This is a genomic window from Pseudoflavitalea sp. G-6-1-2 (assembly GCF_012927185.1).
Taxonomy (GTDB): Bacteria; Bacteroidota; Bacteroidia; order Chitinophagales; family Chitinophagaceae; genus Pseudobacter.
In genome coordinates this window covers 461372-576714 of sequence record NZ_JABBGB010000002.1, presented here as the reverse complement: position 1 = coordinate 576714, position 115343 = coordinate 461372, and the positions used below count along the sequence as shown (strand labels likewise).

The following is a 115343-nucleotide window of genomic DNA, read 5'->3' as shown; positions in this document are numbered from 1 at the left end:
TCTTCTGTTTTGCTGTTTTTTGCAATTCCTCTTTGCGTGTATCTGCGTGAGGGAAATAAGTGGTTGCTAAAACACGCAGAAAAAGGCAATGCTGCTGATTGCCTGCTATTTTCGCATAATTGATTTTGAGTTTCATAAAGCCTTGTCTGTTCTTGATTTGATGCGATTCGACTGTTATCGTTTCAAAAACTTCGAAAAACTTTCCTTTCGTGTTTGTGCGGTATTTGATTTTAAATATAAATTTACAGCAGAAAAACGCACGACGGCTTTTACAACACCTTACTAAAACGAACTTGCTTATGACAAAAAGAGCCATCCTCTTTGCGCTTACTGTTTGCGCAATGCTATGCTGTAGTTTTCCCCTCTTTGCGCAGCAACTAACCATCACCGGTACCGTTCGGGCTGAAGATGGAAAATCGCCACTGAACGGTGTGACTGTTTCAGTTAAAAATGGCAACCGCACTACACAAACCGGCACCGACGGAAAGTATTCGATCGTAGCCAGTATCGGCCAAACACTGCAGTTCTCCTTCGTGGGCTATGCGCTTCAGGAAGTGGAAGTAGGAAAGAAATCTGTAATCAATATCACCATGTCTCAGCAGAATGAAAGTCTGAACGATGTGGTAGTAGTTGGTTACGGAACCCAGCGCAGAGCCAACCTTACCGGTTCTGTAACCACTGTAAATGTTAACAGAACGCTGAAAAGCCGCCCCATCACCGATCTCGCGCGCGGCTTGCAGGGAGCTGTACCCGGATTGACCATCACTACGCCCAGCGGTGATATCGGTACCAATCCGCAGATCAGGCTCAGAGGCATGTTCGGATCATTGAACGGTCCGGGTGCAATTCCACTGATCCTCGTCGATAACGTGGAGTTCCCCGATCTCCGCCTCCTGAACCCGGATGATATTGAGTCCATCTCAGTTTTGAAAGATGCGGCTTCTACTTCTCTTTATGGAACGCGTGGTGCATGGGGCGTAATTCTCATCACTACCCGCACAGCCAAGCTGGGCGGCGATCGCAGCGCCATCAGTTATTCCAACAACTTCTCCTGGAATAAACCTACCATCACTCCGAAAGTAGCGCCCATCGTAGAAGGAACGGAGATGATGCTGAAAGCTAATCAGCGTGCCAATCCTACCACCAATGAATTCAATGTGCTGGGACTTTATTACAGTCAGGCTACATTGGAGAAAATGAAAGAGTGGCAAAGCAAATACGGAGGACAAGATCTCGGAAACGATATGGTGATGGGCCGCGACTTCGATCTCGTTGGCACCAAACTCTTTTTCTATCGTCCATGGGACCCCATGAAAATGTACATGCGCGAATACACGCCGCAACAATCTCACAATATCAATTTCTCCGGAACAAGCGGTAAGACAGGCTTCACGCTTGGGCTTGGCTATCTCGGACAAAAGGGTGTGCTCAAAGTGAACCCGGATGAGTTCCAGCGGTTCAATGCCACACTGGGTGTTACTTCCCAGCTTGCGGACTGGTTCACGGCACGCGGCAAAGTAGTGATGAGCCGCGCAAAAAGAACGGTACCTTACCTTTTCTCCAGCGATGTGTATGATCCCTGGTATTACATCACGCGCTGGCCGGCATTTTATCCCTATGGCACATACGAAGGAAAGCCATTCCGCAGTTCCATCACAGAAGTGGAACAAGCCAGCATGATTCCACAAAAAGACAATATGAGCCGCATCTCACTCGGCGGAACTTTCAAGCTCATCAAAGGATTAACTGTAGATCTCGACTACACCTATCACAACGCCAATTACAACGAGCTGCAGACCGGTGGTACAGTGAGTGCTTACAATTTCTGGGCATACACCGGACTCAATTATTCCAAATACACTTCTGCAACGTACGATCGTGCAGTGGCGATTGCTGCAAGAAATGAACGACATGCTTTGCGCGGTTTCGCTACCTACACTAAAAAAATAAATGATCACAGTCTCAAGTTCATTCTCGGAACAGATGCTGAGAAATACGAAGTATACAGTCAGCGATCCGAAAGACGCGGATTGATCAATGAGGATTTCGGAGAAGTGAACCTCGCTACCGGCGACCAGTATGCATCGAGCAGCCACAGTCACTGGGCTACGCTCGGTTATGTGGGAAGAGTGAACTATGCGTATAAAGACAAATACCTGCTGGAAGTGAATGGGCGTTACGATGGTTCATCGAGTTTTCCCCGCGACGATCAGTGGGCTTTCTTCCCGTCGATGTCGCTCGGTTATCTGATCACTGAGGAGAAGTTCATGGATTTCAGCAAGCCCATACTGAGTTCATTGAAACTGCGTGGATCATTGGGTAATGTAGGCAACCAAAGTGTAGGAGGAAATAAATTCCTGCGTACAATGAATTCTACTTCTTCGGGATGGTTCATCGGAGGTGCGAATCAACTGACTTTCACCAATCCTCCATTAGTGTCGAGCAGCCTCAGCTGGGAAAAAGTGCAGATGCTCGATATCGGCGCCGATGCCAGATTGTTCAACAATACACTGGGCGTTACTTTCGACTGGTATCGCCGTACAACCAGCGATATCATTTCCAATGCTATCTCGGTTCCGTCGACCCTCGGTACTTCAGCGCCTGTACTGAATTTCGCGGAGCTGCGCACAACAGGGTGGGAGGTTTCGGTAGATTGGTATAAACAATTCAACAACGGACTGCTGCTGGGTGTAATGGGAAACGTCTCCGACTTCAAAGAAGTGATCACCAAATTTGCCAACGACACAAAAGATATCAGCTCTCACTACTCAGGTAAAACCATGGGCGAGATATGGGGATATACCACAGATCGCTTTTTCACCAAAGACGATTTTGAACAGGATGGAAGCGGCAACCTCATTATGGTGAACGGGAAATATGTAATGAAACCCGGCGTAGCGAAACAGGAACGGTGGGAAGAAGGTGCTTTCTTCTATGGCCCCGGAGATATCAAATACGCAGATCTCAATAAGGATGGGAAGATCGATATCGGCACCAACACGGTAAGCAATCCCGGCGATCAGCATATCATCGGAAACTCTACACCCCGCTACCAGTATGCGTTGCGGCTGACTGCTGAATTCAAGGGATTCGATATCGGTGTATTCTTTCAGGGCGTAGGTAAACGTGATCTCTGGGCGAGCGGTCCGGTTGTGATACCCGGTTACAGACCAGGGGAGGGCTGGTACGATCATCAGCTCGATTACTGGACGCCCGAACGTCCCGATGCGTATTATCCAAGGCCAACGGATCATATCAACAGCAATGGTACACGCAATTTTCTGCCGCAAACAAAGTACCTGCTCAATATGGCATATACCAGACTGAAGGTGCTGAACTTCGGATACAAGCTGCCGCAGAAGCTGATCAAACGAGCACATCTGAATAATGTGCGCGTGTACGTGAGTGGTGAAAACCTCATCACATGGGATCATCTGAGAGTGCCGATCGATCCGGAAGTAGACTACACTACAGCCGGATTGGGCGATCCCAATACATTCGGAAGGGTGTATCCTTATCACAAATCTTTCTCTGCAGGTATCCAAATCTCATTCTAAAAGTTGCATTATGCGATACAAAAAAATAATCGTCTTACTCATCTCCATAACAACCTTATGGAGCTGTAAAAAAGATTTCCTTCAGAAATTGCCACTCGATCAATTGCTCGACGAGAATTACTGGAGCAACGAAAACAATGTAAGAACATTTGCATGGGGCTTCTATCCCAACTTTTTCAGTGGTTATGGTTCGAGTTATACCTGGGGGAAATTTTTTTCCGGACAATCGTTGAACGATGATTTTGCTCCATCGATCCCAACCCCTTTCGTGAAAGTGCCACCGGCAGCAGCAGCGGGTACGGGTTGGGATTTTTCCTGGGTACGCAAAGCCAATATCATGCTCAATCGTGTACAGCGCGTACCAATGGATAAAGAACCGAAAGAGCACTGGTCGGGCATTGCGCGATTTTTTCGAGGCATGGCTTACTTCGATCTGGTGAAATCTTTCGGAGATGTGCCCTGGTACGATAAGGAAATGACGGAAACCGATCCGGACCTCTACAAACCCCGCGACTCGCGCGTGCTGGTGATGGATAAAGTGCTGGAAGATTTCAAATATGCAGCGCAGTATGTTCGGGAATCGGACGGTAAAGCCGGACTGGTAGTGAACCGAAATGTGGTGCTGGGTTTCATGAGCCGCATCTTTCTGTTTGAAGGCACCTGGCTGAAATACCATGGTATCAATGCTGCCAAAAGCACCGAGTATCTGCAACAGGCCAAATGGGCAGCGGAGCAGGTGATCAATTCCAATAAATACAGCATCAACGACAATTACAGAACTGTGTTCAATTCTGTTGATCTCGCCGGAAAAACGGAAGTGATGCTGTATCGTGAGTACACTACCGGAAATATTACGCATAGCCTGCACAGTTATGTAAACAAAGAAGGACAAAGCGGTACTTCCAAAAATGCCATCGAATCTTTTCTCTGCAACGATGGATTGCCCATTGCTGTAAGCACCAAATACAAAGGCGATAAAGGAATAGCGAATGTGATGGCAGACCGCGATCCGCGCATGATCGAGACCTTCGTACAGGAGTATCGCATCAATGGCGTAACGGCTGTGCTCAGCACTTCGGGATATGCTGTTCGTAAATTCCTCAACGATGCGCTGGTGAATGCCACGGAAGGAAGCAGCAACCTCAATATCACCGATGCACCTGTTCTTCGTTTAGGAGAAGTGTTGCTCAATTATGCAGAAGCCGCAGCAGAGCTGGGCGGAATAACGCAGGCTGATCTGGATAAGTCGATCAACAAACTGCGTGCGAGGCCGGGCATTGCTATGCCTGCATTGCAGGTAATGGGCGATCAGCCGGCTGTGAATGGTGTAACATATGATGATCCAAAACGTGATGCCACTGTTTCTTCATTGCTTTGGGAGATCAGGCGAGAACGCCGTACCGAACTGATGTTCGAAGGCTTCCGTCTCGATGATCTCCGTCGCTGGAAGAAACTCGACTATACTACCTCCCTGAACACTGATGTTAACCGCGGCGCATGGGTGAGTCGCGCTCAATATCCCAACATGATTGGCATTCATCTCGAAAATGATGCCGCTGAGGGATATATCATTCCTGCCTGGACTGCCGATGTGCAGCGTGTTTTCTCCGATCCCAAAGTATATCTCAATCCTTTGGCGATCGATCAGATGAAACTCTATGCAGATCATGGCAGTGAGTTGGCACAGAATCCGGGTTGGAAGTAAGATCAGAGATGTATGAAGAACGGCCCTCCGGAGGGGCCGTTCTTTTTTATTGGAGTATGTTGAAAATAATGCTGGTAGCGGATTACACCACTTTAGTGACCTTGGCGTATTTCTGCAACCGCTTGTCGTTGGGTGATAATTCTGTGATGATGCATTCGAAAGAACGAAGCGGGCTCACCTGCATTTTTTGTGTAGTATCGAGTTTTTCGGAAATGCTCAGCACTGCTGTTTTATCGGAAGCTTTCATCAGCGCTTTCTTTACCTGCATCACATCCCAGTCGTTATCGGTGAGTCCGTCTTTTACAGACAAACCGTTTGCGCCGATGAACGACAGATCTACACGAAGTTCGGAAAGTTGACTGATCACGGTAGGGCCGGTACAGACATACGCATCATGACTCACTTCGCCGCCAATAAGAATTACACGGATCGTAGATCGTTGCGCAATCTCCAGCGCCACCAACGGGCTGACAGTGAAGACGGTTCCTTTATGATTCTTTGGAATGATGCGTGCGAGTTCGAGCATGATAGTGCCTCCGCCCATCAATACATTCATGCCTTCCTTGAATAATCCGAGCGCTTTGTAGGCGATCTCTTTTTTCTCTTCACGCGCATATACCTGTGGCTGCTGAAAGGGGAGATGAAAAGATTTGGAAACGGCGCCGCCATGCACTTTCACAATCCTGCCACTTTCTTCGAGTTCGTGCAGGTCGCGGCGGACAGTATCCAGTGAAACATTCAGTAACTTGCTGAGATCGGTAGTGAGTACCTTATGGTGCAGATTGATCTGATTGATGATGATGTTCTGGCGTTCTTCCTGCAGCATGGTTAGAATTGATGTTGAGAAACAAAGATAAAAACTGCCCTCATTTTAAGGGTATTTTATTTTGCTGATTCGTGCATTATTTCTAAATTACACTATCGAAAACAGCAAAAAACAGCAAGCTGAAATTTCTTAACCGATTCTTGTCATGATAAAAAAACTTGCCTGCCTTCTCTCTGTTTCAATTTCCATAATTTCTGCAATAGCTCAGAATGCAGATCCTGCCTGGATTCGCATCAATCAGCTTGGGTATGCTCCGCAAGGGGTGAAAGTGGCGGTATGGGGCAGCAAGGGCACTGTTCCGGTTAAGGAGTTCGTTCTCGTCGATTCGGCCACTGGCAAAAAAGTACTTCGAAAAACAGCAGGCAAGGCTATGGGAAGTTACGGCCCGTTTGCTCAATCGCAGCGGCTCGATTTTTCGTCCTTCACAAAATCCGGCACCTATTATTTGCAGGCAGGCAATGCACGTTCGCCGTATTTCCGCATTGCGAAAAATGTATATGACGGAGCCGCTGATTTTTGTCTTCGGTATATGCGTCAGCAACGCTCTGGCTTTAATTCTTTTCTGAAAGACAGTTGTCATATGTACGATGGATATTCGTTGTACGGCCCGATGCCGGATAGCACTTTCATTCCGGTCTCAGGAGGATGGCATGATGCGAGCGATTATCTTCAGTATTCCACCACTTCTGCCAATGCAACAGCCCATCTGCTGATGGCCTGGCGAGATTTTCCAACAGTATTCAAAGATGCGCATGCAGCCAACGGATTAGCCGGAAGCAACGGCATTGCAGATGTACTCGATGAAGCAAAGTGGGGGCTGGACTGGCTGCTGAAAATGCATCCGAAATCCGATTGGATGTTCAATCAGATCGCTGACGACCGAGATCATGCAGGCATGCGCATTCCCAAACTCGACAGCATGTACGGAAGAGGATATGAACGTCCGGTATACTTCATCACCGGCGAACCGCAGGTGCGTGGCAAATTCATGAACAATACTACCGGAACATCGAGCACTGCTGCTAAATTCGCGGGAGCATTTGCCATTGCATCCGGCATCTACAAAAACATCGACAAACCCTATAGCGATCTCATGCATTTGAAAGCCGGCACAGCTTATCAGTTTGCATTGAAGAAACCAGGTGTTACGCAAACAGCCTCGGTGAAATCTCCTTACATCTATGCAGAAGACAACTGGGTGGATGATATGGAATTTGGTGCAGCCACAACCGGCCGCATTGCAGATGCGATGCGCTATGCAGCCGACGAACCTGTTACGCCATGGTTTGGTGAGGACACTGCAAAACATTATCAGTGGTATCCTTTCATCAACCTCGGACATTATGAGCTGGCGAAAAAACTGAAAGGCGCCGACCGCGCCAAAGTGCTCGGTTATTACAGAACCGGTATCGAAAGAGTTTGGAAGAAGGCAAGCCAGAATGCTTTCTATCGTGGTGTTCCATTTATCTGGTGCAGCAACAATCTCACGGCATCCTTTGCTATTCAGTGTTACTGGTATCGCTCCTTAACAAACGATAAACAGTTCCAGCAACTGGAACAGGCTAACTTCGACTGGTTATTCGGTTGTAACCCTTGGGGTACTTCCATGGTGTATGGATTGCCAGCGCATGGCGATACACCCACTGATCCGCATGCGGCTTTCACGCATCTGATGAAGGCGCCGATCGACGGCGGATTGGTAGATGGACCTGTTTACGGAAACATATACAATAATCTGATCGGGATACAATTGTTCAATCCTGATCTGTACGCGCCATTTCAAAGTCAGCTGGCAGTGTATCATGATGATTATGGCGACTATTCCACCAACGAACCAACCATGGATGGAACGGCTTCGCTGGTGTATCTGCTGGCTGCATTCCAGTGGTCTTCGGGAAAACCCTGACGGCCTTTTTAGCAACCTGAAACCTTTATTTTATGTCGCTGATAGGAATGGATCTCGGTGGCACAAAGCTCGCCATTGCTGCATTTACCGCTGATGCTGATATGACTGCTCATGAGTCTGTACCGCTCGAACGCAGAACAGGCGCAGCAGTTGCAGCTTTGATGGTGCAGCAACTGGAGAAATTCCTGCGGCTTCAGAAAGGAAAGAACGACCCCGTGCGTGCCATCGGTATCTGTGTACCGGGTATCAGCAACCGAAAAGACGGAACAGTATGGGCTCCCAATATTCCCGGATGGGGTCATTATCCGTTACTCAAAGAGATCAGCGCAGTTGCACCCGGCATTCCGGTTGCTATCGATAGCGACAGAACCTGTTACATCATGGGAGAAGTTTGGAAAGGCGCTGCGCGCGGCTGTTCAGACGCCATCTTTCTTGGTGTGGGAACCGGCATCGGAGCGGGCATTCTCAGCGACGGGCATTTTCTCCGCGGCAGGCATGATGCTGCCGGCGCCATCGGATGGATGGCTCTCACGCAACCTTACCACTCAAAATATTTGCAATGCGGCTGCTTCGAGAGCAGTGCTTCAGGTGATGGCATTGCCAAACTTGCCAAAGAGCTGCTGCATGAAATGCCTGCCTACGAAGGCGTGCTGCGCAGATCGACACCTGCTGAACTGACCGCTGCTGCTGTGTTTGCCGCGTTTGAAACGCGTGATGAATTAGCCACTGAAGTGATCCGGCGATGCATTGAATTATGGGGAATGGCTGTCGCCAATCTCGTAAGTGTCTTCAATCCGGAGAAGATCATCATGGGTGGTGGTGTGTTTGGTCCGGCTATTCCGCTGATCCCGTCCATTGCAGCAGAAGCTGCAAAATGGGCTCAACCCCTGAGTATGCAGCAATGCGAAATAGTGGCTTCGCAACTGGGAATTTATGCAGGTTGCTGGGGGGCAGGATTGCTGGCGCTGAAAGCCCGATAACGATTTGCATCATGTATAGAAAAAACCTTGTATTCCTGTCTGCCTGTTTGGGCATGTTGCTCTTTGGCATCAGTCTCATCACGCTCGGCTCTGTTGCGGGGTATCTCAAACAGCAATTTCAGCTCGATGGCATTGCTGCCGGAACCTTATTCTCCTTGCTTCCTGTTGGCATTCTCATTGGTTCTTTGATATTCGGTCCTGTTTGCGACAGGTACGGATACAAATGGTTGCTGGTATCGGCCTGCATGGCTATGTGCGCGGGATTTGAAGGGATTGCATTTGCTTCTTCGCTCGGTATTCTCAAGCTCTCAGTCTTTGTTTTTGGCATAGGAAGTGGCATTGTGAATGGAGCCACCAATGCAGTGGTGGCAGATATCAGCACGCGAAGCAAAGGCGCCGACCTGAGTCTGCTCGGCGTATTCTTTGGATTGGGTGCGCTGGGAATGCCGCTGGTGCTGGGTTTGCTGTCGCATCGTTTTGCGTCGTATCAGATTGTGGCAGCGGTAGGTGCGCTCACGGCGCTGATCGGATTGTTGTATCTGACGATTCAGTTCCCCGGTGCGAAACATGAAGCAGCCACTTCAGGATCATGGAAACAACTCAGGAATATTTCGTTGCTGCTGATTGCTTTCTTTCTGTTCTTTCAAAGCAGCATCGAAGCGCTGATCAATAACTGGGCAACTTCTTATCTGCAGGACAAAGGTGTGATGGATGAAACGAATGCACTCTTTGCATTATCACTTCATATTGCCGGGATGATTGTGATGCGCATGCTTGCAGGAAGTGTGCTGAGCAAATGGTCTGCAAAAGAGATCATCTTTTTATGCCTCACCTTGCTCTTCAGTGGAGTATTGCTGATGCAGTCCGGACAAACAAAACCTTTGGTGATAACCGGACTCATACTCTCCGGGGCTGGCGTTGCTGCTGGTTTTCCTGTGATGCTCGGAATAGTGGGAGAGCGGTTTCCGAACCTCAGCGGTACAGCATTCAGTGTTGTATTTGCGATTGCACTGATCGGCAATATGCTGCTGAATTATGTAATGGGATGGGTAGTGCAGCATTACGGCGTACATCATCTTACAACAGTTTCGTATATGGTGATCGGCTGTATGATCATTCTCTACATACTCATATTCAAAAAGAAATCAAACTATCAATAAACAAACGATTATGTTAGCAAAACAATGGCTCTCGAATGCAAGGGATGTAATGACCCGGATTGAAAACACGCAGATGGACAATATCCGCAAAGCTGCAGAAGTAATGGCGGCGAGTATCGAATGCGGAAGATGGGTGCATACATTCGGTTGCGGCCACGCCACCATTCCCATTGAAGAGATGTATCCGCGGATCGGCGGTTTTGTAGGATTTCATCCGATGGTGGAGCTTCCGCTTACTTTCTTTACGCGCATCACCGGAGAAATGGGCGTTCACCAGTTTGTATTTCTCGAAAGGGTGGAAGGATATGGTGTAGAAATCATGAAAGGTTATAACTTCGATGCCCGTGATACGATGTGGCTCTTTTCTCACAGTGGCATCAACAACGTGAATATCGATGTTGCTATCGAAGCCAGAAAAAAAGGAATGAAGGTGATTGCATTCGGATCGGCAGCTGAAGCAAAAGGCAAGCAGACACGCCATTCCAGCGGCAAAACCATCTTCGATCTGGCAGATATTGTGGTGGATACCTGTGCTCCGATCGGTGATGCATCCGTTGCTATCAAAGATCATCAGGATAAACTGGGTCCGGTTTCAACGATGGCGTTCATCACCTGTGTGTGGATGACGGTGATCACTGTAGCAGAAATGCTGGTGGAACGTGGCGTGAAGCTGCATATTCATCCATCACATAATGTGCCCGGTGATACCACAGCGCGCGAGCGGCTGGAAGATGCACTGGCCGAATACAAACGTCGTATCGCAGGAGTATAAAATAATACACACCTGAACATTTGAACATATGATCACTGCATTTCAAAATGCCAGGATCTTCACGGGAGAGCAGGAGTTGAACAATCAAACCCTGCTTATCCGTGAAGACCGGATACTGGATATCGTAGCCCCATCCGCCGTACCATCCGATGCCCGCATCATCGATGCCGCAGGAAAAATTTTAGCGTCCGGATTTATCGATCTCCAGATCTATGGCGGAGGCGATTATCTCTTCGCCAATGAACCTTCAGCACAGGCGCTGCGTGGAATTTCCGAAGCGATTGTGAAAAGTGGCACTACCACTTATATGATCACGCTGGCAACGGCTCCGATGGAGTTGTACCAGGAAGCATTCGATATAGTGCATGCAAACCCTCATCCTGCATTGGCGGGAGTTCATCTGGAAGGTCCCTACTTCAATCCGGTAAAACGCGGTGCACATACAGAGCATCTGATACATGCACCTGTTGCGGATGAGGTAAAATCTTTGCTCAAAGCTTCGAAAGGAGTATTGAAAATAATGACGCTGGCTCCGGAAGTATGCAGCGACGAAATATTGCAACTGCTGATCGAAGGAGGTGTAATTCTTTCTGCCGGCCATAGCAATGCAACGTATGCGCAGGCGATGCATGGATTTGATCAGGGCATCCGAACGTCAACGCATCTGTTCAATGCAATGAGTTCATTGCATCATCGCGATACCGGATTGCCGGGTGCCATTTTTCTCAGTAATGCTTATGCCAGCATCATTGCAGACGGCATTCATGTGGATTGGCAGACATTGCGGATCAGCAAGCAGGTATTAGGGCGCAGGTTATTTCTGATTACGGATGCAGTGGTGGAAAGTCTTTCAGGAACGCATGTGCATGTGGCAGCCGGAGACCGGTACACCCTTCCTGATGGAACACTGTCTGGTTCTATGCTTACGCAGCTCGATGCTGTAATTAATTGTGTTAAGCATGCAGAAATAGAACTGGCAGAAGCGCTTCGGATGGCCACGCTGTATCCTGCGGAAGTGATGCAGGCTGCTGATCTCGGACGCATCGCTGCTGGAGCAAAGGCCAATCTTGTTTTGCTGGATGAATCACTGCAATTGCAATCTGTGTGGCTGGAAGGGAAGGAGGTTGTGCAGTAGTCGCATTATTATCCTTTCAGTAATTTTTGCAGAATCAGTGCGTGATTCTGTTCTTCACTTTTTGATGCAAACAACAACGTGACAGTAGCGTGTTGTTTCACTAATTTTTTCAACTCTTCAAAAGCTGCGGCAGATGGGCCTTGCAGCTCGGCTTCGTATTTCTTTCTGAAACTTTGCCAGTCTATTTTCTCTGAATGGAATTCTTTGCGTAATCCGGTAGACGGAGCCACTTCTTTGAGCCAGTTATCTGCCTGCAGGTTTTCTTTGGTGATGCCGCGCGGCCATAATCTGTCGATAAGAATACGGTAACCATCTGAGGGTGATGCAGGATCGTATGCTCTTTTGATGCGGATCATAACGGAAGAATTGAATACTCTAAGTTCAGGATTGCCTGCAAGAAAACGCTACTGAAAATTGTTGCAGCATCGATTCTGTGACATTGAATGAATAAGTATCAATACTTAAAAAATATTTTCAAAAGATTGCCGTTTTTCTGTCAGAATTATCTAAGTTTAGTCTCCGGGCAATTATCCCAATCCTTGCCCTCACCCCAATACGATCGTTTCAGTTATTGCATGCACACAATTAAGTGAAGTTATTATGCTGGATATTGCTGAAAGATCTCCCATCTATTATGAGATCATACGTCAATTGTATTATGGCTCTGTATTGAGTTGTACCGATCTGAGCGCGCGGATTGATAAAAGCATTCCTTTGGTTACGGCTGCTGTGAATCAGCTCATCAAGGCGGGGTATGTAGAGAAGCGTGGACTGGCGCCTTCCAGCGGAGGGCGGCGACCGCTCACATATGCGTTGAAATCAGATCGCCTCTTTGTGCTCACCGTTGCGATGGATCAGCTAAGTACGCGCATAGGCATCATCGATATGTTCAACAAATATGTATCGGGGGTGGAAGTGGTGGAACTGAAACTGCGCAATAATCCTAAGGCGCTGGAGCGGTTGGTGGAGGCCATTGCAAAACATATCGAAAAATCGGGCATCCCAAAAGAAAAGATCATCGGTGCCGGCATCGGTATGCCTGGTCTGGTGAATGCCAATGATGGCATCAACTATTCTTATCTCGATACAAACGGTCGCTGCCTCAGTGAGCATCTTTCTGAGTCGCTTGGCCTGAAAGTATTTATAGACAACGATTCCAGCCTGATAGCATTGGCCGAACAGAAGTTCGGAAAAGCTCATGGTTTCAAGAATGCCATGGTGATCAATCTCGGTTGGGGCATCGGGTTAGGTATGGTGATAAACGGACAGCTCTATCGTGGTGATGATGGTTTCGCCGGTGAGTTCAGTCATATTCCGCTTTCCGAAAAAGGGGTATTGTGTTATTGCGGTAAACAGGGTTGTCTGGAGTCGGAAGCATCGTTGCTGGCAGTGGCGGACAAAGCCATTCAGGGAATCAGGAATGGAAGGGTATCGCGGCTGGCGTTTCTTTCCGATCAGGATCAGCTGGCGGTGGGACATTCGCTGCTCGATCTCGCCAATCAGGGCGATCAGTATGCCATCGATCTCTTTATGGATGCAGCATATAAGATCGGAAGAGGTCTTGCCATACTTATTCATATCAATAATCCCCGTGCTATTGTACTCAGTGGCCGCGGTGCTAAAATCGGCCGGCTGATACTTCCTCCCATACAACAGGCGCTTACGCGTTACTGCATTCCGCGGCTGGTGAACAATATCGAATTGCTGGTGTCGGATTTTGGGCAGGAAGCCGAAATGATCGGCTCCGCTATCCTCGTTATGGAACAATTCTCTCCTAATATTTTTGCATCTTCTGCAAAGTCTTCCCGCAAAATTAGCAACAAAGCCGCTGATCCTACTTCGTAATCTGCTGATTTACAATCATGGCTTATGGCATTTGTCAAAAAGTGCGTAATACTTTGTGAAAAATTTAAAAAGTCGCTCCTCTTTTCTATAGATTTACAGAGAAGGGGGTGATGTCCCTTCGTGCTATGGTTTTGTGACTGCAACCTTATCATCAACGACTGTACACAACCAAAACCAAACATACCATGCACAAAAAAATGCTAATGCTTATGACTTTGGCATGCCTTCACCTGTTCGCTTATGCCCAGGTAAAGGTAGAAGGCGATGTCAAAGATGCGGCAGACGGTCAGCCGCTATCCGGCGCAACCATCCTCGTTAAAGGAAAATCAGGTGGCGTCAGTTCGAATTCTTCGGGAAAGTTTTCCATTTCCGTTCCCAACAATGCGATCCTCGTTATTTCCTCTCTCGGATTTGTTACCAAAGAAGTTCCGGTAAACTCACAAACCTCACTGAGCATTACACTCAGCAGGGAAGAATCGGAAATGAAATCGGTGGTAGTAACGGCATTGAACATCAAGCGTCAGAAAAGCGCGCTTGGTTATGCAGTGTCCGAAGCCGGTGCCAAAGACATTACCGGTTTCGGTGAAACCAACCCATTGCAATCTCTGGCAGGTAAGATGGCGGGGGTGAACATTGCGGGCACCACAGCCGGACCTACAGGATCTACCCGTATAACTATAAGGGGTATACGCGAATTGCAGGGAAACAATCAACCACTCTACGTAATCGATGGAGTACCGGCTGTGAACGGTAACCTGATCAGTGCCGATCAGGATGGAGGATTTGATCTGGGGGATGGTCTGTCTGACATCAACCCGAATGATATCGAATCCATTTCGGTACTGAAAGGGGCATCAGCTGCGGCGCTCTACGGCAGCCGCGCGCTTAACGGGGTGATACTGATCAACACCAAAAGCGGAAGGTCGAGAAAAGGACTGGGCATCGAGGTAAGCCACAATACCACTATCGACCGCGTTTCGACCAAACTCGATGAAGTGCAGAAAGTGTATGGACAAGGTTCCAATGGTGAAGCTCCGCAGATGGCCAATCGCGCCAGCAATATCACGCAGAGCTGGGGAGCACGTTACACCGATGTGCAGTCGGTTGTTCAACGCGATGGAAGTACCAGACCTTACAAGTTTCTCGACAATAACCTGCAAGGCTTTTTCAGAAATGGTGTTACTTCCATGACAACCGTTGCTGTAACCAGCGGAAATCAGCAATCTAATTTCCGTGCTTCGTATTCAAATGTGGCCAATAAGGACATCACGCCGAAGTCTGGTTTCAACAGAAACACATTCTCTCTTCGTGGCGAAACAGTGCTTGCAGAAAAACTCACTCTTGAGGCCAAAGGAACGCTTACCCTGGAGAACGTTACCAACAGACCTGCATTGACCGATGATGTAAACAATATCGGCAACGGCCTGCTCGCCATTGCCGGCAACTTCGATCAGAGCTGGCTGAACAATTATGCCAATCCGAATGGAACCTATATCGATTACACGGGTGATATCTACCGCGCAAATCCTTACTGGACGCTGAACAGAACCACCAACAACAGTAACAAGAAAAGATTCAACGGATCTCTTACCGCTCGTTACAAAGTGAATGACAAGCTCAGTTTCACTGCTACAGCAGGTACCGACTTCTATACATTCAACTTCGAGAATTTCTATGATAAAAATACTCCTTCAAGGGATGGAGGTATTCTGCAGCTGCGTGAGATCCGCCTGAAAGAAGAGAACTATCAGGCGATGATCAATTACAACACCCCGGTATTTCAGGATTTCAAGATCGGTGTGATGGCGGGTGCCAATATGATGCGTGCAGAAACCGATAACAATCTCACCGAAGGGAAAGAGATCATCAACGTAGGCAAAAACCTTATCACCAACTTCAAGTCGATCCGCGAACAACCGAACAACAGCCGCCGGCAAACCAATTCACTGTTCGGAAGCGTTGAACTGGGATGGCGCGATCAGCTCTTCCTCAATCTTCAGGGAAGGAACGACTGGTCTTCCACACTTCCTGCACACAACAGAAGTTTCTTCTATCCTTCAGCGGATCTGAGTTGGGTGATCACCAATTCGTTCGACCTGAAATCTACTTTTGTGAATTATGCCAAACTGCGTGCTTCAGTAGGTAAAGTGGGCAGCGATGCGGTTCCCAATAATACTGCATTGTATTATACGCTTACCGGTCTCACCATGCACGACAGAGCACTGGGAGAAATCCTCGGAAACGTAATTCCTAACGAGGATATCAAACCGCAATTCAGAACCTCCAGAGAAATTGGCTTTGAACTGGGCTTCCTGAACGATCGTATCGGCATCGATTTCACTTATTACGACGAGCTCACCACCAATGCCATTGTATTCATGCCTGTTTCTGCAGCCTCCGGTTATGAGCAGGCGGTACTGAATGCTGCCCGCCTCAGAAATAAAGGCGTTGAGCTGATGCTGAAAACAACGCCGGTGAAATTATCGAACGGACTTCGCTGGGATCTTTCTTTCAACTATTCGAAGAACGTAAACAAAGTTGAGCAACTCACTTCCGATATCGAAGCATATGTAGCTGCAGAAGCGCGTTGGGCCGGGGCTACCATCACCGGTGATCTGAATGAGAAGTTCGGAACCATCAGAGGGGTAGGCATCAGACGTGATGCAAATGGACAGATCATGCACGATAAAGGTCTTCCGATGCTCACTTCGGCTCCGGTTGCATTGGGAAATATTACACCAGACTGGACAGGTGGTATCACCAATACCGTTGCCTGGAAAGGGTTTGAGTTCAGGGCTGTACTCGATATCCGTGTAGGTGGCGATATCTATTCTATGAGCAATCGTCAATTGACCATTCAGGGACAGAATCCCAAAACACTCGAAGGGCGTGATGGATGGAACGAATACCAGGCCGAAGTAAGAGCAAACCCTGGTGTAAACGTGCCGCAGAAGAACCGCGGATTTATTGCTCCCGGTGTAACTGCAGATGGTAAACCAAATCAAACAGCAGTGGATCCTTACCAATACTGGAAAGAATATTCAAACTCTGCTGAAGGGTATATCTATGATGGTGGATTTGTGAAACTGCGCGATGTTGGTCTGAACTATACATTGCCGAAATCACTGTACAAAAAGGCGCGTATTCAGTCCATCACACTGGGTGTAATTGGCCGTAACCTTTGGATCATTTCCAAAAACACGCCCAATATTGATCCTGAATCCAACTACAACAATGGAAACGGACAGGGATTCGAGTATGGATCACTGCCCGGAAGAAAACGTTTTGGATTCAATGTGCTGATCAAACTCTAACCTAAAAATGCTGTCAACAATGAAACGATTCAACTATATTTTACTGGCAGGTTGCATGGTGGGGGCTGCAGCCTGTACAAAGGATTTTGATAAGATAAATACCAATAAATCCGGTTACTCCGAAATGGAACCGGAGTTCATGATAACGAAGATCCAGACCGATATGTCGGGCGACAGGGAAGATACCTGGCGATATGATCTCGGCATTGCATCTGCTACAATGCAGCACCTTGGCGGATCCTGGTGGACGAGACATGGCGCTCACTACCGTGTAGATGATAAAACCCATTGGTACAGTCATTGGCTTACCACCTATCCGCGTGAATTGAAGAATGTGCAGAATATCGTCGATAAAACAGCGAATGATCCCGCTCAGGTGAATCAGCATGCAGCTGCGCGCATTCTCCGTGTGATGATCTACTCCAAGCTCACCGATATGTATGGAGATATTCCTTACAGTGAGGCTATCAAAGGATTCACACAAAAAAATCTGCTGCCCAAATACGATAAGCAGGAAGATATCTACAAAGATTTTTTCAAGGAACTGGATGAAGCGGTAGATGGCCTCAATGCTGCTGCTGCTCCATTGAAAGGAGATCTTTTTTATGATGGCAATATTGCCAGATGGAAAAAGCTGGGCAACTCACTCAGGTTGCGTCTTGGATTCCGCCTGAGCAAGATCAATGCAGCTGAATCGAAGAAGCAGGTGGAAGCAGCCATCGCCAAAGGTGTAATGACAGAAGCAGGAGACATTTGCATGGTGCGTCATATGGCTGTAAGTTATGCTTCCGGTGAGAATCGCGGCAATGGCCGTTCGCAGGTTTTCAAAGGAGGTACACGCAGCAATGGATTCAGAATTGCGGCTGCTCTGACAGATACATTGGTTGCCACACACGATCCGCGTTTGTATGTATTTGCAGGTGCATATGATGGTGATGTAGTGATCGAAGCCGGTGTTCCTGATGTTACAAAATATATTCCGCCGATGGGCATTCCCAATGGATTTATGCCCTGGAACGTTTCAGGTGGATTAGGTAATGTGGTAACGCCTGAAGGAACATTTTCCATCGATAATAATGAAAAAGTGCTTCAGCCGAGTATCTATGTTTCGGCACTGGATGCACCATTCTTCCATGTTACTCCGGCAGAAGTTGAATTGTTGCTGGCTGAGGCAGCAGTAAGAGGCTGGGGAGGTCAAACCAATGCGAAAGATCACTTCAATAAAGCTGTTCAATTCGGTTGTGTGGCTGCACAGCATTATCCCAAAGCCCCGGCTATCAGTCAGGATGATATCGATGATGTGAAAGCATATTACGCCGGTTACTTTGCCGATGATGCAAAAGCAATGACTGCCATCCATACCCAGATGTGGGTGAACTTCTTCCTCAACGGAACAGAGGCCTTCGCCAACTGGAGAAGAACCGGACTGCCGAACCTCGTAATGTTCACAGGCGCCAATGGTTATACGCCTGGTGGTACGGAGATCTCCCGCAGGTTCTTCTATCCGGAGTCGGAGATCATTCAGAATCCGAAGAATTATCAGGAAGCCGTAACCAGACTCGGTGAGAACAGCATGTTCAAAAGAGTATGGTGGGATAAACCTTAGTTTTCTTTCAGTCGAGTTATAGTTCCGGCGGACGCTTGCGATCTGCCGGACTTTTTTCATTAACTCCTTTAGCATGAAAAATATTCTAATCGGCTGTTTGCTCATCGCCTGTTTCTCCTGCAAAAAGAACAATGATGCCAGTGAGCCTGTGAGTGAAGTGCGTGTTTTCAATGATTCCACTTCTGCACTCGCCGCGCGCATCGAATACCGTGTAAACCGCAGTACGGGCGGAACGCTGGTGTATATTGATCAGAAAACAGGAGAAGAAAAGAGACAGGCGTTCGACAGTGGACTTCCTTACCGGAAGATGAACCTCTACGGTCTGAACGAAGCTACTCTCTACAAGTGTTATTTCATTCTTGGCAACGACAATAACGGTGAGCGATCTGATGAATTCAGTTTCACTACAGCTTCGATACCTGCCGCTGTAAAAAAGTTCTACAGGCAGGAAGACAATGTGATCAATGATGCGCCCGGCGCTCATTTTATGTTCACCAGCCGTGTTTCACCATCCAGTATTCTGATAGTGAACCATACCGGCAAACTCGTATGGTACAAGGCTTTCAGGGATATGCTGAAGGTGGTTCGGTTTACGCAGTGGAATACCATGCTCTGTTTGATCGATGAACACAATACGCAGTACGGTGATGGCAATGTGATACTGGAACTCAGCCTTTCCGGTGATACACTTTTTCATCTCCGGCATGGTTCCAGGGGATTCACCAAAACCGTGCATCACGATCTGCAATTGAATCAGCGTGGCAATATCGTTGCTGTAACCAATGTGCCACCTGTGAGTGGTGGTGGCGGATTGCCGGGAGATGGTCTGCTCGAACTCGATCGTCAGGGCAACAAAGTGTGGGAGTGGACCACCTTCGATAGTCCGGATGCAGCAGAAATGAAAGCCACCAATCAACCATGGATCAATTCGCTGGCTATCGATAAAGACCTCAATTACATTATTTCTCTCCGCACATTTTCTCAGGTATGGAAAGTGAATGCGCAATCCGGCGCCATCATGTGGAAATTGGGCAATGGAGGAAATGTGCAGATGGATGCTGCCGGTTATTTTCAGTTTCAGCATTACGCACATCGAAACGATGATGGAGACATCATGCTCTTCGATAACGGAAGCGGAGCACGTCCTCAATCGAGACTGCTGAGTTTTTCCATCGATGAAAAAGAGAAGAAAGCGGTGAGCAGGTTGCAGGTGAATCTTCCTGCACAATTGTATTCACCGATCATGGGTTCTGCCATGCAGCTGCCAGGAAAACAGTTGCTTGCTGCGAGTTCTACCAACAGCAAAATAGTTAAGACAGATCTTGCCGGAAACCTGCTCTGGACGCTCAATGTAGCCGAGCCGGTCTATCGTGGAGAGTATATCGGAAATCCTTTTACCAATCTCTGATACAATCAAAAAAAAGAAGTCCCTGGCCTGAGCCGGGGACTTTCTTCATCTAAACACCCTGTTTTTCTTCGGGCTTAATAACCGACTGGTGTTTTATTGTTTTCCTCCCGGTGCAGGTTGCTTGGAACCTACATTCTTTTCCAGTACAGAGATATAACGTTGTGCATCCTTGTTTGCAGGATCGATGGCCAGTATCTTCTGCAGGTAGGCGATGGCTTCGGGATAATCTTTCTCTTTATTTGTTTCGTAGGCAGCTACATAACCATATGCTTCTACCAGCCATTTTCTGTTGGTAGCATTGGCAGTATCTTTTTCGAGCACTGCAATGAGATTGTGGTAATGCGGAATGGCCGTGCCTTCTGTCATTGCTGTATCAAGCATGGAATTGCTCCTTGCGCGCCAGTAGTAACCGAATGCCTGATCGGGATATTTGGCGATGTAAGTGCCAAACACCGTATCGGCCTGAACAAATTCTTCTGCTTTGAAATGTGCGAGTCCCCAGTTGAAGAGATCGAGATTGCTCGCCTGATCATTTCCTGCAAAATATTTTCCGCTCCATTTTGCTTCGTTGCTGTACTGCTTCATTTGTTTGCAGAGGTCTTTCAGCTTTTTGTAATAAGCATAACAGGCGAGGGTATCCGATTGATGAGCCGCTGCTTTTTCGTAGTAAGCAATGGCGCTGTCTTCTTTACCGGATTGTTTGCTGTAGAGTCCTGCCATGGTCTCGAAATCTTTGGGCAGATAAGTGCTGTCGTGGCCCTTGGCGAAATACTGCGTCATGGTTTGCATGGCAGTGGCCGTGTCTTTGAATTCGAGGTAGCTGTAGGCCAGAAGCTTGTACAGGCGGGCATTTGCCGGATCTGCACTGAGCAGGGTCTTTGCTTTGTCGATAGCAGGCTGATAGTTTTTAGAAAGATAGAGCAGGTCTGCCAACTGATACTCATTGTCTGCACTGGGATCGCTGTGATGGCGGTACTTGAGAAAGTACTCCATTGCGCGTGGAATATCTTTGTAATAATAATGATAGTACAGTTCGTAGTAGGCAGGAGCGTAGGTGGAATCTGCATTGATGGCCTTTTCAAAATAATCAACATAGAGCTGATCGTTCTTCTGGGCCACGAATATCTTTCCCAGCTGATAGAGTGCAGCTGAATAATTTTTGTCTTTGTCGAGCGCCTGTGAATAGGCTTTGTAAGCCTGCGTACCGTCGCCGGATCTGCGCCATGCATCTCCCTGTAATGCAGAGAGCTCAGGATCTTTCTTCTCGCGTTTCATGGCTTTGTCGAGCATGCTGAGTGCATAATTCACATCGCCGGTCTTTACTTCGATATGTGCTTTGGCAACACCGGTAAGCACAGCAGCATCTTTTTCTTTGGTGGCTTCGATGGCACGATTGAAGTACCAGGCTGCGCTGTCTTTTTTATTTTCTTTCAGCAGCAGATGACCATAACCCACTTCGAACAGTGGCATGGCTTTTACAGCATCAGGAGCAGCGGACAGAGCGGCTCGGAGTGCAGCGGTGCTGTCCGTTCCCGGAAATGTCTGCGTGAGCAGGTACCAGTTGCCGGCGTTAGAAGCATCTGTTTTCAATGCTGATTCGATGATGGTGCGGGCGCTGGCATATCGCTGATGATAGATCAGTGATGCCGCATCGGACTGTTGTGCAAAAGCAGCAGTACTGCAGATCAAAGCAAGGGCAGTTGCGGTATATTTCATTTTGGCGCGATTTTTATTTCCCGGCGGAAATGATTCCGCCAGGGGATTGCTACAGCATAATCAGAGAGCTCTAAAAGTAAAATTCTCTCCTAAGCCATGGATTAATGTGGCATTAGAATGTGGTTAGAATTGCTCTATGCCTGCGGCGCAGCGGCAGTATGGGTTATTTTTATCGATGTAACTTTGCGTATGGAGGAAAGGAAAATACTCATAGTGGAAGACGAGAAGAAGATCGCCGATACCCTTCGTATCGGACTGATCGAGAACGGCTATCATGCAGAAGTGGCCTATGATGGGAAGATCGGTGAGAAACTGTTCTTTCTGCATGCCTTCAATCTGGTGATACTCGATATCAACCTTCCGGGCATCAACGGATACGAACTCTGCCGCATTATCCGCGCGCATTCTCCGAATATTCCGGTGATAATGCTCACTTCCCTGAGTCGTTTGAACGATAAGGTGGAAGGCTATAATGCCGGTGCAGACGACTATCTCGTAAAACCTTTCGAGTTCAAAGAACTGCTGCTGAAAATCCATGTGCTGCTGAAACGCACCATGATGCAGCAGATCCCGGTGGGCAACCTGCTTCGCGCAGGCGATCTAGAAATGAACCTCGACAATAAAGAAGTGAAACGTGGCAATCGAACCATCAATCTCACTGCCAAAGAGTTTCAGTTGCTGGAGTTTTTGCTGCGCAATAAAAACCGCGTGGTGAGCCGCGCGGATATTTCCATCAACGTATGGGATATCGACTTCGATACCAATACCAATATCATCGACGTATACATCAGTTATCTCCGCAACAAGATCGATAAGGAACATGCTGATAAACTCATTCAAACGCAGATAGGCATGGGCTACATTCTTAAAACGATGGAACGATGATGCCCGTAAGACTCAGGATCACGGCGCTTTTCGGAAGCATCGTGTTTGTGCTGCTGGCGCTGGTTTGCGGAGCCGTGTTCTATTTCTACTACACCAACCGGGAGCACGACAGCAAGCGAAGGCTCACCAACCGCGCCATCACCACTGCGCGTTTGATGCAGCAGCCGGAGATCTTCGATCCGAAACTGATCCAGAAGATCGATTCGAGTACGGCATTCACCATGAAAGAAAAGATCATGGATGTGTACGATCAGGAAGGCAATCTGATCTACCATTACAGCGATCTGCCCAATGATACGCTCAGCTTCAATCCAGGCATTATCGACGAAGTGCAGCATAAGAAAACGCGTTATTTCAAATCGGGAGAGAAAGATGCCATTGCGTATAGTCCATCGAGCCCAAACCTGCATGTGGTGATACTTACAGCGGCTTATGATGAAGAAGGACTGGCCAAACTGGCGCAGTTAAAGATCATTCTCTGGGCCTGCTTTTTCGGTGGTGTTGTTGCAGCATTCGTTGCCGGATACATTTTCTCTGAACGATTGCTTCGTCCGGTTCGAAAGATCACCGACGACATCAAAGATATTTCTGCCCGCAATCTCGCGCGACGCATCAATACAGGAGTAGTGCGCGATGAATGGTTCTATTTGTCGGACACGCTCAATCAATTGCTCAACCGTTTGCAGGAGAGTTTTGAGATACAACGCAGATTTATTGCCAATGCTTCGCATGAGCTGAGCACTCCGCTCACGGCCATTTCGAGTCAGCTCGAAGTGAGTTTGCAGAAGAACCGCGGCGCTGATGAGTATCGCAATACTATGGAATCTGTTTATCAGGATGTGCAATACCTCAGTAAGCTAACGCAGACCCTGCTTGAGTTTGCGCAGGCATCGGGCGATGCAGGCGGACTGGAAATTGAACAGCTCCGCATCGATGAAATTCTGATGCAGTTGCCTGCCACGGTTCGCAAACTCAACGAAGCCTACAGTGTGTCGCTGGCCTTCGATGATCTTCCGGAAAAAGAGGAGCAGCTGATAGTATCAGGTAATTCAGAGTTGCTGTTTTCTGCGATCAAGAATCTGGTGTCGAATGCCTGCAAGTATTCATCGGATCACAAGGCTTTTGTGAAACTGATGGTAGAATCGGAGCGCATCATCATCACCATCAGCGATAATGGCAAGGGAATTCCTGAGGCCGATCTTCCTTACATCTTCCAGCCTTTTTATCGTGGGGGCAATACCTGGGAGGAGAGTGGGTTCGGGTTGGGACTATCGTTGTGCAGCCGGATCATCAAACTTCATAAAGGGGAAATGTCGGTTAGTTCGGAGGCTGGCAAAGGATCGGTATTCACAATTTCGCTGCCAACGGCCGGTAAAATCGCCAGAATTTCCTGAATCCGTAAATGAATTCTGCCTGTAAATCTTTGTTTCTCCGTGCATAAAACGTTTTTTTGCCGCTTTCCGCAACTAAGCTCAAAAACGTATGAAGATTTTCTTTCGCAGGATACACCTTTATCTCAGCCTGCTCGCGGGCGTGGTGATCCTCATTACCTGCTTCACCGGTGCCGTACTGGTATTCGAAGAAGAAATGATGCACAGCTTCAACAAGGAACGTTACGAAGTAACGCCCGGTACTGTTCGCAAGCCATTGTCTGAAGTGATCGCTGCCGTGAAAGTAGCCGAGCCGAAGGCTAAGATCCAGCGGATACAGGTGTTTGAAGATCCCGCGCGCACCATTGTAGTAAGTTATCAGGGAGGGAAGAAAAGTCAGGCTTTCGTAAATCCGTACACGGCTGAAGTGATAGAGCTGTATGCCTACAAGGATACATTCTTCTACACCATGTTCGCGTTGCATCGCTGGCTGCTGGGCGAAAAGATCGGAAAGATGATCGTAGGCGTATCCACGCTGATCTTTCTCTTCATCATCATAACCGGCATTGTATTGTGGTGGCCGAAGAATAAGGCGATCCTGAAGCAACGCCTCAAGCTCAAATGGAGTGCGGGATGGAAGCGCATCAATCACGATCTGCATATTGTGCTGGGATTCTACTCGGCCATTTTCCTTTTCATATTTGCATTTACGGGACTGGCATGGAGTTTCGACTGGTTCAATAACGGAATTTATCATGTAACCGGTTCGCCGCTGAAAGGGCCGAAGCCGCCGTCTTCTGAATACAAAGCAGGACTGGCGCCGATTGGCTGCGATTCTGCCTATGCAGTAGCAAAGGGGCTGGTGAAAGATGTGAAGTATATTTCGTTATCGATGCCGAAAGATTCGGCGGAGGCAATTGCGATTTCCAGTTTGGGCAGCAATCCCGTGCACGAATCGGCTACGGATATGGTTTATCTCGATCAGTATTCCGGAAAGCAGATCGGCACCATGGCATGGGGCGAACGAAGCCTGGGATCGAGAGTGAGAAGCACTTTCAAGCCCGTGCATGTGGGTTCGATATGGGGAATGCCGAGCAAGATCATTGCATTGGTGGTGTGTATTCTGGGGGTAACTTTCCCGGTTACCGGCATCATCATGTGGATCAATCGTGCATTTAAAAAACGGAAAGCAAAGTGATCTTTCAGTACATTTGTTTCAGATAACGGAATTTAACCTATGCAGGATACAATCTTAGAGCTCAGACATGCGAATATCTACCAGGGCAGCAACCTGGTACTTCAGGATGTAAACCTTCACGTAAACCGTGGTGAATTTGTGTATCTGGTTGGTAAAACCGGTACCGGAAAATCGAGTCTGCTGAAAACGCTGTATGGCGATCTGCCACTCAAAGAGGGAGAAGGCTCCGTGGTTGGTTTCGATCTCAAAACAATGGACTGGAAGAAAGTGCCTTTTCTGCGCCGCACACTCGGTGTGGTGTTTCAGGATTTCCAGTTGCTCACAGACCGCAATGTGAACGATAACCTCAAGTTCGTTCTCAAAGCCACCGGCTGGAAAGATGAAAAACTCATGGACGAAAAGATTGTAGATGTACTCGATAAAGTAGGTCTCAAAGCCAAAGGTTTCAAAATGCCTTTCGAGCTCAGCGGCGGCGAACAGCAAAGGGTGGATGTGGCGCGTGCGCTGCTCAACAGCCCCAAACTGATACTTGCTGATGAACCTACGGGTAACCTCGATCCGGAAACATCGGATGAGATCATGCAACTGCTGGTTTCGATCAGCCGCGATTACGGCACTGCCATTGTGATGGCAACGCATGATTATATCGTGATCAATAAATTCCCTGCCAGACTGGTTCGTACAGAGCGTGGCAGAGTGATCGACAACGCTTCGATTTCAATGAGCTAAATATACCGGTTCCTGTTCTGCAGGAATTAAGGAACGGCAAATCCGCTACTGCAGCAGGTTTGCCGTTTTTTCATTTTAACGGAAAAGGCCCTCATGCGAAGGCCTTTTTCTGTATGTGAGACGATAGAATTTGTTAGGTGTTAGTCCTGCTGCACTCTTTCCTGCCAGATCACATTCACCAGTTGTTTGGCGTTGCGATCGTTGTTGAACACCGGTTGCAGCAATTGCTCACGAAGTACAATTTCTTCCTGCGTGAAAGGATTGTGATAGAGCTGTGCCACCAGCTGTCTGAAAGATTCTGCATTGGTTCCGATATGGCATGCAGGGCTGAGGCTGCTGTCTTTCACTGCGGCATCGTTCACTACGCAATGGCGTCCGTTGAACAATGCATTGAGCAGTTTCAGTTTAATGCCTGTGCAGTTGAAGGAGGGAAGGATATTGATCTGTGCCTTGGTGATCATATCCTGCATTTCCTGTTCGGAAGGATTGGCTACGATGCAGGTGTGGCCGCTCTTTTCGGCTGCACGTTCCAGTTTGCGCGAAGGATCTTTGCCTGCCACAATGAAATGCGCGGCAGGTATTTCGCTGAACACTTCTTCCATCAGCCAGAGAGCTGCTTTTTCGTTCTCTTCTACAGACAGGTTGCCCTGATAGAGACAGAAACAGCCGATGCCTTCCTTCGATTTTATTTCGGAGTAAGGAAGGAATACGGGTAAGTGCATGATGTTCTTTACACCGAATTGTGTGCGGTAGGTAGCTACATCCTGCTCGGAAACGGCCAGTATAACGGTGGCCTTATGCGCAATGGCTGCTTCGTATGTTTTTAAGAGTTTGCTCTCGTGGAGGTAGTATAATTTTTTGAACACAGAATAGGTACTGTCTGCCAGTTGGCGGTAGTACTGGTATTCTACGTTGTGGAGGCGGAGAATTATTTTTCGGTTGGCGAACCGATCGTCCTGCAGAATGCCCGTGCAATGGATGCCTTCGAGCAGTACGGGGTAATCGTCCTGCAGCAGATTGGTAGTGAGTTCTGCACTGCATCTCGATGCAACGATGTAGGGAAGTTTATGCGAAAATCCCTTGTGTCCGCACTGGCGTTCGTAATACTGAACCGAAGCACAGTATTTTTCGAGTTCGGGTTGCGGTGTGCGGCCGTATTCGAAACAATGCAGGTGAATCTTAACGCCTGCCTGGTGCAATGCCACCAGCTTGTAAAAGAGATCGAACAACCCGCCGTGATTTACAGGGTAGGGAATATCCAGTGAAACGATATGTAAGTGCCTTTCCAAAATGCTTATAAAATATTTGAATAAAATGAGATCAGTTTCTTTTCTTCTTCCTGCCAGTTGTAAACAGTTCTTGCTTTGAGGCAGTTCTGTTGTAATTCTGAGTACAGTTTTTCGTCATTCAGCAGTGCATTGAGTTGGTTGGCGATAGTGTCTGGTTCAAGGTCGTCAATAAGAACAGCAATTTGGTACTGATTGTTTATTTCGCGGTAAACAGGATAATTTACACATAATTGCGGTATGCCGCCATGAAAATAGTCGAAGAAGCGGTTTGCAAGGGAATAATAGTTGCTAATGCCTTCTTTATCAAAGAGTGTTACGCCTATGTATGCCTGTCGGGTATACTGTCTGAGTTCTTCAGGAACGAGCTTTCCCTTGAATATTATTTTTTCTTCCAAACCATGATCGGCTGCTATTTGTTTGGCCTGTTCCATGAAATTCCCGTTGCCGCAGATGATGAGCCGGGCATTTACTTTCTTCATGGCAGGGATGAGTGTCTCGAAACTTCTTCCTTCATTAACTGCGCCCTGATAGAGAATGTATCTTTCGGGTTTCTCCGGAATTTCAATGGAGCGAAGCAGGGGGACGTTTCTGATCACTTCAAACTTCTTCCCGTATAATCTTTCAAACTCTTCGGCAATCGGCGTATTTACGGTGTAGTTATGTTCAAAATGAGGAACGGAGGCTTTTTCTATCTTTTTCCAGAAGCGGTAGATGCCAGGTCTGGTGGCTATTTCCTTCATTTCGCAGAACAGTTCGTGTGCGTCGTAAACGCGTTTGATGCCGCGCAAACGGGACACTGCCATTACGGGCAGAATAGTGTCGAGATCGATGGCGCAGATGAGCGCTGCTTTGCGGAACAGGAGGTAAAAGAACAGCCGGAGGTTGTATTCGATGTAAAATAGTTTTCCCTTGCTGAAGAGGCAGTTCAGCCTTTTTTGGCGGAAGGGCATTTCTTTCAGCGGGATGGAATTCTTTTCGGTTCTGCCAATCAGGGTTACATCATAACCTGCATGCGCCAGCGAACTGCAGATCCTGATCATGCGCTGATCGAATGTGCAATCGTTGGTAATGGTGAAAAAGAGTTTCTTCATCTGGCAGGCAACAATAAGGAATTTATGGGATAAGGGGTGATGCTTTGCAGATATGTTCGATGAGTGTTATGGTAAACAGTGTGGCAGCAGTGCCAATGGGCAGTTCGGGGCGAACGTGGCCAGTTTCGGCCATCAGTTGCGCACTGGCTGTGGAAATGCTCATGGGTTTTTCGCAGAGCACATGGCAGCCGGCCTGAAGCGCTTCGATGGAATGGGGGGCATGGAGGCCGTTGGGCGTGCAAACACTCACCACATCGATGTTTTCCGATTGCAATAATTGAGTAAAAGAATGGTAAATTTGCGCCCCGTACTGCTCACCGAGGGCGGAGGCCCTGGAGGGGTCAATATCGCAAACGGCTGCGAGATGGCCATGGGAGGCAATCTGTGCAGCATGTCTGGCGCCGATGCGGCCGCAGCCGAGAAGAGCAAAGCGGTAACTCATTGTTTTAAAGGGCCTGATTTCAGGAATTTTTAAAAAATCAGGGCAGCAAGATATTAAAATCAGGATTAATTCTATACCTTTGCCGCCAAATTATAGAAGAAGCAATCTTTGGATGCATTTAAAAAAAAATTGAGATGCCTTACTTAACAAAAGAAAAAGTAGCTGATATTTTCACAGAATTTGGTGGTAATGCCGCTAACACTGGTTCAATCGAAGGCCAGATCGCTCTGCTGACTGAGCGCATTAATAGCATTTCCAAACATCTTCAGCAAAACAAACACGATTTTTCTACTCACCGTGGATTGATGAAACTGGTTGGTCAGCGTAAACGTCTGCTGACTTATCTCAGCAAGCACAACCTGAACGGTTACCGTGCGCTGATTGAGAAACTCGGAATCAGAAAATAACCATCGGATAATGATAATAAACTAATTCCCAACCTCTTTACCGGTTGGGAATAGTTCTTTTTATCCGAAGGTTTTTCGCGTATTTGAAAAATTAAGTTTTTAACCAGACTGAGGGTACTACAGCTTCAACTTCCCGCCTTGTCTGTAACCACAGTCTTAAATTGAGATTACTATGCTCTCACAACCTACAGGTGTGACCTTTGACATAGGTGGCGGCCGCATGGTTACCGTTGAAACCGGTAAGCTGGCCCGTCAGGCACATGGTGCTGTTACCGTTCGTCAGGGAAACTGCATTATCCTCGCTACGGTAGTAGCCAACAAAGAGCCTAAAGAAGGACAGGAATTTTTCCCTCTCGTAGTGGATTACAATGAGAAATTCGCTTCTGCCGGCCGTATTCCCGGTTCTTTCTTCAAACGTGAAGGAAAGCTGAACGATTATGAAGTACTGGTAAGCCGTCTGATCGACCGCTCACTGCGTCCTTTATTCCCCGAAGATTATTTCTGCGATGTACAGGTGCTGGTAACACTGGTATCTTCCGACAAAGAAGTAATGCCCGATGCACTGGCTTGCCTGGCTGCATCTGCCGCACTCGCAGTTTCTGATATTCCCATTAAAGAGATCATTTCTCAGGTGCGTGTTGCACGCGTAGATGGTGAGTTCATTGTGAACCCTCTCCGTGAGCAACTGGCCAAAGCAGACATGGACTTCCTCATCGCAGCTACTGAAAAGAACCTGATGATGGTGGAAGGTGAAGCAGAAGAATGTGCTGAAGAAGATCTCGTGAAAGCACTTGAAATTGCTCACGAAGCTATCCGCATTCAGATCAAAGCTCAGGCTGAACTGCGCGACAAAACCGGTATCACCGGAAAACGCGACTATACCAAGCCGGTAGTGAACGAAGAACTGCAGGAGAAAGTGAAAACTTTCGCAGGTGAAAGAATCTCTGCCATCGCACGCTCTGCTTCTGCAAAGAACGAACGCTCTGAAGCATTCGATACTTTGAAAAAAGAACTGATCGAAAGCCTCGGCGAAGAAGCGGATGATGCTACAAAGAAACTGGCTAAGAAATATCTCGAAGACCTCAAATGGGAAAACGTTCGTAACGTAATTCTCGATGAGCGTGTTCGTCTCGACGGCCGTAAGCTCGACGATATCCGTCAGCTCAACATGGAAGTAGATGTATTGCCTTCACCACACGGTTCTGCACTCTTTACCCGTGGCGAAACGCAATCGCTCACCACAGTAACCCTCGGTACTCCGCTGGACGAACTGCTGGTAGAAAGCGCAGCTACTTCAGACTACACTAAATTCATTCTTCACTATAATTTCCCTCCATTCTCTACAGGTGAGGTGAAAATGATGCGCGGCCCCGGCCGTCGTGAAGTTGGTCACGGTAACCTGGCCATGCGTTCACTGAAGCAAATGATGCCTGGAAACGAGTATCCTTACACCGTTCGCGTGGTGAGTGATATCCTCGAATCCAACGGATCATCTTCAATGGCAACTGTATGTGCAGGTTCACTGGCGCTGATGGATGCAGGTGTTCCTTTCCCTAAACACGTATCTGGTATCGCAATGGGTCTCATCACCCGTACAAGCGATAACAAATACGCTATCCTGAGTGATATCCTGGGTGATGAAGATCATCTCGGTGATATGGACTTCAAGGTTACCGGAACACGCGAAGGTATCTGCGGTGTACAAATGGACATCAAGGTAGATGGTCTGAGCATGGACATTATGCGCGAAGCGCTCGATCAGGCTCGCAGAGGTCGTCTCCACATTCTTGGCGCCATGTACGAAGCAATGCCAGCTGCACGTGAAGAAGTGAAACCACATGCTCCACGCATGGAGAAACTGTTCATCGATAAAGAATTCATCGGTGCGGTGATCGGACCACAAGGAAAGATCATTCAGGAGATCCAGCGCGAAACAGGTACTACTATCAATATCGAAGAAGTAGGCCAGTACGGTGAAGTAAGCGTATTCAGCCCTGCGAAAGAAGGTTTGGATAAAGCTGTTTCCTGGATCAAAGGTATCGTTGCAGTTCCTGAAATCGGATCTGTATACGAAGCAACAGTTAAAGGCATTAAAGAATTCGGCGCATTCGTTGAGTTCCTGCCTGGTAAACAAGGGTTGCTGCACATCAGCGAAATTTCACACAAACGCCTCGAAAGCATGGAAGGTGTGCTGAAAGAAGGTGATAAAGTGAAAGTGAAACTGATTGGCGTTGATCATAAGACTGGCAAATTCAAACTCAGCCGCAAAGTGCTGATGCCGAAACCAGAAGGCAAACGTCCTGAAAGCAATGGCGCTCCTGCTGCAGAGTAGGTGGTGCTTTGAAAATACGAAGGGCTGCATCGATCGATGCAGCCCTTTTTTTATTTCCTAGTCGATCTTGATCCGGGAAATCTTTCCGTCGAGACCATTGTCCTTTATCCATTGTACTTTCACATAGGCATCGTCTACATTCTCCTGAAACGAACCAACGATATAACCCGGATGGGTTTGTTTAACGGTTACGATTGCATAATCGTCTCCTGTACCGCCATTGGGATCGTCGTATACCCGGATAACGCATCCCGCTCTTACATCCTGCAACTTGGCAGATCTGATCTCATCGTTCTTCACAGGCCTGAAGTTCTGGCCTGGTCTGTCATCCACAGACTGTACGATATTCTGGCTGGCGCCGTTTCCTTCATAAAAAGTGATAACTCCCATAATTGTACATTTTAATGGTTAATGAAAATGAGTACCTGTCAAATGCTTTGCTGAAGGCATTCTTGCTGTCAGGGTAAATACCATCTCAATGGATTAGAAGAAACAATTCAGGGAAGAAGGGAAATGATTGTGTGTAACTGAAGAAAAGGTGCGTGGTATTGTATAACCATCAGGTATATACGATGAAGATACTGAAGAAGCGGTTCGGTTCAAATTAATTCTGTGTGAAGTGCCGAAATGCGGAAAACGTCTACCGCTGCTGCTCTCCGTAATTGGGAACGCAACGATGGGAGGCCTGGTAAACTTCCTGAAATGCATCAGCGGCAATTCACCTATTTTTGCGGTATATACAAACAGCAATCATGAATTACCTGCAATTCTCTTTCAGACCACTTGCTTCTTCACAACAGGAAATACTGGTTGCGCAACTGGCAGAGATCGGATTCGAAGGCTTTGAGGAAGCCGGCGATACACTTCATGCTTTTATTCCTGAAACAGATTTCAGTGAAGAGGCACTGCAACAAGTACTGCCTGCAGAGCTGGAGGTTACCAGAAAGGTTGTTCCTCCTACCAACTGGAATGCAGAGTGGGAAAAGGATTTCGAGCCTGTGGTGGTTGATGATTTCGTTGCCATCCGTGCAAATTTTCATCAGCCAATCGATGGAGTAGAGCACGATATCATCATCACACCGAAAATGAGTTTCGGCACCGGGCATCATGCCACTACTTACATGATGATTCAGTTTATGCACCAACTGAATTTTCAAGATAAAGAAGTGCTCGACTTCGGAACGGGCACAGGTGTGCTGGCAATACTCGCAGATAAACTCGGCGCAACGGTCACTGCCTTCGATAACGACGATTGGAGCATTGAGAACTCAAAAGAGAATATCGCGGTAAATAATTGCAATAGAACGACGCTCTTCAAAGCAGATACGCTCGATCTCAACAGGCAATTCGATGTGATATTGGCGAACATCAACAAAAATGTGCTGCTGGCTAATATGGCCAATCTGCGCAAACATTTGAAGCCGGGAGGTGTTGTAATTATGAGCGGGCTTTTAAGCGGCGACAGAAAGGATATCGAAGCATCGGCTGTGAAAGAAATGTTAAAGGTCGAAGAACAGAAGGACAGGCAGAACTGGATAGCCCTCATGATAAGTGGAAAACCTTAGTCAATCAGCTTATTTGACGGATTTACTCTCCGGAGATACAATAAGTTGAGTGGTTTTTCCGTATTTTCGTTTTCCAACTCAACCCAACTATTCAATGAAAGAGGTACTACTCATTGTAATAGCGTACTTGATAGGCTCTGTTCCGACCGCAGTTTGGGTCAGTAAAGCTTTCTTTGGCATTGACATCCGCGAATATGGAAGCGGCAATGCCGGCGCTACGAATACATTCCGCGTTCTTGGTCCCAAATGGGGGACTTTTGTGATGGCTATAGACGTCATCAAGGGCGTGTTGGCTACAAGTCTCTATCTCCTTTTACCGTATTATCTTACCAATGAGTGGGACAGAACCAATCTGATGATAGGATTGGGGCTGGCTGCTGTATTGGGGCATATATATCCGATCTGGGCAGATTTCCGTGGAGGAAAAGGTGTGGCTACATTATTTGGAATGATCCTCGCCATTCAGCCACTGGTGGCCGTTTGCTGCGTAGGCGTTTTTCTGCTGGTACTTTATCTGACCCGTTTCGTATCTCTTAGCTCTATCCTGGCAAGCGTAGCTTTTGCTGTATTCATCCTTTTTATTTTCAAGGCTGAGGAACCTCTTTACCGGGCATTTGCCATTGCAGTAGCGCTGCTGGTAATACTCACGCACCAGAAAAACATCAGCCGCCTTATCCGTGGCAGCGAAAGCAAAGTGCCTATTCTCAAATACCGCGACAGGCGCAAAACACGTCGTCGTGAAGAGAAGGCCGATTAACATTTCCCACAGTTTGGTTAAATTATTCCACTTTACCTGATCAAGGTTAGGGGCTCAATCAATATTTATCTGATTGGTACAATCATTGATTTTCTAACTTTGTCAAAACAAGCCTCCATGCAAAAAACACTATTTGCCGCAGCACTGGCGCTCTCCCTTGTTGGCTGCAGTCAGAATGCCATCACAGGCAAGAACCAGCTTACGCTGTACAACGACGCAGATCTTCAGACCATGGCTTTACAACAGTATCGTCAGTTTCTTTCAGAAAATAAAGTAGTAGCTGTAAATACCAGCAAAGATGCTGAAATGGTGCGCAGAGTAGGGCAGCGCCTTACTTCGGCCATCAATCAGTACTATACAGGAAAGGGGCTCGGTTCCGAACTGGCCGGTTATCAGTGGGAATACAATCTCGTTGATTCGAAAGAAGTGAATGCCTGGTGTATGCCCGGAGGAAAGATTGTAGTGTATACAGGACTGTTACCCATCACTCAGAACGAAGCGGCGCTTGCCGTTGTAATGGGGCATGAGATTGCGCACGCGCTTGCGAAACATGGTAACGAACGCATGAGCCGCGCATCACTTGCTGAGCTGGGTGGTCAGGCACTCTCGGTTGCGCTCGCCAATAAATCTCCGATAGCACAAAGCATCTTCAACAGTGCATACGGCGTAGGTACCAATCTTGGTGTGATGCTGCCATTCGGAAGAAGCCAGGAACTCGAAGCAGATAAGTTCGGTCTCATCTTCTCTTCATTGGCGGGATACAATCCTCAGGAGGCGATTGGCCTCTGGGAACGCATGGAAAAAGCCAGCGGCGGCAACAAACCACCGGAATTTTTGAGCACTCACCCTGCGGAGGCAACACGTATCCAAAAGCTCAGAGAAATGATGCCTGAGGCCCTTAAGTATTATAAACCAATGGGCAAATAATTATATAAGAACTTAATCATATTTTAAGAAAGGCCCGTCCAGTCTAACTGGCACGGGCCTTTGGTTTTAAAAATAGTTTCACTTATTACCTTTTTTTACTACCTTTGCAATCCCGTCTTTTTAAACCCTTAGCTATACCAAAAAACTTCTCAGGCATGTCGCAAAACTTATTAGATAAGCTTCAGCTACAGGAAGAAAAAAATGTACTGATTCAGGGTCTTCCTTCCTCGATCGAGAAACAGTTTGTAAAATTATCTTTTGCAAAGAATGTTACTCCATTGCTTAAAGCCCGCAAAATCGATTTCGCACTGGTGTTTGCCGTGAACGAAAATCAGTTGAGCGGTATTCTCAAAGATGTATTACCCGCTTTGAGGGAAGAAGGCAAGTTCTGGATTGCATACCCCAAATCCACCTCCAAGATCGTAACTGACCTTACTCGTGCATGCAGCTGGAACTGCGTTTGCGATGCCGGGTTTGAGAGATCTGAAGAAGTGGCGCTCGATCATGTTTGGATCGCCATCAAATTCAACCGGATCAATGTTGCACAGCCTTCCACACCGGCAGCCCGCCGAGTGAGCGCTGGCAAACGTGCTCCATCGCCGGTAATGGCAGAGTAATTTTTATTGTGTTCAATAATTTAGATGTTGCAAGAAGGGTTTCTGCTGATGCGGAAGCCCTTCAGGCTTTTATAGGAAGACCTGAAAAAATGTTGTTGCTTTTTCAACGACCAGCTATTTGGGAAATGCTGCTTTTTACTTTTCATGTAAAAGAAAACCGGCATGCAAAATGATGAATAAGTAACATTCTTAATGTCATTTGAATTATTTGCAATAGTTTGCGCCCGTCAACCCCAATCTCAACCATTGCTGTCAGGCCCTACATACACCGAAAAAGAACTGCTGCAACGCACCGCAGCCGGCGATGAATTTGCCTTCCGCGAATTGATGGCCACCTATCAACCGCTGCTGCTCAGCTTCGTTTATCAGCTCACCAGATCGCAAAGCACTTCCGAAGAGATTGTGCAGGATGTATTTCTCAAGATCTGGATGAGCCGCGAATCTCTCGCTCAGGTTCAAAAATTCAAAAGTTATCTCTTTATCGTCTGCCGCAATTATGCGCTCGATCAGCTGCGCAAAATCATCCGCGAACGCAAACTGGTTTCGCAGTGGGAGAATCAAACCAATACGGCTGAATTCGAATCTCCAGCTGCCTCCGAAGAAACCAATGCACTCTTCACCATGCTCGACGAAGCTGTTGCACAACTCCCTCCGCAACAGCAGAAAGTTTACCTGCTCAGCCGGAGACAGGGACTTACGCATGCTCAGATCGCCAAAGAAACCGGACTGAGTGTTCTCACCGTAAAGAAGTACATGAAGCTGGCCATTGCCGCTATCATCGATTATTCGCGCAGCCGCTACGGCAATATCCTCGGCTTCTGGATTGGACTTGCTCTCAGCTCCAGAAATTTATTTTAAAATATATGCTCACCCATGGCCCCCGCCTGCGAGCTGCATGCGTCTTTATTTCTAAACGCTCTCCATACTGCCTATGCAACAGCATTCACTAGCTGAATTATTCAAGCGGTACATGAACGGTACCCTCACTGCCGATGAAGAACAACAACTTCATCAGCTTTTGCAGCATGCTGCGGACGAAGAGGCGCTATCGCTGCTTCAGGGGCAATGGGAAAATCTGGAAGAGCCGCTGCCTTTATTCAAAAATTATGATGTGGAGCAGGCATGGAGAAAGATCGTTTATCCCGAAAACGGCTATTATGCAACGCCTTCGCGCAGTATTGTGTATCTCCGCAAATGGTGGTGGGCCGCGGCTTCGCTACTGCTGGCGTTGAGCATCGGCATCTATTTTCTGAGTATCCGGAATGATAAACCCGATCCTCTTGCAGTTACCAATGCAGCCGACATCCATCCCGGAAAAGAAGGCGCTATTCTAACTCTTGCAGATGGATCTGCCGTGTCGCTGGACAGTATCCGCAATGGTGTAATTGCCATGCAGGGTGGCGCTACTGCACGCGTGGTGAACGGCGTTCTTCAATACGATGGCAACAGTGGCGAAGTGCTTTACAACACTACGTCAACTCCCAGAGGAAGGCAGTTTCAACTGACGTTGCCCGATGGCACCAGAGCATGGCTCAATGCTGCCAGCTCGCTGCGCTATCCTACATCATTTGCTGAAAATGAGCGCCGCGTTGAAGTATCGGGTGAAGTATATTTTGAAGTAGCGAAACTTGCACACAAACCTTTCCTCGTAAAAATTGATGCAGCCACTGAAGTTGAAGTATTGGGCACCAGCTTCAACATCAATGCCTATCGCAATGAGTCCGGCATTTACGCTACGCTGCTGAGCGGAAGCATCAAAGTGAACCGGATATTCAATGATCAATCGAATGACCTTATCCTCAAACCCGGACAGCAGGCCGCTGTAAGCCTTACCCAGTCTGCCATTGAGCGCATCGAACATGCCGACACCGAAAAGATTATTGCGTGGAAGAACGGCCGCTTCAATTTCCATGGTGTTCCGCTTCAGCAGGTGATGCGGCAACTGGAACGCTGGTACGATATAGAAGTGGTATACGAAAACGGCATCCCCGATCTGCGCCTCGGCGGAGAACTGGAACGCGATCTTACATTGGCCGAAGTGCTCGATGGATTAAAAGAATCGAAACTGAATTACCGCCTCGAAAAAGGAAGACGACTGGTAATTCTGCCTTAACCTGAGAATTGCTGCAACTGCAGATTCTGATACAATTGCACGATCCATAAAAACAAACCGGAAGTGTTGGTACCACTTCCGGTGATGTTTGGATCGATGCAAACCCTGGAAGGATTTATTCAAACCAAAACTGCTTCAAATTTATGCAAAAAAATGCTGCCCGGAGCTGGCTATGCACTTATGTGCGGCTCCCGGCCCAAACTCTGCGCATTATGAGATTGCTCTGTTGTCTTTTGTTCGCCGCGAGCCTTACTGTCTCCGCGAACTCGAATGCACAAGCCGTAACCGTCTCGGGAAAATCAGTTTCCATGAAATCGATCTTTCAGACAGTGAAAGATCAAACCGGTTATATCTTCTTCTTCAATGAAGAACTGCTTGAGAATGCACGTCCCGTCTCCGTTACAGCGAAAGACATGCCGCTCGATGAATTCCTCCGGCTTGTATTCCGCGATCAGCCGATTGATTTCAAAATCAGAAAAAAAACCATCTTCCTTTCCGAAAAGATCAACCGGAAATTCATTCCCGATCTGAATATCATTGCACCAGACACGCTGAAAAAGATCACCGGAAGAGTTACCGATCCCAGTGGTAATCCGCTCAGCGGCGCTTCCGTCTCTCTGAAGAAAAATAAGTCTGGCACTCAATCCAATGCCAAAGGAGAATTTGTACTGGAGCATGTGGGTGATAATGATATTGTGCTGATTTCCTACACCGGATACACATCACAGGAGATCAAACTGAATGCCGGACAGCTTAGTCTGTTTGTTGTAATGAAACTCAAAGAAACCGAACTGAACGAAGTAACCATCAACACCGGCATCTTCAATCGCAATAAAGCGAGTTATACCGGCGCTGTTACGGTTGTTACTTCCGAAGAACTCGCTGCATTCGGAAACAGAAATCTGATCACCTCGCTTCGCAACATCGATCCTTCGTTCAATATCGTTGCCAACAATGCCATGGGCTCCAATCCCAACCGTCTTCCCGAATTGCAGATCCGTGGTAATTCAAGTTTGCCGAATGTGAACGAATTGAAAGATGATACAAGAGTAGGGATGAACACGCCACTCATCATTCTCGATGGATTTGAATCTACCCTTCAGAAGCTGCTCGACATCAATCAGAATGAAGTGGAGACCATCACCATCCTCAAAGATGCCGCGGCTACGGCCATCTACGGATCGCGCGGCGCCAACGGTGTGGTGGTGATCAAAACAAGAGTGCCAAAGCCCGGCAAACTGCAGATTGGTTATCGCTTCGATACCAATATCGAAATGCCCGATCTTACTGCATACGACCTGCTGAACGCCCGTGAGAAACTGGACCTCGAATACAAAACCGGTTATTACGACGACAGAACACCTGAGAAAGATCTCAAGCTCAAACAATACTACAATTACCTGCTCAGCGAACTGAACAGGGGCGTGGAAACAGACTGGATGTCGAAACCATTGCGCACCGGCATCGGACAGCGGCACAACCTCAGTCTCAGCGGTGGTACCACACAGTTCAGGTATTCAGCATCGCTTCAGCTGAACGATCTGCAGGGTGTAATGAAAGGATCTTTCCGCCGCGTTCTCAACGGATCTGTAAGCCTGATGTATCAGTTCAAAAATTTCCGCTTCACCAATAACCTGATGATAAGTGCAGGCAATAGTCAGGAATCCCCATACGGCGACTTCGCTGAGTATGCAAAACAAAATCCTTACCTGGCTCCCTATGATGCAAGAGGAAGAGCACTGAAATTGTTAGGAGATCCCGGCGCCGGTATCGATTACTCGCTTCGTTTCGGCGCACTGCCTCCGAACCCGCTCTACGATGCTACGCTCAACAGTTTCAGAACAGGTAAGTCAACACAGATCGTCAACAATATTTCTGCCGAATGGAATCTCAATCCCGATCTGGTGTTTCGCGCGAGATTCGGCATTTTCGATAGTCATGGCAACAACGATGAATTCTTCCCTGCCGAACACACCAGGTTTGCTACTACTGCCGACATTTTCAAACGCGGCTCTTACAGTTATACCGTTAACAAAGGATTCAATTTCGACGGAGGCGTAAACCTCAGCTACAACAGGCAGTTTGGACAACATGCCTTGTTCGGCGGGCTCGATTACAATATCCGGCAGATGAAAGCCAACAGTTACAGTTTTGGTGCGCAGGGTTTTGTTGATCCTCAGTTCGATGATATCTCCATGGCGCTGCAATATACCGAAGGAGGAAAGCCAGGCGGAACAGAGAGCCTCGCACGTTCTGTAGGGATTACCAGCAATCTCAGTTACGGTTATGCAGGCAAATATTATGTGGAAGGATCGATGCGTGTAGATGGCTCTTCGCAATTCGGGGAATACAATCGCTTTGCGCCTTTCTGGTCTGTGGGTTTGGGATGGAATCTCAGTAAAGAATCTTTCTTTCATTCAGACTTCATCACCAGACTGAATATCCGCGGCTCTGTAGGTGTAACCGGTTCGCAGAACTTCGACGCCTATCAGGCGCAGGCTACCTATGGTTATTACATGAACGATCGCTACTACGGATGGCTCGGCGCCGATCTGCAAAGCTTGGGAAACAAGAACCTGAAGTGGCAGCAGAAAATGAATTACAATATCGGAACAGAGATAGAAATACTGAAAAAACGTGTTGCAATGGCGGCCGATTATTACGTGGGCATCACAAATGGACTGATCTCTTCGATCAATCTCCCTGCTTCAAACGGATTTGACAGTTACATCGAAAATATCGGAAAGGTGAGCAACAAAGGTTTCGAGTTGAAAGCCACTGTTTTTGTGATCCGCAACTCGCAGAAACAAATCACCTGGAGCATCAGTGGAGCAGTGGTTCGCAATATCAATAAGATCGAAAAAATATCCGATGCGCTGAAAGAAGCGCAGAAAGGCATTGAAGACAGTGTGAATATTTCGCCGGCAACACTGTATCGCGAAGGCAATCCCATTGCAACGATCTGGGCGGTGAAATCTCTTGGCATCGATCCCAGCACCGGAAGAGAAGTGTATCTCGACAGAAACGGCCAGCCCACCTATGTTTGGAGCCCTAAGGATATGCGTGCCTCCGGACTCAGTGAACCGAAGTACTTCGGCAATTTCAGCACTATGTTCCGTTACAAAGAGTTCTCCATAAACCTCGCGTTCGGGTATCGCACAGGTGGACAAACCTACAACCAGACCCTCGCCACAAAAGTGGAGAACAGCGACTACAATTACAATGTAGACAGGCGCGTGTACGAACAACGCTGGCAGAAACCGGGAGACAAAGCCACTTACAAAGGATTAAAAGAAACCGGCGTTACCAATGCCACTTCGCGGTTTGTACAGAACGAAAATACCGTAACACTGAACAACGTGAATCTGCAGTACGACATCAGAAGCGGCTTCATCAAAAAAATGAAAATGACGGGACTTTCGGTGGCAGCCAACATGGCGGATGTATTCTATTTCTCTTCGGTGCGGCAGGAGAGAGGAACCACCTATCCGTTCTCAAGACAAGTATCACTTTCAATTAGTGCAACCTTCTAAAATATTCATCGTGTCAATACAAAAATATATACCCGCAGTATTTGTTCTGATGCTGATCTGTACAGCTTCCTGCAAAAAATGGCTTACCGTGAAGCCCAATACCAAGGCAACGCGCGAAGAGTTGCTTACCTCTGAAAAAGGCTTTCAGGATGCGCTTACGGGCGTGTACATCAACATGAAAGATCCGAACGCTTACGGCAATCACCTGATATTCGGAAACATAGAATCACTCACCTCTTCATGGGATGTGCAGGATAACTCAGTGGAGTTCCGTCTTGGCAGGTTCATGTACGAAGACGAAGGCGTGAAATCTGCGTTGACCAATATTTACAAACAGCAATACAAAACCATTTCGCGCATCAATTCCATCCTCGATAAGATCGATGAACAACGCGATGCATTTGTTACATCCGGTGCATTTGAAATGATCAAAGGGGAGTGTCTGGCGCTTCGTGCTTATTGTCATTTGGATCTGCTTCGCTTGTTTGGTCCGGTTCCCGGCAATGTATCGGGTGGCACTGTGCTGCCTTATGTGAAAACGCTTTCCAGTCTCCCCAATAAACACCTCAGCTATGAAGCATTCAAAACTGAGCTGTTGCACGATCTTTCGGAGGCAGCGGCCTTGCAGAAAGATGCAGATCCATTTACAAAATACTCAAGGGCTAATCTTGCTGATCCCAACAATGGTGGTGATTATAAAACAGACAATACCTACTTCGCCTTTCGCTACATGCGTATGAACTACTATGCTGTGAAGGCCCTTCAGGCCCGTGCGTATTGCTGGTTTCAGGACTATGCTGCTGCCTTTGCTTCCGCGAAAGAAGTGATCGATGCGAAGAATCCGGATGGATCTGCCAAGTTCCGTCTCGGAGAAATGAGTGATCTCTCCGGAAAGAATTTCAATCTCACTCCGGAACAGATCTTCGGTCTTTACGATTTCAATCTCCGCAAGAAATACGACGACAATTTCAAATCAGGCAAACTGAAAAAAGGCACCGATGCCAATATCGTAAAGTATCAGCTGTTCGGAAATACCGGAAAGGATATCAGAGAAAGCAGTATCTGGCAGGAAATAGCAACACCGGATAGCAAAACGGCTTTCACGCTGAGAAAATATGAAGCAGCTGCCAATTATCTGGTAGCCGATCCCTATCTGATTCCTATGCTTCGACTGAGCGAAATGTATCTCATTGCCGCGGAAGCCGCTCCTGAAGCGGATCGGCAGCCATACTGGGATGAATTCATGCGCGCCAGAAATATGGAAGGAGACATTCCTTTCCCTTCGGATCAGCTGAGCCAGAAACTGGCTTTGATGAAAGAATACAGAAAAGAATTCTTCGGAGAAGGGCAATCGTTTTTCACTTACAAACGTATGAATGCAGACCCTGGTTCTTTTCTCTGGCTTCCACTGGCTGTAAACATCAATTACGTGCCGCCGGTTCCGGCTGCTGAATCTGCTCACTGATAAAACTTCCATCATGAAATCAATTGCACTGTATACGCTGCTTGGATTGTCTCTGGCAGCCTGCAAAAAAGATCATACATACCCCTTTCAGGACGTAGCCCGGCTGCAATTCGGGCTCAACAATGAAGGACTTCAGGATACTGTAAAATATTATTCATTCTATTACGGAAGCGACGATCGCGAAGCAGACACCATCTGGTTCAATATCTATGCAATGGGAGGCATCACCAGCGAAGACCGTCCCTATTCGCTTGAGCAGGAAATGATCGTGGGAGAAGACAATGCCGTTGCCGGTGTTCATTATAAATCTTTCTCCGATCCGTCATTGAAAGATATGTATGTGATCAAGGCAAACGAAGTGAGCGCTGCGGTTCCGGTGGTATTGCTGCGCGATCCATCCCTCAAACAACAATATGTAAAACTGAAGTTTCGCATCAAAGGAGATGCCGTGTTCCAGCCCGGCGAAACAAGATTCCTCTGGCGCCGGCTCGAATTCACCGACAAGCTCAGCAGACCGCAGGTTTGGGATGCATACGCAGAAAAATATTACTGGGGAAAGTACAGCAATGTGAAACACACTTTCATGATCAGGCAAACAGGCAAACTCTGGGATCAGGAGTTCATGAGCGAACTCAACAGAAATGTGTCCAAAACACTTTTCTGGATGGATAAACTGAAGCAGCTGCTGATAGACTACAATACTGCACATCCATCGGAACCGCTCAGAGATGAAAACAATAACCTGGTCACATTTCCTTAAATCATTAAAAAGATTACATGAAACTGATACATCAATGTCTGGTTATTGGTAGCATGCTGCTGATAAGCGCCTGCTACAAAGACCACGGCAATTATTCATACGCTGAAGGTGAAAAGATCACCATCGAAGGAGTGGATGCCATGTACGACAGAGTGGCGCTGGTAGACAGGCTTTCGCTCAAACCAACAGTACGCTCCAACGATCCCAATGCTGCATTCTCTTACTGGTGGGGCATTTACGAGCCTGATGCAATGGGAAAGATCGATACCATTTCACACGAACATCAACTGGATTATCTCATCACCCAACGTTCGAAAGAATACACGCTGGTGTTTGGGGTGAAGAACGAAAATACGGGCGTAGGCAAAACCGTCAGTACAGTGCTGAATGTAACCACGCAATTTACCCGTGGATGGTATGTGATGAAACACAAAGACGGTTTTACAGATCTGGATCTTTTCTTCACACCGCAAAGCATAGCTCCTGCAACAAAACTGGAAAATGTGCTGATGCTCGGCAACAATCAAAAAGTGGAAGGGCAGGGTACCCTCTTTGGATTTGCTCAGAGTTATCCGGTGGAAACAGACGGCCAGGTATTCAATAACAAGGTGCTGTTTGTGCAGGCTGATAAAGGCATGGCAGTGGTTGATATCAATACCATGAAAATTGCGAATACCATGAACAGCCTGTTCTATGAAACACCAGCTGCGATAAGGCCTTCAGCTATCTGCAATGATATGTCAGGCACATATTTGCTCAATGATGGCGCAATGCATACGATGCTGTATGAAGGTATATTCGGATCGAAGAAAATGCGCGACAATAAGAACACGCCTTACAGGCTGTCCAGGTATTTTCTCATCGATAACAACTCCTATATATCGCCATTGTTCTTTGATGAGCTGAGCAGTTCCTTTGTATCCGGAAGCACCTATACGCCAACATTAAAAGTGGTGAATGATTATGGCGCAACCCAAATGCCGGCCAGTAAAAACAATAAGGAGCTGTTGTTCATGGGGCTTAAAGCGGTGGGTAGTCCATTGGCCGGCACTGCAGTGCTACGCGATAAAACAGATCCTGCATTGCGGATAATCACCAATATTTCTTCCTACGGAACAATCGTAACACTTAAGAACGATACAATCCCTGTTACTGCAAAAGTGAATCTGGCAGAGCATTATGCGATGATCATGGGAGAAGAGAATATGTTATATTTCTCTGTCGGCAATGAGGTATGGAGCAGGAACCTGAGTAATGGAACAGAACAGTTGCAGTATGCTGCTGCTGCGGGAGAGCAGATCAGTTTTATCCGGCATAGAAAATATGCAGGTCCGGCAATCCCTTCAGAGCAACCGTTTTATTACAACTATATGCTCATCGGAACTACTGCCAATGGACGATACAAAATTCATGCATTCAAAAAATCTTCAGGCAATCTGGCTTCCACACCAGACTTTACCATGGAAGGAGAAGGCGCCGCAGCAGATGCGATCTATATTTCGCCACTGGTGAACGGCTCCACTTACTGTAACACTTATTGAATTGTACAGAATCAATAACCCCTGACATCAACGTAGCTGCATTTGCAGCTACGTTTTCACTTCATTAAAAAAACAATCATGTGTAGAATTATGCGAAAGAGTGCGCTGGCACTCTTATTGGGTATGCTTTGCGCGTACGGTGCGAAAGCTCAGCAGCCAGTTCAGGTATCCGGACAATTGAAAAAAAGCAGATCTTCTACCGTAAGACTGTTTCGTGTTTCGGAAGGGGCTGTTTATGAAATGGCCACGAGTGTTCCCGGTAAGGATGGCCGTTTCGGTTTTCTTTTCTATCCTCCATATGCAGGTTTTTATGCAATCGGAACAGGGGAGGAAACGTTTCCCGACAATAACTACAAGTTTTATTTCCGTGGTGGAGAAAAGTTGTCGTTGCTAATCAACGATACCAGTTATGTACTTGCAGGCAATCGGAACTCGAAAGAGAATATCCTGATGACCCAGTGGCATGATTATGCCTATGTGCTGGAAAACAAATCACGTTTTTATTCGAGCTCTTACAAAGATTTCTTTCCCGATCTCGAACGCATATCAAATGGAGTGAATGCATTTCTGAAAGGGAAGTCCAGTGGCAATGCAACATTCGATCGGCTGATGCGCGATAATATTGCCTGGGACCTTGCTGGTTATGCCTGCAATTTTTTACTTACGCCACGCCCGGAGCATCCTGCAACAGAACAGTATATTGCCTATTACAAAACCATGCAGGCAACTCAGTTTGCAAAACAAACATTGCATGCATACAGGCAGCCATGGGGAAAGCGTATTCTGCAGCAGATGGCGAGTGTGAATCTTCGTCAGCTCAACATCAAATATGGAGGATGGAAGCAGTCGCTTAGCGATAATATCAAACTGATTCCCAATGATACACTCAAAGGAGATTTTGTACTCTACACGGGGTCGATGCTTAAATCGATCGGTGATTACAATGCAATGCTTACTGAGTACGGGCAATACCTGCTTACCGACAGCCAGCAACATCAGAGCCGCCAGCTGCAGGCGCCACTGGCATTGTTCAAAGAAGGAGAGCCTGCATTGAATTTCAACTATCCCGACAATAACGGGAAAATGGTATCACTGGCAAGCCTCAAAGGCAAAGTGGTGCTGGTTGATCTCTGGGCCACATGGTGCGGCCCCTGCAAATTTCAGATCCCTTATCTGAAAAAGCTTGAAAAGGAAATGCATGGTACAGATCTTGAAATAGTGAGCATCACTATCGATACGGAAAAAGATAAAGAAAAGTGGAAGGATATGATAAGACAGGATACGCTGGGCGGCATTCAGCTGTTTGCAGGCGTTACAGGAGATATCCGCAGTTACTACAAAGTGGAAGGCATTCCTCGTTTTATGCTGTTCGACCGTCAGGGACGCATCATAAATGTGAATGCTCCGCGCCCTTCCGATCCCGCACTGAAAGAATTGCTGCTGAAGGCGCTTGCTGAAAATAAATGATTGCGCATGGCTATGAAAACAAAACACCCGCTGATGTGATGTCAACGGGTGTTTGCCTGTCTTATCTGATTAGAAATTATTTGAAGATCACCGTTCCGGCGCGTTTGGTGAGTTCCACTTCGAGCTGTTTGAGGTGTACATGCGTTTGAAGCAGTACCATTTGTTCGTCGGGAGTATGTGGTTGCTGCATGTCGCGCTGATTGTCTTCCATCATTTGTTTGATCTTGCGCAGCTTGAGATAGATGAGTGTTGAATTGATCTCGATCTTGTATTGAATGTCTTCTTTTTCGATCATCGATCCCTGGTCCATTACTTCGGCCCATTTGCCACTTACTTCGTAAGGGAAATCCATGATGTTCACTACCAGTGCAGCCATCTGCTGATCTTCGTGATACAGAAAGTTGCGTGATGTAGGTTCGATACCGGCATCATACCAGGCTTTGTAAGTTTCAATAACGCGTTCGAGTTCAGGATTGCTGAGCAATCCGTTTTCAATCAGTTCGGTGATAATGTAACTTGCGGCAGTGCCGGCTTCTTCCCATGGCTTGTTGCCGTATTCGAGGAGGCAACGTACAATGGCTTTTTCGTTCTGCTCATCTTTGTTGATGAGTGCAAGTGTATCGTCGCCGGGGAACTGTCCTGAAGGCCCGCCACTGTCAGGGAATCCGCCCTGATCCCATGATTCTTCATCGGCATAGAATGCGTCTTCGGAATAGAAGCCATCATCACCTGTACCGCTATTGAAGTTTCCGCCCTGATTAATAGAAGGGGCGGAGTTGGATGTATTTCCTCCTTTGTAGTTCGGCTTAGGAGGTGTATTGGGCTGTTGCTTTTTGTATTCTTCTTTACCGACCTTGTCGCGGATGAACTTGTTCACCAGATTGTTGAAACCATTCTCTTCGATGCGAAGCAGTTCGGAACAGCGACGGATATAATCCTGCTGTTTGGTGAAGTCTTCAACTTTGTTGAGTTTGGAAATGGTCTCAGCCATATGGTTCACTACCACGGCTTTTTTATTGCTGTCGTTGCCTGCATCGCGCAGCATCACTTCGAGCTGGAAGATGATGAAGTCTTTTTTGTTCTCGCGGATGAATTCGCGGAACTCGGCAGCGCCTACTTTGTTTACGTAACTGTCCGGATCTTCGTTGTCGGGGATGAGTACAAGTTGTACGTTCAAACCCTCTGTGAGAGCGAGTTCCAGACCACGCAATGCTGCTTTCACACCTGCGCCGTCGCCGTCGTAAATGATGGTGAGGTTATTGGTGTATTTATGCACCAGCCGCAGCTGATCGGGAGTGAGTGATGTTCCTCCGGAAGCTACTACGTTTTCGATGCCCGCCTGATGGAGGGAGATCACATCGGTATAACCTTCAACAAGCAGACATTCGTCGAGCTTGTCGATGGCCTGACGTGCGAAGTAAGAACCGTAGAGGATCTTGCTCTTATGATAAAGCTCGTTCTCTGGTGTGTTGATGTATTTGGGAGCGCGTTCGGCCTTGCCGATCACACGAGCGCCGAATCCGATGATCTTGCCGCTCTGGTTGTGAACGGGAAAAATGATGCGGCCACGGTAGTTGTCGTAAGTGCGTCCTTCGCGTTGAGCTACCAGTCCGCTTTTTACCAGCAGATCGATATTGTACTGTGCGTTGGTGGCAGTGGATACAAAGCTCTGGCTATCCTGCAATGAATATCCGACCTGGAATTTGCGGAGCACTTCTTCTCTGAATCCGCGTTCGCGGAGATAGCTGAGGGCAATGTCCTGCCCTTCTTCAGAGTCGAATAATTTCTCTTCGAAATATTTCTGCGCAAAGGAATTGATGATGTAAAGGCTGTCGGCGATTGCCCGCTGTTCTTTAACCTGTGGGCTTACTTCCGTTTCTTCTACTTCAACACCATATTTGTTGGCGAGCCAGCGGAGAGCCTCCACGTAGGAGTATTTCTCCAGATCCATGAGAAAGCCGATGGCGTTTCCGCTTTTGCCGCAACCGAAACATTTGAAGATCTCTTTGTTGGCGGATACGGTGAAGCTGGGGGATTTCTCGTTATGGAACGGACAGAGCCCAAGGTAGTTGATGCCGCGCTTTTTGAGCTTCACATAACTGCCTACGATCTCCACAATATCGATGCGGGAGAGGATCTGTTGTATGGTGTGTTGACTTATCACGCTGAGTGTCAGTAATTAGGCCGAGGGTGCTGCCAATTAATATGTTGCAATTTGCAATATACCTAAGCCAACGGCAAATATAAGTTTACAAAAGAAAATTGGAAGATTTGTTTCCAATTCAGGTTTGTAGCCATTAGTGTCGCGGGCCGGCAGTCGCTCGCCTCTGGCGAGTGACGGCTATGCTGGTCGCCTCTGGCGACCCCACATCGTGAGATGCAATAACTTCGCCGGAGGCGAAGAAATATAAGTCACTCGCGTCTCGCGAGTGACTGGGCACCCATGGTTTCAATAGCCTTTGCCTTCATTCCGAATCTCCCGGCATTCACTGATTCAATAACCTTGCAATCTTTTTGATCTTAGCCAAAATGCTGAATCCACGAACCTCCGGGCAGGCCAGTTAGCAGCATCCTGCTGCGCAACCGTTTGTGCATCTTTTATTCAGATCCCGGCTTCTTCCGTTTACAAAGGTTGATAATTTCTAAATTGCATATCGCTGTTTCTTACACTAATACGCTGATTATGTTTGTGAAAGTGCCCATACTGGTTTCATTGTGCTTAACTGTCTTTTGTTCTTCAGTTATGAAAGCGGAACATCAGACGGGGAAAGGCTTGAGTGGTGTTGCTGCCGACACTGGCGTCACTGTTTCCTTAGCCGCCAACGCATGGCTTATACATGCAGCTCAGGGAGGTACAGAAGAAGTAAGTGAAACCGGACTTTCCAACTGGAGCAATCAACAAGCGGTATTCAGCGCTTTTATCCGCGTTAATCAACCGGGCATGCTGCAATTGTCCCTGCGGGCGAAAGTGCCATCCGGTGCAAGTAAAATAAAAGTCAGCGTGGCTGGTAAATCCGTTACATTGAATGCAAGCGGCAGCAGCTATCACAAAATAGCAGCAGGCAATTTCAACATCAGAGATACAGGTTACGTGCGTATCGATTTGCAAGGCATCAGCAAATCGGGAACTGTGTTTGCGGATGCAACAGATTTGTATGTCAGCGGATCTGCCGTCAACGAAAAATCAGTTTTTATCAAAGACGATATCTACTGGGCGCGTCGCGGTCCATCGGTGCATCTTGTATTTGATCCGCCAGCAGGAAAAAATATAGCCAGTTTCTATAGCGAGATCACTGTGCCGGCTGGCGAAGATCCCATCGGCAGCTATTACATGGCCAATGGATTCGGTGAAGGTTATTTCGGTATGCAGGTGAACAGCGCAACGGAAAGACGGGTGTTGTTTTCTGTGTGGAGTCCATTTGAAACAGATGATCCAAAGAGCATCCCAGACTCCATGAGAATCAGTTTGCTAAAGAAAGGAACGAATGTGAGAACAGGGGAATTCGGAGATGAAGGATCGGGCGGACAAAGCTATCTGGTGTTCGACTGGAAAGCAGGCAACACTTATCGTTTTCTCACTAATGCAAAACCAGACGACAAAGGCAATACAGTCTATACTTCGTGGTTCTTTGCTCCTGAGCTTGGAAACTGGCAGCTGATTGCCAGCTTCAAAAGACCAAAAACATCCACCTACCTCAGAAGCATGTATTCCTTTCTTGAGTGCTTCGATCCCAATGCAGGTTATCTGGGGCGCAAAGCCCTGTATGGCAATCAATGGATGCGCGATACCAATAATCAATGGCATCAAATCACTGCCATGCGTTTCAGCGCGGATGCTACAGCCAGAGCGGGGCGGCGACTCGATTATGCAGGTGGGGTAACCGGTCAGCAATTCTATCTGCAGAACTGTGGTTTCTTTTCAAAATATACACCGATCGGTGCGAAGTACAGCAGAACGGCAGTAGGGCAGGCACCTGTTATCGACTTTGATTCATTGCCTTAGCCGGATATCACACAGGCAATACCAGCAGCATGCGTCGTATGCCAGTTGCAGCAGGCATAAAAGTTCATATCCCGTGCATAATTTTCCCGTAACATTTGCGGTAATTACCCTCAAATTGTAGTAAATTAGAATAAGCTTACCTACCCATTTCATTCTTACTGAAATCACCATTGCAGCACACTCCAACATGAATGCGCTTTCCCCCTGCGCGCTGCAGATTTAATCCGGCCGTATCAGACTATCAGTTCTTTATTTCTTCATCTTAAATCTTTCTCCCATGGTTACTACTGATGTCGCACAGCTCTCCAAAGAATGCAATGCCTGGCGGGAGACATTGCGTTCTGAGAAACAATCCATCGCCAACCTCGATCTGGTTCTGCAGGAAATTGCCCGCCATCAATCGGGTGAAGACACGCTCATCGAGATCGATCACTACCACAATCAGTTCTACATTCAGCAACAGAACATTCACGATCTCAAGCATGCCATCCGGAATCATCACCAGCAGGTAGAAACAGAAACGCAGCTCCACAACGGACAGGTAAACGACGACACTATCACCGATCACGAACGTCTCTACGACGACTACCAGCATCTCGAACACACACTCAAAGACCTCAAAGACGAATTCACCGAATTTATCGACCGAAACAGGTAAATAAATAATTGCAGACCTGTCTGCAAACACATTCATCCTCTGCAATAGCCGGTGCGGAATTACATCGCATCTGCCTTACTGATCATTCCATTTTCCACCATAAAAATTTATTGCTATGCCAGAGTTTGATACCTCACACGTAAAAAACATTGTCTTGCTGGGCCATGCCGGCTCCGGCAAGACCACACTAGCGGAATGCATGCTCTTCGAAGCAGGCATACTCACACGCCGCGGTTCCATCTCCGAACGCAATACCACCGGAGATTATCACGAACTGGAGCAGGAGAGAACCAGCACCGTTTTCTCCAAATTGCTCCACTCCAAATGGCGGGGCTACAAAATAAACATACTCGATACGCCCGGTTATGACGATTTCACCGGAGAAGTAGTTTCTGCACTTCGCGTAGCCGATACCGGTATCATGCTGCTCAATGCAGTCAATGGTGTTGAAGTAGGTACCGATATCATCTGGAGTTATACAGAGGCTTTCAAAACACCGATGATATTCGCCGTGAACAAACTCGACGACGATAATGCCGATTTCGATGCCACCGTTGAAGAAGCTAAAATGCATTTCGGCCAGAAAGTAGTGGTAGTGCAGTATCCGCAACAGGTGGGCGTTGGCTTTCATGCCATCATCGATGTGCTGCGCATGACCATGTACAAATTCAAAGATGCAGGAGGCAAGCCCGAAAAGCTTCCCATTCCCGACGAAGAAAAAGAACGGGCCGACATGCTGCACAGGGAACTCGTAGAAGCTGTAGCCAGCAACGATGAATCCCTGATGGAAAAATATTTCGACAAAGGCGAACTCGATGAGGACGAAATGAAAGAAGGCATGAAACGCGCCATGATCAATCACGATCTCTTTCCGCTGTTCTGCCTTTCCGCCGAACGCAATATGGGAAGCGGGCGCATCATGGGCTTCATCGACAATGTATGTCCCAGCGCCAATGAAATGCCTCCGCAGAGAACGCGGAGCGGCGCTGAACTCAGTTGCGATGCATCCGGACCAGCCTGCATCTTCGTTTACAAAACAGTTACAGAGCCGCATGTAGGCGAACTCAGTTTCTTCAAAGTGTATTCAGGCACCATTCGCAGCGGTATGGAGTTGGTGAACGAAAGCACCGGAGTTTCCGAAAAACTCAATCAGCTCTTTGTAGTGGAAGGCAATAAACGCAGCAACGTAAATGAACTGGCTGCCGGTGATATCGGTGCCACACTAAAGCTGAAGAACACACACGTTAACAATACACTGCACGAAAAAGGAAAGAACATAGAACTGGAACCCATCGTGTTCCCCGGTTCCAATATGAGCATGGCCATCGAGTCGCTGAAGAAAGGGGAGGAAGAAAAATTGTCGATCGCGTTGCATCAGTTGCTCGAAGAAGATCCTACCGTGCACATAGAGTTTTCGCAGGAACTGAAGCAGACCATCATTCATTGCATGGGCGAACTGCATCTGAGTGTTATCCGCTGGAAGCTGGAGCATGTGCATGGTGTGGAAGTGAAGTTCGTTCGTCCACGCATTCCTTATCGCGAAACCATCCGCAAAATGGCAGAGAGCACTTATCGTCATAAAAAACAATCGGGTGGGGCCGGACAATTCGGAGAAGTGTACATGCGCATCGAGCCCTGGCACGAGGGTATGCCCGATCCAAAAGGACTCAACGTGCGTGCGCGTGAAGAGTTTCCGCTCGATTGGGGAGGCAAGCTCGTATTCTACAATTGCATCGTGGGAGGCGCTATCGATACACGTTTTCTGCCGTCGATACTGAAAGGGGTGATGGAGAAAATGCACGAAGGTCCGCTTACAGGCTCTTATGTGCGCGACGTGCGCGTGAGTGTGTACGATGGAAAGATGCATCCGGTAGATTCCAACGATATATCGTTCAAGATTGCCGGACTGATGGCCTTCAAGCAAGCGTTTCAGGAAGCAGATCCGCAGATACTGGAACCCATCTATCATGTGGAAGTGCTTTGTCCGGATGATCTCACCGGCTCCGTGATCGGCGATCTTCAGACCAGAAGAGCCATCGTGGAAGGTATGGATGCAGAAGGACATTTCACCAAAGTGATAGCCAATGTGCCGCTCTCCGAGATGCACGATTATTCATCTTCTCTTCGTTCCATCACACAAGGGCGCGCCAAGTTTGGAATGAAGTTCAAAGAATACCAGACAGTGCCTTTTGAAATTCAGAAGAAACTGCAGGAAGATTATATGAAACTGGCGAAGGAAGAAGTGTAAAGCATCACTCGTTCGCAGCATTGCGTTTGCAAAGCATTTTCAGGAAAAAGAAACCTGCAATGCCGGCAATTACGGATGCACTCAGCACCGCAATCTTTGAATTTACAATGGTTGCGGCATCATCGAACGCAAGTAAGGTGATGAAGATGCTCATGGTAAAACCGATGCCTGCGAGAATGCCTGCGCCGGCGATATGTTTCCAGTTGAGTTCTCCGGGCAGCCTGCTGATGCGCAGTTTGATGGCGGCAAAACAGAAGAGCAATATGCCGATGGGTTTGCCGAGTATCAGGCCGCTCATGATGCCCAGCGTGTTTCTGGAAGAGAATCCTTTCTGCCATCCCGGTTCGAACACGATGCCGGTATTGGCCAGTGCAAAAATGGGCAGTATGATAAATGCCACCGGCATATGCAGAAAATGCTGCAGCCGGTAGGAAGGAGATTTTTCGCTTCCATCACCAAAGGGCAATGCGAATGCCAGCAGAATGCCCGAGATGGTGGCGTGCACTCCCGATTGCAGCATGCAGTACCACATCACTACGCCGGGAATCAGATACAGCGCCAGGTTGCGCAGTTTAAGCCTGTTGAAAATTATCAGCAATCCGAAGATGCCCATAGCCATTCCGAAGTATGCCAGTGAAAATCCTTTTGTATAAAATACGGCGATCACAATGATGGCGCCGAGATCGTCGATGATGGCGAGGGCCGCCAGAAATATTTTGAGCGATGGCGGCACTCTGTTGCCGAGCAGACTCAATATGCCCAATGCAAAAGCAATATCGGTAGCCATCGGAATGCCGATGCCTGCCTGCTCTGCTGTACCATGATTGAGTATGAAGTGAAAGAGGGCAGGAGTGAGCATGCCGCCCAGCGCTGCGAACACCGGCAGCAGTGCATTGCGTACGCTGGAGAGTTCGCCTGCGTAGAGTTCGCGTTCTATCTCCAGGCCGATCATGAGGAAGAAAATAGCCATCAGTCCATCGTTCACCCAATATTCCACAGGGTGATGCATATCGAAATTGCCTATACTGAATCCGATGTTCTGATGCCAGAAGTGAAGATAGTCCGCTCCGAATGATGAGTTGGCAATCACTATCGACAACACGGTACATCCTATCAATACCATTCCTCCTGTTTTCTCACTGTGAAAAAAGTGATTGAACAGTTTCGTCAGCTTTATTCTCCGCATGTCTTTAATTTTCGTCCTGTAATCCAAACGGCAGCTCTGCTATCGTAAAAAAGAAAGTGCTGCCTTTGCCGGGTGTTGATTCCACCCAGATTTCTCCGCCGTGCAATTCTACGATTTTTTTGCAATGTGCCAGTCCGATGCCGGATCCTTCATAGTCTTTGCGGTTGTGCAGTCGCTGGAAGATGATGAAGATCCTGTCCCGGTGCTGCTGATCGATGCCAATGCCATTGTCGCTTACAGCAAATCTCCAGAATCCCGGCGTATTGCTGATGCTGATATTTACTTCGGGCACTGCACCCGGTTTTTTGAATTTGATGGCGTTGCTGATCAGGTTTTGGAATAGGAGTTTGAGTTCTGTGGGATATGCGTAGAGAACAGGCAGGTCGTCTGCTTTGACCACGGCTTTGTTCTCGCGGATGTTCTGATTCATATCTGCCAGCACTTCGTGCAGGAGAATATTGCAGTCTGCTTTAACGAATGCAATGGCTCTTCCGATGCGTGAATAATCGAGCAGATCTTTGATGAGTGTTTTCATGCGGTCCGATGCCTGCACAATGTAAGCAAGGTAACGGTCTGCATTCTCATCGAGCCTGCCCTGATATTGCTTGCGCAGCAGGCCTACGAAACCTGAAACTGTTTTGAGCGGTTCCTGCAGATCGTGCGAAGCTACGTAAGCGAATTGTTCCAGTTCTTTATTCTTGCGTTCGAGTTCTGCAGTGCGGAGCTCCACTGTTTTTTCGAGGTTGACGTTATTGTCTTTGATCTCGTTCTGCAATTGTTCGAGTTCACTGGCCATGGTGTTGAACTTGTGTGCCAGTGTTCCGATCTCATCTTTGGAGAATACTTTGGCTTTAACGCTGAAGTCTCCTTTGGCTACGGCATCTGCGGAATCGAAGATGGCATCGAGGCCCCGCGAAATGCTCCGGCTTACCACTATTGCCAGTATCAGTCCGGTTGCTTCTACGGTGAGGGCAATGCCCAACAGTATTTTGAGAATGAGTTTTTCGAGCCAGCGCGAACCCTCTCCCAACTGATAGCTGAACTCGTCTTCGTATTTGGTTACAACGGCATTGAGCGCTTCGATCTCGTCGAAGATGGCATTGGTGCGTGCCTGCGTGTTTTGCGGATCGATAATGGCCTCGTGCAGTTTGTCTCCCAGTATGATGAAATGCGGGATGGTGCTGTCTGCACCGATCCATGCATGTATGGCTTTATCGATATAGTAGTTCCAGTAAAAACGGCTGAAGAGATTCACCATTCCCTGTACATCATCGGGGTGATTGCGGCCTTCGATGAACCCGCGTTTGATGGTTTCGAAATTGCGTTCATCCTTGGGTTTGCCCAGTTCTACCAGCGCGGCATGGTCGCCGAGCGGCACACGAAGAAATTGCTTGAATTTTGCAAATTCGGTTTCGTCTTTGGTACGTGCATAGTTGATGAGCGTATACATCGCATCTTTCTGCGATTTAGACCAGAGGGCTTCACCATTTACATAGGCCCGAACAGATGATAGTGTGTGGATGGAAAAGGCCAGAGCAGCCAGTTCAATAGCGATCAGTGTGGCCATGATGCCAACAGTGAAATAGAGCTTCGTTTTAATTGACACATCCCTGAACCAACGTATGGGGGAAAATCGTTTCATAGGTCAATCAGTGTGTTGTTTTAACCTGGGTTGACAGAAAGGTATGGAAATTAAATGAAATATTTTAACGGTGAAGGTACAGAATGAAATGGGCTGAACAAATCGTTTTGATATCGTTAGGGTTCATTTTATCGCGAAAAAATTGTGCGAATAGTGCGAATTGTTGCGGGGATGGGTATGGATGAAATTCATAAAATACTAAAGCCCGCTGTAGGAGCGGGCTTCAGGGTATTTTTAGCAGAACAGGCTCAGTATTGGGCGCATTCTTTCATTTCTTTTTCCGTGTAGGCCATACCGTATTGTTTCAATACGTCGTCGGGTACTCCGTTCCATGCGTTGGGTTTATTGCCTGCATAGCCGATATCGTTACAGCCCATTTCGGTGGTGTAGAATCCGCTGGCAGTTAGGTTGCGCATGAGATTGAAGAAGGCTACACCCTGTGCCATTTCGGGTTTGGCTTTGGCAGGATAGGCGATATCGTCTACCACTTCGATGCGTTGCTTCTCATCACAATCAACAAACGATTTGTTGAATCTTTTGAGGCACTGCATTTCGAGCCAGCGAAGTCCGCCGCGCATCGGTATCTGGTGCTGAGGCATCTCCTTCACAATGTATTCGATGAAATCGGGTACTTTGGCTTCGGAAGCGCTGCCGCTTACTTCGTCCTTTGGAATAATGATATCTGCCAGTACAGTGATGGTGGCCATCTCCGCTGCTGTGAAAAACGTTTTGGACGTGATCTCTTTGTATCGCTCTGTTTCTTCGGGCGTTCGGTCTAAGGTACTGGCGCCGTCGGATGCAGGTTTTGCTTTTTCATCCTTCTTCTTATCATCCTTACAGGCTACTTCAAGCAATACACCGGCAGAGATGGTGCCCACGGCCAGCGCTTTGAGTGATTTTCTTCTATCCATACAATTCGTTTATGGGTAATTGTGAGATGATAATTGTTAGAGTTGCTGTTTCTTCATCTGGTCCATGATGTATTCACTCGCGCGCATGGAGAGTGCAAGGATGGTCCAGGTGATATTTTTGTCGGCCTGACTTACGAACTGTCCGCCATCCACGCAGAACAGCGTTTTGCAATCGTGTGCCTGACTGAATTTGTTGAGCGCCGAATGTTTGGGATCGTTGCCCATGCGCACAGTGCCTGCTTCGTGAATGATGCGGCCCGGCGTTTCGATGCCGTAGTTGGTATCGGCTCCTGCAATGCCCCAGGTAATTACGGCACCCATCTGGTGCATAATTTCCTGAAAGGTCTCCTGCATATGTTTCGCCTGTTTGATCTCGTGCTCGCTCCATTTTACATCGAAGCGGAGTGCAGGGATACCGTATTTGTCCACTACATTGGGATCGATCTCACATTTGTTGTGTTCGTATGCGATGGCTTCACCACGACCCGCCATGCCGATGCTGGCGCCGTAGAAAAAGCGCATGTCTTCTTTGAGTGATTTGCCGTATCCGCCTGCTTCTTTCTTCTGGCCGTTAACGAGGTATTTGCCGTTGAGATTTTCGGTGCCCCATCCGAATCCGTATGCGGGCTGGCTCATGCCTCCCCAGTATTCGATATGGTAACCGCGGGGGAAATCGAGTTTCTTATTGTCGCCCCACCAGGGTGAGTATACGTGCAGACCGCCCACTCCGTCTTCGTTGTAGCGTTTGCGACCGAAGAGTTGTGGCAGTACGCCGCCCATTCCTACACCGGTAGAATCGTGCAGGTATTTGCCCACTACATCGCTGGAGTTGGCGATGCCATTGGGATGGCGTTGCGATTTTGAGTTGAGCATCAGACGTGCCGATTCGCAGGCGCTGGCTGCGAGTATCACTACACGGCCGCTTACTTCGTACTCCTGCAGATCGTTTTTGTTTACGTACGAGATGCCGGTGGCGAGTCCTTCTTTATTGGTGAGCACTTCGCGTGCCATAGCATTGGGGATCACATCCACATTGCCGGTAGCGATAGCGGGCTTTACCAGTACGGATGAAGAGGAGAAGTCGGCATACATCATGCTGCATGCGCGGCTGCACTGTCCGCAGTAAATGCAAACACCACGCTCCGGATTGCCTTCGATAGGTTTGGTAAGGATGCTGAGTCTCGATGGTATCACTGGAACACCAGCATTGCCTGCTGCTTTTTTTACGAAAAGCTCGTGCAGTCTGGGTTTGGGAGGAGGGAGGAAGTATCCGTCCGGATCATTCTCCAATCCTTCGTTGGTGCCGAAGATGCCGATGAGTTTATCTACGCGATCGTAAAATGGTTTTATTTCGTCGTATGTGAGGGGCCAGTCTTCACCAAGCCCGTCGATGCTTTTTCTTTTGAAGTCTTTGGGACCGAAGCGAAGTGAGATGCGGCCCCAGTGGTTGGTACGTCCGCCGAGCATGCGTGCTCTGAACCAATCCCATTCAGTGCCGCTGGCTTTGGTGTAGGGTTCGCCATCGATTTCCCATCCTCCGTAGCAGGCATCGAAATCGCCGAATGGACGTTGTTTGGTACTGGCTCCTCTTCGTGGAGAATCCCATGGGTTTTTGAATTGCGTTACATTGGTTTTTGGGTCGTACATCGGACCTGCTTCGATGAGGCAGACTTTCAAACCTGCCTTTGCCAGCATGTAAGTGGCCATTCCACCTCCGGCTCCTGAGCCTACAATTACAGCATCGTACTGCTTAGCATTTTTCTTGATCTGGAGATCTCCCATAGTGCAATTTGTTTGGGGTATTTGGTACTTATCGGAACATGATTTCGTAAATATAGGGAAAAGATGAGAAAATGCTGAAATCCGCGAACTAAATCAATTTAGCAAAGAAAACAGGAGGTAAAAAGAAAGGGATCTCAGGATGCCTCGCCGGCTCCGGAAATCCCTTTTCGGATGAAGGACGAACAACTGTTAATCAACCCTGAACGAAACCTTGCAGATTACGCCAAATGAGAAGATATTGCCATCCTTCACATGCGCCTTGATATCTTTCACATAAATGGAGTCGATATTCCTTACCGTTTTGGAAACTTCTGTGAGTGCATTTCTTACTGCATCGTCAATGCTCTTGTCGGATGAAGCGATCACTTCAATTACTTTTACGATAGGCATAGCTTTTCGGTTTTAATAGTTAAGTAAATGATGAAGCTTTTGACGGAGTGGGAGGGATGTGAAAACGGGGACTCTAAATCTACAATTTTTTGGGCAGAACCAGGGTATAAACAATTTTCTTTCAGATAGTTCGTTGTAAATGGACCAATTTCTCTGAAAACCCACTGACCCTATGAGCAATTTTACTCAAAACGACCAGGACTACCTGGCTGAAAGATTTCAAATACTGGAAAATCACATAGTTCACTCCAGTAAGATTGCACTCCTGAAAATTCAAAGCTGGAAGTTCGCGATGCGAACGCCTGAGGTAGGCAGCAATTACCAGCATGCAGCCGAAGCGATGGTGAGAGATTCCCTACTGTCTACAGTTCCCAATGCATATGTACTTTGCGAAGAAGGATACTATCTTAGTCCTACAGATAACTGATCTATTTGGCGTTCTTCGCTACCATTTTATCCATACCATGGCCGATAAAGTAGCCGGCTATTGCGCCTACGAGTGCGCCACCCAGCAGTAGGGTGCTGTTTGTTCCTCCGGCAAGGAAGGCGACCCCTACGCCGATAACGGCCAGAAATACTATCATGATAGTAACGGCACTCTTCTTCTTTGGATGACGGGCCGTTGCCTGTACTCCACTATTCGATGCATGGCTGTTTGCGCGTGGATGATAATGATGATGCGCATGTTTTTTTCTGTGTCGGCTGGTAGGCATTTTTTTCTTTAAAAGTTACAAATTATTGTCTGAAAAGTCAACCGGCTGCATGGCCGGTTTTTTTGTGCCTCTGTTGAAGGGAATTGGCGGGCAGCATTTTTGCTGGTACCCAATAAATAAAACTATGAGGTTATGAAGCATTCAACCAATTATCCGGCATGGCCGCTGGCACCGGAACAGGATATGGAACTCTCCTCCGAACAGTCAAGGGATACCCGGATGGAGCATGTGAAGAATGTAGGTGATACAGAAAGGGTTATTTCAGGTATCGCCGGAGGGCTGCTGCTGCTCAATGGAGTAGCAGGGATCCGGCACAGCGGATTGGGCGGTTTGCTGAAGGCCGCACTCGGCGGCTTTTTGTTGTACCGGGGCGCTTCGGGTAATTGTCCGGTATATTCCGCTATGGGCAAAACCGATCATGTGGTACGCAATACTGCCGTGAATATCCGCTGCCAGATTCTGGTTGAAAAAGACCGGAAACTGGTCTATGAATTCTGGCGTAAACTGGAGAACCTTCCCTTGTTTATGAAACATCTGGAAACTGTGCGCGAACACGATCGGATGCAATCTACCTGGACGGCCAATCTGCCCGGCTACGGTCGCCTTCAATGGGATGCCGTGATTGTGAAAGATGTGCCGGGGCATCTCATCGGCTGGCAATCCGAATCCTCCGCGCCACTCGAAAACGCAGGTAAAGTAGAGTTTATGGATGAAGGCCCCGGACGCTGCATCGTGAAAGTGGTGATCGTGTACAGACCACCTGCAGGCGATATCGGATTAGCCATTGCAAAATCGCTGACGCCAACTTTCCGGAAGCTGGTGAAAAAAGAAATCAAAGGTTTCAAACATAGTCTCGAAGAACTGCCGTAACCAGGCAACTTATTTCATCAATTCCAAATGCACTGTTCTTTTGATGGTAAAAGGAATGGTGGTTTGGCAATTGCTGTAATCCTTATTGCAGTTGACTTTCAGGCGAAGCGTGAGCCTGTTGTCCATTGTTGCACTGACCAATACTCCATCTTTCTTTCTGAGAATGCTTCTGATGATGAAAGTTTCGTTTCCGAAAAACACATTCACTTTTTCGCCTGTTGTTGGTTTTACCATCTGGAAATTATTAAGTGTATCGCCGGCAACAGGTGTTTGCATTTCAGGAAGAATAAATTGTAAACAATTGGAAGATGGTGGGAGAAAGCTTGTAATAATTACGGCTTCCTTATTATTTAACTCTTGAAGGGTGGTGGTTACATCAAGACAATCCTGTCCGGTGAGGATGTCTTTCCCATTAGAGAAATTCCCTTGTACAAAGTCTGGCTTTTTGTAGCGCTCACCAGCATGATGAAGTTTTCCTATGCCGAGCTTCGGACTAATGGCTACAAAAAAAGTATGGAAGTCGGTGATCTCACCGGTGAGGGATGGTTGTGTTATTGGAGGAAGCTCCAGTTTGCCCAAAGGGTGCAGTGAAATTTTATATACGGCTGTGTTGCCAAGATCTTCATAGGATCCTGCAGTGTCTTTGGGAGTGTATACTTTCTTTGTGGCCCACCAAACTTCTTCTGATGGAATTCCGGAGCTGTCCTCTTCAATCAGTTCGCATATAGCTTCAATGGTAGATTGCCATTTGCCGTTGTGTTCAACATTTGTGGTCATGCGGTACCTGTTGTTACCATTGCCTTTGTATTTTCGTTGAAGAAATTTGTCAGAAGTTTGCCGGGCCGCCAATGCAACAGGCAGGAATAGCAAAAGCAGCAGCACCCAGCATTGTTGAAGTTTATGCATCGATAAGGTTTATACCAAATCTACATAAGAAAGTCTTAATGTGGAAGCTTTGGAAGCCCGTTATCGAACAGCGATACGACTGGCGAAGCGAAGCCGACTGAGTTCTACAACCTACTATTCCCGGCGAGTCTATCCGGCGAAACAATTGCTGAACAGCGAACATCCAAGGCCTTTCCGGGTAATAAATATTTGTCCAGATGCGGCTAACAACTGTTAGTGGAATTTGTTATATTTGTACATCGTTACATTTCACCAAAAAACATCAAAAGCACTTATAAAGCTCTGTATATGAACAAACGCGAAGTGTATATTATTTCGGCTGTACGCACACCCATAGGCAGTTTCGGCGGAAAGCTGAAAGACTTTACTGCAACTCAATTGGGATCGATCGCCATCAAAGGCGCACTCGAAAAAGCCGGACTGAAACCCGAACAGGTTCAGGATGTGCTGATGGGATCTGTGATCCAGGCCAACCTCGGCCAGGCCCCTGCACGTCAGGCAGCAAAATATGCCGGTCTTCCCAACGAAGTGAACTGCACCACTGTGAACAAGGTTTGTGCAAGCGGCATGAAAGCCATCTCTCAGGCAGCACAAAGTATCATGCTCGGCGATGCAGACATTGTAATTGCCGGCGGTATGGAAAGCATGAGCAATGTACCTTTCTACGTAGAGAACCTGCGCTGGGGTAACAAATATGGCAACACCTCCATGATTGATGGTCTCGCAAAAGATGGCCTCACCGATGTATACGACGGCAAAGCCATGGGATTTGCAGCAGACTTCTGCGCAAAGGAATGTGGCATTACCCGCGAAGAGCAGGATACCTTCGCCACTGAAAGCTACAAGCGTTCGCAGGCAGCATGGGCGGCAGGAAAATTCAATGATGAAATTGTTCCTGTATCCATTCCGCAACGCAAGGGCGATCCGGAGATCTTTGCAAAAGACGAAGAACCATACAACGTTAAATTCGATAAGATACCCGAACTGAAACCAGCCTTCCAGAAAGAAGGAACAGTTACTGCCGCCAATGCATCGAACATGAACGACGGTGCAGCAGCGCTGGTGCTGATGAGCAAAGAAAAAGCGGATGAACTCGGACTGAAACCCATCGCCAAAGTGATCTCCTTTGCTGATGCAGAGCAGGCTCCGGAGTGGTTCACCACCACACCTGCAGTAGCAGTGCCCAAAGCCATTGCCAAAGCCGGACTGAAAATCGAAGACATCAGCTACTTCGAACTCAACGAAGCATTTTCTGTAGTAGGTATCGAAAACAGCAGACGCATGAAACTCGATCCCGCCAAAGTGAATGTGAACGGAGGTGCTGTAAGCATTGGTCACCCACTGGGAGCCAGCGGTGCGAGAATCATTGTAACACTCATCAATGTACTGAAACAGAACAAAGCCAAATACGGCGCAGCAGGTATCTGCAATGGCGGCGGCGGCGCAAGTGCAATGGTGATCGAGAATGTATAACTCAACTGATCATGAATAGAAAAGAGGATTGCTCATCAGGGGCAATCCTCTTTTCATTTACGCATATATCGGGTCGATGCCGGTCTCATCTTCCTTTTTTACGGTATTATCGTCTCCTTTTCCCGGTTGGTAAAGCTGCCATCCTCAGGGTGTGGATTTGGACGAACGGATAAGTTAACTTTGAGTTTAAACATTCCTGTATGAAGAAGCTCACCATCCTGATACCTGCCGGGCATAACAACCTGAGCAGTGTGATCGGAGCCTACCAGTTTTTTCTGAAAGCCAACGATTTTTGCAAGACCCGTGAGAAGAAACCGGTATTCGATATTCAGCTGGCAGGCGTGTCGAAAAAGGTTGAGCTGCACGATGGCCTTTTCTCCATCAGACCCCATGTGCTGATCAGGGAGGTAACGCATTCCGATCTCGTGATCATTCCTGCCACCGCGCATTTCAATATCAGCAAAATGATCGAGCTGAATAAAGAGATCATCGACTGGCTAAAAAAACGATACAGGCAGGGTACGGAGCTGGCCAGCATTTGCACAGGAGGTTTTCTGCTGGCAGCTACAGGATTGCTGAAAGGAAAGAACTGCTCCACCCACTGGAACACTGCCGATATGTTCAGAAAGATGTTTCCCGATGTGCATGTGCAAACCGGCGCCATCATCACCGACGAACAGGGCATCTACACCAATGGAGGCGCCTTCTCGTTTCTTAACCTGATGCTTTATCTGATCGAAAAGAACTACGACCGCGAAACTGCTTTGTACTGCGCAAAAACTTTTCAGGTAGATATCGACAGGGTGAGCCAGAGTCCGTTTACCATTTTCAGCGCACAGAAAGAACATTCCGATGAAGCTATCAGCAAGGCGCAGGCATATATCGAAGACAATCTCACCGGCAAATTCTCCATGGAAGATCTCGCTACCCGATACGCGCTGAGCAGACGTAATTTCGACAGACGTTTCATCAAAGCCACCGGCAATACACCTGCGGAATACCTTCAGCGTGTACGCATAGAACGTGCAAAGAAAATGCTGGAATCCGGACCCAGCAACGTTTCTGAAGTGATGTACGAAGTAGGTTATGCCGATATCAAAGCCTTCAGAGGAGTATTCAGAAAGATAACCGGACTCACGCCGCTCGACTACCGGAATAAATACAATAAGAACATCACCATATTCGATCAGGAGATCGGCGATGAATACTCCTGATGACGCAACATTGTTCTGCGATGGATCGTTTTCATTCCTCATAATTAGCTATGCGATACCGGAGGAATTGAGTAGCTTTTAGGTCTAAACCTTGTGCTATGAATCAATTCTTTCAGTTGCTCGACCGCAACCGCGATTGGGGTGTTTTTCTCCTGCGGCTGTTTGTAGGTTTCCGTCTGCTGGCCGGCGTAGTGGATAATATCTTCAGCTGGCATCGGATGCAGGAGTTCAAATCTTTTCTGCATGCATTCGGATTTCCTGCTCCCGGTATCTGCGCAGTAGTGTCGGTGTATGCGCAGGCAATCGCCTCCGTGATGCTGATACTCGGATGGCAGGTGAGATACGCGGCCATACTCATGATCATCAATTTCATTGTGGCGTTGGTGATGGTGCATTGGGGGCAAAGCATCGAAGAAATGACAACCCCATTGTTATTGCTATTTATTTTTGTACTGTTGTTGTTTCAGGGAGGAGGGAACATCGGCATAGAATCATTGAAAAAGAAGAATAAAAAATAACGAAACGATATGTCAGACATAAGCATCAGATACGCAACAAAAGAAGATGCCATGGCCATAGCAGCGCTCAGCAGAAAAACGTTCTACGAATCGTTTGCTGCGCAGAACACAGCGGAGGATATGGAAAAATTCATGCGCGAATCATTCTCCGAAGAACGGCTGATAGCACAGGTGGGCGCACCAGGCAATATCTTTCTGATGGCTTATTCCGGCACTGAGTTGGTGGGGTATGTGCGGATGTTGTACGGGTTCAATCCTCCTGAACTCGAAGATCTTCCTGCCATTGAAATTGCCCGCATCTATGCAGATGCCTCCGTGATCGGCAAAGGAGTGGGAAGTGCATTGATGAAACGCTGCATCGAACTGGCCACAGATATGAAGAATAAATCGGTGTGGCTGGGGGTGTGGGAGAAAAATGATCGTGCGATAGCGTTTTATAAAAAATGGGGATTCGAGAAATTCAGTGAACACGATTTTGTGCTGGGCGACGATGTGCAGCGCGATTGGCTGATGAGGAAATTGCTCTGATGTTAATGCTTGTGTTCAATCCCGTATTCATCCATTAGCTGAAATCCATAATCCAGCATCATCTTAATTACAGGAATTGCCCGCTTGCGCCTTACCTGTAGTACATCAAAAGATCGTGGGCTGCAACAATCGACAGATTATGTTCGATTGATGCAGCCCACGGCTTATTTATCTGTACTGCTACACGAAGCAGCAGTTCTGTTCTGTTTATTTGCTGAACTCAAGCACTACTTTGCCTTTCTGGATCAGTTGAAGTTTGTTTCCTTTCACTGAAACCTTGAACGATTGCTCGCTTAAAGCTTTGTTGTATTCGTGTTCGAGTTTCATCACGTCTTCGCCACATGCCATAAGGGTAGACATTGCAGGACCAAAATCGAGGGTACCTTTCTTAGCGTTCCATTTCAGGCCACCACCCATTCTGTTGCAACCTGCATAAGCGCCGTAACCTTTAGTGCCTGCGTCGAATTTCAGGGTAACACCCTCTTTACCGATAGCCTTGCCATTGAGCTGAATGAGTTTCCATTCGGTACCGCTGAGGCTTTTCAGTACGGCGGGTTGTTTGGCAGGTTTTACTATTTTTTGCTTTAATACTTTTACCAGTTTGTACTCATATGCAGATGCATCTGCAGGCACGTTCGTTCTTTTTGTTCTCTCTACAAGAATAGTGTACCGGTATCCTTCTTTATAGTTGAAGTTCTGAATACCGTCGTAGAAATTTTCCCACTGTCCGTTTTTCTTGTTCAACACCAGCAGGCATTTCATTGGAGCAACACCTACACAATCACCTTGATTTTCTTTGATGGTCATTTTAATGAAGTCTCCTGCGAGTGCAGCGCTGATGCCGGAGAAAAACACAACTAATAACATTACACTGGTTACAATTCTTTTCTTAATCATCTTATTCTGTTTTTAGCTAATGAATTTGTTTCGTGCAAGAGATGCAAAGCTGCAACAAAATTACATAAAGTGTATGGTCGTTAAAATTTATTAATGTGGATTGTTTTAATGAAACCCTTTATGGGACAGGGTTGTGTGCGTATGTTTAAATTGTGTTAATGCGTGCATGCGCAGTTTGCGAATGAGAAATATCTGCGCATATAGGGTATAGTTGTACCCTTTGCAGCGAATGATAAAAACAGGGGCGGTTAATGCATTTTTGTGCATGCAAAATAAAAGGCGCTCCACTTTTCAGTGGAACGCCTTTTAATAATGCAGCAATATTATTGCTTATCTCGTAAATGTATAGTTGATATACACTGTTTTTCCTTCGAAGTTCACGGCGCTTCTCAGCAACATCTGATTGGCGGTGAGTGATTGCATTTCGAGGCGATATCCGTCTGTAACTCTGTTGGGTTTAACGCCGGTTCCCAGATTCTTGAACTGAAAATATTTAGCTCCGCTGATGTTCTGAACGCTCCAGTAGATATTGCGCTGACCACCTGTGCAGTCGCCGGAAGCAGGTACAGTGTAAGACCCATTACCGTTAGCGATCAGATTCCACTGACTTCCCATATAACATTGGTACAATGCATCGTCGAATACGGTTACTTTAAATCCTTTCTCAGAAATTCCATCCAGGCTGATATTGCTGACCGTCCAGGTACCTTTCAGGTCTACCTTTGCTCCTTCAGGGCTGGCTACTCTGCTGGGTGAGCAGGCAGTGAAAAGTAATACCAGGAGGCTCAGGGAGGCGGCGGTTAACAATTTGATTCTTTTCATAGTCGTCTTGTTTTTTGTGATGAATGCTGGTTAAAGCAAAAGCAAATCTGATACCAGTTGTTACCGGCAGCACAAAGATATAAGAAATTCAATCTATTAGCATGTCCCATGAAGGGAAAACCAGCGGCATAAAATCACAAAAAAGGCAGATATAGAAATATCCGCCGGGTAAAAAACTGACTGTATTGTTATTCAATTGTGCAGTTTTCCTCATGCACAGTAATAAAAATATTACACAGTATGCTAACTGTCCGGCAGATTCAACAAACAGCTATGCAGCATGCATATACGGCAAGGTTGCGATCATTTGTTGCGTTGGTGGGTGAAACAAAGCAGCTGGTGGGACAAAAAGCTGCTTTCATTTTTTCAGCAGTCGGTTGTTGAGGATCTTTTCCATCACCACCTCTTTCAGGTACTTCGATACCGGTACCTGATACTGTGCAATGTGCAATACATTGCCTTCGATGGCGCGGATAGCATCCATATTCACGAGGTAAGATTTATGTGGCTGTATGAAACGGCTTTCGGGCAGGCTTTCCTGCAACGCCCGGAGGGTGGAGTGCACCACCAGTTTTCTGTCTTCCGTATAAATGCCTACATAGTTCTCCATAGCTTCAGCAAACAGTATTTCGTTGTAAGCGATCTTCTCCAGACGATTGTCGGCTTTCACAAAAAGATAATCGGCGGGTTTGTTCGATTGCTGCAACTGAAAAAAATCATAGGCTTTGTTGGCAGCTTTCAGAAACCGTTCAAACGAAATGGGTTTGAGCAGATAGTCGAGCACATCGAGTTCATAACCGGCAATGGCATACTGATCGTAGGCGGTGGTGAGAATTACACGGGGTGGATTGTTGGCATTCTTCAGAAAATCGATGCCGCTGAGCCAGGGCATTTCGATATCGAGAAACAGCAGATCGGCGGATTGCTGTTTCAACAGCTCATTCAGTTGCAGCGCATCTTCGCAGATGCCGGTGAGTGTAAGAAAGCCGGTCTTTTCGACATATCCCTGCAATCCCTTGCGGGCAATGGGTTCGTCGTCTGTGATGATGCATCTGATGGGTTGGCTCATAGTTGCTGTTTGATGATCAGTTGCCGAATGGCAATATCAGTAATGCTTTGAATTGCTGGTTCTCTTTTGTTGTTTCGATCGATGCCTGGCCGGGATAGAGCAGCTGCAATCTTCTTCGCAGGTTTTCGAGCCCGATTCCACTGGCGGCGTGTTCCGGAATATGCGCGGGCACTGCATTCTCCACTGCAAAATGCAGCTGGTTGTTTTGCAGGCCGGCATGGATGCTGATGGTCCAGTTGCCCCCGGCATATTTGAATGCGTTCTCTACCAGCGGCAGCAGCAGCAGCGGATAGATAAGCTGTTGTTTCAGCGAATCATCAAAATGAACTGTCAGTCTGAGTTTTTCCGAACTGCGTTTCTGTTGCAGTTCTATGAATTGCTGCAGATAGTTCAGCTCTTTGTTTATCTCTACCATCTGCTGCTGGTCGTAGAGTTGATAGCGAAGCAATCCTGAAAACTGTTCGATGCTTTTCTTGGCTTCGCCGATATTTTCATCCATCTGAAAATAGATGGTGTTGAGTGCATTGAACAGAAAATGCGGATGATACTGCGCTTTGAGAAATTTCAGTTCTGTCTGCAGTTGATCGTTGGTGATGCGTTCGAGTTGCAGTTGCTGATCTATGTAGGCCTGTACAAATTTGTTTCCTCTTGCGATGGCGTAATACAGCAGCGTGTACAAACCAGCCACTACGTTGGCGATGCTGAAATCGCTCCATGAGACGGGATCGTGAATGAGGTAATGCACCAGATAAAGCAGCGGATTTACTGTGGCCAGTATCACCAGTATTACAATAACGAATTCCTGCATTACTTCTTTCAATTCAAATGTGCGGGTTCGTTGGCTGAAGCGGTTCACCAATCTGTTGAACAGCGGCAACGTGAAGAACGTGTAACTGACTACCAGCACAATCTCGATGGTGTTCATCAGCCATGGCCTCAGCCAGAAGCGTGTTCCGTCTGTGGTATCGGTCACTACACGGATGCTGAAGTAGATCAGCAATCCGTACAGTGGCGGGAAGGCGTATTTCCAGAATCCTTTCATGCGGGTTTGTTGGTGGTTTGATCCTTCATGCCAAATAACCAGCGACCTGCTTTAAATGGCCTGATGAATACATGAATTAAAGTTAAACTTATCGCCAACGTCAGCAAAACGGTGAAGAAGTATTTCATCCAGATGGTATCGGTTGTCCGGATCACATAGAAGGTAAGTATCACAATCACCGTTTGATGTACAATATAAAACGGATACACCATCTGATTGAGGTAACCGAGGCTCTTATGTGGTTTGTTGAGGTATCGTTTTCCATATCCTACCAATGCAAACACCCACATATAGGCCATTACCGGATAGAGCGCCCAGTAGAACCGGGTTTGGATGGCATCTTCCAGATTATTCCATCTGAAATAATTGATGCAGATGATACTGGCGAATGCAATGGCGAGCGAAAGTCTGCGATCGCGTTCGAGGCAATCCATCAGTGCGGGTGCGCACATGCAAAGGAAGCCCACCAGCAGAAAGAACAACCAGTAGAAGAAAAAGCAGTAATCGTGAATGAGATCGTTGGTGCCGGGGAATTTGCCTGCGAGGAAGGTATGGATGAGTACACCGGGCAGCATCAGCAGGTAAATTCTTCTTCCTGTGGCGAACCAGCTGAACAGCTGATCGAACCAATGTTTGGCGCGGCTGCGGATGATCCAGGTGAAAAAGGGCGTGAACACCACATCATATATAAAGAGGTATACGATAAACCAAAGGTGATGCCAGCTGAAATTTCCGGCAGGGTAGGCACCGCTGGTGAATATGGTGGGATAGAAATCGAAGAAATTGCCGGTATAGCCGTTATGTACTCTTTCGAGGTACACCTGCGGCGGCACTACAATCAGCACACCGGCGATAAGCGGAATAAAGAGGCGTCTGAACCGGAGACCGATAAAGCCCGATCCGGTTCTTTTCTGGAGCATAACGCAGGTTACGGCGCCTGAAATGAACAAAAGCAGCGGCATTCTGAAGCGGCTCAGCCAGAAATTAAATTCCATAAGCAGATTGCTTAGCTCTTTATTCTTCAGGTGCCAGCCCCATTCTGCCACATATGGCATGGCCGAATGGAAGAAAAGAACGCCTGCAATGGCGAGGATTCTGAGCCAGTCCAGATACGCCTGGCGTGAGATTAAAGTCTGCATACATCGATTGTTTAGACAAACTTACCCTGCGATGGAGGCGGGCCGAAATGCGTTTGACGTCTGGACGTTTTTGGTAGGTGTCCGGACGATCGGCCGGTTCCCGGCAGTGCCAGAAAGTCCGGATAACCTCCAATCGGGAGGGTGGGTGTTCGGGGGCGGGGAAAAGAAATTCCATTGGGAACGATTTGTTTATCTGCCTCGCATCCAATAATTTTGCCCTTCTTTAAAACCATAAAACCGGATGGCAAGATCAATTGCATTTCGTGAAGCGCTCCGTGAAGCAATGAGCGAAGAGATGAGAAGAGACCCGAATATCTTTCTCATGGGAGAAGAAGTTGCTGAATACAACGGCGCATATAAAGTAAGCCAGGGCATGCTGGATGAGTTTGGCCCCAAACGCATTATCGACACACCAATTGCAGAATTAGGTTTTGCAGGTATTGCTGTAGGTGCTGCTCAGAACGGACTTCGTCCGATTGTTGAGTTCATGACCTGGAACTTCGCTGTACTGGCGCTGGACCAGATTCTGAATACAGCTTCGAAGATGCTGGCGATGAGTGGTGGACAAATTACCTGTCCGATCGTATTCCGCGGACCTAACGGTTCTGCCGGACAGCTCGGTGCACAACACTCTACCGCATTTGAAAGCTATTATGCCAATATCCCCGGCATCAAAGTAATCTCTCCTTCCAATCCATACGACGCAAAAGGTCTGCTGAAAGCCGCGATCCGCGATAACGACCCGGTAATGTTCATGGAAAGTGAAGTGATGTATGGCGAGAAAGGTGAAGTGCCTGAAGAAGAGTACATCATTCCTATCGGTAAAGCCGATGTGAAGAGAGCCGGAAGAGATGTAACCATCGTTTCTTACAATAAGATGATGAAAGTAGCGCTGGGTGCTGCTGTTGAACTGGAGAAAGAAGGCATCAGTGCCGAAGTGATCGATCTTCGTACTGTACGTCCGCTCGACTGGTTCACTATTCTGGAGAGTGTGAAAAAGACCAACCGTCTGGTGATCGTAGATGAGCAGTGGCCTATGTGCTCTGTTTCTTCTGAGATCGCATACCGCATTCAGAAAGAAGGCTTCGATTATCTCGATGCTCCGATCCGCCGTATCACTGCTGCTGATGCACCGCTGCACTATGCACCGAACCTGGTTGCTGCTGCGCTGCCGGATGTGCCACGTACAGTGAATCTGGTGAAGGAAGTAATGTATATGAAGAAGTAAGTAATTACTGATATAATTGAAAAGTCCCGGAGATTCTCCGGGACTTTTTTATGTGCTAACATTTATTGATAAAAGTGTGGTATTGATGATAGTGTGTCGGGCGAAATGGGGATATAAATGTTGTCGAAAAACAGGCCGGGCAGGGGTTAACCTTGATTAAGCTTTTGTTAGGGAGGATTAAGCGAATGAATATAGCCGGGGCTCCTGCCCAACCCGTTTTAAGGCCACCATTCATATCCCCCTTCCGCCCTTACTCGCTGCATGCGCAAGAGAAACAACTCGTGCATTCAAAAAATAATTCAACCTGATCTTCTGAAATTACTGCAAGCAGTATTTGCTTTCTCATTCTCTCACGCTCAACCAGCCTTTTATTTGTTGCACTTTCAGCGGGCCCATGCGATGGGGCAATGGGTATGCCGGCCTTAAAATATGTTATTCTGCTGCCTGGTTAAATTCTATTGCTCCATGCTACTTCCTATTGCGGTATAGCAGTACAATTCTGCACGGCATATTTTTCAGCCGCATATCCATTGCACCATCGCAATAAAACAACATAAACAATGCACCAATTACAAAGGCTGCAACATGCTATCTACAGGATCGCCCCAATCCACTGTATCGAGACAGCCGATAAACGCAGGGTAGTGCTGCTGCACCCATGCTTTGAAATCTGCCGCAGCAGTGATCACCGTTCTTTCGTGGGTTACTTCATCAACGATTGTGAGTGTAAAGTCTCCGGTTCTCAATACCTGGTAAACAGTGAAGAACCTTCTGGCTCCGGTAGAAAAGAAAACACGTTTGTTATTGTAGTAGTCGGTGGGGAACAAAGATTCCAGCCAAACGCTGTTGATATATAATTTGTACTGCGGATTAAGCATCGAAGCTCAGGATTTGGGTTATAATAAAAATAAAAAACATGCCAGAGAAGCATTGCGTCCCGGCATGTTTTGCTTGCTGTTATGTCAGACTGACTATTCTAAGATCTTAAAAGCGGATGAACACAATAAAAGGAAAACGTATACGCATCCAAGTATCAGTCCGCCAAGTAATGTTACTCTCATTACAACCTTGCCTACGCGGGGTGGCGCGGGTTGCGCGTTAAGGTGAGCTTTCATAAGAACGATTTTGGGTTAATGTGCTTCTTTCAAAGGATATTAATTCTAACAGCTCTAAATTACTCATCGCGCATCGTTTGTGCAAGGGAGTTTTACTAAGTTATTGTTGTTTTTTTACGGTCACCAGCGTTTGAGATCTTTCTTGTAGAAACGCCATTCGGGTGTGGAAATGAGACTGTTGGCTTCCGAGGCGCTGTACCATGGGCTGAGATCCGCATCGGATGGGTTTTTGAGAATATGGATGTTCTGTGCAGGCATATAACTCTGCGCCAGCATATAATATTTTTTTGATGTGCGTGGTTCGATAGCCACATCCATTACAATCACGGCATGGCCAGGTGAACCTCCCTGAATCAGTACATCACCCGGCTGCATATTGTCAAAATAAACAGATTCCAATTGTCTGGATAACGAAATGGTGCCGCAATAAGAGTAGACTGTCTGGAGGTATTTTTCAAACTGCAAAGAGTCTGGTGAGGGTGGGCAGGTATACATCCTTCCATTGTTATCTGCAAATTTGATGGAGGCATATTCTCCTTTATCATATAACCAGGATGCCCGTAATCGCATTACGGCATCGGCACATTGCTGCAGGTCGCGGGTGCCCACCGGCACATCCAGTACGGCGAACTGAGCTTGTTGATTTGCCTTCAAACGGCCATCGTAGAGGTAAACGGTGTTGTCTTTTTTAAGTGGAATGTTCCTTAGCCAGCCGGCGAAGCCCGCATCGGTTCCATCGAATCTGTTACAGCCGGGTGGAGGTGGAATGTCTGAAACCTTTGTCAGTACTGGTTTCTGGGGGTTGGTTACATTTTTTTGCTGCTGATTGGAGTTCACCGGCTGGCATCCGCCCAAAACCGGCAAAATAATTGATAGGGAGAAGAGCATTCGCTTCATGGCAGTTCATTATTTTTACGTGCCCAGAAGGATCAACCTACGGCATTATTCCACAGCACAAATCTGTTAAATATTATGTCAAATATTTTAATCATCGACGACGAAAAAGCGATCCGTAAAACATTATCCGAGATCCTTTCCTATGAAGGGTACAAGATCGAAGAAGCGGGCGACGGAGAAGAAGGCCTGAAGAAATTCAAAGAGAAAACCTTCGATGTAGTGTTGTGCGATATCAAGATGCCCAAACTCGACGGCATAGAATTTCTCGATAAAGCCCGCGAAGCAAACCCCGATGTACCGGTGATAATGATCTCCGGCCACGGTACCATCGAAACTGCTGTGGAAGCTGTAAAAAAAGGAGCTTACGACTATATTGCCAAACCACCCGATCTCAACCGTTTGCTGATCACCATCCGCAACGCCACCGATAAAACCAATCTGGTGGCAGAGACCAAAGTGCTCAAACGCAAGGTGAGCAAGGTGGAAGAAATGATCGGTGAATCCGGTCCCATCCTTCGCATTAAAGAAACCATCGATAAAGTAGCGCCAACCGATGCCCGCATCCTCGTGATGGGAGAGAACGGTGTTGGTAAAGAACTGGTGGCAAGATGGGTGCACGAAAAAAGCAACCGCGCTTCCGGTCCGCTCATCGAAGTGAACTGTGCAGCCATTCCCAGTGAACTGATCGAAAGTGAACTCTTCGGTCACGAAAAAGGATCTTTCACTTCGGCCGTTAAGCAGCGCATCGGCAAGTTCGAGTCTGCGCACGGTGGCACGCTCTTTCTCGATGAGATCGGCGATATGAGCCTCAATGCTCAGGCCAAAGTGCTGCGCGCTTTGCAGGAAGGAAAGATCACACGTGTGGGTGGCGATAAAGATATTAGTGTGGATGTTCGTGTAATTGCAGCCACCAACAAAGACCTGCTGCGCGAAGTGGATGATAAGAATTTCCGTCTCGACTTATATCATCGTCTCAGTGTGATCATCATTCACGTGCCTTCGCTCAACGACCGGCGCGATGATATTCCGCTGCTCGTAGACAAGTTCCTCGGCGACGTTTGCTCCGATTACGGTATCGCTAAGAAATCCATCGACGCTGATGCGCTCGATGCATTGAAACAGCATAACTGGACGGGCAATATCCGCGAACTTCGCAACGTAGTGGAACGCCTCATCATCCTCTCCGGAAAAAATATCACGGCAGAAGATGTGTATGCTTACGTGCTTCCCCGCAAGTAATATTTATTGCTGAGCAAATGCAAGCAGGGCATCCTTTCCGCTTAACATTCTTACGTTAGGTGGAATATGATGTACCAGGCAGTTCGACGAAAAGCAGATCTCCTTTCCGGGAAAGATCGAGGTGAGCTTTTCGAGATACAACTTCATGTCGCAACGGATGAGGTTGGTGACCAGGTGAAAGTACACCTGCGTTACCGGCGTTTGCCGGTTGCTGATGGATTGCAGAATATCCAGCGAAGTATTTCTTCCCACATACAATGTAGATACACCGCGCTTCTTCAGCAGGTATTGCATGAAGAGGATGGGGATCTCGTGGTATTCCAGTTCGGGTGTGAAGAGCAGCACTCTTCTTTTGGTGTTGGGCGGTACCAGTTCGAGTCCGTCGATGGCCAGGTGCATTTTTTTGATGATGAGTGCACTGGCGAAATGTTCCTGGCAGGGATGTGCTTTGCCAGCAAGCCATAACAATCCGATATGTTTGAGCAAGGGAAAGAGTACATTGAGTACAGCCCGCTCAAAGCCAGCATGGAGCAGCAGTGTATGCAGTATCTTTTCAAACCGCGGCTGATCGAAATCGAGTGCAGCTTCTGTAAGCTGGTTCACGTAGATGTCGAAGTTCTCATGATCTGGTTTGAGGTCGAGGGCGCGCTGCCGGATCTCTTCCTGCGTCATGCCCGCAATATGGCTGATGCGGATGCCGCTTTTGTAGAGATACACCACGCGGAGAATGTATTTGAGATCTTCACTGTCGTAATACCTGTGTTTGCTTTCTCTGCGTTTGGGGTTGAAAATATTGTGCCGCTGCTCCCAGATGCGCAGGGTATGGGCTTTAACGCCCGTCATGTTTTCGATATCGCGGATAGAAAATACGTTCATGGATATTGTAACATATTGGAAATTATCACAACTAATGTAAACGGGCAAATTCTGTTTTAAGATAACTGGTTGACGGACTGCGGTTAAATGAAACAATCTATACTGGTAATCTGCTTTGGTGATACGAGATATAGCGTTATTTTAGCAAATAATTGGTTTTTACCCCGTTGGCCCCGGCTATCGGTTTGGTAATTTTGAAGTTCAATCTTTTATAAAAGCTACAGCATGAGTTTACACGATCTGAGCGTTGTTATTTTGATCTCTCTCTTAATAGTGCTCCTGCCGGCCATTGGTTTGGCAAAACTGTTCCCCAAAGCCGGTATCGCTTCCTGGAAAGCCTGGGTCCCTTTTCTCAATACATGGGAAATACTCAAGGTGGGCCGTTTCAAAAAGTTCTGGTTCTGGCTGCAATTCATTCCTGTACTGGGATGGTTCATCAGCATCTGGATACTGGTTGAATTCGTAAAACTCTTCGGCAGATTCAGTTTTCTCGATCATGCCGGTGCTGTACTGATCCCTATCATTTATTTTCCTTACATCGCTAATCATAAAGACACCAGATATATCGGACCGGAATCTGCGCGCAAGCACCGCAAGTCTGCCGTGCGCGAGTGGGTGGATGCAGCAGTGTTTGCCGTTGTGGCCGCCACGCTGATCCGCACATTTGTGTTTGAAGCCTACACCATTCCCACAGGATCGATGGAAAAGACCTTGCTCGTAAACGATTTCCTTTTCGTGAGCAAGCTGAGCTATGGACCACGCATTCCGAACACGCCGCTGGCGTTTCCGTTTGTGCATCATACTATGCCTATCACCGGAGGCAAGTCATATTCCGAAGCCATCAAACTTCCTTACACACGCTGGTTCTCCAGTCCTGTGAAACGCAACGATGTAGTGGTGTTCAACTTCCCTGCCGGTGATACCCTCACCAAAGAATTCGATTCGCAGGAACCTTATTACGATCTCGTTCGCCAGGATGGCCGCGAAGCGGTTTGGCAGAACTATACCATTCTTACAAGACCTGTAGATAAAAGAGAGAACTATATCAAACGCTGCGTTGCCATTGCAGGCGATACCATCGAAATAAAAGATGGTCTGCTGTATGTGAACAATGAGAAAGCGTTTATCAGTCCAACTTCCGCTACGGTGTACGATGTTCGCATGTCGGTAGATATCGATGAAGATGCATTGCGTGAGCAAGGCATTTACATGACCAGTGAAGAAAGAAACCCCGATCTCATCAAGATGGGTGGAGGCAATTTCAAGATCAACCTCACAGAGTCGGAGCTTGAACTGCTGAAGAAGATGCCGGGCTTTCTGAGTGCGCAACGCGAGATATTGTCTGTATCTCCGATGATCTATCCGAATGATCCTGCTAAATTCCCATGGTCGCCCGATAATTTCGGCAAGCTTTGGATTCCGAAGAAAGGCGCTACCATCAGACTCACGCCCGAGAATGTGCTGCTGTACAAACGCGCCATCAAAGTGTATGAGAACAACGAGTGGGAAGAGCAGGGAGGAAAAATCTTAATAAATGGACAGCCAGCTGAAACCTATACTTTCAAAATGGATTATTTCTGGATGATGGGCGACAACCGCCACAAATCGCAGGACAGCCGCTTCTGGGGATTTGTGCCTGAAGACCACGTGGTAGGTGAGGCCTGGATGATCTGGATGAGCTGGGATAAAGGAGTTCGCTGGAAACGTCTGTTCAAGACCATCCATTAATATGAATACAAACAACTATCAGTTTTCATATCAGGTATATGACTCCATCGACGAACTGAATGCCGAAGATGCCTGGCTGCTCAATGAAGCCAGGGAAGTGAGTCAAAATGCCTATGCACCTTATTCGAATTTCCTGGTTGGAGCAGTGGCCAAGCTTGCCAATGGCGAGATAGTGGCGGGCACCAATCAGGAAAATGCCAGCTATCCGGCTGGCATATGCGCAGAACGCGTATTGCTCAGTACTGCTTCGAGCTTATATCCGAATGTTCCGGTAAATACATTGGCTATCAGTTACCAGCAGGCCGAAGGCCTGAGCGATCATCCGGTGGCTCCCTGCGGCATTTGCAGGCAGAGTCTGCAGGAGTTCGAGTCGCGGGTGAAACAGCCGATACGTCTTATTCTTTCTGGAATGGAAGGGAAGGTGTTTGTGATCGAAAAGGCGAGCTCGCTTCTGCCACTGGCGTTTACGCAGAGTGAGTTGTTGTAGTGCTAAAACTCGATGCTCACATCCGTTGCGGCGAACCCCACACAAGTAAGTATTAGTCCCTGCCCCAGGTCTTTATCTGTCAGCACTTCATTATTGCTCATCTTCACTTCACCACTTTTACATTTGGCTGTGCAGGTGGCGCAGCGCCCGGCCTTACAACTGTATGGCAATTCTATATGCAGATTCAATGCTGCCTGCAATATGGTGGTGGGATAAGTTACTTCGTACTCGTATTGTTTATTGTTGTAAGTGAGCTGCACTTTCTTCGGCGACGGATCGATCACCAATGTTGGTGGCGGCAATACCGGTATAGTGAAGTGCTCCCTGAATAATTGCTCTTCTGCATACCCCATCACACGAAGCGTGAACTGCACCATTCGCATAAACGAAGGCGGACCGCAAGTGTAGAAAAGTGTAGGAGGCTTCTCATTCCGATGCTGAAAAGGTTTTGGCTCATGAGCGCCTACCAGTTGCTCGAGTAATCCATTGTTCATTCTGCGTGAGGGCATTTCGTGCAGCATTGGATGGCTCAGCAGATCAACACGTGTGAACTGTGTTGCGTGCTTTTTCTCCAGTGCTTCCAGTTCACGATGATAGATGATGGTGGTTTCATCGTGATTCTGATACAGCATGGTTACATGCGAAGCAGGTTCTTCAGTCAGTATTTTCTTGATGAGCGAAAACACAGGCACGATGCCGCTTCCGGCAGAAAGAAAGAAATAATGCCGGCTTTGCTTCGGATTGGTTTCAACGGTGAATCTGCCGGAAGGAGCGAGGGACCTTACTTTGGTGCCCACCTGCCAATGTTCGAGTATATACCTGGAGATCTCTCCGTTCTCTTTTCGCTTAACGGTGATGTATAGCCTGACATCCACACCGGGTGCGGATCCCATGGAGTAGGAGCGCCTTACTTCATGCCCGTTGAAAGGAATGAGCAAGGTGAGAAATTGTCCGGCTTCATAGGGCACGGGTGTTCCGTCGGCGCATTGCAGTACGTAGGTATTGGCTTCCCTTGTTTCAGGGATGACTTCGGTAACAATCAGATCCAGCAATTCCATGATTATTTTTCAGCGAGTTTAACTACGATTCTTCCCATCACTTTCCCTTCGAGGATGGCATCGATATAGGTTGCGTTAAGTTCTTCGAGACTAACTTCTTTTACTACTGCCTGGAGTTTGTCTTTGATATTCCATGCAGTGCTGAGCTTATCCCAGATGGCCATTCTGCGGGCCATGGGTGTTTCGGCTGAGCCCACGCCGAGCAGACTTACGCCATTGAGAATAAAGGGATATACGGTGGTGGCAAGCTGAGAGCTGCCTACCAGTCCGGTTGACACTACATTGCCTTCGAGCTGACAACCTTTGAGAATAGTAGACAGCGTGTTACCGCCAACTGTATCGATGGCTCCTGCCCATTTGGGACGAAGCAATGCTTTACCGGTAGTATCGTATACCCATTCCCGTGACTCGATGGAATTAGCGCCAAGATGGGTGAGGTATTCTGCTGCATTGGCTTTGCCCGTGATGGCAATTACTTCGTAGCCGGCTTTATTGAGAATAGCCACTGCCATGCTTCCTACGCCACCGGTTGAACCGGTTACTACAATCGGCCCCTGTTGCGGGTTCTGGCCCATCAGTTCCATTTTGAAGAGGGCAGAGGCGGCGGTGAAGCCGGCTGTACCGAGTATCATACATTCTCTCAGTGTGTAACCTTCGGGTTTGCGCACTACCCATGCTGCCGGAACACGGATGTATTCTCCGAATCCGCCGCAGGTATTCATGCCGAGATCGAAGCCGGTAATAATTACTTCCTGCCCAACAGTGAAGAGTTCGCTTCTGCTGATCTCTACCACGCCGGCAGCATCGATGCCGGGTGTATGCGGATAATTTCGGGTGATGCCTTTATTGCCGGTTGCTGACAATGCATCTTTGTAATTGAGTGCAGAGTATAACACTTTGATCACTACTTCGCCGGCGGGAAGATCGTCGATGGATCTTTCCACAATCTTTCTTTCAAATTTCCCTTCTGCTGTTTCTGTTATCCATAATGCTTTGAATGGCATAAAATTATTTCCTCCGCTATGTTTTTAATCAATTGGTTCGATGGGTTGCTGCAGGTTTCACTGCAAAAGCCGGGCCTGTCAGAATAGAGTCTGCACACCATGTGCCACGCGTTTTTCGAGGCCGAGCAGCCATTTCTTTCTCCATAATCCGCCTGCATATCCTACCAGTTCTCCGTTGGCGCCTATCACACGATGGCAGGGAACGATGATAGCCACATGATTACGGCCGTTGGCCGAAGCCGCTGCACGGATCACTTTAGGATCACCGAGCCTGAGCGCCATATCGATATAACTGGTTGTTTTGCCGTAGGGAATATTCATCAGTTCGTTCCATACTTTCAACTGAAATTCGGTTCCCTCCTGATTTACAGGAATCTCAAAGATGCGGCGCTGCCCCTGAAAGTATTCTATCAGCTGATCCATTGCCAGAATGGCCATCGGCGGCAGGTTATCCGTGCCGGTTGCCACTGCGGCTTCTTCTTCGTTGTCTACAAAATGCACTTCGCTGAGATACTGGTCAGTACCCGAAATCCGGAGCAGGCCTACCGGGCTCTGGTAATATGTAGTAAAAGTGGCTGACATTCCACGGTGTGTTACCCGATCTTCCAGCCGTTCTCCACTTTCCTTTCGGGTTGTAATAAAACTACATCTTTTTTATCAGTATAGACTCCCATGATAAGGCACTCACTGAAAAAGTTGGCTATTTGTTTCGGGGGAAAATTCACCACAGCCACTACCTGTTTGCCAATCAGACTTTCACGATCATACATGGCTGTGATCTGTGCCGATGTTTTTTTATGGCCCAATTCACCGAAATCTACCGTAATTTGGTACGCCGGTTTTTTGGCTTTGGGAAAATCGCTAACTTCCAGAATTGTTCCTACACGGATATCGATTTTTTCAAAATCATCCCAGGTAATGCTCATCACTAAATTTTTATCAAATAAACGACAAATAATATGAAAAGAACAGCAACAGCCGTATGGAACGGCTCAGGAAAAGAAGGAAGCGGTAACCTCACTACTCAAAGCACTACTCTCAATAAAACACAATATTCTTACAAATCAAGATTTGAAGAAGGTGTAGGTACCAACCCCGAAGAGCTGCTCGCAGCTGCACATGCAGGCTGTTTCACTATGAAGCTCAGCTTCGTACTCGGTGGTGCAGGTTTCACGCCTGAGTCTATCGAAACAACTTCTACCGTTACACTCGACAATGGTGTGATCACTACTTCCCACCTGGTGGTGAAAGCTGTGGTGCCTGGCATCAGTGCAGAGAAATTTCAGGAATGTGTTACAGATGCAGAACAAAACTGCCCTGTGAGCAAGGCCCTGAATGTAACCATCTCTACAGAGGCAACACTGGGTTAATGCCCGGTTTTACGGGACAGGAATGGTTGTTACAGATTAATTTTTTATGAAATAACTGCCTGATCCCGATAAGCGGATTACTGATGGTAATTCCGCAAATTTATCCGGAATGGAATTGCAGCATGCATAAAGCTGCAACCTGTTCCGGATATTTTTTTAGAATGATGGGACAACCAAAATTTAATGCTGGCTATTCTTTGCTAAATCATTTTAGCTCCGTACTTTCAGTGGGTATTCGTTGTTCTTTTTATTCAACCAAATCAGCTGAATTCTACTATGAGCAAGAAGTCTTTCTCCAACGATGGACGTCGCAAATTCATCCGGAATACATCACTGGCTGCTGCCGGTTTTTTTATTGTTCCCCGTCATGTACTGGGGCGCGGATATGTTGCGCCAAGCGATAAGCTGCGCATTGCCGGTATCGGCGTGGGCGGTAAAGGGCAGAGTGATCTGAGTGAGTTTATGAAGAGTCCCAATGCACAGGTAGTGGCGTTGTGCGATGTAGACGATCGTCAGGCAGTTACCTGGCGCAAACGCAATCCAACCGCTCCTTACTATCGCGATTTCCGCGAAATGCTCGATAAAGAAGCAAAGAACATCGATGCAGTTTCTGTATCCACTCCCGATAACACACACGCGGTAGCTGCCATGGCCGCCATGCAGCTCGGCAAACACGTGTATGTTCAGAAGCCACTCACACACGATATCTACGAAGCCCGCATGCTCACTGAGGCGGCTAAGCGCTATAAAGTTGTTACGCAAATGGGCAATCAGGGCGGCTCCGGCGACGGTGTTCGCAAGATGAAAGAAATGGTGGATTCCCGCATGATCGGCAAGGTGCATACGGTGCATTGCTGGACCAATCGTCCGGTATGGCCGCAGGGACTTCCAACGCCCACCGGCGTGCACGAGATTCCGCAGGAACTCGACTGGAATCTCTGGCAGGGACCAGCCAAAGCGATCGACTATAATCCTGCCTATCTGCCTTTCAACTGGCGTGGATGGTGGGCCTATGGTACAGGCGCGCTGGGCGATATGGCCTGCCATATAATGGACCCCGTGTTCCGTATTCTGCCTATCGATTATCCGAGTTCGGTGGAATGCAGCATCGCTACCATCTGGAAAGAAATGTGGAACGATACGATGAATCAGGATAGCTGTCCACCGTCGAGCATCATCCGCCTCACTTACCCGGTGAAAAACAGCAAGAGCAAAACCATCAAAGTAAACTGGTACGATGGCGGCCTCATGCCGCAGCGCCCCGACGAACTGCTGCCCGACGAACCCATGGGCAACTGGGATGGCGGCGTGATCTTCGAAGGCACCAAAGGCAAGATCATGGCAGACTGTTACGGTGCAAATCCGCGACTGCTTCCAACAAGACTGATGCAGGAAAAAACAATGCCTGCGGAAAAGATCAAACGCGTACCCGAAGGCCACTACGTGCAATGGGTAAATGCCTGCATCGCAGGATATGGAAACGCTGAAGTGAGCTCTCCGTTTGAGTTTGCGGGACCTTTCACAGAAAGCATTCTCATCGGCAATCTGGCTATCCGCAGTTACATGATGAAGAACCCCAACCTTAAAGGCTGGAACGATAAATACCTCGGCAGAAAGAGACTGGATTGGGATGCAGCCAATATGCGCATCACCAACTTCGACGAAGCCAATCAGTTTGTGAAGAGAGAGTACAGAGAAGGCTGGAAATTGTAAACATTGATCCCAACTGATAGTACCGCCGGTAAGCACTTCTGCAAAAAGAAGTCTAACCGGCGGTTTTTTATGCCTGATCTGTAGCAGACACTTGCATAGATGCGGTAAAACAATAACTTTAAGAGCCACTGTGTTTATTCAGTTGATCTAAATGCCTATCTATGAAAAGACTTTTATTCTTTACACTCGCTGCAATACTGCTTTTTGCCTCCTGCAAAAAAAGTAAGGAACGTAATCCTGTTACCGTAATGCTGAATGGCAGGCAAACAACCCTCAACATCGAATCGGCAACATTCGGCCGCTCTGGTGAAACCAACAGCAGAACGCTGGTGCTTACGGCTTATTCAGAAGACGGTCAAACCAGTTTCAACATCGCCCTTTTTCTGGAAGGGACGCAGGGAAACAATGTAGAGGCAGGAACCTATCCTGTATCCACTTCGGGTGGGGGAGTGAATGTAATAACTGCTCACCATCTGAAGAAAGGCAGCAATGGCGAATACTCACCCACCAGACATTATGCAACCGCGGGTGAAATGATCATTACAAAAGGGGATGGTTCCATTACAGGAACTTTCAATATTACCTTCACTGATGCATCTACAGAAAATCCGCTGACTCCGGTGGTTTTGAAAGATGGCAGGTTGGAGAACCTGAAATATCACGTGTTCAACTGATTTCTGAATGTGAACGTTGCGCGCATCTATGCAATAACCTTCATGAATAAACGTTCAAGCGGCAGATTACTTAATTTTGACTTATGAAAAGAATTCTCTTAGCCTCTCTCGCTGCAACGCTTTTTCTGGGTGCATGTAAAAAAGACAAGGATAACAAGCCCGTTACCGTAACTGTAGATGGAAAACAAACCACACTCAATGTTGAATCGGCTATGTATAGCCGATTTACTGAAGGCGGCATAAGAAGCCTGACCGTTACAGCGGTTTCAGCTGATCAGCAGAGCAGATTCATTATTGCACTCTATATGGCAGGTGCACAAGGCAACAACGTAGATGCAAAGACCTATCCTGTCCGCCGTGTTGCCGGAAAATCATTTGAAGCAACTGTTTACCGTATGGAAAGAACCAGTAACGGTGCATATGTTGCAACCAACCACGTGGGTACCGATGGCGAGATTGTGATCACCAAAGGGGATAATGGCGCTATTACCGGAACATTCAACTTTACTCTCAAGGATGAATCCGGCCTCACCAAACTGGCTCCGATGGTGCTGCAAGATGGCAAGTTCGAAAATGTGCAGTTCAAACTGGCGAACTGATAAAACAGCATACTTGATTAAATAAAAATCCCGGCCTGAATTGGACCGGGATTTTTATTATCTGTACTTATTTATTTAGAAGCATATGCTCTCAGCATCCATGCTGCTTTCTCGTGGCGCTGGATCAGCTGCGTGAGGTAATCCACAGTACCTACGTCTTTCAGTTTGTCTACTTCAACGATCTTCTCGCGGATGTAACGTGCCATGGTCTCATGGTCGTCGAGCAGGTTCTTCACCTGCTGCCCTTGTTTGGTGGTAGCAGCTGGTTCGAGCAGATCAGTGAGTTTCAGGTATTCTTTCAGGCGGCCTTCTGCATAGTGACCGATCTTGCGAACCCTTTCTGCTACTTCGTCGATCACTTCATCGAGTTCTTCGTATTGTGCTTCGAAGAATTTGTGCATTTCGATGAAATTATCTCCTTCGTAGTTCCAGTGATAGTTTCTGGTTTTGGCGTAGAGTACAAACTCGTCGGCCAGAATTTTGTTCAGGATAAGCGCGATCTGCTGTGCGTTCTTTTCGATCAGTCCGATATTCGCTTTCATGTCTTAGGTTTTTAGTGTGTTGATAATAGTTATCCTCTCTTGTATATAGAAGAAACAAACAGGCTGCCTATTTGGTTTGATTAGGGTGCTGGGCTTGCAATCGGTGGGGTAGGCCGTAAAGGCGTTACCAAAAGTACGGATAACATCGATACAATAAAACAGTGGATATTATAAACGGATGATCAGATGGGTGCCGGTTACTCTTCGGGGTCGTTCTGCAGATCGAGGAGATTGGCCAGGGCAAGCAGTTCCTGCTGTTTGTAGCGCTGCTTGTCGTTGTCGAAGCACTTGCTGAATTCTTCCATCAGCTGCCTGATGATGGCCTTGTTCGACTGGGGTTTAAAGTAAGACGCAACAGGCGGCACGTTGATGCGCTTGAAGTAATTGTCTACGTCCTTATGCGTGAAAACCTGTCCGCTCATGGGATCTATGAAGAATTCCGTTTTGTAGAGCGGGTTCTCGGTATGGCGTTCGAAATCGTATTCCGGCTTGAAATATCCCAGCACAAACTGGCGGGGGATATTGATGGCGCGGATAGGTACATCGAGCAATTCGGCCACTATCAGATAGAGCACGCCATTGGCAATGGCATTGCCGCGCTTGCTTTCGAGCTGTTTGTTGATGAGGAACTCTTCGGGATTCTGGTAAGCGATTTCCGTTCCGCGGAGATTGTAATAATTGTAGAGTATGCTGGTGAGCACATTCACCTGTTCCAGCGGGGTGAGGTAGTTGTTGAGCTCGAGCCAGATATTGCGGCGGAGTTTTTCGATTTCCTGATAAACGGCCGAAGTGGTAAGATCGGGATATTGAAAACGGGCTACCAGCAGGGCGCCCGTCAGCAGATCCTGGTGGAGATTCTTACTCCATTGCAGGGTTTCTTCTGTGAGGTCGCGGTAATGAAGACGATGGATCAGCAATTCGATTCTTTCCTGAATGTCTTCGCTGACAGTATTCTCCCACAGATGCTCCAGGTTTGGAATGATGCCTTTGCCGAAATCGATGATACGGGTAGACACCACATTGAAAACCTCCTCATCCGGATCATCAATCAGGTGGAACAATGCTGATATTTCTTTATTTTCCTCCATAGTCCGGGGATGTTCCTGAATATACGACAACGTCATCACGTTGTCAATTTCGGAACAATGATTAAAATTCAGCTAAAAATCTTTTCCACAAATTCACAGAAAGATCATCTGCATGATTATCAGAACTGTTCGGAGGCGAGGGGCAGATGCTGATCCAACAGGCGTTTGAGCTCGGCATGGTCTTCAGCGGTTGACAATGCGCGTTTGGGGATAAGAATTGCGTGGTATGAGCTGGTATACAGGTAAAAGCAATCTTTCGTCTCCACTTTTTTTACAATGGCTTCCCAGTTGTAGCGGCTTTCCGATGCTTTGTCCTTATCTGTAATTCCCTGATCTGTAAGCAGGATGGTGGAGGAATCGAGAATATGCTGGTTCTCCGGTTCCTGCAGCATGGCATTCACCCGGCTTTTAACGGATCGTTTTACCAGCACCGGTACCAGCAGGGCATAGATGAGGCCGATGGTGCCGAATACGAAGAGATCGGTGATTATTTCGTGCTGATTGCGGTTGAGCCAGATATATGCAGCAGCAATGAGGCCATAGAGCCCCATTACGCGCATAAAATATTTCAATCGGTAAGCTTTCCTGTCGGGAGAGCTCCAGGAAGTGAAAAAGTTGTAAGCCAGGTATTCTTCCCTGGTTAAATTGAATTGTAGATTGAGCACTATTTTTTCTTAGCTGCTTTTTTAGGAGCGGCTTTTTTGGTGGCGGTTTTCTTTGCGGCCTTTTTGGTGAAGGCATCGGGCACCTGTGCTTCAATCATTTTCTTTACTTCTTCGAGACTGATGTTCGCAGCTTCTTCTGAAGTGTATTTGGAATCATCAGCCTTCTTTCCCAGTTTCAGCATCTTCTTGTTGAACTTGATGAAGGGGCCCCATCTGCCATTTTCGATGGTGATCTTTTCTTCAGGCCATTGCTGAATGAAACGGTTGGATTCCTTTTTTATTTTGGCTTCGATCAATTCGTTGATCTCTGCTTGTGAGAGGTTGTCGAAATTGTAACGCTTTGGCACGTTGATGAACATCTCGTTCCATTTGATGAACGGACCGAAACGTCCCTTGCCTTTTGTTACGCCCTTGCCTTCGTACATGGCGATAGGTGCGTCTGCCTGTGCTTTTTCTTCGATCAGTTCGAGTGCGCGCTCCATGGTCACGCCCAGCGGATCTTCACCGCGCGGGATAGAGATGAATGCTTCACCGAATTTCACATATGGACCGAATCTTCCGAGGTTCACCGCCACTTCCTGGCCATCGTGTGTGCCCAGGGTGCGTGGAAGTTTGAAGAGGTCCATCGCTTCTTCGTAAGAGATGGTCTCGATGCTCTGGTCTTTTTTCAGGCTGGCGAAACGTGGCTTCTCTTCGTCGTTCACATCTCCGATCTGTACCATGGGACCGAATCTTCCCATGCGTGCCACGATCTTCTTTCCGCTTTCCGGATCGATGCCGAGTTCGCGTTCGCCCTTGATGCGTTCTGCATTCACGATGGTATTGTCTACTTCCTTTTTGAAAGGAACATAGAAATCATCGATCATGGTATTCCACTTGAGTTTGCCTGCTGCCACTTCATCGAATTCTCCTTCGATGCGGGCAGTGAAGCCGTAATCCATGATATCGTCGAAATACTGCTTGAGGAAGTCCGTTACCACCAGTCCGAGATCGGATGGGAAGAGCTTGGATTTCTCTGCGCCGGTATTTTCTGATTCTGTTTGCTGAGTGATCTTGTCTGCTGCGAGACGGAAGATGCGGAACTCGCGTTTGGTGCCTTCTTTATCGCGCTTCTCCACGTATCCGCGTTTCTGGATGGTAGAGATGGTAGGTGCGTAAGTAGAAGGTCGGCCGATGCCGAGTTCTTCGAGTTTCTTTACCAGCGAGGCTTCCGTGTATCGGGGAGAAGGGCGGCTGAATCTTTCGATAGCCTTCATCTCTTTGAGCGGAAGTTGCTGACTAACGGCGAGTGGCGGCAGCATGCCTTCGGCCTGCTCGTCTTCGTTGATATCCTCATCGTCGCGGTCTTCGCGGTATACTTTGAGGAAGCCATCGAATTTGAGTACCTCACCACTGGCGGTGAGTTCTTCTTTATTGGTTGAAATAGCAATTTTTGCAATGGTGCGTTCCAGCTCTGCATCGGACATCTGGGAAGCCATAGTGCGTTTCCAGATCAGCTCGTAGAGTTTTCTGGTATCCTCATCGTCTACATGGTGATTGTCCATATAGGTGGGGCGGATGGCTTCGTGCGCTTCCTGTGCAGATTCGTTCTTGTTCTTGTATTTGCGTGGCTGGTGATAACGTTCTCCGTACTGGCTCACAATCTGATTGCGGGCATCGCTCATGGCGGTATCGGAGAGGTTAACACTATCGGTACGCATGTAGGTGATCTTACCGCTTTCGTACAGTTTCTGTGCCAGCTGCATGGTGCGGCTCACAGAGTAGCCGAATTTGCGGGAGGCTTCCTGCTGAAGGGTAGAGGTGGTGAAGGGTGCTGCAGGCGATTTGCGTGCAGGTTTCACCTGAATGTCTGTTACCTTGTAATCGGCGCCCACACAGCTTTTGAGGAAAGCTTCTGCGTCTGATGCGCCTGCATATTTTTTGCCTTCTGCTACAAATGTTACGGGTTTTCCTCCGAGGTCATTGGCAGTGAAGAGGGCTTCTGTTTTGAAAGTGCTGGTGGCTGTGAAAGCGTTGATCTCACGCTCACGTTCTGCGATGAGGCGAACGGCAACACTCTGCACACGTCCGGCGCTGAGGTTGTTCTTCATGCTCATTTTGCGCCAGAGAACGGGGGAGAGTTCAAAGCCCACGATCCTGTCGAGCACGCGACGTGCCTGCTGGGCATTCACCAGGTTCATATCCACGGTACGCGGATTGTCTACCGCTTTGCGGATAGCCGGTTTGGTGATCTCATGGAAAACGATGCGCTTTGTATTGCGGGGGTCGAGGCCGAGTACTTCGCAAAGGTGCCAGCTGATGGCTTCCCCTTCGCGGTCCTCATCCGTTGCGAGCCAGACCTCATCCGATTTCTTAGCTAAGGTTTTCAACTCCTTTACAACGCGTTCTTTATCGTCAGGAATAATATATCGGGGTTGGTAATTATTCTTGATATCGATGCCCATATCGTCTTTCTCAAGATCCCTGATATGGCCATAACAGCTCTTTACCTCGAAATCTGATCCCAGGATCTTTTCGATAGTTTTGGCTTTGGCAGGGGACTCCACGATCAATAAATTCTTCGCCATACGTTGATTAAGCGGTTTAAATTAGGCCGGTTGGCGTGCAAGTTTAGTGTATAACGGTGAAAGCAACAAATTGCTACGGGCTGGCGGCTCAATAACCGGGCCGTTTTGGAATAAGAGGCAGTTGGGGTGGGGATGATTGAAAATCAACTGACAGCGCTGGCAGAGGGTCTGCCGGAATGCCTGCTGAATGATAAAATTTGCGGCAGACTGCAAATCTTTTGAGGGGACTGGTTTTATCCGTCGATCTGCCGGTTTAACGCAGATGCTATCGGTGTCGCGGGTGCCCAGTCACTCGCCGGAGGCAAGCGACCGGGCATCCGCAAAGTACAATCGCCTCACTCAATTTGCATCTTTCGTGCACCCGCTATGTAAACCTCGTCGGTTTCTAATGTGTAAATCAAACGTGTTTCAGCGCTTTCACAGCGCTTTTTCAGCGCATTTACAGCCCTTTTAAACGGGAGCACAGCACTTCCAGAGCACTTTCGGTGCGCTTTTGAAGCCATTCCACGGCCATCAGTCAGCCATTCCGCAGCAGAACCAGGTTTCGTTATCTCCTCAAAAAACTGTTAAAAGCTGTTAAAGTGAATTTTATACCCACATTTTCAGCATACCTTAATACCATATTATAGTAATTACAACTGAACACTTTCCCCGCCATATTTCCCCTCGGCGACCGCGCAGCCACCATCGAGCTGGGCAGCAGAGTGGATGAAGTACTTAACAGGAAAGTAATGGCAATGGCAGCATGGTTTTCAGATCATGCATTTGAAGGGCTCAAAAACATCATTCCGGCATATAGTTCCTTAACTGTAATCTACGATCCGTTTCTTGTTAAAACATTGTATCAGCCCGACTCTACCGTGTACGATTGGGTGAAGCAGCTGCTGCAGACCGCCTTTGAACATTCAGATGATATTTCTAACCGTGCTGTGAAGCGTCACCAGGTACCCGTTTGTTACGAAGGTATCTATGCGCCCGATCTTGGATCAATGGCCGCTTCGCTGAAGCTGCCCGAAGAAGAGATCATCCGCATCCATGCTTCAACTTTGTATCGTGTGTTCATGATTGGGTTTCTGCCCGGTTTTGCTTATCTCGGTACCGTTGATGCACAGATAGCTTTTCCGCGTAAACCGCAACCTGCACCGGTGATGGCCGGCAGTGTGGGCATCGCCGGAAAACAAACAGGCATATATCCGCTGAACAGTCCGGGTGGATGGAATATCATCGGCCGCATCCCAATGAAAATGTTCGACCCCAATGCAAAAGAACCCGTATGGATGAATCCGGGAGACGAAGTACAGTTCTGTCCGGTATCCGTAAGGGAATTTGAAATGCAACAGTAAAAATTGTTTGGTCTAACGTTGATCCTTAACTGATTTAGTTCCTGAACCTCCAAACTTTTTCCTGCAATGTCTCTAACCATCATCAAGCCCGGTTTATCCGATACCATTCAGGATACCGGCCGATTTGGACAGGCTCATTTAGGCATCAATGCCGGTGGCGCTATGGATCCTTATGCAGCTGGCGTAGCAAATATGCTTGCCGGCAATAATCAGTGCGAAGCCGTTTTGGAAATTCATTTTCCCGGTCCGCAGATACTCTTCGAACAGAATGCCCTCATCAGCATTACGGGTGGAGATTTCACTCCTATGCTCAATGATGAACCGCTTCCGCTCTGGAGGCCGGTTGTGGTAAGAAAAAATACAGTTCTTCATTTCAATAAACTGCAGGATGGCGCCCGATGTTATCTCGCCATTCACGGCGGCTTCTGTGTAAAGCCCTGGCTCGGCAGCTACAGCACCAACCTCAAAGCCGGCGCCGGCGGGCATCAGGGAAGAAGGCTGGAAAAAGGCGATGAACTCACCTTCAGAGAAAATACCGTGTACTTTGCAGGACTGCTCAAAGAAGGGCGGGAATTGCAGGTGCTCAACTGGAGAGTGAATATCCGCCGCGTGTACGAAGATCCGCATGAGATCTGTTTTACGCCGGGTAACGAATTCAAAGAACTTTGTCCCAACTCACAGGAAGCCCTGCTCGAAAATAATTTCATCATTCATCCGTATTCAGACCGCATGGGTTATCGCCTTAAAGGCGCTGTGCTGAAACGGAAAGAAGAAAACGAAATGGTATCCTCCGGCGTTAATTTCGGTACCATGCAGTTGCTGCCCGATGGGCAATTGATCATTCTCATGGCCGATCATCAGACCACCGGCGGTTATCCGAGGATCGGGCATGTGATCACTGCGCATCTTCCCAAACTGGCGCAGCTTCGTCCGGGCGACAATATTCAATTCAGATGTGTTGATCAGCAAACAGCAGAAGATTTATTATATTCACAGCAACAGGAACTGGTGATCCTTCAAAGGGCCTGCCATGATCACCTGAACGAACTGGTATGCTGAGAATAGACATCAACTGCGATATGGGAGAACGATCGCCACTGTGGGATTACAGTGTGAACCGCGATTTAAGTCTTCTTTCTTTTGTTAGCTCCATCAATCTTGCCTGCGGATTCCATGCAGGCGATGCCTCTGTAATGCACACGATGGTACGCGCTGCAATGCGCGCCGGTGTTGCCATTGGAGCACATCCTTCATTCGACGACCGGGAAAATTTCGGAAGAGTGAACCGGCAACTCAGTCCGGAAGAGATCTACGATATCGTTCTGTATCAGCTCGGTTCCCTGCATGCATTCGTGCAGGTGAACAATGCAATATTGCATCATGTGAAACCGCATGGCGCATTGTACAATATGGCGGCAAAAGACAAAGTGATTGCCAAAGCCATCTGCGATGCCGTGTATGATTTCGACGGATCGCTGATACTGTACGGACTTGCGGGCAGCGAACTGATCAATGCCGCAAAAGAAACGCCGCTGACCACCTGCAGCGAAGTATTTGCCGACCGGTCTTATCAGGATGATGGCAGTCTCACACCCCGCGATCAGCCTGGAGCGCTTATCACCAACCAAAGCGAGGCCATTGCACAGGTATTGCAGATGGTGCAGCAGCAAAACGTTCGTTCCGTCAGTGGAAAAACAGTTCCGGTAATTGCAGAAACCATCTGCATCCATGGAGATGGATTGCATGCACTGCAATTTGCGGAGTCCATCCACGAAGCGCTGACCAAAGCCAACATCGAAATAACAGACCCTGTAAAAAGATAACTGCTTGAAGGAAACCAATACAAGATCCGCACTGCTCGGCGCTGCCTTTCTCATGGCTACATCTGCAATCGGGCCGGGATTTATTACACAAACCACCGTTTTCACACAGCAACTGCTCACCAGTTTCGGATTTGTGATACTGGTATCGATACTGCTGGATATAGCCGGACAACTGAATATCTGGCGCGTAGTAACAGTATCGGGTATGCGCGCGCAGGATCTGGCGAATAATCTGTTGCCGGGATCGGGTTATATGCTGGCGATACTGGTAGTGCTGGGAGGGCTTGCCTTCAATATCGGCAATGTGGCCGGGGCAGGACTGGGGCTGGATATCATTTTTCATCTCGATGCCGATCCTTCAAAACCCGTTATCGGTGCATGTATCAGCGCTGCGTTGGCGCTGCTGATCTTCTGGGTGAAAGAAGCCGGCATAGCCATGGACTGGTTTACGCGGATACTCGGATTTGTGATGATCGCACTCACGTTTTACGTAGCGCTGTCTTCACATCCGCCGGCAGGTGAAGCACTGTACCGAACCTTTGTACCTGTTACGATCGATACCACGGCCATTGTAACGCTTGTTGGCGGAACAGTGGGAGGATACATCAGCTTCGCAGGTGCACACCGGTTGCTCGATGCAGGCATCAAAGGGCAGGAGAAACTGCCGCAGGTAACGCGCAGCAGCGTGAATGCCATTCTGCTGGCATCGGCCATGCGGATACTGTTGTTCCTGGCTTCATTGGGAGTGATTGTGGGCGGAGGGATTTTGAACAAATCCAATCCCGCTGCCTCCGTATTTCAACTGGCAGCAGGGCAGACAGGATACATTATTTTCGGTATCGTGTTATGGGCAGCAGCTATCACTTCTGTTGTGGGATCTGCCTATACATCGGTTTCGTTTTTGCGGACACTGCATCCGTTCTTCGATAAGAACCATCGCATCATCATCACCCTCTTCATTATATTTTCTACGTTGGTTTTTGTAATGATGGGGCAACCTCCGGTGAAATTGCTGGTACTCGCAGGAGCGCTCAATGGCCTGATACTGCCGATAGCGCTGGCTTTGATGCTGCTGGCCGTTCGTCAGAAAAAACTGGTGGGAGGATATCGGCATCCCATCTGGATGTCTGCCATGGGATGGATTGTTGTAATTCTCATGAGCTGGATGAGCATCAGAACCATCACAACCGACTTTTCCAAACTCTGGCATTGATTGCCGGATCAACTATACCCATATTCCTGAACATATGAAATATTTACTCGCCACACTCTTATTGCTGATTTTCTGCAATGCCTTGCAGGCGCAATTCTACATCGGTTTTTCGCGCCAGAAAGTGAAACATGAAACCGACAGTTACATGCGCAGCAACCACTACAAAAATTATACTGTAACCGATTCTGCCTACATCACCGATGTGGTGTTGCACGATACGCTGGTGCAGCCCGTTACTTTCCGGTACGAGTTCACTCCCAAAGGAAAATGTTTCGGAAAAGTGGTGTCTGCCAATTGCTACGAGTGCATTGAAAAATCGCTGCTGTTCGCCCTCGATCAGCACAAATACGAATGGGTGAAACTGAACGACAGCACCTGGATCTCATCGCTGAAACATAGCCTGCAAATGACGCTCAACAAAGAAGTCGATGGAGTTTCATCTCTTGAAATCCGACAGATGATCTGGAGCAAATCGGTGTACTTCGATTTGTTATCGACGAGGCTGCAATAATCTTTACTGCTTTAGCATTTTCTTTACAATTAACGGATTATTTTGCCGTTAATACATCGTTCCTACACTTCAACCACCGTTCTATTCAACATCTATACGCTTAAATCCCTGTTGCCTTTTTTCGCAGTTGGCTGCACGGCAACGCAAAGCAATTAACTATGGCTGACACTAATCAGGGTCAGGCTGATGGCTTGTATAGCTATGAGTCATTCGGTGGTGAACCCTCCCGCAAATCCAACTCCCGTTTTCTGTGGTGGTGTGCCGGTGCACATCAGCAATTATTGCATCAGTATCCTTCGGAGCACAGCAAGTACAGTGGGCTGGGAGGCGCTATACTGGCCACTTTCGTGCTGGCATCGCTTTCTGCAGGATATGCCATTTACAGTGTATTCGGCAACTGGGGCTGGACGCTGCTCTTCGGTCTTGTATGGGGACTGATCATTTTCAATTTCGACCGGTTTCTCGTAGCTACCATGCGCAAGTATGGCGTGAGCAGAGAGAAACAATTGCGCATGGCAGTGCCGCGGATGCTGCTGGCATTGCTGATCGGCATCACTATTTCGCGGCCGCTCGAACTGAAAATATTCGAGAAGGAGATCGATACGCAGGTAACGAAGAACCTGCATAAAAAGATGCAGGAGAACGACAGCCTTTTGCAGATCGAACACAGGCAGCAACTCGATCAGACTACGCTCGAACGCAACAGATTAAGCCAGCGAAAACTGGCCATCGAAGATACGCTCCATCGCCTGCGGCAATCTTACATCATGGAAGCAGATGGAACCGGAGGATCGCAGCAACGTGGTGTAGACAAGCTCGCAAGGCTGAAGATGGAAGCCTACAATGCAGCCCTGCTGCAGTTCAGACCAGAACTTTCTGCAATTGATGATGGGTTACGCCGGCAGGACAGCCTGCTGGCTTCCACCCATCAGGGACTTGAGCAGAAACGAAAGGAATATGAAGCAGCCGCCAAAAGCAACGTAGGCTTTCTCGAACGCAACAAAGCGCTCAGCGATCTGGCCGACGAAGAGAGCAGTGTTTTCTGGACAAGTGTGCTGCTTTCGCTGCTGATCATACTCATCGAAGTAGGGCCTGTGCTCAGCAAACTCATCATGCCCGTAGGGCCATATGATATTGCACTGGCGCAGGAAGAACTCACCAAAATGGCGGCAGCGGAAAATGAAATGCGTAAAGACAAAGAGCTTACCTCCGAAAAGAAACGCAGTTTCTATCGCAAACAAAAAGAAGTAAGCGAAGAATTGGTAGACAAACTCAGCAAGCTGCAGCAAAAGCATATCGATGAAGAACTCGATAAATGGGAGCGTGGCGAATGGAATCCCAAAGATCACAGGGCATCGATGGACGAAGTGATGCGCAAGATCCGTGAGCGCTACAAACTCAATGAAGAGGATATGCTCTGATTATTGCAGAAAGAAAAATATTGCACCTATAGCCAGTAGAAAAACCAGGGTCGGCAGTATAGTTTTGCTGCTGACCCTAAATTTTTGACGGGTAGAGGTAATCAGCAGAAATATGATGCTCAGCAGAATCAGTAAAAACATTACACCGGCAGCGATGGTGGTAGGGGCCATACCGGCAGTACTCAACACCACTGTAAAGTAACCTGCGATCACTCCGATCAGCGTTAGAAAACTGAAGCTCCATACCCATCCGAACCGCTTTCCTTTCAGCAGTGCAAATCCTCCGATGATGCCAACGAGAAAAGCCACTACAGTACGAATGATCTGAAATAATGCGCCTTTGCTGATCTGAATTTTGTCGCCGGCGAGCGTTACTTCAGCCGATTGTTTTGTGCTGTAATCCAATACAAATAATGCCAGAATGAGGATGCCGATAAAGAGGGTAATGATTGCTGCGAATTTTTCGCGCCAGTTCAGTGGTTGCATAGCGCTGCAAAATAATAAAGGGTTGCACTATCTCCAACTAAAAACAATATCCTTCAACAGGAAATAACCAAAACTACCGCTTTCCGGGGATGTCGGTTCAGTGGATCTCGCGTTCGATGCTGTCTGCCAGCTGCTTTGCCCATTTGCTGTATTCTTTTCCTGATGGGTGGAGCTTGTCCGGCGCGATGAGGCTTTCGTCGGTGGCCGCTTCGCGGCTGCCGGGCGTGATATCGATAAAGTGAACATGGTGTTTTGCGGCAATGGTTTTGCCTACTTCATTGAATTCGTCGATCTCTTTTTCGATCTGCCGGCGGTCTCTGCCTTCGGCAAAAGGCGTTACGCCCCAGTCGGGTATCGACAATACAAATACATGCGATTGCTGATTGCCGGCGAAGCCGATGGCCTGCTGCAACAGCTGCTCAAACTGGCCGGCATATTCATCTTTGCTTCTTCCCCTGTATTGGTTGTTTACACCGATCAGGAGAGAAACCATATCGTATTTTGGCTGGAGAAGTGAATGGTCGATGCCCTGCTGCAGTTCATCGGTGGTCCAGCCGGTTTTTGCGATGATCTCGGCGGCATGGAAGTTCAGGCCGCTTTTACGCAGCAGCTGAATGGTCTGATATGGGAAGTTTTCGGCAACAGGAAGGCCTTCTCCAATGGTATAGGAGTCGCCCAGAGCCAGATAGGTATATGATTGATTCAGCATATTCGGAGATAATGTTCCGGGTAAAATACTAAAACAAATCAGAAAGATGTTCCACTTTCTACGCATACCAAAAACTTTTTGTAACTTATCTACGTAAATTGTAGCAATACTGATTTATTAATCTCCTCTTTGCCCTCTGCTTTTAATTCCTATTCTCTTTCAATCGTGCTGAATCCAGACCGTCCCTTTTTAACCTCCCCACGACTTACAGCAAGCAAAAAGTCCGGGAGAATATCACCCTTCGGTAATATGCTTCCGGACTTTACCAATCCAATATCATGAGAAACCGGGGCTATTGTTGCATACCCTGCATGCCATTCTGCATGCCGTCCTGCTCGCCTTTGGTATTCTTTCTTTTGAAGAGTGCTACGTCGAATTTGCCAAAACGATAACTGAAATTCACGCGGACGATCTGCGGATCTCTGCGTCTCCATTCGTCCTGTACAAAGCCTGCTGCTTCAGAATGTACAACGTATTTGCGGCTGCGCAGAACATCGCTCCAGTTGATGGAGATCGAAGCAGTATTCTTTTTGATCTGGAACTCTTTTTTGATACCGAGGTCCATGCCATAGTTGGCATCGATATAACCCTGTGTGGTGGACTGAGGTCCGCCACCGAAACCACCGCCGCCTCCAAATCCGCCACGGCCGCCACCTCCGCTGTTGCTGGTGCTCACCGGCAGCGCACTGCGGCTGATATAATCTCCGCTCACCTGCAAACTCCAGCCTTTGCCGAACTTGAAGTTCTGATTGGTCTTCGCATTCCAGGAAGTACGCTCATTCTCGATATTCTTCGCTACATCACTTCCTTCAATCTTAGAATAATAAATGTTGGAACTTACATTGCTTTCCCACCATTTGAACAGATTGTTGCGGAAGATCAGTTCCAGACCGCTTGCATAAGCATTCGATGCGTTGATATAACTCGAAATATAATCTTCTCTGTTGAGCGCAGGAATGAACTCCTTGTACTGATAACGGCTGATCAGATCGGTTGTGTATTTGCCGAAGATCGTCGCCAGGAATGTATGATTCTTCTCTCCGTATGTTTTCTGATAGCTCAATTCCACGCTGTGTGTGAACTCTGGTTTCAGATTAGGGTTACCGGTCTGCAGATTCAGCTGGTCTGTGAAGTCGGTATTCGGCATCAGCTGAAAAAAGTTCGGGCGATTGATCTTGCGCGAATAATTCAGTTGAAGATCTTGCCTGTTCTCGAAGGTTCTGGTGATGAACACAGAAGGGAAGAGGCTGATAGGAAAATCGTTCTTGTAATTTCCTTTACCGATCTGCTTGCCATCGTAGCTGCTGCTTTCTGCGCGCAGACCAACCTGATAGCTGAAATTGTCTTTCACTTTCTGAGAGAAAGTAGCATATCCCGCATATACGTAGTCGGTATATTCGAACTCGTTGGTAAGTTTTGGATCGAGCGTACCGCCGATGGTGTTGTACTGATGGCTTTCGAAACTTCTCACCTGTGCACGGAGACCCGCCTCCCACTTGAGTTTGTCGGTGATTGGGTTTACGAAGTCTGTTTGTGCAACGAAGAATTTATTTTTTCCTCCGCCATTCACAATCTGATTGAAAGCCGGCTTTTTCTGATTGCTGTAATCAGCATTGTCGAAGAACTGCTGATTGATATGGCTGTTATTGGTGTTTTTGCTCTGATTGAAGTTCAGATCGGCAGTCCACTCTTTGCCGGGTTTGGCAAAATTATGTTTGAAGGCAAGCTGAGTGCCGTAGTTTTTGAAGACATTATCGTTGGTATTCTGGTTGCGCTGATAGCTGATGCCATCGGCCTGGCCTACCGTATCGAATCTCAGCGATTGCATGGTTTCGCCATCGAAGCTGCCGTTGACAATGGATTGTGAGAGTGTGATGGTGTTGCGGTTGTCGATGAAATAATCGAGGCCGATTCTTCCAAATCCAAATGCACCACTGGAAGTTCCGTCGTTGTCCTGATTGGTGATCAGGTTCTTGTTATTGACAATGCTGTTCCTGTCCAGCTCACCCCAGTTCTTCGACTTGCGCTGGTTGTAGTTGGCGTTTGCGAAGAGATTCACTTTGCCCTGACGCATATTGATGTCACCACCGCCACCGAATCTTCCTCTGGAATCTACACTGGCACGTACACTTCCGCTGTATCCCGCTTTGCGGTTCTTTTTGAGCACGATATTGATGATACCGCTCTGTCCGCCACTCGCATCGAATTTAGCGGATGGATTGGTGATGAGTTCAACACTCTGAATGGCATCGGCAGGGATCTGGTCGAGGGAAAGAGTGGTAGGTCTTCCGTCTACAAACAGCTGTGGCGCTGCATTGCGGAGGGTAACGTTTCCGTCGATATCAACATTGATGCTGGGCACATTGCGCATTACATCGATGGCCGATCCTCCGGCCGAGTTGATATTTTTCTCTACGTTGAAGATCTTTCGGTCGATGCCCATCTGAATCAGGGGCTTTGAAGCAGTAACGGTCACGCTTTCGAGGCTCTGCGCATCCTGCTCCAGTTTAATATTGCCGAGGTCTTTGTCCATGGCAGCCATGGCCTGGCTCATATCGCCGCCCTGCGGTGGCTTCAGTTCAAATGCTACCTTCTGCTCATTGGTTTTGTATCCGATGGCAGTGATGATGAGGCGGAATTGTCCGAATATGGGAAGGTTTTCGAGGCTGAAGTCGCCGTTTGAACGGGTGAGCATGCCTGCAATCACGGTGTCTTTTCTCTTGCGGGCAACGGAATCGAATTTGGTGCCGATAAGCTGAATGGAGGCCGCGTCGATGCCTCTGTTGCTCTTGCCGTCCACCACTTTACCGTAAAAGTGACCGATGGAAGGTATCTGTCCGCCACGGCGGCCGCCTCCACCGCCCATTCCGGGCTGTGCTATACTGGAAAACGCTAAAAAACTGAAGAATGCGAAAAGGATTATTCTCATGATAAATGTGGAATGTGAAACATTAGACGAAAAATAATCCTCCTACTTGCGATAGCCTGTTGCTTAGTGATGAGCGGTAATCGATTACGCAATCACCAGGGTGATCAACACCTGTACGATGCCGATTATCAGGCCGGTAACGGCTCCCGCCATTTCGAATTTGCGGAGATCGCTGCCGAGCTGCTGATGAATGGCAGCTTTGAGTTTTTCGGGAGGGAAGGAGGCGATCTTTTCGGATACCATTTTCTCGATGTTCAGTTCGGAACGGAGATTGCCTGCAAACTGCTTCATCAGCTGCGGGAAGATCTCCTGCATCTCTTTCATGAACACTTCTTTGAGCTGATTGATGGTTTTCTCTCCGATGAACATGCTGATCATAGGAAATGCAATAGCCAGTTTGTTGCGGAGGAAATTATCGATATGGCCTTCAACGGAGGGCATTATCTTTTCCATGCTTTCGGGACCGGCGATCTTTTCTTCCAGCGCATCGAAAGGAACCATGCCGGCAGCAGCCTTGCCTGCCTGAACAGCTATGGCAGGTTGTTTGGAAGGAATCACCTGGTTGATGATTTTACTCAGTATTATCTTGTTGCAGATAAAACCAACCACCGCACCGATCACAGGAATAAGAATAAGCCACCAGTTCATGCATGAAATTTAAGGTTGCAAAGAAAAGATAATTTGAGGGATTTGGCGAATACGTTTTTTACCCGCAAATGCGCCCCGTTATTACACTTAAACCTGCTCCGTTTTTTCACGGAGATTGGTTAATAGCGATATTCATATGATGGTAATTCAGAATATTAGTTTTACTTTTACAATGAACATTTATCTCCACCACAGGCCCTGATTGAAGCAACAAGGGTATACAACATTAAGTAACTCTCCCCTGATACAAAAGTAGCTCCGGTTGACTGCACCACAATTAATCCGTCTGTTAAGTAGTCCTTTTCCACCTTCATCATAACTGTCTTTCATCGGACAGCAGCTTTCGTGCTGATTGTTGTCGCCGGAACAGCGATGCGAAACCCTCATGCCTTATTTTCTGAAAATCTAAAATCTAGTGTAATGAATACTGCTAAGTATGCATTATTCGAGGATGCCTATTTCAATCAGTTGCGTGCAAGAGAGTATGGCAGACTGAATAAAACCGGACAGGTGTATCTGGACTATACCGGCGCAAACCTTTATCCGGAGAGCCTTCCGGCCAATCATATAGCGCAGATGCAGCAGTGTGTTTTCGGCAATCCTCATTCTGTAAATCCCAGTTCGCAACTGAGCAGTGATGGCATTGAAGCAGCGAGAGAAGCAGTGTTGCAGTATTTCAATGCAACGGATTACTGCTGCATATTCACAGCAAATGCAACGGCAGCATTGCAGATAATCGGAGAGAGTTATCCTTTTGATGAAGAGAGTTGTCTGTTGTTATGTGCCGACAATCATAATTCGGTGAATGGCATAAGGGAATACTGCAGTGTAAAAGGAGGAACCGTTTCGTATGCTCCGTTGCATGCAGCACAGCTTACCATCGATGAAGTAGTGCTGGAAGAAAAGCTGAAAGCTTCGCAAAAACGTTCACATAAATTATTTGCATACCCTGCACAGAGCAATGCATCTGGCATACAGCATTCGTTGAGCTGGGTGAACAGAGCGCAGGAACTGGGTTGGGATGTATTGCTGGATGCTGCTGCATTTGTGCCCGCCAATAGTCTGGATCTTCAGCAGGTGCAACCGGATTATGTATCGCTGTCGTTCTACAAAATATTCGGTTATCCAACAGGAGTAGGAGCGCTGCTGGTACGAAAATCCGCCTTCGGAAAATTGCAGAAACGATGGTTCGCCGGAGGTACGGTGGCAGTGGCAGGCATCGGCTACAGAGATCATCTGTTGCTGAACGAACATCATCGTTTTGAAAACGGGACAGTAAATTTTCTGCATATCCCTGCCGTGAAAAACGGGCTGCGTTTCATTAAGCAAACAGGCATCCATAAAATTCATGAAAGAGTGAAATCGCTGGTGGAGTTTCTGATACCTGCCTTGCAGTCGCTTCGTCACAATACAGGCCAGCCGCTGATTAAAGTGTATGGTCCGGATACAACGGAGCATCGCGGAGGAACCATCATGCTGAATTTTTTCGATATGAATGGAGAACGGTTTCCGCTCGAATGGATAGAGCAACTGGCAGGAGAAGCCATGATATCGCTTCGAACAGGATGCTTTTGCAATCCGGGAGTGGATGAGGCCAATCATCAGTTGAGTTCCGGAGAACTCTTCGCTTATTTCTCCTGCAAACGTGCCGGGCTCGATGCCCTGCTCGATTTTCCGGAACAGAAACGGGGAGCAGTGCGCCTATCGTTGGGCATAGCCTCAACAGCAGCGGACCTGCAGAGATTGCTGGCATTTGCCCGTTGCCTGCTGAATTGCAGCGCTCCGAAAACAGCGGCCATCCGCGAGCACAAAACAGTAAATCCTTTATTGCTTCATCATCTCATGCCCTTTTTACCCACCTGAAATTTTTGCCGGCAATTGCAGTGGCCGGCAGCATTTTTCCGCTGCACAGGGAAGCCGAAAACTGTTCAGAGTAGGCAATAATTCTTAAAGCAATTTTATATGGCAAAGAAATTAGATCACCGTCAAATTCATGGTGTACTCGCAGCATTGGGCGATTCTAAGATCGTTAACCTCGATGCATCTATCAAATCGCTGATTACACCTGTAGGTGAAGCAATCGGAAGAACCAATCCTCAGGATGAAGTATCTCTGCACGTACTCTGCTGCAATGAGTATGCACTCGTTACAGGATTAACAGGCGCTAATCTCGCCGAAGTTGAAAAATTCACAGACGCTATCAGATCCTCTATTGGAAAATAATTTTTCCTTATTGCAGATGCTGCGGATGAACCTTACATGCCGCAGCATCTTTTTTACGCTCAAAAATCCTCTATGACAAAAGATAGTGCAATCGCAAAAGCGGGTACGCTGCAACCCGGCAGGGATGAGCTGTTCCGCCGGCTCGATGATATACTCGACTTCGCCATAAAAAACATTCAGCAGATAGACATGCGGCATAATCTGTGGAACGAAAGCATCGGACCATCGATCAGCTTTGCCGATAAAGTGATCACCGAAACATCATTGCTGGCGCTGTTGGCCAAACGGGCAGCGGATAAACATCAATACCCCGATCAGAAAATATTTCAACTCTGCAAACTGCTCGATCCGCAGGTGCGGGGCAATCAGAGCAAACGCCTGCTGATGCACAATCCGCAGGCAGCTGTGGTGTTTGGAATCGGGCATGCAGCGCTGAATGCAGCGGGCATCGAAAATGCATTGTTCGATCATTTCATCATGCAGGCATTTTCGAGTGGCGAAGTGTTCAATACAGAAAGATTGCCGTACCGGAAAATGGATGTGATCTGGTTGAATAATCTGCTTCGTCCTGATAATGCCATTGGATTTGAAACCACCCTGCCGGATGGCATATTGAACAGCAGAGCACATCCCATTTATATGAATACGGCAGATATTTATTCGGTAACGCATGCACTGATGTATGTAACTGATTTTGGGAGATACCGGGTGCCCGATACTGTCGATCATGCCTACATCAATGCAGTGATCGATGCCGCCACTGCGCATCATTTGCTGAGCGATAATCTCGATATAGTGGGAGAACTGATCATGTCTGCAGTGCTGATGGGTAACACCGATTCTCTCAGTACAGGAATGGCCTGGGAACTGCTGACTGCCATGTGGGATAAGTTTGGTTTTCTGCCTTGTCCAACTTTTGTGGCAGCAGACTTTCAGTCGCTCAGCGGCTCCGATGCTACTGCATATGCATTCCGGCATTTGTATCACACCATGTATGTGGGAGGAATACTTTGCTGTCTGTTGCTGAACGAAGCACCTGCTGTTGAAAGAAAAAAGAAACTGGTTTCGACAAACCGGACAGCACTCGCCTCGAAACTGAAAGAATGCGCAGTTCATGCTGCAGCATTTGCAGAAATGAATGTAGAAGATGAACTGGAAGATTACGATCCGGCAAACGCCGACCCATTACCTGATGATGAAGTGCTTCAGTTTCTGATCGAAAAGATAGCGAAGCATTTTGTACAGAACGGATCTTCGAAATATTTGCTGGCAGTGATAAAACAACATCCGGAATGGCAGGGGCCTGCGATGCTGAACATTCTGATCGATTCTATGCTGGTGCATGCCGCGCAGGAATATGATATGAACCTGCTGAGCGAAATGCTGAACCTGGTGGCCGTAGCCGGATTGCCCGTAACACTCACAGCAGAAAAATCTGCAGATTTTCTGGCAAACCAGCAACTGCCGGAGGGAGCAATCGGTGCCTGGTTTGTGGAAGAAGCCAACCTGACCTCAGAAAATGCAGCCGTTATTTCGGGAGAGTTTGCGAAATGTTTGTACAGATTTGGAATGTACCTGAATGCAGTTGACACAGATTGAAATTGACCATCTGCAATAAAAAATGATGAATGCAGGGGTGTAAAAGTATGGAGATCAGTTTCTTCTTTCAAAAAAAATCAGAAAAAAATCGTAACTTTTGTGTGCACTGAAATTCAGTTCTGATCTGCATTTCAGAAGAATGCAAATGCAAGTGTAGTGCGTTGGTTCTCAAAAAAGTAAACAAGTTTTTTGGTGGAAATCAAAATTCTTCTACATTTGCACTCCAAATGGTACCCATAGCTCAGCTGGTTAGAGCATCAGATTGTGGTTCTGAGGGTCGCCGGTTCGAACCCGGTTGGGTACCCAGACAAAGGGAAGTCTTACAAGATTTCCCTTTTTTATTTCCATGAATTCTTACTCAAAATCTATTATCGGTCCTCCGGCAATGGCATCATTGCATCGTTCACAATCCGGATTATCGCAATGAGTGATTTGTGGATGGCGGATAATCTCTTTCACACATAGTTTTACCATTTCACCCGCATCGTAACTGCGCCATATGCTCCCTCCAACAATCGTTTTTGTTTCTATTGGTTGCAGGATCTTTTCAATGTTGTTAAAGCCATCAGAGCACCCACCGGTTTGAACAGGCATTACCTGTTTGTTATTGTCGTATGCCCAGCGTATGAAAAGTTGTCTCCCGGCGAGCTGTTCTGCATAATGAATGATAGTTGCACTATCGAGGCCCGTTCCCATGAGCAGGATGCGGCCATTGTCTTCGATCAATTGCCGGAAGGGAGCATACACATCCATCGGGCTTTGTCTTTCAGTTAATCTTTTTGCATCCGGACCTACCGCAGTGAATGAGTTCAGTGGATGATTGCCACGGAGACTGGCATTTGAATCTAACACACACTTTGCAAAGACTCCCATTTCTTCCACTGAAATCTCTTTGCCATCTGTTGAAAATAAGGAGTTGGGTTCGTCGTATTTTTTTGATAGAAAGTAGCGGTAGTCTCCTGCTCCGTTTCTTTCGGGCATATAGGGTGGGATTGGCTTTGCTTCAAATTGATAAGTGAAGGTTGGAACCAGAATAGTGCATCCTGTTTGCAGAAAAGCATGCATGATCATTTCAGGGCCGCCATCGACGATGGTTTGAAACGATCGCATCCCGGCATGAATGCATACCGGCTTCCCGGCCAATCCCGATCTTTCAATCGCCTGCATTATGTGCTGCTCGTTAATCATAGTTCAGGAAATCATACCTGAATTAACGAAAACAATGTGAGTTGCCGGATTAAAATGTTTTGTATTTCCGTTTCGTGATTATGGAGGCAATGTGAAAATTCATTTGTGCCGGGAGCCCTATACATTTTTTTTACCGGATAACCATGGGAAAAATAACGCTAACCGGCGTTGAAAAACCCGCTGCTGCTTCACCGGTACCGGCTAATCTTGCATTGTAAATCTTATCGGAGAGGTATAAGCGAATTAAAAACAATCATTATGGGGTCGAAATTACCGCCGCCGCATCCTGGCAGCTATTTGTTTGAAGATGTAATAAAAGAAATGGGGCTTACAATAACGGCAGCTGCCGCAACCATGAATATCAGCAGAAAGCAGTTATCGGAAGTAGTAAACGGCATTGCCTCCATTACTCCTGAGATGGCAGTTCGTATAGAAAGGGCCTTTGGAGTGGAAGCCCAGGTCTGGCTTGATCTCCAGTCACGCTTCGATGTATATAAAGTGGAGAACAGCGGCAAAGTGGATCATATTCAGCGGGTTCCGGGGAAGAAGCCCAGGATCCGCTTCTGAAGGTTTGGTATTAATTCCTTTGTTAATATTGTTTTCCGGTCGCAACAACGCAGCCTATTTATCGTTATTTTTGGTTACAATGACCAAAGTGTTAAAAAATATGTTTCGTAAAAAGAATCTTCCGGTTGTGTTGATCTTTCTGGCTGCAGGCATTTTTGTAGCATTCCGTACTCTGGGCCTTGGTGGCGGTGGCGGTAAAGTCAATGAAACCAAATACGATAAAATATTGCATACGGTAGGGGATATGCTTGCGCAGATCCACTTCAGTCCACGCAAAGTTGATGATCAGTTTTCCAAAGAGATCTTCAGGAAGTTTCTGGGAGAAAAGATCGACGAACAGAAAAATATCCTGCTCGCTGCCGATGTTCAGCAGTTGAAGTCAGAATATGAATTAAAACTGGATGATGAAATCCGTGGCGGATCGGTTCAGTTTGTTCCGGCAGTGAGTGTGATCTTCAGGAAGAGGCTGCCAGAAGCTGAAGCCATTTATAAAGAGCTTCTCTCCAAACCTTTCGAGTTCACTAAGGACGAGTCTGCCAATCTCAATACAGAGCAGGCGCAGTTTCCGAAAAATGATGCCGAGCGTCGTGAACAGTGGCGCAAACGCCTTAAATATATGACCCTCGAGCGCTATGCAGAAATGGTAGCCGACAGGGAAAAGAACAGCAGCAAGCCCGGGTTCGTTAAGAAAACAGACGAAGAGCTGGAGGCAGATGCCCGTGCGCGCGTGCTCAAGATCCTGAACCGCACTTTCGATCGTCTCAAAACCAAGGTTACCGACGATGATCGTTTCAATGCATATGTAAATACCGTGTCCGAAGCAATGGACCCGCATACCAGCTTTTTCCCTCCGGTAGATAAACGCTACTTCGACGAACAGATGAGTGGCCAGTTCTTCGGAATCGGAGCTTCGCTCCGCGATGAAGATGGTGTAATCAAAATCATCACGCTGGTGGTAGGTAGCCCCGCCTGGAAATCTGGTGTGTTCAATGTAGGAGATATCATTCAGAAAGTAGGGGAAGGAAAGGAAGGAGAGCTCGTTGATATCACCGGTTTCACAGTGGAAGACGCCGTAAAACTCATCAGAGGAAAGAAAGGATCGGAAGTGCGTCTCACGCTTAAAAAAGCCGACGGCTCACTGAAAACAGTTAACCTGATCCGCGATAAAATTGTGCAGGACGAAACCTTCGCCCGCAGTGTGGTGATCAATACCTCCCGCGGAAAAGTGGGTATGATCTACCTGCCTGAGTTCTATGCCAATTTTGATGATCCTCAGGGTGCCCGTTGCTCGGAAGACGTGCGCAAAGAGATCATTAAACTGAAAGAACAGAAAGTGGATGGCATCATTATGGACCTCCGCAACAATGGCGGCGGCTCACTTTATGATGTAGTGCAGATGGTTGGTCTCTTTATCGAAGGCGGACCCATTGTTCAGGTGAAAGACCGTGATGGTAAACCTCAGATCTATCAGGATCGTGATAAGTCTGTACTCTATGATGGTCCGCTGGCCGTTATGGTGAATGAGTTCAGCGCCTCTGCTTCAGAGATCTTCGCTGCCGCCATTCAGGATTATGACCGTGGCCTCATCATCGGAAGCACTTCTACCTACGGTAAAGGAACAGTACAGAGAAATATCGGTCTCGATAAAACCATGGGTATGCTGGAACCTAACAGCGACCTGGGTACGTTGAAGATCACTCTGCAGAAATTCTATCGCATCAATGGAGGATCAACACAGCTGCGTGGTGTAAGCTCCGATATTGTACTGCCTGATATTTACGAGTATTCAAAGCTCCGCGAGAAAGACAATCCGGATGCACTTCCATGGGATGAGATCCCCAAAGCCGGTTACAACCGCTGGAAATATGGTCTGGATCTGGCGCCCATTCAAAAAGCCAGCGAAGCGCGACTGAAAGGCAATGAAGTATTCAGTCTCATCCATACCAACGCTGAATGGCTCACCAAACAAAGCAATGAAAAAGTGGTGCCGCTCAGTCTGAAGAAATTCCAGGAAGATGAGAAGAAGATCAAGGCAACCTTAAAACAGATCGAATCACTCAGCAAGCAATCGCACGAACTGGATGCTGAAGCCATGGTGGAAGATCTGAAGAAATATGAAAGTGATCCGGCCAAGCTGGAGCGTTTCAAACAATGGGTGAAAAGCCTTCGTACCAACGATATTTACCTCAATGAAGCAGTGAATGTGGTGAATGATATGATCGTACAGAAGAATCTTGTTTACAGCGGTAAATAATCATTAACCATTTTCTTTTCATGAGTTTATTAGCGGATCTCAAAAAAGTAACCACTTTTATCTTCGATATGGATGGTGTGCTTACAGATGGCACACTGATGATTCTCGACAACGGGCAATTCATCCGCAGGATGAATATCAAGGATGGATATGCCCTTCAGCTCGCTGTGAAAAAAGGTTATCGCGTAGCGGTGATCTCCGGAAGCACTTCAGACCCTGCGGTTATACGCCTGGGAAAGTTGGGAATTACCGATGTTTTCATGGGAGTGAAAAACAAAACCGAGGTATTTAATCAGTATCTCCAACAGCATCAGACCGATGCTTCCCAAATATTGTACATGGGAGACGATATCCCTGATCTTGCCGTGATGAAACTGGCCGGAATGCCCTGTGCGCCTGCTGATGCAGTGAACGAAATAAAGCAGGTAGCGAGGTACATTTCAACAGCATCGGGTGGAATGGGCTGTGTAAGAGATGTGATTGAAAAAGTAATGAAGCTGAACGATCACTGGGATCTTCATACCGATGTAGCGAGCAAGTAGCTTTTTTGTCTATCTTAGCGAGCGATGAAACTTCTGGTCGCATTTTTCCGGCTTGTCAGAACTTTGAACCTCCTGTTCATTGCCATCACACAGTTGCTGTTTTATTTCTGCGTTGTTACACCGTTGTTCGAACAGGTGGGAGCTGCGGTTCCATTGTCTGTTCCCAGGTTTGTAATACTGCTGATTGCCTCAGTGCTGATTGCTGCAGGCGGTTATATCATCAATGATTATTTCGACAGAAATATCGATCAGGTGAATAAACCCGGCAAACTGGTGGTGGAAAAGATCATCAATCGCCGTTGGGTGATCTGGTGGCATATGGTATTGTCCCTCGCCGGAATGATCCTCAGTTTTTATGTTGCCTGGAAAACCCGCGCCTGGTGGCTGGCGGTTGTAAATACAGGTTGTGTAATAGCCCTTTGGTTCTACAGCACCAATTTCAAAAGAAAACTGCTCACAGGCAATGTGCTCATTTCGTTGCTCACTGCGTGGGTAGTGCTGGTGGTTGGTTTTCTGGTACATTATATGGTGGTGATCGATCCCCAATTGTATATCGGTTATCATGCGTCCAAACTGATGCGGGTTACTTTCCTGTATGGAGGGTTCGCCTTCATTATTTCCCTGATCCGCGAAGTGATCAAAGATATCGAAGACATGCAGGGAGATGCAAAATACGGATGCCGCACCATGCCCATCGTATGGGGCATTCAAAGCAGCAAGGTTTTTATTGCCACCTGGATGGTAGTACTTATCGCAGCATTGCTGATTGTTCAGGCATATGTACTGCCGTTTAAATGGTGGTGGTCGGCGATATATTGCATTGCTCTGGTGATCGTTCCGCTGATCTATGTATTCAACAAACTCTTCGGAGCCTCCGCTCCCAAAGATTTTCATTCCCTGAGCACCTGGGTAAAACTGATTATGCTCACCGGCATTCTTTCCATGGTATTCTTTAAAATTTATTTCTGATGATAATGGCTAAAAGCATTGTGCTGGCTTCCCAAAGTCCGCGCCGCAAGCAACTGATGGAGTGGGCTGAAGTGAATTTTGATATCATCTCTCCGGTTACTGATGAGAGTTATCCCGCAGATATGCCTGTGATTGATGTGCCCGTGCATATCGCGCGCAACAAAGCACTGGCCGTAAGAAACGGATACGAATACAACCGATACGACATCAAATCTCCCATCGTTGCAGCCGATACTGTAGTTGTGCTGAACAACGAGATCATTGGGAAACCAGCAGACAGAAACGATGCCATCCGCATACTCACCAAACTCTCCGGCAACCGCCATGAGGTAATTACCGGCGTAGTGATTCTCGATGAAGGCAAAGAAATTGCCTTTGCAGATACTACCGAAGTTTGGTTCCATCAACTCACTGAAGAACAAATTGAATTCTACGTAGACAAATACCAGCCCTACGATAAAGCCGGCGCCTATGCCATTCAGGAATGGATAGGAGTGGTTGGTATCAAAAGCGTCAACGGCGATTTCTACAATGTGATGGGACTACCCGTAAGCAGGGTATTGCAGGCATTGCAAACGCTGTAATCCCCCACGCTCTCCTTTACTTGAACAATGCGCTGATCTGAAAAGGTGATCTATTCATCACCTAACACCGATCAATGCAAGAAAGATTACTCCAGTTTATCTGGCAGTTCCGTTATTACAATCAGCGGCAACTCACATTGAGTAATGGCTCCAAACTTGAAGTGCTTCATCCCGGAGCATTCAACCTGCATCAGGGACCCGATTTTCAACAGGCCCGCATCAGAATCGACGGACTGATCTGGGTAGGCAATGTTGAATTGCATGTGCGTACTTCCGACTGGTTTGCGCATGCGCATCACAAAGACTCATTGTACAAGAACGTGATACTGCACGTTGTGTGGCACGACGATCTGAACAATCCCAACGACCCCATTCCGGTGCTTACCCTGCAAAACCTCGTTCCGAAAGTATTGCTGCAGCAATACGAAGAATGGATGCTGAGCAGGCAGTTCATTCCCTGCCAGCATCAGCTGCAAAAAGTAAATTATCTGGTATTGGCTTCCTGGAAAGACAGGCTGCTGGTGGAAAGGCTCGAAAGAAAATCAGGCTGGATGCTCGATGTATTTCAGCAATCCAAACAACACTGGGAAGAAACCTGCTGGTGGTTGCTGGCCCGCAATTTCGGGCTGAAGGTTAATGCAGATGCTTTTGAAGCTATGGCCCGAAGCCTGCCACTGAACCTGATTGCCCGCCACCGCCCGCATCTGATGCAGATCGAATCCCTGCTGCTGGGTCAGGCAGGGCTGCTGTCAACCAAACTGTCGCTACCGTACCCATCGATGCTGAAGAAAGAATATGAGTTCCTGAAATCAAAGTATAGCCTTGGTTCAATACAGCTGCCGGTCTATTTTTTGCGCATGCGTCCACCTGCGTTCCCAACAGTGCGGCTGGCACAATTATCCATGTTGCTACACCGGACACAACAATTGTTCAGGCAGCTGCTCGAATCGGATTCCATTCAGCAACTGCGTATGTTCCTGAATGTTACAGCAAGTAATGAGTGGGATTGTTATTATACCCTTGAAGAAGTAGCGCCATCCCGAATTAAACATATGGGGGAGGAGTTTACAGACAGTCTTGTACTGAACACTGTGATCCCATTGGTTTTCACCTATGGGTGCTGGAAGAAAGAGCAATCCTATAAAGACAAAGCCGTTCAATGGCTGCTGCAATTGCCTCCGGAAAAGAATGGCATAACAAACCAATTCCGCCTTATCGGGGCAGCTATTGGCAATGCTTTTGAGAGTCAGGCATTGATTGAATTGAAAACGCAGTATTGCGATCGTAAGAAATGTCTGGATTGCGCAATCGGAAATCACCTCATCAGTTCACACTGGCCAGCCAGTTGAATACTACCTGTACTTCAATATCCGGGTGGATGCTGTAAATAACAGGGCAGGTATGTGCGGCTCTTTCGAGGATGGTGCGTTGTTTTTCGTCGAGTGAACTCAGCGACTCAGGGAAGTGAAATGTTAAATTTATCCCTCCGATGCGGCGGGGATCAGCTTTCATGATCTTTTGAGTTTCGATACGGGTTCCCTCGAGGTTGATCTGCATATCGCGGGCCTTGATTCCCATGATGGTCATCATGCAGGCGCCGAGTGCCGTAGCCACCAGATCGGTGGGAGAGAAACGTTCACCCTGCCCCTGATTATCAACCGGAGCATCCGTTTCTATTTTATTGCCAGATTGAAGATGCGTACAAACCGTTCTGAGATTTCCCTCGTAAACTACTTCAGAAGTCATTATGTGGAATTTTGCCTTAAATTTACGTTGAATAATTAAAACATTGCCGGTGAAGAAAATTGTTTTGCTTCTTTTGACAGGTACTATAATCTACTCTGCTCAGGCACAAGTGACTCCGCAGCAGCGTTCGCCGACGGCGAAAGAGGAAAAGAGAAATGCCAAAAGGGACCGGATCAATGCCCTGATCAAACAGGAAGAAGAAGGGGAGATCATTTTCCATAAACAAAGTATCTTCGGCTTCAAGCTGGCCAGTGACGGATATGGACTATCCTACGAAATTGGCCGTTTCCAGAGCCAGCGGGTAGCCACTCTTTACATGGTGGAGCTCAACGAAAAGAAAACTGCCAACGAAAAACGTTTCGGTGTACTCACCAACGGTTTCAATACCAACTCCGTGGTATACGGCAAAACCAATAATTTCTATCAGCTGAAATTTGGCGTTGGCCAGCAACGCATCATCGGTGGCAAAGGCAACCGGAACGGTGTGGCTGTAATGGCCATTTATGCAGGTGGCCTCAGTCTGGGCCTGCAAAAGCCATATATGGTGAAAGTGCACAGAATGAACGATGATGTTAGCTTTAAAAGTTCTTATCCCACCATCAGAGATTCATTATATGTAGAAGAAGGCGGTGCAGGCATTTTTGCAGGCTGGGGTGATGTAAAAGTGAAACCCGGTGTTCATGCCAAAATAGCCCTCCGGTTCGACTGGGGCAGGTTCAACGAAACTGTGTCTGCGCTTGAAGCCGGACTGAATGCCGAGTACTACGCTTCCAAAATAGACCAGCTGATGAACACCAAACAGAAGTCATTTTTCTTTAATGCATACATCTCTCTGCTCCTCGGAAAGCGAAAGTGACGAAAGTGATGTACTTTTACGCCGGTAAACTTTCAGATTAATATTTTGTTAGTTATACCTGTGCTATCATACCCGAAATTGAACGTATGCAGGAATTACCGATTATCAATAAGGCAGCTGAGACAGAAACGAAGATCAAAAAGCCCAACTGGCTTCGCGTTAAATTACCTACCGGCGAGAACTACAAGCATGTTCGCGGCCTGGTAGATAACCATAAATTACATACCATCTGCGAAAGCGGCAACTGCCCTAACATGGGTGAATGCTGGGGTGAAGGTACCGCCACATTCATGATCCTGGGCAATGTATGTACCCGCAGCTGCGGCTTCTGTGCGGTAGCAACCGGTCGCCCGGAGCCTGTGGATTGGGATGAACCTCAGCGTGTTGCAGAAGCTATCCACCTCATGAAGGTGAAACATGCCGTGATCACCTCTGTGGATCGTGACGAGCTGAAAGATCAGGGCAGCACCATCTGGTACAATACCATCAAAGCAGTTAAAGCACTCAATCCCGATACCACTCTGGAAACCCTGATCCCCGACTTCAAAGGCAAACAGGAAGATATCCAGCGCGTGATCGACGCTCATCCTGAAGTGGTTTCCCACAATATCGAAACAGTGGAAAGGCTTACCCGCCAGGTGCGTATCCAGGCCAAGTACTGGCGCAGTATGGAAACGCTCAAGATCCTGAAAGCAGGCGGCATGCGCACCAAGAGCGGCATCATGCTCGGTCTCGGCGAAACCAAGGAAGAAGTGATCCAAACCCTCAAAGACCTCCGCAACAGTGGTGTGGACGTTGTAACCATGGGGCAATACCTTCAACCTACACGCAAACACCTGCCGGTACTTCGTTTTGTACATCCGGACGAATTTGCTGAATTGCGTGAGATCGGCTACCAGCTCGGATTCGATTATATCGAAAGTGGTCCGCTGGTTCGTTCATCTTACCACAGCGACAAACACGTGTTGCCCGGTTATGGCAGAAGAGTATGGGAGAACGAAAAAACCTCCATGCTTACCACTGCATAGTGGCTGCATCTATCTATCGCAAACCTTTTCTAAAAATAAAGCGCTTGAAAAGAACCGCATTATTAGGGAGCATTCTGATTTTTCTGAATGCTCCCTTTTCTTTTGGCCAGATCGACTGGAAAAGAGCCGACGACAGTTACGGACAACTCCCTGCTGGTATCAAACTCTTCTTCTCCAAAGATTCCCTCAATGGAAGGCCCTTCGTGGGATACTTCATCGAAGCCGATCTGAAAGACAAAAAACTCAACTTCACCACACAGACCGGTAATGGCAAACGGTTCACGCCCTCACAGTACCATACAGCCGAAAATCAGCCATATGTAGTGGTGAATGCCACTTTCTTTTCTTTTCAGACCAATCAGAATCTGAACATGGTGATGAAAGAAGGGAAGCTGGTGGCTTACAATACACCATCGCTCAAAAGCAAGAGCACCGATTCGTTTTACTATCCAACCTACGGTGCTATCGGCATCAACAAACAACGGAATGCAGACGTAGCCTGGACTTTCACCGATACTGCCATGCGCTGGCCCTATGCTTTTCAGGAGCGGCCAGTAGTTGCACGGGGCACCACGCCCGACCCGGCGATCAAAGACCTGCACACCCTCGATAAATGGCATAAGTGGAGAATGAGAACAGCAGTAGGAGGAGGCCCGGTGCTGGTGAAAGATCATGAGATCTTCATCCCATTCAAAGAAGAACAGAAATTCGTAAACGGAGAAAACGATCGTCATCCCAGAACAGCCATGGGATATACGGCCAACGATAAACTCATCATTCTGGTGATACAGGGAAGAACACCCGGAGTGGCAGACGGAACCACTTTGAAAGAAACAGCCCGCATACTAACGGATCTCGGTTGTGTGGAAGCGTTGAACCTCGATGGCGGAGGCAGCAGTTGCATGCTGGTGAATGGAAAAGAAACCATCAAGCCATCGGACAAGGAAGGGCAGCGACCCGTTCCTGCGGTATTCATCATCGAAAAAAGGAAATGAGAAATGAAGCCCTAAAGCTTCATTTCCCAAACCAGTGCACTCGCGCCTAAGATAGCAGCATCTGCTTCTTTCAGCTCCGAGAATAATAATTTTACTTTATCGCGGAAGATCGGCAGGAGATTCTTTTCCATATGCTCGCGCGTAGGATTCAGAATCAGATCGCCGGCCTTGGTCATGCCACCGAAAAGGATGATCGCTTCTGGCGAAGAGAACATCACGAAGTTCGCCAACGCCAATCCCAGTACTTTACCTGTACAGGCATATACATCGCCCGCCATCTTATCGCCCTGCATGGCGCAGTCGTACACCACTTTTGAGTCGATGGATTCTTTGGGATAATTGCGGAGCAGGGTTGGTTCTTCAGGTTTTCTTTCCAGAAACTCGAGTGCCGTCAACGCTACGCCGGTAGCGGATGCATAAGATTCGAGGG

The 115343-nt window shown here is 47.5% G+C and carries 102 protein-coding genes and 1 tRNA gene (2 of these 103 running past the window's edge); 64 read left to right on the top strand and 39 right to left on the bottom strand.

Features of this window, described 5'->3' with window-relative positions; translation table 11 throughout:
* Window positions 1-136, bottom strand: the 5' portion of a protein-coding gene (locus HHL16_RS12055) for a hypothetical protein (protein ID WP_169425447.1). The gene continues 53 nt to the left of window position 1, outside the view; the window shows 136 of its 189 coding nt (coding positions 1-136); the start codon lies at window positions 134-136; the stop codon falls past the left edge of the window.
* 163 nt (window positions 137-299) lie between these two features.
* On the opposite strand from HHL16_RS12055, the gene HHL16_RS12050 reads away from it, so the two are divergent.
* Together HHL16_RS12050 and HHL16_RS12045 are read left to right on the top strand one after the other, a co-directional pair.
* Window positions 300-3557: a TonB-dependent receptor gene (locus tag HHL16_RS12050; RefSeq protein WP_169425446.1), complete on the top strand. Its 3258-nt coding sequence runs from the start codon at window positions 300-302 to the stop codon at window positions 3555-3557.
* A gap of 10 nt (window positions 3558-3567) precedes the next feature.
* Window positions 3568-5262 carry a RagB/SusD family nutrient uptake outer membrane protein gene (locus tag HHL16_RS12045; RefSeq protein ID WP_169425445.1) on the top strand — a complete coding sequence of 565 codons (1695 nt, stop codon included), beginning with the start codon at window positions 3568-3570 and terminating at the stop codon, window positions 5260-5262.
* Window positions 5263-5344: 82 nt separating this feature from the next.
* On the opposite strand, the gene HHL16_RS12040 is transcribed toward HHL16_RS12045, so the two are convergent.
* The gene (locus HHL16_RS12040) at window positions 5345-6088 is read right to left on the bottom strand and encodes a DeoR/GlpR family DNA-binding transcription regulator (protein ID WP_169425444.1); all 744 of its coding nucleotides are present in this window, start codon (window positions 6086-6088) and stop codon (window positions 5345-5347) included.
* A 145-nt stretch (window positions 6089-6233) separates the two neighbouring features.
* Between HHL16_RS12040 and HHL16_RS12035 the strand changes: the two genes are divergently transcribed.
* Genes HHL16_RS12035 through nagA form a run of 5 tightly spaced genes read left to right on the top strand, consistent with a single transcriptional unit; the run spans window position 6234 to window position 12041 of the window.
* The gene (locus HHL16_RS12035) at window positions 6234-7994 is read left to right on the top strand and encodes a glycoside hydrolase family 9 protein (protein WP_169425443.1); all 1761 of its coding nucleotides are present in this window, start codon (window positions 6234-6236) and stop codon (window positions 7992-7994) included.
* Window positions 7995-8026: 32 nt separating this feature from the next.
* A complete protein-coding gene (locus HHL16_RS12030; RefSeq protein ID WP_169425442.1) occupies window positions 8027-8974 on the top strand; it encodes an ROK family protein in 948 nt (315 codons plus the stop codon).
* An 11-nt stretch (window positions 8975-8985) separates the two neighbouring features.
* Window positions 8986-10134 (top strand): MFS transporter, encoded by a 1149-nt coding sequence (locus HHL16_RS12025; RefSeq protein WP_169425441.1) that lies wholly within the window; start codon window positions 8986-8988, stop codon window positions 10132-10134.
* A gap of 10 nt (window positions 10135-10144) precedes the next feature.
* Window positions 10145-10906, top strand: a complete 762-nt coding sequence (locus HHL16_RS12020; protein WP_169425440.1) for a sugar isomerase domain-containing protein — start codon at window positions 10145-10147, stop codon at window positions 10904-10906.
* Between the two features lie 28 nt (window positions 10907-10934).
* On the top strand, window positions 10935-12041 hold the full coding sequence (gene nagA, locus HHL16_RS12015) for an N-acetylglucosamine-6-phosphate deacetylase (protein WP_169425439.1): 1107 nt from the start codon (window positions 10935-10937) through the stop codon (window positions 12039-12041).
* A gap of 8 nt (window positions 12042-12049) precedes the next feature.
* On the opposite strand, the gene HHL16_RS12010 is transcribed toward nagA, so the two are convergent.
* The gene (locus HHL16_RS12010; RefSeq protein ID WP_206022400.1) at window positions 12050-12397 is read right to left on the bottom strand and encodes a DUF488 domain-containing protein; all 348 of its coding nucleotides are present in this window, start codon (window positions 12395-12397) and stop codon (window positions 12050-12052) included.
* Between the two features lie 244 nt (window positions 12398-12641).
* Between HHL16_RS12010 and HHL16_RS12005 the strand changes: the two genes are divergently transcribed.
* The 4 genes from HHL16_RS12005 to HHL16_RS11990 all read left to right on the top strand — a co-directional run bounded on the left by HHL16_RS12005 (window position 12642) and on the right by HHL16_RS11990 (window position 20214).
* Window positions 12642-13886: an ROK family transcriptional regulator gene (locus HHL16_RS12005; protein ID WP_169425438.1), complete on the top strand. Its 1245-nt coding sequence runs from the start codon at window positions 12642-12644 to the stop codon at window positions 13884-13886.
* 209 nt (window positions 13887-14095) lie between these two features.
* On the top strand, window positions 14096-17200 hold the full coding sequence (locus HHL16_RS12000) for a SusC/RagA family TonB-linked outer membrane protein (protein WP_169425437.1): 3105 nt from the start codon (window positions 14096-14098) through the stop codon (window positions 17198-17200).
* Between the two features lie 19 nt (window positions 17201-17219).
* Window positions 17220-18806 carry a SusD/RagB family nutrient-binding outer membrane lipoprotein gene (locus tag HHL16_RS11995; RefSeq protein WP_169425436.1) on the top strand — a complete coding sequence of 529 codons (1587 nt, stop codon included), beginning with the start codon at window positions 17220-17222 and terminating at the stop codon, window positions 18804-18806.
* 73 nt (window positions 18807-18879) lie between these two features.
* Window positions 18880-20214, top strand: a complete 1335-nt coding sequence (locus HHL16_RS11990; protein ID WP_169425435.1) for an aryl-sulfate sulfotransferase — start codon at window positions 18880-18882, stop codon at window positions 20212-20214.
* A 93-nt stretch (window positions 20215-20307) separates the two neighbouring features.
* Here HHL16_RS11990 and HHL16_RS11985 read toward each other — a convergent pair whose 3' ends face one another.
* Window positions 20308-21930: a tetratricopeptide repeat protein gene (locus HHL16_RS11985; protein ID WP_169425434.1), complete on the bottom strand. Its 1623-nt coding sequence runs from the start codon at window positions 21928-21930 to the stop codon at window positions 20308-20310.
* A gap of 117 nt (window positions 21931-22047) precedes the next feature.
* On the opposite strand from HHL16_RS11985, the gene HHL16_RS11980 reads away from it, so the two are divergent.
* From HHL16_RS11980 to HHL16_RS11965, 4 genes are all read left to right on the top strand, one after another.
* Complete coding sequence (locus HHL16_RS11980; protein WP_240966108.1) at window positions 22048-22815, top strand: response regulator transcription factor; 768 nt, start codon at window positions 22048-22050, stop codon at window positions 22813-22815.
* Window positions 22812-24209: a HAMP domain-containing sensor histidine kinase gene (locus tag HHL16_RS11975; RefSeq protein WP_240966107.1), complete on the top strand. Its 1398-nt coding sequence runs from the start codon at window positions 22812-22814 to the stop codon at window positions 24207-24209. Before HHL16_RS11980 ends, HHL16_RS11975 begins: the two co-directional genes overlap by 4 nt.
* 88 nt (window positions 24210-24297) lie before the next feature.
* The gene (locus HHL16_RS11970; protein ID WP_169425433.1) at window positions 24298-25383 is read left to right on the top strand and encodes a PepSY-associated TM helix domain-containing protein; all 1086 of its coding nucleotides are present in this window, start codon (window positions 24298-24300) and stop codon (window positions 25381-25383) included.
* A gap of 39 nt (window positions 25384-25422) precedes the next feature.
* Window positions 25423-26112, top strand: a complete 690-nt coding sequence (locus HHL16_RS11965) for an ATP-binding cassette domain-containing protein (RefSeq protein ID WP_169425432.1) — start codon at window positions 25423-25425, stop codon at window positions 26110-26112.
* 140 nt (window positions 26113-26252) lie between these two features.
* On the opposite strand, the gene HHL16_RS11960 is transcribed toward HHL16_RS11965, so the two are convergent.
* The 3 genes from HHL16_RS11960 to HHL16_RS11950 are packed head-to-tail and all read right to left on the bottom strand — an operon-like array spanning window position 26253 to window position 28934.
* Window positions 26253-27401 carry a glycosyltransferase gene (locus tag HHL16_RS11960; RefSeq protein ID WP_169425431.1) on the bottom strand — a complete coding sequence of 383 codons (1149 nt, stop codon included), beginning with the start codon at window positions 27399-27401 and terminating at the stop codon, window positions 26253-26255.
* A 5-nt stretch (window positions 27402-27406) separates the two neighbouring features.
* Window positions 27407-28492 (bottom strand): glycosyltransferase, encoded by a 1086-nt coding sequence (locus HHL16_RS11955; protein WP_240966105.1) that lies wholly within the window; start codon window positions 28490-28492, stop codon window positions 27407-27409.
* 22 nt (window positions 28493-28514) lie between these two features.
* Entirely contained in the window at window positions 28515-28934 is a 420-nt protein-coding gene (locus HHL16_RS11950; protein WP_169425430.1) for a Gfo/Idh/MocA family oxidoreductase, read from the bottom strand.
* A gap of 134 nt (window positions 28935-29068) precedes the next feature.
* Here HHL16_RS11950 and rpsO point away from each other — a divergent pair, with 134 nt between their 5' ends.
* Together rpsO and pnp are read left to right on the top strand one after the other, a co-directional pair.
* Window positions 29069-29341, top strand: coding sequence for a 30S ribosomal protein S15 (gene rpsO, locus HHL16_RS11945; protein WP_169425429.1), 273 nt, complete (start codon window positions 29069-29071; stop codon window positions 29339-29341).
* A 193-nt stretch (window positions 29342-29534) separates the two neighbouring features.
* Entirely contained in the window at window positions 29535-31673 is a 2139-nt protein-coding gene (gene pnp / locus HHL16_RS11940; RefSeq protein WP_346766838.1) for a polyribonucleotide nucleotidyltransferase, read from the top strand.
* A gap of 57 nt (window positions 31674-31730) precedes the next feature.
* On the opposite strand, the gene HHL16_RS11935 is transcribed toward pnp, so the two are convergent.
* Complete coding sequence (locus HHL16_RS11935) at window positions 31731-32063, bottom strand: hypothetical protein (protein WP_169425427.1); 333 nt, start codon at window positions 32061-32063, stop codon at window positions 31731-31733.
* Between the two features lie 362 nt (window positions 32064-32425).
* Here HHL16_RS11935 and prmA point away from each other — a divergent pair, with 362 nt between their 5' ends.
* From prmA to HHL16_RS11880, 11 genes are all read left to right on the top strand, one after another.
* The gene (prmA, locus tag HHL16_RS11930) at window positions 32426-33238 is read left to right on the top strand and encodes a 50S ribosomal protein L11 methyltransferase (protein WP_169425426.1); all 813 of its coding nucleotides are present in this window, start codon (window positions 32426-32428) and stop codon (window positions 33236-33238) included.
* 94 nt (window positions 33239-33332) lie between these two features.
* Complete coding sequence (gene plsY, locus HHL16_RS11925) at window positions 33333-33995, top strand: glycerol-3-phosphate 1-O-acyltransferase PlsY (RefSeq protein ID WP_169425425.1); 663 nt, start codon at window positions 33333-33335, stop codon at window positions 33993-33995.
* A gap of 117 nt (window positions 33996-34112) precedes the next feature.
* Entirely contained in the window at window positions 34113-34922 is an 810-nt protein-coding gene (locus HHL16_RS11920) for a M48 family metallopeptidase (RefSeq protein ID WP_169425424.1), read from the top strand.
* A gap of 155 nt (window positions 34923-35077) precedes the next feature.
* Entirely contained in the window at window positions 35078-35539 is a 462-nt protein-coding gene (locus HHL16_RS11915; protein WP_169425423.1) for a hypothetical protein, read from the top strand.
* A 192-nt stretch (window positions 35540-35731) separates the two neighbouring features.
* Window positions 35732-36397 (top strand): RNA polymerase sigma-70 factor, encoded by a 666-nt coding sequence (locus HHL16_RS11910; RefSeq protein ID WP_169425422.1) that lies wholly within the window; start codon window positions 35732-35734, stop codon window positions 36395-36397.
* Window positions 36398-36509: 112 nt separating this feature from the next.
* The gene (locus HHL16_RS11905) at window positions 36510-37652 is read left to right on the top strand and encodes a FecR domain-containing protein (protein WP_240966103.1); all 1143 of its coding nucleotides are present in this window, start codon (window positions 36510-36512) and stop codon (window positions 37650-37652) included.
* Between the two features lie 308 nt (window positions 37653-37960).
* Window positions 37961-41185: a SusC/RagA family TonB-linked outer membrane protein gene (locus HHL16_RS11900; RefSeq protein WP_169425420.1), complete on the top strand. Its 3225-nt coding sequence runs from the start codon at window positions 37961-37963 to the stop codon at window positions 41183-41185.
* A 10-nt stretch (window positions 41186-41195) separates the two neighbouring features.
* Window positions 41196-42650, top strand: a complete 1455-nt coding sequence (locus tag HHL16_RS11895; RefSeq protein ID WP_169425419.1) for a RagB/SusD family nutrient uptake outer membrane protein — start codon at window positions 41196-41198, stop codon at window positions 42648-42650.
* Window positions 42651-42663: 13 nt separating this feature from the next.
* Window positions 42664-43410: a DUF4843 domain-containing protein gene (locus HHL16_RS11890; protein ID WP_169425418.1), complete on the top strand. Its 747-nt coding sequence runs from the start codon at window positions 42664-42666 to the stop codon at window positions 43408-43410.
* Window positions 43411-43427: 17 nt separating this feature from the next.
* On the top strand, window positions 43428-44951 hold the full coding sequence (locus HHL16_RS11885; RefSeq protein ID WP_169425417.1) for a PKD-like family lipoprotein: 1524 nt from the start codon (window positions 43428-43430) through the stop codon (window positions 44949-44951).
* A 78-nt stretch (window positions 44952-45029) separates the two neighbouring features.
* Window positions 45030-46418, top strand: coding sequence for a TlpA disulfide reductase family protein (locus HHL16_RS11880; protein WP_206022399.1), 1389 nt, complete (start codon window positions 45030-45032; stop codon window positions 46416-46418).
* Window positions 46419-46494: 76 nt separating this feature from the next.
* On the opposite strand, the gene dnaG is transcribed toward HHL16_RS11880, so the two are convergent.
* Window positions 46495-48582, bottom strand: a complete 2088-nt coding sequence (dnaG, locus tag HHL16_RS11875; protein ID WP_169425416.1) for a DNA primase — start codon at window positions 48580-48582, stop codon at window positions 46495-46497.
* Between the two features lie 579 nt (window positions 48583-49161).
* Here dnaG and HHL16_RS11870 point away from each other — a divergent pair.
* The 3 genes from HHL16_RS11870 to HHL16_RS11860 all read left to right on the top strand — a co-directional run bounded on the left by HHL16_RS11870 (window position 49162) and on the right by HHL16_RS11860 (window position 53327).
* On the top strand, window positions 49162-50421 hold the full coding sequence (locus HHL16_RS11870; protein ID WP_206022398.1) for a DUF3472 domain-containing protein: 1260 nt from the start codon (window positions 49162-49164) through the stop codon (window positions 50419-50421).
* A 277-nt stretch (window positions 50422-50698) separates the two neighbouring features.
* Window positions 50699-51079: a hypothetical protein gene (locus HHL16_RS11865; RefSeq protein WP_169425414.1), complete on the top strand. Its 381-nt coding sequence runs from the start codon at window positions 50699-50701 to the stop codon at window positions 51077-51079.
* A gap of 115 nt (window positions 51080-51194) precedes the next feature.
* Window positions 51195-53327: an elongation factor G gene (locus HHL16_RS11860; RefSeq protein WP_169425413.1), complete on the top strand. Its 2133-nt coding sequence runs from the start codon at window positions 51195-51197 to the stop codon at window positions 53325-53327.
* A 4-nt stretch (window positions 53328-53331) separates the two neighbouring features.
* Here HHL16_RS11860 and nhaA read toward each other — a convergent pair whose 3' ends face one another.
* From nhaA to HHL16_RS11835, 5 genes are all read right to left on the bottom strand, one after another.
* Entirely contained in the window at window positions 53332-54513 is a 1182-nt protein-coding gene (gene nhaA / locus HHL16_RS11855) for a Na+/H+ antiporter NhaA (RefSeq protein WP_206022396.1), read from the bottom strand.
* A gap of 4 nt (window positions 54514-54517) precedes the next feature.
* Complete coding sequence (locus HHL16_RS11850) at window positions 54518-56155, bottom strand: ATP-binding protein (RefSeq protein WP_169425412.1); 1638 nt, start codon at window positions 56153-56155, stop codon at window positions 54518-54520.
* Window positions 56156-56403: 248 nt separating this feature from the next.
* Window positions 56404-57066, bottom strand: a complete 663-nt coding sequence (locus tag HHL16_RS11845) for a gluconate 2-dehydrogenase subunit 3 family protein (RefSeq protein ID WP_169425411.1) — start codon at window positions 57064-57066, stop codon at window positions 56404-56406.
* A 36-nt stretch (window positions 57067-57102) separates the two neighbouring features.
* Window positions 57103-58848, bottom strand: a complete 1746-nt coding sequence (locus HHL16_RS11840) for a GMC family oxidoreductase (protein WP_169425410.1) — start codon at window positions 58846-58848, stop codon at window positions 57103-57105.
* 189 nt (window positions 58849-59037) lie between these two features.
* Window positions 59038-59238 (bottom strand): dodecin family protein, encoded by a 201-nt coding sequence (locus tag HHL16_RS11835; protein WP_169425409.1) that lies wholly within the window; start codon window positions 59236-59238, stop codon window positions 59038-59040.
* Between the two features lie 172 nt (window positions 59239-59410).
* Here HHL16_RS11835 and HHL16_RS11830 point away from each other — a divergent pair, with 172 nt between their 5' ends.
* Window positions 59411-59665 (top strand): hypothetical protein, encoded by a 255-nt coding sequence (locus HHL16_RS11830; protein WP_169425408.1) that lies wholly within the window; start codon window positions 59411-59413, stop codon window positions 59663-59665.
* Between the two features lies 1 nt (window position 59666).
* On the opposite strand, the gene HHL16_RS11825 is transcribed toward HHL16_RS11830, so the two are convergent.
* Window positions 59667-59951, bottom strand: a complete 285-nt coding sequence (locus HHL16_RS11825) for a hypothetical protein (protein WP_169425407.1) — start codon at window positions 59949-59951, stop codon at window positions 59667-59669.
* 132 nt (window positions 59952-60083) lie between these two features.
* Between HHL16_RS11825 and HHL16_RS11820 the strand changes: the two genes are divergently transcribed.
* Window positions 60084-60821: a YgaP-like transmembrane domain gene (locus HHL16_RS11820; RefSeq protein WP_169425406.1), complete on the top strand. Its 738-nt coding sequence runs from the start codon at window positions 60084-60086 to the stop codon at window positions 60819-60821.
* A 9-nt stretch (window positions 60822-60830) separates the two neighbouring features.
* Here HHL16_RS11820 and HHL16_RS11815 read toward each other — a convergent pair whose 3' ends face one another.
* Window positions 60831-61727, bottom strand: a complete 897-nt coding sequence (locus HHL16_RS11815; RefSeq protein ID WP_169425405.1) for a hypothetical protein — start codon at window positions 61725-61727, stop codon at window positions 60831-60833.
* A 288-nt stretch (window positions 61728-62015) separates the two neighbouring features.
* Between HHL16_RS11815 and HHL16_RS11810 the strand changes: the two genes are divergently transcribed.
* The 4 genes from HHL16_RS11810 to HHL16_RS11795 all read left to right on the top strand — a co-directional run bounded on the left by HHL16_RS11810 (window position 62016) and on the right by HHL16_RS11795 (window position 65460).
* On the top strand, window positions 62016-63200 hold the full coding sequence (locus HHL16_RS11810) for an acetyl-CoA C-acyltransferase (RefSeq protein ID WP_169425404.1): 1185 nt from the start codon (window positions 62016-62018) through the stop codon (window positions 63198-63200).
* Between the two features lie 200 nt (window positions 63201-63400).
* Window positions 63401-64414: a helix-turn-helix domain-containing protein gene (locus HHL16_RS11805; RefSeq protein WP_169425403.1), complete on the top strand. Its 1014-nt coding sequence runs from the start codon at window positions 63401-63403 to the stop codon at window positions 64412-64414.
* A 98-nt stretch (window positions 64415-64512) separates the two neighbouring features.
* Window positions 64513-64932 carry a DoxX family protein gene (locus HHL16_RS11800; RefSeq protein WP_169425402.1) on the top strand — a complete coding sequence of 140 codons (420 nt, stop codon included), beginning with the start codon at window positions 64513-64515 and terminating at the stop codon, window positions 64930-64932.
* 9 nt (window positions 64933-64941) lie between these two features.
* Window positions 64942-65460: a GNAT family N-acetyltransferase gene (locus tag HHL16_RS11795; RefSeq protein WP_169425401.1), complete on the top strand. Its 519-nt coding sequence runs from the start codon at window positions 64942-64944 to the stop codon at window positions 65458-65460.
* 207 nt (window positions 65461-65667) lie between these two features.
* Here HHL16_RS11795 and HHL16_RS11790 read toward each other — a convergent pair whose 3' ends face one another.
* From HHL16_RS11790 to HHL16_RS11770, 5 genes are all read right to left on the bottom strand, one after another.
* Window positions 65668-66357 carry a DUF4377 domain-containing protein gene (locus HHL16_RS11790; protein ID WP_169425400.1) on the bottom strand — a complete coding sequence of 230 codons (690 nt, stop codon included), beginning with the start codon at window positions 66355-66357 and terminating at the stop codon, window positions 65668-65670.
* A 330-nt stretch (window positions 66358-66687) separates the two neighbouring features.
* Complete coding sequence (locus HHL16_RS11785) at window positions 66688-67179, bottom strand: lipocalin family protein (RefSeq protein WP_169425399.1); 492 nt, start codon at window positions 67177-67179, stop codon at window positions 66688-66690.
* Between the two features lie 358 nt (window positions 67180-67537).
* Window positions 67538-68248 carry a LytTR family DNA-binding domain-containing protein gene (locus HHL16_RS11780; RefSeq protein WP_169425398.1) on the bottom strand — a complete coding sequence of 237 codons (711 nt, stop codon included), beginning with the start codon at window positions 68246-68248 and terminating at the stop codon, window positions 67538-67540.
* A 16-nt stretch (window positions 68249-68264) separates the two neighbouring features.
* Window positions 68265-69290, bottom strand: coding sequence for a histidine kinase (locus HHL16_RS11775; protein WP_169425397.1), 1026 nt, complete (start codon window positions 69288-69290; stop codon window positions 68265-68267).
* Window positions 69287-70429, bottom strand: a complete 1143-nt coding sequence (locus HHL16_RS11770; protein WP_169425396.1) for an acyltransferase family protein — start codon at window positions 70427-70429, stop codon at window positions 69287-69289. Before HHL16_RS11770 ends, HHL16_RS11775 begins: the two co-directional genes overlap by 4 nt.
* A gap of 241 nt (window positions 70430-70670) precedes the next feature.
* Between HHL16_RS11770 and HHL16_RS11765 the strand changes: the two genes are divergently transcribed.
* Window positions 70671-71657, top strand: coding sequence for a pyruvate dehydrogenase complex E1 component subunit beta (locus HHL16_RS11765; RefSeq protein WP_169425395.1), 987 nt, complete (start codon window positions 70671-70673; stop codon window positions 71655-71657).
* A 569-nt stretch (window positions 71658-72226) separates the two neighbouring features.
* Here HHL16_RS11765 and HHL16_RS11760 read toward each other — a convergent pair.
* Window positions 72227-72535 (bottom strand): hypothetical protein, encoded by a 309-nt coding sequence (locus tag HHL16_RS11760; protein WP_169425394.1) that lies wholly within the window; start codon window positions 72533-72535, stop codon window positions 72227-72229.
* Between the two features lie 357 nt (window positions 72536-72892).
* A complete protein-coding gene (locus HHL16_RS11755; RefSeq protein WP_169425393.1) occupies window positions 72893-73669 on the bottom strand; it encodes a DUF4846 domain-containing protein in 777 nt (258 codons plus the stop codon).
* 75 nt (window positions 73670-73744) lie between these two features.
* Here HHL16_RS11755 and HHL16_RS11750 point away from each other — a divergent pair, with 75 nt between their 5' ends.
* Window positions 73745-74908 carry a sigma-54 dependent transcriptional regulator gene (locus HHL16_RS11750; RefSeq protein WP_169425392.1) on the top strand — a complete coding sequence of 388 codons (1164 nt, stop codon included), beginning with the start codon at window positions 73745-73747 and terminating at the stop codon, window positions 74906-74908.
* A 3-nt stretch (window positions 74909-74911) separates the two neighbouring features.
* Here HHL16_RS11750 and HHL16_RS11745 read toward each other — a convergent pair whose 3' ends face one another.
* Entirely contained in the window at window positions 74912-75784 is an 873-nt protein-coding gene (locus tag HHL16_RS11745; RefSeq protein WP_169425391.1) for a MerR family transcriptional regulator, read from the bottom strand.
* 225 nt (window positions 75785-76009) lie between these two features.
* Between HHL16_RS11745 and lepB the strand changes: the two genes are divergently transcribed.
* Window positions 76010-77512: a signal peptidase I gene (gene lepB / locus HHL16_RS11740; RefSeq protein WP_169425390.1), complete on the top strand. Its 1503-nt coding sequence runs from the start codon at window positions 76010-76012 to the stop codon at window positions 77510-77512.
* Window position 77513: 1 nt separating this feature from the next.
* A complete protein-coding gene (locus HHL16_RS11735; protein WP_169425389.1) occupies window positions 77514-77999 on the top strand; it encodes a cytidine deaminase in 486 nt (161 codons plus the stop codon).
* A gap of 2 nt (window positions 78000-78001) precedes the next feature.
* Here HHL16_RS11735 and HHL16_RS11730 read toward each other — a convergent pair whose 3' ends face one another.
* The 4 genes from HHL16_RS11730 to HHL16_RS11715 form a co-directional block, all read right to left on the bottom strand.
* Window positions 78002-79057 (bottom strand): iron-sulfur cluster-binding domain-containing protein, encoded by a 1056-nt coding sequence (locus HHL16_RS11730; protein WP_169425388.1) that lies wholly within the window; start codon window positions 79055-79057, stop codon window positions 78002-78004.
* A 2-nt stretch (window positions 79058-79059) separates the two neighbouring features.
* Window positions 79060-80061: a YhdH/YhfP family quinone oxidoreductase gene (locus HHL16_RS11725; protein ID WP_169425387.1), complete on the bottom strand. Its 1002-nt coding sequence runs from the start codon at window positions 80059-80061 to the stop codon at window positions 79060-79062.
* Between the two features lie 78 nt (window positions 80062-80139).
* Entirely contained in the window at window positions 80140-80643 is a 504-nt protein-coding gene (locus HHL16_RS11720) for a methylated-DNA--[protein]-cysteine S-methyltransferase (RefSeq protein WP_169425386.1), read from the bottom strand.
* Window positions 80644-80654: 11 nt separating this feature from the next.
* Window positions 80655-80987, bottom strand: a complete 333-nt coding sequence (locus HHL16_RS11715; protein ID WP_169425385.1) for a tRNA-binding protein — start codon at window positions 80985-80987, stop codon at window positions 80655-80657.
* A 33-nt stretch (window positions 80988-81020) separates the two neighbouring features.
* Here HHL16_RS11715 and HHL16_RS11710 point away from each other — a divergent pair, with 33 nt between their 5' ends.
* The 4 genes from HHL16_RS11710 (at window position 81021) to HHL16_RS11695 (ending at window position 84417) form a co-directional block, all read left to right on the top strand.
* Entirely contained in the window at window positions 81021-81431 is a 411-nt protein-coding gene (locus HHL16_RS11710) for an OsmC family protein (RefSeq protein WP_169425384.1), read from the top strand.
* Between the two features lie 276 nt (window positions 81432-81707).
* On the top strand, window positions 81708-83144 hold the full coding sequence (locus tag HHL16_RS11705; protein ID WP_169425383.1) for a Gfo/Idh/MocA family oxidoreductase: 1437 nt from the start codon (window positions 81708-81710) through the stop codon (window positions 83142-83144).
* Between the two features lie 161 nt (window positions 83145-83305).
* Window positions 83306-83818: a hypothetical protein gene (locus tag HHL16_RS11700; protein ID WP_169425382.1), complete on the top strand. Its 513-nt coding sequence runs from the start codon at window positions 83306-83308 to the stop codon at window positions 83816-83818.
* 83 nt (window positions 83819-83901) lie between these two features.
* Window positions 83902-84417: a hypothetical protein gene (locus HHL16_RS11695; RefSeq protein ID WP_169425381.1), complete on the top strand. Its 516-nt coding sequence runs from the start codon at window positions 83902-83904 to the stop codon at window positions 84415-84417.
* 71 nt (window positions 84418-84488) lie between these two features.
* Here the strand turns inward: HHL16_RS11695 and HHL16_RS11690 are convergent, their stop codons facing one another.
* The 4 genes from HHL16_RS11690 to topA all read right to left on the bottom strand — a co-directional run bounded on the left by HHL16_RS11690 (window position 84489) and on the right by topA (window position 89279).
* Complete coding sequence (locus HHL16_RS11690) at window positions 84489-84959, bottom strand: DNA starvation/stationary phase protection protein (protein ID WP_169425380.1); 471 nt, start codon at window positions 84957-84959, stop codon at window positions 84489-84491.
* A gap of 197 nt (window positions 84960-85156) precedes the next feature.
* Complete coding sequence (locus tag HHL16_RS11685) at window positions 85157-86047, bottom strand: transglutaminase-like domain-containing protein (RefSeq protein ID WP_169425379.1); 891 nt, start codon at window positions 86045-86047, stop codon at window positions 85157-85159.
* A 119-nt stretch (window positions 86048-86166) separates the two neighbouring features.
* Window positions 86167-86712 carry a YcxB family protein gene (locus tag HHL16_RS25325; RefSeq protein ID WP_169425378.1) on the bottom strand — a complete coding sequence of 182 codons (546 nt, stop codon included), beginning with the start codon at window positions 86710-86712 and terminating at the stop codon, window positions 86167-86169.
* Window positions 86712-89279 (bottom strand): type I DNA topoisomerase, encoded by a 2568-nt coding sequence (topA, locus tag HHL16_RS11675; RefSeq protein WP_169425377.1) that lies wholly within the window; start codon window positions 89277-89279, stop codon window positions 86712-86714. The genes HHL16_RS25325 and topA overlap by 1 nt, the downstream gene beginning before the upstream one ends.
* A gap of 638 nt (window positions 89280-89917) precedes the next feature.
* On the opposite strand from topA, the gene pxpB reads away from it, so the two are divergent.
* From pxpB to HHL16_RS11645, 6 genes are all read left to right on the top strand, one after another.
* The gene (gene pxpB, locus HHL16_RS11670; RefSeq protein WP_277349387.1) at window positions 89918-90622 is read left to right on the top strand and encodes a 5-oxoprolinase subunit PxpB; all 705 of its coding nucleotides are present in this window, start codon (window positions 89918-89920) and stop codon (window positions 90620-90622) included.
* A gap of 66 nt (window positions 90623-90688) precedes the next feature.
* Complete coding sequence (locus HHL16_RS11665; RefSeq protein WP_169425375.1) at window positions 90689-91681, top strand: biotin-dependent carboxyltransferase family protein; 993 nt, start codon at window positions 90689-90691, stop codon at window positions 91679-91681.
* A complete protein-coding gene (locus tag HHL16_RS11660; protein ID WP_169425374.1) occupies window positions 91675-92445 on the top strand; it encodes a 5-oxoprolinase subunit PxpA in 771 nt (256 codons plus the stop codon). Before HHL16_RS11665 ends, HHL16_RS11660 begins: the two co-directional genes overlap by 7 nt.
* Window positions 92446-92449: 4 nt before the next feature.
* Window positions 92450-93658: an NRAMP family divalent metal transporter gene (locus HHL16_RS11655; RefSeq protein WP_240966102.1), complete on the top strand. Its 1209-nt coding sequence runs from the start codon at window positions 92450-92452 to the stop codon at window positions 93656-93658.
* 34 nt (window positions 93659-93692) lie between these two features.
* On the top strand, window positions 93693-94169 hold the full coding sequence (locus HHL16_RS11650; protein WP_169425373.1) for a hypothetical protein: 477 nt from the start codon (window positions 93693-93695) through the stop codon (window positions 94167-94169).
* Window positions 94170-94327: 158 nt separating this feature from the next.
* On the top strand, window positions 94328-95590 hold the full coding sequence (locus HHL16_RS11645) for a DUF4407 domain-containing protein (RefSeq protein WP_169425372.1): 1263 nt from the start codon (window positions 94328-94330) through the stop codon (window positions 95588-95590).
* On the opposite strand, the gene HHL16_RS11640 is transcribed toward HHL16_RS11645, so the two are convergent.
* From HHL16_RS11640 to HHL16_RS11625, 4 genes are all read right to left on the bottom strand, one after another.
* Entirely contained in the window at window positions 95591-96076 is a 486-nt protein-coding gene (locus tag HHL16_RS11640; RefSeq protein ID WP_169425371.1) for a hypothetical protein, read from the bottom strand.
* 97 nt (window positions 96077-96173) lie between these two features.
* The gene (locus HHL16_RS11635) at window positions 96174-96785 is read right to left on the bottom strand and encodes an SGNH/GDSL hydrolase family protein (protein ID WP_240966101.1); all 612 of its coding nucleotides are present in this window, start codon (window positions 96783-96785) and stop codon (window positions 96174-96176) included.
* A 292-nt stretch (window positions 96786-97077) separates the two neighbouring features.
* On the bottom strand, window positions 97078-99714 hold the full coding sequence (locus HHL16_RS11630; RefSeq protein WP_169425369.1) for a TonB-dependent receptor: 2637 nt from the start codon (window positions 99712-99714) through the stop codon (window positions 97078-97080).
* An 84-nt stretch (window positions 99715-99798) separates the two neighbouring features.
* Complete coding sequence (locus tag HHL16_RS11625) at window positions 99799-100362, bottom strand: DUF445 family protein (protein WP_169425368.1); 564 nt, start codon at window positions 100360-100362, stop codon at window positions 99799-99801.
* 420 nt (window positions 100363-100782) lie between these two features.
* On the opposite strand from HHL16_RS11625, the gene HHL16_RS11620 reads away from it, so the two are divergent.
* The 4 genes from HHL16_RS11620 to HHL16_RS11605 all read left to right on the top strand — a co-directional run bounded on the left by HHL16_RS11620 (window position 100783) and on the right by HHL16_RS11605 (window position 104488).
* On the top strand, window positions 100783-102225 hold the full coding sequence (locus HHL16_RS11620) for an aminotransferase class V-fold PLP-dependent enzyme (protein ID WP_169425367.1): 1443 nt from the start codon (window positions 100783-100785) through the stop codon (window positions 102223-102225).
* A 99-nt stretch (window positions 102226-102324) separates the two neighbouring features.
* Window positions 102325-102585 (top strand): hypothetical protein, encoded by a 261-nt coding sequence (locus HHL16_RS11615; protein ID WP_169425366.1) that lies wholly within the window; start codon window positions 102325-102327, stop codon window positions 102583-102585.
* Window positions 102586-102657: 72 nt separating this feature from the next.
* Window positions 102658-104184: a hypothetical protein gene (locus tag HHL16_RS11610; protein WP_169425365.1), complete on the top strand. Its 1527-nt coding sequence runs from the start codon at window positions 102658-102660 to the stop codon at window positions 104182-104184.
* A 230-nt stretch (window positions 104185-104414) separates the two neighbouring features.
* A tRNA-His gene (locus HHL16_RS11605) sits at window positions 104415-104488 on the top strand.
* A 50-nt stretch (window positions 104489-104538) separates the two neighbouring features.
* Here HHL16_RS11605 and HHL16_RS11600 read toward each other — a convergent pair.
* Window positions 104539-105294, bottom strand: coding sequence for an AAC(3) family N-acetyltransferase (locus tag HHL16_RS11600; protein ID WP_169425364.1), 756 nt, complete (start codon window positions 105292-105294; stop codon window positions 104539-104541).
* Window positions 105295-105630: 336 nt separating this feature from the next.
* Here HHL16_RS11600 and HHL16_RS11595 point away from each other — a divergent pair, with 336 nt between their 5' ends.
* From HHL16_RS11595 to HHL16_RS11570, 6 genes are all read left to right on the top strand, one after another.
* Entirely contained in the window at window positions 105631-105939 is a 309-nt protein-coding gene (locus HHL16_RS11595) for a HigA family addiction module antitoxin (protein WP_169425363.1), read from the top strand.
* Between the two features lie 79 nt (window positions 105940-106018).
* Complete coding sequence (locus HHL16_RS11590; protein WP_240966100.1) at window positions 106019-108193, top strand: carboxy terminal-processing peptidase; 2175 nt, start codon at window positions 106019-106021, stop codon at window positions 108191-108193.
* Window positions 108194-108213: 20 nt separating this feature from the next.
* Window positions 108214-108735 carry an HAD hydrolase-like protein gene (locus HHL16_RS11585; protein ID WP_169425362.1) on the top strand — a complete coding sequence of 174 codons (522 nt, stop codon included), beginning with the start codon at window positions 108214-108216 and terminating at the stop codon, window positions 108733-108735.
* A 24-nt stretch (window positions 108736-108759) separates the two neighbouring features.
* On the top strand, window positions 108760-109704 hold the full coding sequence (locus tag HHL16_RS11580; RefSeq protein WP_169425361.1) for a geranylgeranylglycerol-phosphate geranylgeranyltransferase: 945 nt from the start codon (window positions 108760-108762) through the stop codon (window positions 109702-109704).
* A gap of 5 nt (window positions 109705-109709) precedes the next feature.
* Complete coding sequence (locus tag HHL16_RS11575) at window positions 109710-110288, top strand: Maf family protein (RefSeq protein ID WP_169425360.1); 579 nt, start codon at window positions 109710-109712, stop codon at window positions 110286-110288.
* A gap of 74 nt (window positions 110289-110362) precedes the next feature.
* Entirely contained in the window at window positions 110363-111637 is a 1275-nt protein-coding gene (locus HHL16_RS11570) for a DUF2851 family protein (protein ID WP_169425359.1), read from the top strand.
* Here HHL16_RS11570 and HHL16_RS11565 read toward each other — a convergent pair.
* The gene (locus tag HHL16_RS11565; RefSeq protein WP_169425358.1) at window positions 111612-112034 is read right to left on the bottom strand and encodes an OsmC family protein; all 423 of its coding nucleotides are present in this window, start codon (window positions 112032-112034) and stop codon (window positions 111612-111614) included. The two genes, HHL16_RS11570 and HHL16_RS11565, sit on opposite strands and share 26 nt — an antisense overlap.
* Window positions 112035-112107: 73 nt before the next feature.
* Here HHL16_RS11565 and HHL16_RS11560 point away from each other — a divergent pair, with 73 nt between their 5' ends.
* The 3 genes from HHL16_RS11560 to HHL16_RS11550 all read left to right on the top strand — a co-directional run bounded on the left by HHL16_RS11560 (window position 112108) and on the right by HHL16_RS11550 (window position 114913).
* Entirely contained in the window at window positions 112108-112890 is a 783-nt protein-coding gene (locus tag HHL16_RS11560) for a hypothetical protein (RefSeq protein ID WP_169425357.1), read from the top strand.
* A gap of 86 nt (window positions 112891-112976) precedes the next feature.
* A complete protein-coding gene (lipA, locus tag HHL16_RS11555) occupies window positions 112977-113918 on the top strand; it encodes a lipoyl synthase (protein ID WP_169425356.1) in 942 nt (313 codons plus the stop codon).
* A gap of 44 nt (window positions 113919-113962) precedes the next feature.
* Complete coding sequence (locus tag HHL16_RS11550; RefSeq protein ID WP_169425355.1) at window positions 113963-114913, top strand: phosphodiester glycosidase family protein; 951 nt, start codon at window positions 113963-113965, stop codon at window positions 114911-114913.
* A gap of 11 nt (window positions 114914-114924) precedes the next feature.
* Here the strand turns inward: HHL16_RS11550 and HHL16_RS11545 are convergent, their stop codons facing one another.
* On the bottom strand, window positions 114925-115343 hold the 3' end of the coding sequence (locus HHL16_RS11545) for an ROK family protein (RefSeq protein WP_240966099.1). Its footprint extends 589 nt past the window's final position; 419 of the gene's 1008 nt are visible here — the last part of the coding sequence; the start codon falls outside the window, past its right edge; the stop codon is at window positions 114925-114927.

Bases quoted from the DNA above. Each gene is read 5' to 3' on its own strand.
- HHL16_RS11955 (WP_240966105.1), bottom strand. From the start codon at position 28,492: ATGAAGAAACTCTTTTTCACCATTACCAACGATTGCACATTCGATCAG.
- HHL16_RS11690 (WP_169425380.1), bottom strand. From the start codon at position 84,959: ATGAAAGCGAATATCGGACTGATCGAAAAGAACGCACAGCAGATCGCG.
- HHL16_RS11935 (WP_169425427.1), bottom strand. From the start codon at position 32,063: ATGGGAGTTATCACTTTTTATGAAGGAAACGGCGCCAGCCAGAATATC.
- HHL16_RS11595 (WP_169425363.1), top strand. From the start codon at position 105,631: ATGGGGTCGAAATTACCGCCGCCGCATCCTGGCAGCTATTTGTTTGAA.
- HHL16_RS11770 (WP_169425396.1), bottom strand. From the start codon at position 70,429: ATGCAGACTTTAATCTCACGCCAGGCGTATCTGGACTGGCTCAGAATC.
- HHL16_RS11635 (WP_240966101.1), bottom strand. From the start codon at position 96,785: ATGCTGAATCAATCATATACCTATCTGGCTCTGGGCGACTCCTATACC.
- HHL16_RS11620 (WP_169425367.1), top strand. From the start codon at position 100,783: ATGAATACTGCTAAGTATGCATTATTCGAGGATGCCTATTTCAATCAG.
- HHL16_RS12050 (WP_169425446.1), top strand. From the start codon at position 300: ATGACAAAAAGAGCCATCCTCTTTGCGCTTACTGTTTGCGCAATGCTA.
- HHL16_RS12030 (WP_169425442.1), top strand. From the start codon at position 8,027: ATGTCGCTGATAGGAATGGATCTCGGTGGCACAAAGCTCGCCATTGCT.
- HHL16_RS11975 (WP_240966107.1), top strand. From the start codon at position 22,812: ATGATGCCCGTAAGACTCAGGATCACGGCGCTTTTCGGAAGCATCGTG.
- HHL16_RS11710 (WP_169425384.1), top strand. From the start codon at position 81,021: ATGAAAAGAACAGCAACAGCCGTATGGAACGGCTCAGGAAAAGAAGGA.
- HHL16_RS11645 (WP_169425372.1), top strand. From the start codon at position 94,328: ATGGCTGACACTAATCAGGGTCAGGCTGATGGCTTGTATAGCTATGAG.
- nagA (WP_169425439.1), top strand. From the start codon at position 10,935: ATGATCACTGCATTTCAAAATGCCAGGATCTTCACGGGAGAGCAGGAG.
- HHL16_RS11880 (WP_206022399.1), top strand. From the start codon at position 45,030: ATGTGTAGAATTATGCGAAAGAGTGCGCTGGCACTCTTATTGGGTATG.
- HHL16_RS11800 (WP_169425402.1), top strand. From the start codon at position 64,513: ATGAATCAATTCTTTCAGTTGCTCGACCGCAACCGCGATTGGGGTGTT.
- HHL16_RS11745 (WP_169425391.1), bottom strand. From the start codon at position 75,784: ATGAACGTATTTTCTATCCGCGATATCGAAAACATGACGGGCGTTAAA.
- HHL16_RS11805 (WP_169425403.1), top strand. From the start codon at position 63,401: ATGAAGAAGCTCACCATCCTGATACCTGCCGGGCATAACAACCTGAGC.
- HHL16_RS11570 (WP_169425359.1), top strand. From the start codon at position 110,363: ATGCAAGAAAGATTACTCCAGTTTATCTGGCAGTTCCGTTATTACAAT.
- HHL16_RS11810 (WP_169425404.1), top strand. From the start codon at position 62,016: ATGAACAAACGCGAAGTGTATATTATTTCGGCTGTACGCACACCCATA.
- HHL16_RS11840 (WP_169425410.1), bottom strand. From the start codon at position 58,848: ATGGGAGATCTCCAGATCAAGAAAAATGCTAAGCAGTACGATGCTGTA.
- HHL16_RS11585 (WP_169425362.1), top strand. From the start codon at position 108,214: ATGAGTTTATTAGCGGATCTCAAAAAAGTAACCACTTTTATCTTCGAT.
- HHL16_RS11660 (WP_169425374.1), top strand. From the start codon at position 91,675: ATGCTGAGAATAGACATCAACTGCGATATGGGAGAACGATCGCCACTG.
- lipA (WP_169425356.1), top strand. From the start codon at position 112,977: ATGCAGGAATTACCGATTATCAATAAGGCAGCTGAGACAGAAACGAAG.
- HHL16_RS11760 (WP_169425394.1), bottom strand. From the start codon at position 72,535: ATGCTTAATCCGCAGTACAAATTATATATCAACAGCGTTTGGCTGGAA.
- HHL16_RS11685 (WP_169425379.1), bottom strand. From the start codon at position 86,047: ATGGAGGAAAATAAAGAAATATCAGCATTGTTCCACCTGATTGATGAT.
- HHL16_RS12040 (WP_169425444.1), bottom strand. From the start codon at position 6,088: ATGCTGCAGGAAGAACGCCAGAACATCATCATCAATCAGATCAATCTG.
- HHL16_RS11630 (WP_169425369.1), bottom strand. From the start codon at position 99,714: ATGAGAATAATCCTTTTCGCATTCTTCAGTTTTTTAGCGTTTTCCAGT.
- HHL16_RS11705 (WP_169425383.1), top strand. From the start codon at position 81,708: ATGAGCAAGAAGTCTTTCTCCAACGATGGACGTCGCAAATTCATCCGG.
- HHL16_RS11565 (WP_169425358.1), bottom strand. From the start codon at position 112,034: ATGACTTCTGAAGTAGTTTACGAGGGAAATCTCAGAACGGTTTGTACG.
- HHL16_RS11820 (WP_169425406.1), top strand. From the start codon at position 60,084: ATGAAGCATTCAACCAATTATCCGGCATGGCCGCTGGCACCGGAACAG.
- HHL16_RS11650 (WP_169425373.1), top strand. From the start codon at position 93,693: ATGAAATATTTACTCGCCACACTCTTATTGCTGATTTTCTGCAATGCC.
- HHL16_RS11615 (WP_169425366.1), top strand. From the start codon at position 102,325: ATGGCAAAGAAATTAGATCACCGTCAAATTCATGGTGTACTCGCAGCA.
- HHL16_RS11695 (WP_169425381.1), top strand. From the start codon at position 83,902: ATGAAAAGAATTCTCTTAGCCTCTCTCGCTGCAACGCTTTTTCTGGGT.
- HHL16_RS11830 (WP_169425408.1), top strand. From the start codon at position 59,411: ATGAGCAATTTTACTCAAAACGACCAGGACTACCTGGCTGAAAGATTT.
- HHL16_RS12000 (WP_169425437.1), top strand. From the start codon at position 14,096: ATGACTTTGGCATGCCTTCACCTGTTCGCTTATGCCCAGGTAAAGGTA.
- HHL16_RS11590 (WP_240966100.1), top strand. From the start codon at position 106,019: ATGACCAAAGTGTTAAAAAATATGTTTCGTAAAAAGAATCTTCCGGTT.
- HHL16_RS12020 (WP_169425440.1), top strand. From the start codon at position 10,145: ATGTTAGCAAAACAATGGCTCTCGAATGCAAGGGATGTAATGACCCGG.
- nhaA (WP_206022396.1), bottom strand. From the start codon at position 54,513: ATGCGGAGAATAAAGCTGACGAAACTGTTCAATCACTTTTTTCACAGT.
- HHL16_RS11700 (WP_169425382.1), top strand. From the start codon at position 83,306: ATGAAAAGACTTTTATTCTTTACACTCGCTGCAATACTGCTTTTTGCC.
- HHL16_RS11795 (WP_169425401.1), top strand. From the start codon at position 64,942: ATGTCAGACATAAGCATCAGATACGCAACAAAAGAAGATGCCATGGCC.
- HHL16_RS11980 (WP_240966108.1), top strand. From the start codon at position 22,048: ATGTGGTTAGAATTGCTCTATGCCTGCGGCGCAGCGGCAGTATGGGTT.
- HHL16_RS11890 (WP_169425418.1), top strand. From the start codon at position 42,664: ATGAAATCAATTGCACTGTATACGCTGCTTGGATTGTCTCTGGCAGCC.
- HHL16_RS11735 (WP_169425389.1), top strand. From the start codon at position 77,514: ATGAATACAAACAACTATCAGTTTTCATATCAGGTATATGACTCCATC.
- lepB (WP_169425390.1), top strand. From the start codon at position 76,010: ATGAGTTTACACGATCTGAGCGTTGTTATTTTGATCTCTCTCTTAATA.
- HHL16_RS11665 (WP_169425375.1), top strand. From the start codon at position 90,689: ATGTCTCTAACCATCATCAAGCCCGGTTTATCCGATACCATTCAGGAT.
- HHL16_RS12005 (WP_169425438.1), top strand. From the start codon at position 12,642: ATGCTGGATATTGCTGAAAGATCTCCCATCTATTATGAGATCATACGT.
- HHL16_RS11825 (WP_169425407.1), bottom strand. From the start codon at position 59,951: ATGCCTACCAGCCGACACAGAAAAAAACATGCGCATCATCATTATCAT.
- HHL16_RS11845 (WP_169425411.1), bottom strand. From the start codon at position 57,066: ATGGATAGAAGAAAATCACTCAAAGCGCTGGCCGTGGGCACCATCTCT.
- HHL16_RS12045 (WP_169425445.1), top strand. From the start codon at position 3,568: ATGCGATACAAAAAAATAATCGTCTTACTCATCTCCATAACAACCTTA.
- HHL16_RS11905 (WP_240966103.1), top strand. From the start codon at position 36,510: ATGAACGGTACCCTCACTGCCGATGAAGAACAACAACTTCATCAGCTT.
- HHL16_RS11580 (WP_169425361.1), top strand. From the start codon at position 108,760: ATGAAACTTCTGGTCGCATTTTTCCGGCTTGTCAGAACTTTGAACCTC.
- HHL16_RS11785 (WP_169425399.1), bottom strand. From the start codon at position 67,179: ATGAAAAGAATCAAATTGTTAACCGCCGCCTCCCTGAGCCTCCTGGTA.
- rpsO (WP_169425429.1), top strand. From the start codon at position 29,069: ATGCCTTACTTAACAAAAGAAAAAGTAGCTGATATTTTCACAGAATTT.
- HHL16_RS11865 (WP_169425414.1), top strand. From the start codon at position 50,699: ATGGTTACTACTGATGTCGCACAGCTCTCCAAAGAATGCAATGCCTGG.
- HHL16_RS11755 (WP_169425393.1), bottom strand. From the start codon at position 73,669: ATGAAGCGAATGCTCTTCTCCCTATCAATTATTTTGCCGGTTTTGGGC.
- HHL16_RS11915 (WP_169425423.1), top strand. From the start codon at position 35,078: ATGTCGCAAAACTTATTAGATAAGCTTCAGCTACAGGAAGAAAAAAAT.
- HHL16_RS11985 (WP_169425434.1), bottom strand. From the start codon at position 21,930: ATGAAATATACCGCAACTGCCCTTGCTTTGATCTGCAGTACTGCTGCT.
- HHL16_RS11780 (WP_169425398.1), bottom strand. From the start codon at position 68,248: ATGAGCCAACCCATCAGATGCATCATCACAGACGACGAACCCATTGCC.
- plsY (WP_169425425.1), top strand. From the start codon at position 33,333: ATGAAAGAGGTACTACTCATTGTAATAGCGTACTTGATAGGCTCTGTT.
- HHL16_RS11920 (WP_169425424.1), top strand. From the start codon at position 34,113: ATGCAAAAAACACTATTTGCCGCAGCACTGGCGCTCTCCCTTGTTGGC.
- HHL16_RS11790 (WP_169425400.1), bottom strand. From the start codon at position 66,357: ATGATTAAGAAAAGAATTGTAACCAGTGTAATGTTATTAGTTGTGTTT.
- prmA (WP_169425426.1), top strand. From the start codon at position 32,426: ATGAATTACCTGCAATTCTCTTTCAGACCACTTGCTTCTTCACAACAG.
- HHL16_RS11885 (WP_169425417.1), top strand. From the start codon at position 43,428: ATGAAACTGATACATCAATGTCTGGTTATTGGTAGCATGCTGCTGATA.
- HHL16_RS11715 (WP_169425385.1), bottom strand. From the start codon at position 80,987: ATGAGCATTACCTGGGATGATTTTGAAAAAATCGATATCCGTGTAGGA.
- HHL16_RS11775 (WP_169425397.1), bottom strand. From the start codon at position 69,290: ATGAAAGGATTCTGGAAATACGCCTTCCCGCCACTGTACGGATTGCTG.
- HHL16_RS11870 (WP_206022398.1), top strand. From the start codon at position 49,162: ATGAAAGCGGAACATCAGACGGGGAAAGGCTTGAGTGGTGTTGCTGCC.
- HHL16_RS11815 (WP_169425405.1), bottom strand. From the start codon at position 61,727: ATGCATAAACTTCAACAATGCTGGGTGCTGCTGCTTTTGCTATTCCTG.
- HHL16_RS11995 (WP_169425436.1), top strand. From the start codon at position 17,220: ATGAAACGATTCAACTATATTTTACTGGCAGGTTGCATGGTGGGGGCT.
- HHL16_RS11950 (WP_169425430.1), bottom strand. From the start codon at position 28,934: ATGAGTTACCGCTTTGCTCTTCTCGGCTGCGGCCGCATCGGCGCCAGA.
- HHL16_RS12035 (WP_169425443.1), top strand. From the start codon at position 6,234: ATGATAAAAAAACTTGCCTGCCTTCTCTCTGTTTCAATTTCCATAATT.
- HHL16_RS11720 (WP_169425386.1), bottom strand. From the start codon at position 80,643: ATGTCAGCCACTTTTACTACATATTACCAGAGCCCGGTAGGCCTGCTC.
- HHL16_RS11860 (WP_169425413.1), top strand. From the start codon at position 51,195: ATGCCAGAGTTTGATACCTCACACGTAAAAAACATTGTCTTGCTGGGC.
- HHL16_RS11750 (WP_169425392.1), top strand. From the start codon at position 73,745: ATGTCAAATATTTTAATCATCGACGACGAAAAAGCGATCCGTAAAACA.
- HHL16_RS11575 (WP_169425360.1), top strand. From the start codon at position 109,710: ATGGCTAAAAGCATTGTGCTGGCTTCCCAAAGTCCGCGCCGCAAGCAA.
- HHL16_RS12010 (WP_206022400.1), bottom strand. From the start codon at position 12,397: ATGATCCGCATCAAAAGAGCATACGATCCTGCATCACCCTCAGATGGT.
- HHL16_RS11765 (WP_169425395.1), top strand. From the start codon at position 70,671: ATGGCAAGATCAATTGCATTTCGTGAAGCGCTCCGTGAAGCAATGAGC.
- topA (WP_169425377.1), bottom strand. From the start codon at position 89,279: ATGGCGAAGAATTTATTGATCGTGGAGTCCCCTGCCAAAGCCAAAACT.
- HHL16_RS11725 (WP_169425387.1), bottom strand. From the start codon at position 80,061: ATGCCATTCAAAGCATTATGGATAACAGAAACAGCAGAAGGGAAATTT.
- HHL16_RS11850 (WP_169425412.1), bottom strand. From the start codon at position 56,155: ATGAAACGATTTTCCCCCATACGTTGGTTCAGGGATGTGTCAATTAAA.
- HHL16_RS11600 (WP_169425364.1), bottom strand. From the start codon at position 105,294: ATGCGATCGTTTCAAACCATCGTCGATGGCGGCCCTGAAATGATCATG.
- HHL16_RS11730 (WP_169425388.1), bottom strand. From the start codon at position 79,057: ATGGAATTGCTGGATCTGATTGTTACCGAAGTCATCCCTGAAACAAGG.
- HHL16_RS11610 (WP_169425365.1), top strand. From the start codon at position 102,658: ATGACAAAAGATAGTGCAATCGCAAAAGCGGGTACGCTGCAACCCGGC.
- HHL16_RS12025 (WP_169425441.1), top strand. From the start codon at position 8,986: ATGTATAGAAAAAACCTTGTATTCCTGTCTGCCTGTTTGGGCATGTTG.
- HHL16_RS11900 (WP_169425420.1), top strand. From the start codon at position 37,961: ATGAAATCGATCTTTCAGACAGTGAAAGATCAAACCGGTTATATCTTC.
- HHL16_RS11625 (WP_169425368.1), bottom strand. From the start codon at position 100,362: ATGAACTGGTGGCTTATTCTTATTCCTGTGATCGGTGCGGTGGTTGGT.
- HHL16_RS11910 (WP_169425422.1), top strand. From the start codon at position 35,732: ATGTCATTTGAATTATTTGCAATAGTTTGCGCCCGTCAACCCCAATCT.
- HHL16_RS11640 (WP_169425371.1), bottom strand. From the start codon at position 96,076: ATGCAACCACTGAACTGGCGCGAAAAATTCGCAGCAATCATTACCCTC.
- HHL16_RS11970 (WP_169425433.1), top strand. From the start codon at position 24,298: ATGAAGATTTTCTTTCGCAGGATACACCTTTATCTCAGCCTGCTCGCG.
- HHL16_RS11835 (WP_169425409.1), bottom strand. From the start codon at position 59,238: ATGCCTATCGTAAAAGTAATTGAAGTGATCGCTTCATCCGACAAGAGC.
- HHL16_RS11965 (WP_169425432.1), top strand. From the start codon at position 25,423: ATGCAGGATACAATCTTAGAGCTCAGACATGCGAATATCTACCAGGGC.
- HHL16_RS11990 (WP_169425435.1), top strand. From the start codon at position 18,880: ATGAAAAATATTCTAATCGGCTGTTTGCTCATCGCCTGTTTCTCCTGC.